The organism is Acinetobacter genomosp. 33YU, assembly GCF_001990725.1.
GTDB lineage: Bacteria > Pseudomonadota > Gammaproteobacteria > Pseudomonadales > Moraxellaceae > Acinetobacter > Acinetobacter seifertii.
On sequence record NZ_LFZQ01000001.1, the window covers coordinates 57,672 to 173,014 of the forward strand.

The 115,343-nt window shown below is 38.7% G+C and carries 105 protein-coding genes, 6 tRNA genes and 1 riboswitch (2 of these 112 cut by a window edge); of the genes, 59 read left to right on the top strand and 52 right to left on the bottom strand.

Features of this window, described 5'->3' with window-relative positions; genetic code table 11:
- A protein-coding gene (locus AC056_RS00280) for a protein adenylyltransferase SelO (protein ID WP_077162391.1) crosses the window boundary here: on the bottom strand, window positions 1–322 show its 5' end (the start). It extends 1,121 nt beyond the left edge of the window; only the first 322 of its 1,443 coding nucleotides appear in the window; the start codon lies at window positions 320–322; its stop codon lies beyond the left edge, outside the window.
- A gap of 114 nt (window positions 323–436) precedes the next feature.
- Window positions 437–1,609 (bottom strand): acyl-CoA desaturase, encoded by a 1,173-nt coding sequence (locus AC056_RS00285; protein WP_077162392.1) that lies wholly within the window; start codon window positions 1,607–1,609, stop codon window positions 437–439.
- Window positions 1,610–1,817: 208 nt separating this feature from the next.
- Here AC056_RS00285 and AC056_RS00290 point away from each other — a divergent pair, with 208 nt between their 5' ends.
- Complete coding sequence (locus tag AC056_RS00290; RefSeq protein WP_004705696.1) at window positions 1,818–2,348, top strand: META domain-containing protein; 531 nt, start codon at window positions 1,818–1,820, stop codon at window positions 2,346–2,348.
- Window positions 2,349–2,376: 28 nt separating this feature from the next.
- Here the strand turns inward: AC056_RS00290 and AC056_RS00295 are convergent, their stop codons facing one another.
- From AC056_RS00295 to AC056_RS00305, 3 genes are all read right to left on the bottom strand, one after another.
- Window positions 2,377–3,090 (bottom strand): glycerophosphodiester phosphodiesterase, encoded by a 714-nt coding sequence (locus tag AC056_RS00295; protein WP_077162394.1) that lies wholly within the window; start codon window positions 3,088–3,090, stop codon window positions 2,377–2,379.
- 73 nt (window positions 3,091–3,163) lie between these two features.
- A complete protein-coding gene (locus tag AC056_RS00300; RefSeq protein WP_077162395.1) occupies window positions 3,164–3,742 on the bottom strand; it encodes a cob(I)yrinic acid a,c-diamide adenosyltransferase in 579 nt (192 codons plus the stop codon).
- A gap of 96 nt (window positions 3,743–3,838) precedes the next feature.
- Entirely contained in the window at window positions 3,839–5,689 is a 1,851-nt protein-coding gene (locus AC056_RS00305; protein WP_077162396.1) for a TonB-dependent receptor plug domain-containing protein, read from the bottom strand.
- A gap of 23 nt (window positions 5,690–5,712) precedes the next feature.
- A riboswitch (cobalamin riboswitch) is annotated at window positions 5,713–5,920 on the bottom strand.
- A gap of 126 nt (window positions 5,921–6,046) precedes the next feature.
- On the opposite strand from AC056_RS00305, the gene AC056_RS00310 reads away from it, so the two are divergent.
- The 5 genes from AC056_RS00310 (at window position 6,047) to AC056_RS00330 (ending at window position 10,065) form a co-directional block, all read left to right on the top strand.
- Window positions 6,047–6,706, top strand: coding sequence for a phosphoribosylanthranilate isomerase (locus AC056_RS00310; RefSeq protein WP_077162397.1), 660 nt, complete (start codon window positions 6,047–6,049; stop codon window positions 6,704–6,706).
- A complete protein-coding gene (gene trpB, locus AC056_RS00315; protein ID WP_004705701.1) occupies window positions 6,690–7,919 on the top strand; it encodes a tryptophan synthase subunit beta in 1,230 nt (409 codons plus the stop codon). Before AC056_RS00310 ends, trpB begins: the two co-directional genes overlap by 17 nt.
- Window positions 7,920–7,928: 9 nt before the next feature.
- Window positions 7,929–8,438 carry a DUF1543 domain-containing protein gene (locus tag AC056_RS00320; RefSeq protein ID WP_068936753.1) on the top strand — a complete coding sequence of 170 codons (510 nt, stop codon included), beginning with the start codon at window positions 7,929–7,931 and terminating at the stop codon, window positions 8,436–8,438.
- A 152-nt stretch (window positions 8,439–8,590) separates the two neighbouring features.
- Complete coding sequence (locus AC056_RS00325; protein WP_077162398.1) at window positions 8,591–8,803, top strand: hypothetical protein; 213 nt, start codon at window positions 8,591–8,593, stop codon at window positions 8,801–8,803.
- A 266-nt stretch (window positions 8,804–9,069) separates the two neighbouring features.
- Window positions 9,070–10,065 (top strand): DUF2804 domain-containing protein, encoded by a 996-nt coding sequence (locus tag AC056_RS00330; RefSeq protein ID WP_077162399.1) that lies wholly within the window; start codon window positions 9,070–9,072, stop codon window positions 10,063–10,065.
- Between the two features lie 8 nt (window positions 10,066–10,073).
- Here AC056_RS00330 and AC056_RS00335 read toward each other — a convergent pair whose 3' ends face one another.
- Window positions 10,074–10,949: a metal-dependent hydrolase gene (locus AC056_RS00335; RefSeq protein ID WP_004705704.1), complete on the bottom strand. Its 876-nt coding sequence runs from the start codon at window positions 10,947–10,949 to the stop codon at window positions 10,074–10,076.
- Between the two features lie 120 nt (window positions 10,950–11,069).
- Between AC056_RS00335 and AC056_RS00340 the strand changes: the two genes are divergently transcribed.
- The 5 genes from AC056_RS00340 to AC056_RS00360 all read left to right on the top strand — a co-directional run bounded on the left by AC056_RS00340 (window position 11,070) and on the right by AC056_RS00360 (window position 16,392).
- On the top strand, window positions 11,070–12,116 hold the full coding sequence (locus AC056_RS00340) for an AraC family transcriptional regulator (RefSeq protein ID WP_077162400.1): 1,047 nt from the start codon (window positions 11,070–11,072) through the stop codon (window positions 12,114–12,116).
- 247 nt (window positions 12,117–12,363) lie between these two features.
- Window positions 12,364–13,167 carry a tryptophan synthase subunit alpha gene (gene trpA, locus AC056_RS00345; protein ID WP_004705707.1) on the top strand — a complete coding sequence of 268 codons (804 nt, stop codon included), beginning with the start codon at window positions 12,364–12,366 and terminating at the stop codon, window positions 13,165–13,167.
- Window positions 13,164–14,060 (top strand): acetyl-CoA carboxylase, carboxyltransferase subunit beta, encoded by an 897-nt coding sequence (accD, locus tag AC056_RS00350; RefSeq protein ID WP_004705709.1) that lies wholly within the window; start codon window positions 13,164–13,166, stop codon window positions 14,058–14,060. The genes trpA and accD overlap by 4 nt, the downstream gene beginning before the upstream one ends.
- Window positions 14,057–15,343 carry a bifunctional tetrahydrofolate synthase/dihydrofolate synthase gene (folC, locus tag AC056_RS00355; RefSeq protein ID WP_019457508.1) on the top strand — a complete coding sequence of 429 codons (1,287 nt, stop codon included), beginning with the start codon at window positions 14,057–14,059 and terminating at the stop codon, window positions 15,341–15,343. Before accD ends, folC begins: the two co-directional genes overlap by 4 nt.
- Window positions 15,334–16,392, top strand: coding sequence for an SPOR domain-containing protein (locus AC056_RS00360; RefSeq protein WP_004705711.1), 1,059 nt, complete (start codon window positions 15,334–15,336; stop codon window positions 16,390–16,392). The genes folC and AC056_RS00360 overlap by 10 nt, the downstream gene beginning before the upstream one ends.
- A gap of 28 nt (window positions 16,393–16,420) precedes the next feature.
- Here AC056_RS00360 and AC056_RS00365 read toward each other — a convergent pair whose 3' ends face one another.
- The 3 genes from AC056_RS00365 to AC056_RS00375 all read right to left on the bottom strand — a co-directional run bounded on the left by AC056_RS00365 (window position 16,421) and on the right by AC056_RS00375 (window position 18,709).
- Window positions 16,421–16,999 carry a dual specificity protein phosphatase family protein gene (locus tag AC056_RS00365; RefSeq protein WP_213033460.1) on the bottom strand — a complete coding sequence of 193 codons (579 nt, stop codon included), beginning with the start codon at window positions 16,997–16,999 and terminating at the stop codon, window positions 16,421–16,423.
- Window positions 16,996–17,808, bottom strand: a complete 813-nt coding sequence (locus AC056_RS00370; RefSeq protein WP_174739265.1) for an MBL fold metallo-hydrolase — start codon at window positions 17,806–17,808, stop codon at window positions 16,996–16,998. The genes AC056_RS00365 and AC056_RS00370 overlap by 4 nt, the downstream gene beginning before the upstream one ends.
- A 259-nt stretch (window positions 17,809–18,067) precedes the next feature.
- The gene (locus tag AC056_RS00375) at window positions 18,068–18,709 is read right to left on the bottom strand and encodes a peroxiredoxin (RefSeq protein WP_077162402.1); all 642 of its coding nucleotides are present in this window, start codon (window positions 18,707–18,709) and stop codon (window positions 18,068–18,070) included.
- Window positions 18,710–19,116: 407 nt separating this feature from the next.
- On the opposite strand from AC056_RS00375, the gene secA reads away from it, so the two are divergent.
- Complete coding sequence (secA, locus tag AC056_RS00380; RefSeq protein ID WP_068936767.1) at window positions 19,117–21,840, top strand: preprotein translocase subunit SecA; 2,724 nt, start codon at window positions 19,117–19,119, stop codon at window positions 21,838–21,840.
- A 131-nt stretch (window positions 21,841–21,971) separates the two neighbouring features.
- Window positions 21,972–22,415: a hypothetical protein gene (locus tag AC056_RS00385; RefSeq protein WP_019457514.1), complete on the top strand. Its 444-nt coding sequence runs from the start codon at window positions 21,972–21,974 to the stop codon at window positions 22,413–22,415.
- 66 nt (window positions 22,416–22,481) lie between these two features.
- Here AC056_RS00385 and AC056_RS00390 read toward each other — a convergent pair whose 3' ends face one another.
- Entirely contained in the window at window positions 22,482–23,792 is a 1,311-nt protein-coding gene (locus AC056_RS00390; protein WP_019457515.1) for an MFS transporter, read from the bottom strand.
- A 133-nt stretch (window positions 23,793–23,925) separates the two neighbouring features.
- Entirely contained in the window at window positions 23,926–24,567 is a 642-nt protein-coding gene (gene trhA / locus AC056_RS00395) for a PAQR family membrane homeostasis protein TrhA (protein WP_077162403.1), read from the bottom strand.
- Between the two features lie 127 nt (window positions 24,568–24,694).
- Here trhA and AC056_RS00400 point away from each other — a divergent pair, with 127 nt between their 5' ends.
- Window positions 24,695–25,906, top strand: a complete 1,212-nt coding sequence (locus AC056_RS00400; RefSeq protein ID WP_077162404.1) for a class I SAM-dependent methyltransferase — start codon at window positions 24,695–24,697, stop codon at window positions 25,904–25,906.
- A gap of 13 nt (window positions 25,907–25,919) precedes the next feature.
- On the top strand, window positions 25,920–26,339 hold the full coding sequence (locus AC056_RS00405) for a GNAT family N-acetyltransferase (RefSeq protein WP_004705721.1): 420 nt from the start codon (window positions 25,920–25,922) through the stop codon (window positions 26,337–26,339).
- A 29-nt stretch (window positions 26,340–26,368) separates the two neighbouring features.
- Here AC056_RS00405 and AC056_RS00410 read toward each other — a convergent pair whose 3' ends face one another.
- The 4 genes from AC056_RS00410 to AC056_RS00425 all read right to left on the bottom strand — a co-directional run bounded on the left by AC056_RS00410 (window position 26,369) and on the right by AC056_RS00425 (window position 31,023).
- The gene (locus tag AC056_RS00410) at window positions 26,369–27,229 is read right to left on the bottom strand and encodes a patatin-like phospholipase family protein (protein ID WP_068936774.1); all 861 of its coding nucleotides are present in this window, start codon (window positions 27,227–27,229) and stop codon (window positions 26,369–26,371) included.
- A gap of 15 nt (window positions 27,230–27,244) precedes the next feature.
- The gene (locus AC056_RS00415; RefSeq protein WP_019457519.1) at window positions 27,245–27,499 is read right to left on the bottom strand and encodes a hypothetical protein; all 255 of its coding nucleotides are present in this window, start codon (window positions 27,497–27,499) and stop codon (window positions 27,245–27,247) included.
- 164 nt (window positions 27,500–27,663) lie between these two features.
- Complete coding sequence (locus AC056_RS00420; RefSeq protein ID WP_077162405.1) at window positions 27,664–29,799, bottom strand: 3-hydroxyacyl-CoA dehydrogenase NAD-binding domain-containing protein; 2,136 nt, start codon at window positions 29,797–29,799, stop codon at window positions 27,664–27,666.
- An 18-nt stretch (window positions 29,800–29,817) separates the two neighbouring features.
- Window positions 29,818–31,023, bottom strand: a complete 1,206-nt coding sequence (locus AC056_RS00425) for an acetyl-CoA C-acetyltransferase (protein ID WP_077162406.1) — start codon at window positions 31,021–31,023, stop codon at window positions 29,818–29,820.
- A gap of 228 nt (window positions 31,024–31,251) precedes the next feature.
- On the opposite strand from AC056_RS00425, the gene AC056_RS00430 reads away from it, so the two are divergent.
- Window positions 31,252–32,346 (top strand): agmatine deiminase family protein, encoded by a 1,095-nt coding sequence (locus tag AC056_RS00430; RefSeq protein ID WP_077162407.1) that lies wholly within the window; start codon window positions 31,252–31,254, stop codon window positions 32,344–32,346.
- A gap of 391 nt (window positions 32,347–32,737) precedes the next feature.
- Here the strand turns inward: AC056_RS00430 and AC056_RS00435 are convergent, their stop codons facing one another.
- A complete protein-coding gene (locus tag AC056_RS00435; RefSeq protein ID WP_039253244.1) occupies window positions 32,738–33,751 on the bottom strand; it encodes an AraC family transcriptional regulator in 1,014 nt (337 codons plus the stop codon).
- 210 nt (window positions 33,752–33,961) lie between these two features.
- Between AC056_RS00435 and AC056_RS00440 the strand changes: the two genes are divergently transcribed.
- The 5 genes from AC056_RS00440 (at window position 33,962) to AC056_RS00460 (ending at window position 41,336) form a co-directional block, all read left to right on the top strand.
- On the top strand, window positions 33,962–35,080 hold the full coding sequence (locus tag AC056_RS00440) for a CaiB/BaiF CoA transferase family protein (RefSeq protein WP_077162408.1): 1,119 nt from the start codon (window positions 33,962–33,964) through the stop codon (window positions 35,078–35,080).
- 155 nt (window positions 35,081–35,235) lie between these two features.
- Window positions 35,236–36,468, top strand: coding sequence for a carbohydrate porin (locus AC056_RS00445; RefSeq protein ID WP_077162497.1), 1,233 nt, complete (start codon window positions 35,236–35,238; stop codon window positions 36,466–36,468).
- Between the two features lie 174 nt (window positions 36,469–36,642).
- Window positions 36,643–39,048 carry a glucose/quinate/shikimate family membrane-bound PQQ-dependent dehydrogenase gene (locus AC056_RS00450; protein ID WP_019457525.1) on the top strand — a complete coding sequence of 802 codons (2,406 nt, stop codon included), beginning with the start codon at window positions 36,643–36,645 and terminating at the stop codon, window positions 39,046–39,048.
- 166 nt (window positions 39,049–39,214) lie between these two features.
- Window positions 39,215–40,858, top strand: a complete 1,644-nt coding sequence (locus tag AC056_RS00455; RefSeq protein ID WP_077162409.1) for a nitrite/sulfite reductase — start codon at window positions 39,215–39,217, stop codon at window positions 40,856–40,858.
- Window positions 40,851–41,336, top strand: a complete 486-nt coding sequence (locus AC056_RS00460; protein WP_077162410.1) for a DUF934 domain-containing protein — start codon at window positions 40,851–40,853, stop codon at window positions 41,334–41,336. The genes AC056_RS00455 and AC056_RS00460 overlap by 8 nt, the downstream gene beginning before the upstream one ends.
- A gap of 52 nt (window positions 41,337–41,388) precedes the next feature.
- Here AC056_RS00460 and AC056_RS00465 read toward each other — a convergent pair whose 3' ends face one another.
- From AC056_RS00465 to AC056_RS00475, 3 genes are all read right to left on the bottom strand, one after another.
- A complete protein-coding gene (locus AC056_RS00465; RefSeq protein ID WP_077162411.1) occupies window positions 41,389–41,832 on the bottom strand; it encodes a VOC family protein in 444 nt (147 codons plus the stop codon).
- 131 nt (window positions 41,833–41,963) lie between these two features.
- Window positions 41,964–43,139: a thiolase family protein gene (locus AC056_RS00470; protein ID WP_077162412.1), complete on the bottom strand. Its 1,176-nt coding sequence runs from the start codon at window positions 43,137–43,139 to the stop codon at window positions 41,964–41,966.
- Window positions 43,140–43,247: 108 nt separating this feature from the next.
- The gene (locus tag AC056_RS00475; protein ID WP_077162413.1) at window positions 43,248–43,763 is read right to left on the bottom strand and encodes a GspH/FimT family pseudopilin; all 516 of its coding nucleotides are present in this window, start codon (window positions 43,761–43,763) and stop codon (window positions 43,248–43,250) included.
- A 379-nt stretch (window positions 43,764–44,142) separates the two neighbouring features.
- Here AC056_RS00475 and omp38 point away from each other — a divergent pair, with 379 nt between their 5' ends.
- Window positions 44,143–45,192, top strand: coding sequence for an outer membrane protein Omp38 (gene omp38, locus AC056_RS00480; protein ID WP_077162414.1), 1,050 nt, complete (start codon window positions 44,143–44,145; stop codon window positions 45,190–45,192).
- Between the two features lie 128 nt (window positions 45,193–45,320).
- Here omp38 and AC056_RS19510 read toward each other — a convergent pair whose 3' ends face one another.
- From AC056_RS19510 to AC056_RS00500, 5 genes are all read right to left on the bottom strand, one after another.
- A complete protein-coding gene (locus AC056_RS19510; RefSeq protein WP_004705737.1) occupies window positions 45,321–45,479 on the bottom strand; it encodes a hypothetical protein in 159 nt (52 codons plus the stop codon).
- A gap of 3 nt (window positions 45,480–45,482) precedes the next feature.
- Window positions 45,483–46,688 (bottom strand): RtcB family protein, encoded by a 1,206-nt coding sequence (locus AC056_RS00485; RefSeq protein WP_077162415.1) that lies wholly within the window; start codon window positions 46,686–46,688, stop codon window positions 45,483–45,485.
- A gap of 277 nt (window positions 46,689–46,965) precedes the next feature.
- Window positions 46,966–48,426, bottom strand: coding sequence for an amino acid permease (locus tag AC056_RS00490; protein WP_004705739.1), 1,461 nt, complete (start codon window positions 48,424–48,426; stop codon window positions 46,966–46,968).
- Between the two features lie 21 nt (window positions 48,427–48,447).
- On the bottom strand, window positions 48,448–49,461 hold the full coding sequence (locus tag AC056_RS00495; protein ID WP_077162416.1) for a class I SAM-dependent methyltransferase: 1,014 nt from the start codon (window positions 49,459–49,461) through the stop codon (window positions 48,448–48,450).
- A gap of 64 nt (window positions 49,462–49,525) precedes the next feature.
- Window positions 49,526–50,884 (bottom strand): uracil-xanthine permease family protein, encoded by a 1,359-nt coding sequence (locus AC056_RS00500; protein ID WP_077162417.1) that lies wholly within the window; start codon window positions 50,882–50,884, stop codon window positions 49,526–49,528.
- 178 nt (window positions 50,885–51,062) lie between these two features.
- Here AC056_RS00500 and typA point away from each other — a divergent pair, with 178 nt between their 5' ends.
- Together typA and mscL are read left to right on the top strand one after the other, a co-directional pair.
- Window positions 51,063–52,898 carry a translational GTPase TypA gene (typA, locus tag AC056_RS00505; RefSeq protein WP_004705742.1) on the top strand — a complete coding sequence of 612 codons (1,836 nt, stop codon included), beginning with the start codon at window positions 51,063–51,065 and terminating at the stop codon, window positions 52,896–52,898.
- Between the two features lie 257 nt (window positions 52,899–53,155).
- The gene (gene mscL, locus AC056_RS00510) at window positions 53,156–53,587 is read left to right on the top strand and encodes a large conductance mechanosensitive channel protein MscL (RefSeq protein WP_004705743.1); all 432 of its coding nucleotides are present in this window, start codon (window positions 53,156–53,158) and stop codon (window positions 53,585–53,587) included.
- A 51-nt stretch (window positions 53,588–53,638) separates the two neighbouring features.
- On the opposite strand, the gene AC056_RS00515 is transcribed toward mscL, so the two are convergent.
- Complete coding sequence (locus AC056_RS00515) at window positions 53,639–54,340, bottom strand: hypothetical protein (RefSeq protein WP_004705745.1); 702 nt, start codon at window positions 54,338–54,340, stop codon at window positions 53,639–53,641.
- A 227-nt stretch (window positions 54,341–54,567) separates the two neighbouring features.
- On the opposite strand from AC056_RS00515, the gene AC056_RS00520 reads away from it, so the two are divergent.
- Window positions 54,568–54,921: a gamma-glutamylcyclotransferase family protein gene (locus AC056_RS00520; RefSeq protein ID WP_077162418.1), complete on the top strand. Its 354-nt coding sequence runs from the start codon at window positions 54,568–54,570 to the stop codon at window positions 54,919–54,921.
- Between the two features lie 10 nt (window positions 54,922–54,931).
- Here AC056_RS00520 and AC056_RS00525 read toward each other — a convergent pair whose 3' ends face one another.
- Window positions 54,932–55,222 carry a peptidylprolyl isomerase gene (locus tag AC056_RS00525; RefSeq protein WP_002051379.1) on the bottom strand — a complete coding sequence of 97 codons (291 nt, stop codon included), beginning with the start codon at window positions 55,220–55,222 and terminating at the stop codon, window positions 54,932–54,934.
- A gap of 19 nt (window positions 55,223–55,241) precedes the next feature.
- Complete coding sequence (gene mutM, locus AC056_RS00530) at window positions 55,242–56,066, bottom strand: bifunctional DNA-formamidopyrimidine glycosylase/DNA-(apurinic or apyrimidinic site) lyase (protein WP_077162419.1); 825 nt, start codon at window positions 56,064–56,066, stop codon at window positions 55,242–55,244.
- Window positions 56,067–56,141: 75 nt separating this feature from the next.
- On the opposite strand from mutM, the gene AC056_RS00535 reads away from it, so the two are divergent.
- From AC056_RS00535 to AC056_RS00550, 4 genes are all read left to right on the top strand, one after another.
- Window positions 56,142–56,708, top strand: a complete 567-nt coding sequence (locus tag AC056_RS00535) for a DNA-3-methyladenine glycosylase (RefSeq protein WP_077162420.1) — start codon at window positions 56,142–56,144, stop codon at window positions 56,706–56,708.
- Window positions 56,709–56,840: 132 nt separating this feature from the next.
- Window positions 56,841–59,006 (top strand): TonB-dependent receptor family protein, encoded by a 2,166-nt coding sequence (locus AC056_RS00540; protein ID WP_139344608.1) that lies wholly within the window; start codon window positions 56,841–56,843, stop codon window positions 59,004–59,006.
- A gap of 9 nt (window positions 59,007–59,015) precedes the next feature.
- The gene (locus AC056_RS00545; RefSeq protein ID WP_077162421.1) at window positions 59,016–60,125 is read left to right on the top strand and encodes an NADH:flavin oxidoreductase/NADH oxidase; all 1,110 of its coding nucleotides are present in this window, start codon (window positions 59,016–59,018) and stop codon (window positions 60,123–60,125) included.
- Between the two features lie 62 nt (window positions 60,126–60,187).
- On the top strand, window positions 60,188–61,111 hold the full coding sequence (locus AC056_RS00550; protein ID WP_039253195.1) for an AEC family transporter: 924 nt from the start codon (window positions 60,188–60,190) through the stop codon (window positions 61,109–61,111).
- 34 nt (window positions 61,112–61,145) lie between these two features.
- Here AC056_RS00550 and AC056_RS00555 read toward each other — a convergent pair whose 3' ends face one another.
- From AC056_RS00555 to AC056_RS00565, 3 genes are all read right to left on the bottom strand, one after another.
- Window positions 61,146–61,970 carry a tetratricopeptide repeat protein gene (locus tag AC056_RS00555; protein WP_077162422.1) on the bottom strand — a complete coding sequence of 275 codons (825 nt, stop codon included), beginning with the start codon at window positions 61,968–61,970 and terminating at the stop codon, window positions 61,146–61,148.
- Window positions 61,971–62,152: 182 nt separating this feature from the next.
- Entirely contained in the window at window positions 62,153–62,863 is a 711-nt protein-coding gene (locus AC056_RS00560) for a DsbC family protein (protein ID WP_077162423.1), read from the bottom strand.
- Between the two features lie 143 nt (window positions 62,864–63,006).
- Window positions 63,007–63,729 (bottom strand): YgfZ/GcvT domain-containing protein, encoded by a 723-nt coding sequence (locus AC056_RS00565; RefSeq protein ID WP_077162424.1) that lies wholly within the window; start codon window positions 63,727–63,729, stop codon window positions 63,007–63,009.
- A gap of 214 nt (window positions 63,730–63,943) precedes the next feature.
- On the opposite strand from AC056_RS00565, the gene AC056_RS00570 reads away from it, so the two are divergent.
- The gene (locus tag AC056_RS00570; RefSeq protein WP_077162425.1) at window positions 63,944–64,396 is read left to right on the top strand and encodes an SRPBCC family protein; all 453 of its coding nucleotides are present in this window, start codon (window positions 63,944–63,946) and stop codon (window positions 64,394–64,396) included.
- Window positions 64,397–64,443: 47 nt separating this feature from the next.
- Here the strand turns inward: AC056_RS00570 and AC056_RS00575 are convergent, their stop codons facing one another.
- The 8 genes from AC056_RS00575 to rutD all read right to left on the bottom strand — a co-directional run bounded on the left by AC056_RS00575 (window position 64,444) and on the right by rutD (window position 71,418).
- Complete coding sequence (locus AC056_RS00575; protein ID WP_077162426.1) at window positions 64,444–65,316, bottom strand: NAD(P)-dependent oxidoreductase; 873 nt, start codon at window positions 65,314–65,316, stop codon at window positions 64,444–64,446.
- Between the two features lie 15 nt (window positions 65,317–65,331).
- Window positions 65,332–66,684, bottom strand: coding sequence for a pyrimidine utilization transport protein G (rutG, locus tag AC056_RS00580; protein ID WP_077162427.1), 1,353 nt, complete (start codon window positions 66,682–66,684; stop codon window positions 65,332–65,334).
- A gap of 31 nt (window positions 66,685–66,715) precedes the next feature.
- Window positions 66,716–67,306: an NADH-dependent FMN reductase RutF gene (gene rutF, locus AC056_RS00585; RefSeq protein ID WP_077162428.1), complete on the bottom strand. Its 591-nt coding sequence runs from the start codon at window positions 67,304–67,306 to the stop codon at window positions 66,716–66,718.
- 66 nt (window positions 67,307–67,372) lie between these two features.
- Window positions 67,373–67,756, bottom strand: a complete 384-nt coding sequence (gene rutC / locus AC056_RS00590) for a pyrimidine utilization protein C (RefSeq protein WP_077162429.1) — start codon at window positions 67,754–67,756, stop codon at window positions 67,373–67,375.
- 45 nt (window positions 67,757–67,801) lie between these two features.
- Window positions 67,802–68,554: a pyrimidine utilization protein B gene (rutB, locus tag AC056_RS00595; RefSeq protein ID WP_077162430.1), complete on the bottom strand. Its 753-nt coding sequence runs from the start codon at window positions 68,552–68,554 to the stop codon at window positions 67,802–67,804.
- Window positions 68,551–69,669: a pyrimidine utilization protein A gene (rutA, locus tag AC056_RS00600; RefSeq protein WP_077162431.1), complete on the bottom strand. Its 1,119-nt coding sequence runs from the start codon at window positions 69,667–69,669 to the stop codon at window positions 68,551–68,553. Before rutA ends, rutB begins: the two co-directional genes overlap by 4 nt.
- 358 nt (window positions 69,670–70,027) lie before the next feature.
- Window positions 70,028–70,615 carry a malonic semialdehyde reductase gene (locus tag AC056_RS00605; RefSeq protein ID WP_077162432.1) on the bottom strand — a complete coding sequence of 196 codons (588 nt, stop codon included), beginning with the start codon at window positions 70,613–70,615 and terminating at the stop codon, window positions 70,028–70,030.
- Window positions 70,612–71,418 carry a pyrimidine utilization protein D gene (rutD, locus tag AC056_RS00610; protein ID WP_039253219.1) on the bottom strand — a complete coding sequence of 269 codons (807 nt, stop codon included), beginning with the start codon at window positions 71,416–71,418 and terminating at the stop codon, window positions 70,612–70,614. Before rutD ends, AC056_RS00605 begins: the two co-directional genes overlap by 4 nt.
- A 173-nt stretch (window positions 71,419–71,591) precedes the next feature.
- Here rutD and AC056_RS00615 point away from each other — a divergent pair, with 173 nt between their 5' ends.
- From AC056_RS00615 to AC056_RS00625, 3 genes are all read left to right on the top strand, one after another.
- A complete protein-coding gene (locus tag AC056_RS00615) occupies window positions 71,592–71,948 on the top strand; it encodes a DUF488 domain-containing protein (RefSeq protein WP_077162433.1) in 357 nt (118 codons plus the stop codon).
- 90 nt (window positions 71,949–72,038) lie between these two features.
- Complete coding sequence (locus AC056_RS00620) at window positions 72,039–72,383, top strand: zinc ribbon domain-containing protein YjdM (protein ID WP_019457546.1); 345 nt, start codon at window positions 72,039–72,041, stop codon at window positions 72,381–72,383.
- A 210-nt stretch (window positions 72,384–72,593) separates the two neighbouring features.
- Entirely contained in the window at window positions 72,594–72,935 is a 342-nt protein-coding gene (locus AC056_RS00625; protein ID WP_039253226.1) for a YegP family protein, read from the top strand.
- A 53-nt stretch (window positions 72,936–72,988) separates the two neighbouring features.
- Here AC056_RS00625 and AC056_RS00630 read toward each other — a convergent pair whose 3' ends face one another.
- Genes AC056_RS00630 through AC056_RS00645 form a run of 4 tightly spaced genes read right to left on the bottom strand, consistent with a single transcriptional unit; the run spans window position 72,989 to window position 79,695 of the window.
- A complete protein-coding gene (locus tag AC056_RS00630; RefSeq protein WP_039253228.1) occupies window positions 72,989–74,704 on the bottom strand; it encodes a proline--tRNA ligase in 1,716 nt (571 codons plus the stop codon).
- A gap of 60 nt (window positions 74,705–74,764) precedes the next feature.
- Complete coding sequence (locus tag AC056_RS00635) at window positions 74,765–77,863, bottom strand: efflux RND transporter permease subunit (RefSeq protein WP_077162434.1); 3,099 nt, start codon at window positions 77,861–77,863, stop codon at window positions 74,765–74,767.
- A gap of 15 nt (window positions 77,864–77,878) precedes the next feature.
- On the bottom strand, window positions 77,879–78,997 hold the full coding sequence (locus AC056_RS00640) for an efflux RND transporter periplasmic adaptor subunit (RefSeq protein ID WP_077162435.1): 1,119 nt from the start codon (window positions 78,995–78,997) through the stop codon (window positions 77,879–77,881).
- A gap of 59 nt (window positions 78,998–79,056) precedes the next feature.
- Entirely contained in the window at window positions 79,057–79,695 is a 639-nt protein-coding gene (locus tag AC056_RS00645; protein ID WP_213033461.1) for a hypothetical protein, read from the bottom strand.
- A 282-nt stretch (window positions 79,696–79,977) separates the two neighbouring features.
- Between AC056_RS00645 and pilG the strand changes: the two genes are divergently transcribed.
- The 8 genes from pilG (at window position 79,978) to AC056_RS00685 (ending at window position 91,084) form a co-directional block, all read left to right on the top strand.
- Window positions 79,978–80,361, top strand: a complete 384-nt coding sequence (gene pilG, locus AC056_RS00650) for a twitching motility response regulator PilG (RefSeq protein WP_000389061.1) — start codon at window positions 79,978–79,980, stop codon at window positions 80,359–80,361.
- 23 nt (window positions 80,362–80,384) lie between these two features.
- Window positions 80,385–80,747, top strand: coding sequence for a response regulator (locus AC056_RS00655; RefSeq protein ID WP_004705774.1), 363 nt, complete (start codon window positions 80,385–80,387; stop codon window positions 80,745–80,747).
- 57 nt (window positions 80,748–80,804) lie between these two features.
- Window positions 80,805–81,341, top strand: coding sequence for a chemotaxis protein CheW (locus AC056_RS00660; RefSeq protein ID WP_004705775.1), 537 nt, complete (start codon window positions 80,805–80,807; stop codon window positions 81,339–81,341).
- A gap of 46 nt (window positions 81,342–81,387) precedes the next feature.
- On the top strand, window positions 81,388–83,469 hold the full coding sequence (locus AC056_RS00665; RefSeq protein WP_077162437.1) for a methyl-accepting chemotaxis protein: 2,082 nt from the start codon (window positions 81,388–81,390) through the stop codon (window positions 83,467–83,469).
- Between the two features lie 147 nt (window positions 83,470–83,616).
- Entirely contained in the window at window positions 83,617–88,137 is a 4,521-nt protein-coding gene (locus tag AC056_RS00670; RefSeq protein ID WP_077162438.1) for a hybrid sensor histidine kinase/response regulator, read from the top strand.
- Complete coding sequence (locus AC056_RS00675; RefSeq protein WP_004705778.1) at window positions 88,134–88,601, top strand: hypothetical protein; 468 nt, start codon at window positions 88,134–88,136, stop codon at window positions 88,599–88,601. The genes AC056_RS00670 and AC056_RS00675 overlap by 4 nt, the downstream gene beginning before the upstream one ends.
- A gap of 201 nt (window positions 88,602–88,802) precedes the next feature.
- Entirely contained in the window at window positions 88,803–90,191 is a 1,389-nt protein-coding gene (locus AC056_RS00680) for a coproporphyrinogen-III oxidase family protein (protein WP_077162439.1), read from the top strand.
- 11 nt (window positions 90,192–90,202) lie between these two features.
- Window positions 90,203–91,084 carry an alpha/beta fold hydrolase gene (locus tag AC056_RS00685; RefSeq protein WP_077162440.1) on the top strand — a complete coding sequence of 294 codons (882 nt, stop codon included), beginning with the start codon at window positions 90,203–90,205 and terminating at the stop codon, window positions 91,082–91,084.
- Window positions 91,085–91,220: 136 nt separating this feature from the next.
- Here AC056_RS00685 and dapE read toward each other — a convergent pair whose 3' ends face one another.
- The 3 genes from dapE to AC056_RS00700 all read right to left on the bottom strand — a co-directional run bounded on the left by dapE (window position 91,221) and on the right by AC056_RS00700 (window position 93,629).
- The gene (dapE, locus tag AC056_RS00690; protein WP_077162441.1) at window positions 91,221–92,354 is read right to left on the bottom strand and encodes a succinyl-diaminopimelate desuccinylase; all 1,134 of its coding nucleotides are present in this window, start codon (window positions 92,352–92,354) and stop codon (window positions 91,221–91,223) included.
- 125 nt (window positions 92,355–92,479) lie between these two features.
- A complete protein-coding gene (locus AC056_RS00695; RefSeq protein WP_002051109.1) occupies window positions 92,480–92,623 on the bottom strand; it encodes an entericidin A/B family lipoprotein in 144 nt (47 codons plus the stop codon).
- Window positions 92,624–92,735: 112 nt separating this feature from the next.
- Window positions 92,736–93,629, bottom strand: coding sequence for a DUF1853 family protein (locus tag AC056_RS00700; RefSeq protein WP_077162442.1), 894 nt, complete (start codon window positions 93,627–93,629; stop codon window positions 92,736–92,738).
- A gap of 104 nt (window positions 93,630–93,733) precedes the next feature.
- On the opposite strand from AC056_RS00700, the gene AC056_RS00705 reads away from it, so the two are divergent.
- The 8 genes from AC056_RS00705 to AC056_RS00740 all read left to right on the top strand — a co-directional run bounded on the left by AC056_RS00705 (window position 93,734) and on the right by AC056_RS00740 (window position 95,680).
- Window positions 93,734–94,102, top strand: coding sequence for a YbaN family protein (locus AC056_RS00705; RefSeq protein ID WP_039249953.1), 369 nt, complete (start codon window positions 93,734–93,736; stop codon window positions 94,100–94,102).
- Between the two features lie 212 nt (window positions 94,103–94,314).
- Window positions 94,315–94,818: a cell wall-recycling L,D-carboxypeptidase ElsL gene (gene elsL, locus AC056_RS00710; RefSeq protein ID WP_077162443.1), complete on the top strand. Its 504-nt coding sequence runs from the start codon at window positions 94,315–94,317 to the stop codon at window positions 94,816–94,818.
- A gap of 206 nt (window positions 94,819–95,024) precedes the next feature.
- Window positions 95,025–95,100 (top strand) — tRNA-Val (locus AC056_RS00715).
- 24 nt (window positions 95,101–95,124) lie between these two features.
- Window positions 95,125–95,201 (top strand) — tRNA-Asp (locus tag AC056_RS00720).
- A 47-nt stretch (window positions 95,202–95,248) separates the two neighbouring features.
- Window positions 95,249–95,325, top strand: a tRNA-Asp gene (locus tag AC056_RS00725).
- 21 nt (window positions 95,326–95,346) lie between these two features.
- Window positions 95,347–95,422: transfer RNA gene (locus tag AC056_RS00730), tRNA-Val, on the top strand.
- 41 nt (window positions 95,423–95,463) lie between these two features.
- Window positions 95,464–95,540 (top strand) — tRNA-Asp (locus tag AC056_RS00735).
- Between the two features lie 64 nt (window positions 95,541–95,604).
- A tRNA-Val gene (locus tag AC056_RS00740) sits at window positions 95,605–95,680 on the top strand.
- 200 nt (window positions 95,681–95,880) lie between these two features.
- Here the strand turns inward: AC056_RS00740 and AC056_RS00745 are convergent.
- The 4 genes from AC056_RS00745 to yccS form a co-directional block, all read right to left on the bottom strand.
- A complete protein-coding gene (locus AC056_RS00745) occupies window positions 95,881–96,666 on the bottom strand; it encodes a YdcF family protein (RefSeq protein WP_077162444.1) in 786 nt (261 codons plus the stop codon).
- Between the two features lie 126 nt (window positions 96,667–96,792).
- Window positions 96,793–99,342 (bottom strand): PepSY domain-containing protein, encoded by a 2,550-nt coding sequence (locus AC056_RS00750; RefSeq protein WP_077162445.1) that lies wholly within the window; start codon window positions 99,340–99,342, stop codon window positions 96,793–96,795.
- Window positions 99,343–99,501: 159 nt separating this feature from the next.
- Complete coding sequence (locus AC056_RS00755) at window positions 99,502–100,077, bottom strand: SdpI family protein (protein WP_077162446.1); 576 nt, start codon at window positions 100,075–100,077, stop codon at window positions 99,502–99,504.
- A 100-nt stretch (window positions 100,078–100,177) separates the two neighbouring features.
- Window positions 100,178–102,352: a YccS family putative transporter gene (gene yccS / locus AC056_RS00760; protein ID WP_077162447.1), complete on the bottom strand. Its 2,175-nt coding sequence runs from the start codon at window positions 102,350–102,352 to the stop codon at window positions 100,178–100,180.
- Between the two features lie 127 nt (window positions 102,353–102,479).
- On the opposite strand from yccS, the gene AC056_RS00765 reads away from it, so the two are divergent.
- Window positions 102,480–103,694 (top strand): multidrug effflux MFS transporter, encoded by a 1,215-nt coding sequence (locus tag AC056_RS00765; RefSeq protein WP_077162448.1) that lies wholly within the window; start codon window positions 102,480–102,482, stop codon window positions 103,692–103,694.
- A 24-nt stretch (window positions 103,695–103,718) separates the two neighbouring features.
- Here AC056_RS00765 and AC056_RS00770 read toward each other — a convergent pair whose 3' ends face one another.
- Window positions 103,719–104,423, bottom strand: a complete 705-nt coding sequence (locus AC056_RS00770; RefSeq protein WP_019457237.1) for a nitroreductase — start codon at window positions 104,421–104,423, stop codon at window positions 103,719–103,721.
- Window positions 104,424–104,932: 509 nt separating this feature from the next.
- On the opposite strand from AC056_RS00770, the gene AC056_RS00775 reads away from it, so the two are divergent.
- From AC056_RS00775 to sbmA, 6 genes are all read left to right on the top strand, one after another.
- Window positions 104,933–105,136 (top strand): hypothetical protein, encoded by a 204-nt coding sequence (locus AC056_RS00775; RefSeq protein WP_004705793.1) that lies wholly within the window; start codon window positions 104,933–104,935, stop codon window positions 105,134–105,136.
- Window positions 105,137–105,319: 183 nt separating this feature from the next.
- Window positions 105,320–105,460, top strand: a complete 141-nt coding sequence (locus AC056_RS00780; protein WP_077162500.1) for a hypothetical protein — start codon at window positions 105,320–105,322, stop codon at window positions 105,458–105,460.
- A gap of 99 nt (window positions 105,461–105,559) precedes the next feature.
- Entirely contained in the window at window positions 105,560–107,035 is a 1,476-nt protein-coding gene (locus AC056_RS00785) for an alanine/glycine:cation symporter family protein (RefSeq protein WP_004705795.1), read from the top strand.
- 166 nt (window positions 107,036–107,201) lie between these two features.
- Complete coding sequence (locus AC056_RS00790; RefSeq protein ID WP_039249965.1) at window positions 107,202–108,173, top strand: patatin-like phospholipase family protein; 972 nt, start codon at window positions 107,202–107,204, stop codon at window positions 108,171–108,173.
- Window positions 108,174–108,369: 196 nt separating this feature from the next.
- Window positions 108,370–109,605, top strand: coding sequence for a threonine ammonia-lyase (locus tag AC056_RS00795; RefSeq protein WP_019457234.1), 1,236 nt, complete (start codon window positions 108,370–108,372; stop codon window positions 109,603–109,605).
- Window positions 109,606–109,840: 235 nt separating this feature from the next.
- Complete coding sequence (sbmA, locus tag AC056_RS00800) at window positions 109,841–111,037, top strand: peptide antibiotic transporter SbmA (RefSeq protein WP_077162449.1); 1,197 nt, start codon at window positions 109,841–109,843, stop codon at window positions 111,035–111,037.
- A 42-nt stretch (window positions 111,038–111,079) separates the two neighbouring features.
- Here the strand turns inward: sbmA and AC056_RS00805 are convergent, their stop codons facing one another.
- Complete coding sequence (locus AC056_RS00805; RefSeq protein ID WP_077162450.1) at window positions 111,080–111,829, bottom strand: DUF4850 domain-containing protein; 750 nt, start codon at window positions 111,827–111,829, stop codon at window positions 111,080–111,082.
- Window positions 111,830–111,954: 125 nt separating this feature from the next.
- Between AC056_RS00805 and AC056_RS00810 the strand changes: the two genes are divergently transcribed.
- Both AC056_RS00810 and AC056_RS00815 read left to right on the top strand, forming a co-directional pair.
- Window positions 111,955–113,022, top strand: coding sequence for a DUF1176 domain-containing protein (locus AC056_RS00810; RefSeq protein ID WP_077162451.1), 1,068 nt, complete (start codon window positions 111,955–111,957; stop codon window positions 113,020–113,022).
- Between the two features lie 83 nt (window positions 113,023–113,105).
- The gene (locus AC056_RS00815; protein ID WP_139344609.1) at window positions 113,106–113,624 is read left to right on the top strand and encodes a hypothetical protein; all 519 of its coding nucleotides are present in this window, start codon (window positions 113,106–113,108) and stop codon (window positions 113,622–113,624) included.
- A 78-nt stretch (window positions 113,625–113,702) separates the two neighbouring features.
- Here the strand turns inward: AC056_RS00815 and AC056_RS00820 are convergent, their stop codons facing one another.
- Window positions 113,703–114,281, bottom strand: a complete 579-nt coding sequence (locus AC056_RS00820; RefSeq protein ID WP_213033462.1) for a DJ-1/PfpI family protein — start codon at window positions 114,279–114,281, stop codon at window positions 113,703–113,705.
- 543 nt (window positions 114,282–114,824) lie between these two features.
- Here AC056_RS00820 and AC056_RS00830 point away from each other — a divergent pair.
- Window positions 114,825–115,343: the start of a DUF2971 domain-containing protein gene (locus AC056_RS00830; protein ID WP_077162452.1), read on the top strand. The gene runs 921 nt beyond the window's last position; only the first 519 of its 1,440 coding nucleotides appear in the window; its start codon is at window positions 114,825–114,827; the stop codon falls past the right edge of the window.

Below are 115,343 nucleotides of genomic sequence, written 5' to 3' on the forward strand. Positions count from 1 at the left end.
CAGCACCCTTCAAATGTAAATCGATGGTTTGGCCATTTTTATTCAGAATTTGTCCAATGAGTAAACCACGTCCGTCGCCTAGCTGACCTGCCCATTGCCCAAATTGATGGCCTGCATAAACCATTGCTAAAGGTGGAAACTCTGAGAAAGTCCGTTGACCACTGCAAATTTCTACCCATGCCTCTTTTTCTTCATCCGTCCATTGTAGTTCTTCGGCTAAAGCTAAATTGAAGTGTCCAGCTTTCGCACCACGAAGAGGAGTGGGCTGCTGTATATGAAAAAGCTTAGGATTGAGTGATGAATAAAGCGGATTAAAGTGCATAGACTGGACTAAATATTTGAGGCGAACTTCACTATACCATAGTTAAAAACCAGCCAAAAAAATAGCGCCTGCAAAGCATGGCTTTTACAGGCGCTATTTCGAACTAGAGTCGTATTAGTCTGGTACGACGTTTGTACTCTTTTTAATGTTGCGCATTAAAGTTTCTAAACACTCACGGTGATGACTCAAACGATGTTCAAGCAATTGGAAATCAACCTTTAACTTATGATCCATTTTATGAATCTTTTCAGCCATAGCTGCTTTCTTCGCTTGTAACTCTTGTTCTTTGAGTTTCGCCCAGTCATTTAAAGTGTGGGTAAATGCTTCATATTCTTGAGCAATGCGTTGCTTCATTTGGCTCATGTCAGCATTTACATCATGGCCATAAATAGCAAGGTCTTGTTCAGCATATTTAAACTTCATTGCCAATTCTGCTTTTTTAATATTAAAGCTTGGAATACGGCGTAAGTTCTTTGCTAAACCAACTTTAGAACATGTCCAAATTAACCATTTAGTTGGGTCATATTGCCACCACTTCACACCATTACGATAATCGTATTGGAAAATATGGTGATAGTTATGATAACCCTCGCCCCATGTTGCAATCGCTAACCAGAAGTTATCGCGTGCTGAGTTTTCATCGGTATAAGGGCGTTTACCAAACATATGGCAAAGTGAGTTAATGAAGAATGTTACTTGATGGCTAATGATTAAACGCAATAAACCACCGAGAAGTACAACTCCCCATAAGTCGCCAGTTGCCCAGCCAACTAAACCTAAAATACCGACATGAACTGCTACAACCATTAGACCGTAGTATTTATGTTGGAACATCACCAGTTTGTCATTGAGCAAATCAGGTGCATTTTTAAAGTCAGGTTTAGATGGAGAATGATCGCGGATCATCCAACCCATATGGGCATACCAGAAACCACGTTCAATTGAGTATGGATCTTCATCCACATGGTCAACATGACGATGGTGAGTACGATGACCAGATGCCCAAAACAGAATACTGTTTTGTACAGCAAATGTGCCCGCAATCATTAAAAGAATTTTAAGTGGTAATGACGCTTCATAAGCACGGTGTGCCCAAAGACGGTGGTAACCAGCAGTAATCCCCATGCTACTTAAAGCTAAAAGAAAAAATAAGCTTACCCATGCGCTTACACTAAAATCATAATAATACGCATAAATCGGGATTATGATTGCAGCAAGAATTGGTAAACCAATTAAGGTAATGCTAGCGGTCCAGTTAATTGGGGCCTTGAGTGGGGCGGAAGTCATATCCGGCAGCGCTCCTAGAAACCTTGTTAAACAAGGTAAAAAGACAAAACGACATAGCAAAACCAATCATCAAGATTTATTGCTATTTTGAACATTATATTAGCATGTGCTTAGTGAGAATCACTAATATTATTGTACAGATGTACTGAAAGAACCGTAACAGAATTAAACCATGCTTGGCAACATTTCAGATAGGAGAAGTTGTGTAATGAAAATACAGCGATTGAGAAAAATGAATAGCATTGATATTGCAAAGAAATTGCCATTAAAATGTCTTTTCATCACAATCAGCCTTGTATTGGCAGCATGTCAAAGCACGCCGCAACAAAATATTCAAAAAGGCCATGTAAAGCCCACACACCATGTACAAACTCAAGTAGTCAAGAAGAAAGTGAGCCCAGAAGGTGTTCAAGACATTGACTGGCAAATTACTCAGATCAACGGGCATAAGGCAAAATTCTTTAACCAATGGCCGACTCTTTCATTGAACTCAGCAGTCAAAACTGTGTCTGGTCATACGGGATGTAACCGTATTTTTGGCCGATATACTTTTGACTTCAATCAAAAGAAACTAGATATGGAAGTTAATGCTGGTCATTCGAGTTGTGATGGCGCTTTGGCTCAAGAAGCAGAATTAGTTGATTCCTTACAACGTATTCAACGCTTCCAGTTGGTAGGTAATACCTTGTATTTACTTGATCAGAACGGACAACGCCTGATTCAGGCAGAGAAAAAATAAAAGGTGGTTAATACCACCTTTTTTCTATTTAAAGCGCTTCGAGCATTGTTGTAGGAATATCCGTAATTAAACCTTGAATATCTAAATCACGGAGCCTTTTCGCTCTTTCTACATCATTTACTGTCCATACACTAATGTTTAAACCTGCTTGATGAGATAGTTGAATCATTTCATCTGTAGCAAGTTGGTCGTGCCAACCAATATGACCGCAACCATATTGATGAGCGAGTTCAATTGCTGCGCCTCCCACTGGAATTTCAACTAACAAGCCGCGTTTAAATTGTGAGTCGATGTCACGTAAGGCAGTTAAAATTTGAAGATCGAAACTTGTGATAGTCACGACTTTTTCATAACTCTGTAACTCAGTCTCAAGCTTTTGAACTAACTTTTCTGCAAATGCCATATCTCTTACTGCTTTAACTTCAACTTCAATATGCTCGAAGTTATCAAGCAATTTTAAAACACCTGTAAGAGTTGGTGTTGGCTCTGGATTTGGCCAATTGGGCCAGTTTTGACGATGATCAAATGTTAAAGCTTGAGCTAAAGTAGATTGCTCAACAATTTGATCGACTCCAGCTGTACGTAAAAAATTATCGTCATGAATAACTATCAGCTCTTGGTCTTGAAGCTGACGAATATCAAATTCGACACCACGAATACCTAAGTTTTTTATGTGCTGAAAACCACCTAATGTATTTTCGGGAGCTTCTCGGCGTGCACCACGATGACCAATAATACGCATAATTTTCTTCTATTCAGTTATTGTTGGTTATGGTCTCTTCATAAGCAGAGACCATACTTAAATTAGTCTATTTTTAAATAATCTCATTAATATTTTTTTGCCAAAGGACTTCTTGTCCACCTTCGGCACGTTGTAAAGCACGAGATGCGACAAATAACCAGTCAGATAGACGGTTTAAAAGTTGGAGTGCCGTGGCTTGAATATTTTTATCACGAGTTTGTACCGACAGCAGAGATCGTTCTGCACGACGACAAACAGCACGTGCTTGATGAGCGTAACTGCAAGATAAAGAGCCAGATGGCAGAATAAACTCTTTCAGCATAGGCAAATCTTCATTCATACGGTCAATTTCTTTTTCCAGAAAATCAATACAAACGGGCTGAAGTAAATTGTAGTTTGGAATACAAACTTCGCCACCTAAGTCGAAAAGCCAATGTTGGATCAAGCTCAGGCTTTTGTCCCAATCAGCTTTATTAGTCACTTGGCTGGCTGTGATTTGTGCGCGTAGTACACCAATAATGGCATTGAGTTCATCGACATCACCAAGCGCCGCAATTCGTAAATCATCTTTGGCAACACGAGAGCCATCGCCTAAACCTGTTGTACCTGAGTCGCCTGTGCGTGTATAGATTTTACTTAAACGGTGTCCCATGATGGATATCCTGAACATAAAAAAGGGGATAATGTCGGTCAGAACATTACCCCGAAACTGGAGTTAAGAAAATATTTTTATAATCTAGAGTGAAAATTAATAACGGAAAGTTACGCCAACAGAAGCTTGGCGACCTGTATTAACATACCAGTCATTCGAAGGATATGTATTTAATACTTCACGATATTGAACATCACCTACGTTTTGAATATTGGTAAATAATTTTACGTTAGGAATAACATTCCAATAAGCATTTAAGTCTACTGTTGCATAGCCTGGTACTCGCATAGAGTTTGCAGAATCTGCATAAGATTTAGCTCTAGCGATTAACGAAGCACTAATTCCATACACTGCATTTTCTAGACCTGTGCTTACAGTGAGAGTCTGGCGAGGTCGATAAGCAATTTCTGTATTGTCTTTTTCATTTTCTGTTTTTACGTAAGCATATTCAGTAGATAAGAAAAGATCATCTTGATGCCACTTTATTCCAGCTTCGCCACCAGTAAAGTTCGCCTTAGCTATATTTGTATTTGTGCCTGCATTGTAGGTAATAAGATCTTTAATTTTTGTATGATAAACAGAAAAATTAGTACTCACATTAGAGGTAAGATCATAGTTCACACCCATTTCATAGGAAGTACTTTTTTCTGGCGTTAAATTTTCATTACCTCCCCATTGTGAATATAGTTCATTCAAGGTTGGAGCTCTGAAAGCACTACCGATATTTGCATATACACTAGCATTAGGTAGGAAATGATAGCGGATAGCACCTTGTCCAACAGTATGAGTACCAAAGCGCTGGTTGTCTTCTAAACGAACCCCAACTTGCGTGTCAAAAAGATCATTTTTGAGTTGATGCTGTAAATAGTACCCCGTGCTATTCACACTTTTATCTGAGTTAAGAATGGTATTACTTTTATAATTTGCATCGTTATATGTTGCACCAACTAAAATATTCTGGTGTGGAGTAAATTTCCATTTCAGGTTTAGATCGCTTTCATTGTTTTCAGTATTGTAATATGAGTCGTAAGCGGGAACATTTTGTTTATCCTGAACATTTGCATAGTGTGCATTGATGATGAGATCAGGCAAAATATTATAAGCAACTTTTGTGTTGATAACTCGATTTTCGAATAGACGCTGTGCTGTGTTGGTTATGTAATCATTACTGAAAATATTAGTGCCTTTATTTTCACTAATTGAAGCAGAGGCATCTATTAAGTTTTCTTGAAAGAAGCCTACTTTAGCGTGATAACCTTTTTGATCATATCCAGCCTTTTCATTTTCTGGTTGGCTTTCAAAAATACGAGTTCCATCACTTTCTAAGCGCTGTCCGCCTAGTTGCGCATAGAAACCTTGATCACTTACAAGATTGGCATTAACAATAGTCTTATAGGTATTATTTTCACCATAAATACCCGTTAGCTCAGCGCCTGTTTTCTCAGGTTTTTTAGAAATTAATTGAACTACACCGCCAATAGCATCGCTTCCATATTGAACTGATGCTGGACCTTTTAATATTTCAATTTGTTGAACATCTGTTGTATCTAAAAATGCAGGATATAGTGGACCAAGTTCATTTTGACTATTTAAACGAGCGCCATCTTTAAGAACCAATGTATGAACTGATTTAGTACCACGAAGAGAAATTTCAGAAATCTGACCTAGACCACCGCTTTGTTTTACATAGATGGATGGGTCTCGTTGAATAATATCTGAAACGTTTAATAATGGATTCTGCTCAATGGTTTTTTCATCAATCACTGAAATACGCGCCGGAACTTCACTCGCTTTTTCAGCACTTTTAGATGCCGTCACTACAATTGGATCGAGCTGAGTTGTGGTAGTTGTATCTTCAGCAAAAATAACAGGTGAACACCCCATCGCAATAGCGATAGCCCCCACCAGACGGGTAGGTTGAAAAGACTTAGACATAACATGCTCCATACATTCACCCCACGTGAATGATCGGGTAGATAGATGAAACAAGCAGGTCTCCGGACTTCAGCGCCATAAATCATTTATGGACATATTCACCTTCCCACATCACTGCAGTGGTGTAAGTCGATCTCGACTTAAAAAATATGCTTTACATTGTTACCGTTGCGGGGGCAGTGCCGGACTTTCACCAGCTTCCCTAAAGCATCAATTGCTTACACTTGCTTCCATTTGAACGCAGTATAAAGTGCCGAATTACTTCCGACAATGTCATTTAGCCCAATTCCCAGAGAACTTTTACGCAAGGGACAAAAATTGCATTACAATGGCGTTTATTTTAAAAAATGGTTGTAGTTTAGGCAGATCATGAGCCAATCAAACCAAAAACGTACACGAGCAAAAATCTGTGGAATTACTCGTAAGCAAGATGTTCAAGCAGTAGTCACAGCTGGAGCAGATGCGATAGGTTTTGTTTTTTTCCCACCAAGTCCAAGAAATGTAACAGTTGAACAAGCACAAGAATTAGCAAAACACGTTCCGCCTTATGTACAAATGGTGGGTTTGTTTGTAAATGCGAGTGCTACTGAAATTCAGGATGTACTTGATTGTGTTCCCCTAGATGTATTACAACTACATGGCGATGAAACTCCAGAACAATGTCAGGAAATAGCTCGTCATTGTAAGCGTCGCTGGTATAAAGCGATTCAGGTCAAACCTGATCTGGATGTAGTTGCTGAAATTCAAAAATATCAGGCAGCTGGTGCCAGTGCTGTATTGCTCGATGCGTGGCATCCTGATCTTAAAGGGGGCACAGGACATCAGTTTGACTGGTCTAAATTCCCGAAACTTGATATTCCATTAATTTTGGCAGGTGGTTTAACCCCTGACAATCTCATTGACGCTATTCATACTACCGGTGCTTTTGCAGTAGATGTGAGCGGAGGCGTAGAGTCCGCAAAAGGTATAAAAGACCAACAACTCATTGAACGATTTATGCAAGGAGTCCAACGTGGATCAGCAAAATAATGTGATTGACTATACCCAATTCCCAGATGCAAATGGGCATTTCGGTATCCATGGCGGACGTTTTGTGTCAGAAACACTTATGGCGGCATTAGAAGATTTAGAAAATCTCTATTCCCGCATGAAAAATGATGAACAGTTTCTGGCAGAATTCGACCGTGACCTCGCCTACTATGTAGGTCGTCCTAGTCCACTTTATTATGCTGAGCGATGGTCAAAAGAGTTAGGTGGTGCGCAAATTTATCTTAAACGTGAAGATCTGAACCATACAGGCTCACATAAGGTAAATAACACGATTGGTCAGGCATTATTGGCAAAGCTTTCTGGCAAAAAACGTATTATTGCCGAAACTGGTGCGGGCCAACATGGTGTAGCAACAGCAACAATTGCAGCACGTTTAGGTCTTGAATGTGTTGTGTATATGGGTGCTGAAGATGTTAAACGTCAAGCAATGAACGTTTATCGTATGCGTTTGTTGGGTGCTACAGTTGTTCCTGTACAAAGCGGCTCTAAAACATTAAAAGATGCCATGAACGAAGCAATGCGTGACTGGGTAACCAATGTTGATAGTACTTACTATGTGATTGGTACAGTTGCTGGACCACATCCATATCCTCAATTGGTTCGTGACTTCCAATCTATTATTGGCCGTGAAGCACGTAAACAGATCCTGGAGCAAGCCGGTCGCTTACCAGATGCTTTAGTTGCATGTGTGGGTGGCGGTTCAAATGCAATGGGCTTGTTCTATCCATTCTTAAATGATGCCAACGTGAAAATGTATGGCGTTGAAGCTGCTGGTTTTGGTATTGAAACTGGAAAACACTCTGCACCATTAAATGCAGGGCATGTTGGTGTGTTGCATGGTAACCGTACTTACCTCATGAGTGATGCACAAGGCCAAATTATCGAGACACATAGTATCTCGGCAGGTTTGGACTATCCGGGTGTTGGTCCTGAACATAGCTTCTTGAAAGATATGAAGCGCGTAGAATACGTGCCAATTAACGATACAGAAGCTCTTCAAGGTTTCCGTGACTTAACCAAGATTGAAGGGATTATTCCTGCGCTTGAAAGCTCACATGCAATGGCGTATGTCTCTAAGCTTGCACCAACCATGTCTAAAGATCAGATTATTATTGCCACTGTTTCAGGCCGTGGTGATAAAGATTTAATGACAGTTGCACGCATTGATGGCGTAGAAATGGTTGAGATGTAAGAGGAAAAAATGCCAAGCTTGTTTATGGTGATGTTAGGTGGCCGTCATGCACGTGCCAATACAGAAGTCCATGATGTTGTGATGGCTGTAGGGGATACTTTGGAAGAAATTTACCCTCAACTTAAACAGGCTTGGTTTGGTGAGGCTCAAGGGTTACATATCGATGCTTGGGCCAAGCTCTCTGGTGTTAACTCTCAAGGGCAGAACTATCAAATCCAGTTTTCTGATGCAGCGCCGTCAGCTTCAGATCTAAAGTTGTATTTGATTAATCTGGGTGGCTATACACCTAATGCTTTTGGTGAGTTACATAGTTATCATTTGGTAGTTGCACCTAATGCGGTAAGTGCAAAACAATTAGGTAAACAGTTTATTGATCAAGAGTGGTATAAGCCACATACCGACCGTGTAGTGGATATTGATGATTGCATTCCGATTGACCATATTGCAGGTCGTTATATCCAACTAGTACAAGGTGAGTTCAATCCAACGCGTTGGGAAAATACTTATTTACTTCTCTAAGTGTTCTTAAAAAAGGCTTAAAGGCAAAAATAAAATATAAAAAATTGCCGATCTCATGTATAGCTCTCTCAAATCGCAACTTTTTTCTAGCACTATTTACAATTCATCTGCTTAGACTAGAAGCTCAACATAAGCTCTTTGGAGTAATCAAAATGGGTCTTCTAGATGAAGTAGGTAAAATTGCTGGTGCAATTATCGCAGAACAAGGCGTCGATAAATTAGATCCAGATGCAGGTTTTCTAGAAAAAGCAGCAGGTGCCTTTGCTGGCTATGAAGCAGCAAAAATCGCTGAGAAAAAATTGGAAAATCAGGACGGTAACGAGCAAGAGTCAGAACCAGAACAAGCAAATGATGATGATGCTTAACTTTTAGAAATTGAATTGCACTTAAATCATGAGTTGAATTTGATTTTGTTGATGGATTGGGTCATAGCTACTGCAATAGACCCTCAAAGAGTTTAAGTTATCGTATATCGATTTAAGTGAATAATAGAAAAAGAGCATATCAATATGCTCTTTTTTTTTGGCTCAACAAAGGTCATTTGAAGATCAAAACAGATGAGTAGCCAACTGGTCAGTGATCAGTCTATTATTAGTCAATAGATGAGCAGGAAATCAACGGATAATAAATAATGGATTTAATTCAAGAAAATGGACAGCCTCGTTATGGGCGTTTTGAATCTGTACCGTCGACTATTCATGTACAACGTTATATTTATAAAACACCTTATGGTAAAGCCTTAAAGGGCTGGCGGAAGCAATTAAAGTATAAAAAATTTAAATTCTGCGGCATTCAGCATAAGCACTACAGTATTGGTTTAGCAATTGCAGATATTGGTTGGGTTGGACATGGGTTTTTCTATATCTATGATCATGAAACAAAGCAAGTCATTGAGTGGAATGCGATTCAGCCCTTAGGTCATAAAACTCATCTTGATGAACAGCCGTTATTTAATCAAAGCTATTTTTCTAAATCGCCTTATCAGATCGATATTCAGCATGCCAATGGTGTGCGATACATTCGGGTGACTAAATATGGTGAAATTTGTTTGAGTGCCCGTATTTTTTGTGCGGGGACAGATATCTTAAGTTTGTGTACCCCAACAGGTATTAATGGTTGGACGTATACCCAAAAGCAGACCACTTTGGCTGTTGAAGGTATGTTCATTAATAAACAGAATCAACTTATACAATTTGATGAAAAGACATTTGCATCCTTAGATGATACCTGTGGTTTTTTACGTCCTGAAACAGCGTGGTTTTGGCTTTCATGTAATTTTTGGGATGAGCAGGGGCGACGTATTGGGTTGAATTTGGCTTCTGGGGTTAATGAAAGTTTTGGTAATGAAAACTGTTTATGGATGAATGGCGTTTTATTTCCACTTACAGATGTTTTATTTGAAAAAATAAATGATGAGACATGGAAAATTAGCTCTTTAGATCAAAAGCTTAATCTGCACGTCCATATTGGTTGGTGTCGATACGAAAACATTAATCTAAGGATGATTGGAAGTCAGTTCAATCAGTGGCAAGCTAAAATTAGCGGCAGTATTGAACATGAGGCAATTGATACAATCACTTGCAATGAGCAATACGGACTATTAGAACAACATTATGCAAAATGGTAACAAGCAGGTTATAAACCTGCTTGCCAAAATGCTTCACCCGCTGCGATTGGGTCATTTGTTTTTTCTAAAGTTTCAATCCAAACAGGATATTGACGAATAACTGGATGTTGGCTTGGATGAAAATCTTTTTTAAACCAGTCCAGATATTGTTTTTTCATGGCGGTTAATGTGCCATTTTTTCCAAAGAACCAAGGTAAACCTTTGAGTGTCATCGATAACCTTTCTTTAGGGCTAAAGCCATCACATTTCAACATAATGTTGGTTCTATAGAGTGTAAAACCAAACATGAGTACAGTCGTCAGAACCAATACAAAACGACGAGTCGACTCTGGAACTTCGCCCACCTGTCTCATAACATCAAATGCCACATCGCGATGTTCCATTTCTTCAATGGCATGCCATGCAAATAATGCACGAACATAAGGATGTGCATTTTCTAAAGTTTTTTTATTGCTATAAAAAGTTTCCGCCATTAATGCTGTTAAATGTTCAGCTGCTGCTGTCATGGCAATATTGTATTGTGGTGAACGTTGGGTAAGCTCAAAACGGAAAATTCTTTTAAGTGTGCTTGTGAACTCATCTACAGGCATACCTTGCTCTTTCATGAGTTGATTCATTTTGTCATGGGCAATACCATGTTGAGCTTCTTGTTTAATAAAATCTGCCACTCGCTTTTGTAGTTCTGGGTCATCAATTTTGTCACGGAACATTCGTACACATTCTATGAAGTAACGCTCTCCGTCTGGAAAGGTTAAGCTGAGTGCATCAAACATACGAGTCAAAAAGGGATCGTTATTAAACCAAAAACGTGGTGCTTCATTTAAATGAAAATCTAGATCTTTGCGAACCACTGGCTCGACCTGATAAGAAACATGTGCGTTCATCTTTGTATTTCTCGCAACTAAGCTTTTCCTTAGTATGTCGTGAATGGTCGGCTTTGTTTTGACAGTTATCGCCAATTTTTATACAGTTTGCGACAAGATGGCAGTAAAAAAGGAAACGCCATGCAAGAATTTACGATCTCTAATGGATACTTTTATCTTTGGAATACGTATTTAAAAGAAAAGGGAGTCGCTTGGCAGACACTTAATTTAAATGACACTCAAGCTCGCCAAGTTCAAAATATTTTGTCTGCATCTATCGATGCTCAATCTTCTTTGCATCTTTTCATTGAGCTTTTAGAACTGACTGAATCTCGATTACAAGTCACTAATTTGGCTTTAGAAATGGCAGCCTGTATTACACCTGCCAACTTTGGGGTGCTGGGTTACATGGCATCTAGAAGTGATACTTTGGGTCAAGTGGTTCAGTATATTGCTAAGTTTCACCGCTTAGTCATAGATGGCGAGCAAGTTGTACCTATACAAATTGAGCAAGATGCTTCCAAAATTCGATTGTATTGGCCTTTGGTTGATGCCAGTAATATTGTACTTAGTGAGTTAACTTTAGCAGCAATGGTACAGCTCGCTAAAGAGATTGCTCCCTTACATGATTTTCTTTTACAGCATATTGAGTTTGTACATCGACCTCGAGGTGCGCTCGTTCATTATCAACGGTTCTTTCAGTGTAAATTGTCATTTGACCGACCTTACTATGCATTAACTTTTGCAAGTGAAAGTTTAAATGTTCGTCCCCAGCATGCAGACCCAACTTTAGTACAGCTTTTAGTAAAACAAGCCGAAGAAGCTTTGGTTCAAAGAAAAGTACATACTGATTTAGTTCAGCAAATACATTGGATCGTACAAGAATATTTCAAGCATAAACAGCAAGCACCCAAAATAGAAGATATTGCCATCGAGCTCAATGTTTCAGTGAGGAGCTTGCAACGCCAACTACAGGCATTAAACACTTCATTTAAATTAATTTTAGATGCTGAGCGTATGAAGCGCTGCGAGATATTGTTAAGTCAAAATGAAAGTCTTACTGCAATTGCTGACCAGTTGGGTTATTCCGATCAGTCTGCACTTGCAAGGGCACATAAAAACTTAACAGGACAAACGTTACTCACTCGTAAAAAGCAATTGCAACTCGCCCATAAAAATACAGAGTAATAGAGTTTTTGGTGCTTTTTTGCTCAAATTGCAAATAAATAATGACTCAAAAATAGGAAGCTTTGATCATTGAGAAAAGTTTCAAAATATTGATAAATGTACGCCATGGGTTGTATGAATCATACAATCGAATATCGCCATAACGTTAGACCTGTTCAATGAGCAAAAAATAGCGTTAAAATGCGATGTTCTTGTATTTCTACAAACAACTCCTCAATTTTAAATAATTCAAGGAAAGCACAACCCTATGTCACGTCTTGCCACCCGTTTTGAAAAGTTGCAGTCCCAACAGCGTAAAGCACTTGTATCTTACGTCATGGCGGGTGATCCACAGCCACAAGTAACGGTACCGTTACTTCATAAAATGGTTGAGGCAGGAGTAGACGTCATTGAGCTTGGTTTACCATTTTCAGATCCAATGGCTGATGGGCCAGTAATTGCGCTTGCGGCTGAACGTGCACTTGCAGCAGGGACTAATACCTTAGATGCATTGAACATGGTAAAAGAGTTTCGTGAACAGGATCAGGAAACACCTGTAGTTTTAATGGGTTATCTCAATCCTGTTGAAGTAATTGGTTATGAAAAATTTGTTTCTTATGCGAAACAATGTGGTGTAGATGGCTTATTACTTGTGGACTTACCACCAGAAGAGTCAAAAGAATTTGGTGCAATCTTAAAACAGCATGATATGGACCAAATTTTCTTACTTGCACCAACTTCAACTGATCAACGTATTCAACACGTAGCGAATCAGGCAAGTGGGTTTATCTACTATGTTTCACTTAAAGGTGTTACTGGTGCAGCGACATTAGATACTTCTGAAGCTGCTGCACGTATTGAGAAAATCAAGAGTATGACTAACGTTCCAGTTGGCGTTGGTTTTGGTATTAGTGATGCTGCTTCCGCGAAAGCGATGGGTAGTGCTGCAGATGCCGTGATTGTAGGTAGTGCTTTCGTTAAATCTTTTGCAACGTTGACAGCTGAAGAAGCTGTTGAACAGACGGTGAATAAAGTCAAGGAGCTTCGAGCAGCGCTCGATGAGTTAGTATGAATCAAGAAGTGAAATCAGGGAAAGTTCTTAGCCCTTCGACACCATGGACACAACGACCAGTTCCAGGTATTGAAGTTGCAGATGAGCAACAGACTCTCAAAGCAACATTTACTGAGCCGACTATTGAGTGCCCTGAATGTCATGCTTTAGTGACACGTACAGCTATATCTTTTAACGCGTATGTATGTCCACAGTGTGACGAACACTTAAAAATGAAAGCTCGCGATCGCTTAAACTGGTTCTTCGACAATGTTGTGACTGAATTAGGTCAAGAGTTTAGTGCGAAAGATCCATTAAAGTTTGTTGATAGCAAACCGTATCCAGAACGTATGCGTGAAGCGCAAACTAAAACTGGTGAAACGGAAGCTTTAATTGCCATGCAAGGTAACTTAAATGGCGTAGACATGATTGCATGTGCTTTTGAGTTCGACTTTATGGGTGGCTCAATGGGTACTGTAGTAGGTGACCGTTTCGTTCAGGCGGCTGAGCTTGCAATTGAAAAACGCCAACCATTAATCTGCTTTGCAGCTTCTGGTGGTGCGCGTATGCAAGAAGGTATGTTGTCGCTTATGCAAATGGCGCGTACTTCTGCTGCGATTCAAAAATTAAAAGATGCTGGTTTACCTTATATCGTGGTGTTAACACATCCAGTTTATGGTGGTGTAACAGCTTCTTTAGCAATGTTGGGTGACATCCATATTGCAGAACCTAAAGCAATGATTGGCTTTGCTGGTAAACGTGTAATTGAGCAAACTGTACGTGAAACATTGGAAGAACCATTCCAACGTGCTGAATATTTGCTTGATCATGGTGTAATCGATCAGATTGTTCATCGTCATGCTTTACGTGATACTGTATCTCGACTTGTATCGAAATTGATGAACTTACCTTGAAACAACAAGCTCCACTTTCAACAGACTCTTTAGATACATGGCTCAATTATTGGAGCCATGTTCACGTTACAGGGATCGATCTTGGTCTGGAACGTGTTATTCCGGTAGCAGAAAAATTAGGAGTGACTAAACCCACTGCTAAAGTTTTTACTGTTGCTGGAACGAACGGGAAAGGTTCAACTACAACAACACTTGCATCTATATTAAAAGCGCAAGGTTACAAAGTTGGGTTGTATCAATCACCGCATATCTATCGTTTTAACGAACGAGTCAAGTTAGGTGGAGTCGAGGTTGATGATCAAAGCCTGATTGATGCTTTTGTGCAAGTTGATCAGGCTCGTCGTGATTGCGATTTAAGCTTATCTTTTTTTGAAGCAACCACTTTGGCTGCTTTTGTCATTTTTAAGCAACAACAATGCGATGTATGGGTGCTTGAAGTCGGTTTAGGCGGGCGTCTTGATGTCGTCAACGTCATTGATCCTAATATTGCTGTAATCACCAATATCGGTCTTGATCATACTGACTGGTTAGGCGATACCATTGAGAAAATTGCTTTTGAAAAAGCAGGTATTATTCGCCCTGACATTCCAGTGATTTTTGCAGGTGAACAATCTTTACCTCAAGCTATTCAAGATAAAGCCAATACTTCACAAGCGAAACTATACGCGATCAATAGAGATTATTTTTATAAACTCGCAAATGATGGAAAACACTGGTATTTTGCAAGTGAAGGAACTACTTTAAAATTACCACTAGGGTCGCTTGCAATTGAAAATATTGCAGGGGCAGTTGCTGCTGTATTAAATAGCGGACTTGAAATCTCGCAACGCGCGCTAGAGCAGGGTATTGAAAATGCACGCTTAGCAGGCCGTTTTGAAGTGCGCCAAGTTAATGGAAAAACCATAATTTTTGATGCCGGACATAATCCACATGGTGTTGAATTTTTGTTAAAGCAATTGCGAAATTTCTTAGAATACAATAAACAGTACACAGAAGTTGTCGCAGTATTTTCAATGCTGGCAGATAAAGATATAAAATCAGTAGTGGATTTATTGAAACCTACTGTTTTACATTGGAAAATTGCTGAGTTGAATGTGCCGCGTGCTGCACCGATTCAGCAGTTGAATGACGCCCTACAAGGCCAGACAATACAACAATTTGGCAATATCAAAGAGGCTTTTAAATCAGCGCTTGAGCAAACAAATAACAATCAGCTGATTTTAGCCTGTGGTTCGTTTCATACTTTAGAAGCGATTTGGGAGTATTTGGAAGAATGTCAATGAATAACAAACAACGCTGGATGGGTGGCGTTGTTTTATTAGGTGGTGGTGTTTTATTGGCAGCATTACTTCTAAAAGGAAATGAAGAAATAAAACATGTGGGCGCTGAACCACAGACCTCAACATCACCGAAATTACACGCTAAATCAAAGCCATCAGCACAAGAAGGGCAGATGGTACAGCTACAACCGCTTGCAGTGGATGTAGAAACAGAAAAACGTCTTCTTGAAGAACAACGCCGTTCTCGTGAAAAAGCGGTTGCTGAGCAAGAGGCTCGTGCTGCCGAATTTTTGGCAATGCAACAACAGGCAGAAGCAGATGCAGCCCGTAAAGCTGCTGCCGAATATGCTGCAATTAATGCTCGCCGAGCTGCTGCTCAAGAAAGCTCAGATAACATTCCTCCTGAAGTTGCAGGTTCGGATGGAAAGACAAAAGGACAGCAAACTGATACAAAAAAGTCAGTAGATACAGCTAAAGCAGAAGCCGATAAAAAAGCTGCTGAAGCAAAGAAACAAGCGGAAGTCGATAAAAAAGCCGCTGAGGCAAAACGTCAGGCTGAAGTTGATAAAAAAGCAGCAGAAGCCAAGAAGCAAGCAGAAGCTGATAAGAAAGCTGCTGAAGCTAAACACAAAGCTGAAGCCGAGAAAAAAGCGGCAGAAGCTAAACATCAAGCCGAGGCAGACAAAAAAGCTGAAGCTAAGAAGCATGCTGAAGCAGAAAAGAAAACAGCAGAAGCTAAGCACAAAGCTGACGCTGAGAAAAAAGCTGAAGCAGAGAAAGCGCGTGAGCTGCTTGAAAATGGCGATAAAAAGTGGATGGTACAAGTTGCATTGGCTGCCAATCAGGCAAATGCAGATGCTGTTGTCTCTAAACTACGTGCTAAAGGTTATAAGGTTACGACAAGTCCGACCAGTAAAGGTATCCGTATTATGGTTGGACCTGCGAAAGACCGTGATACAGCAGATGCAGCTCGTAAGAAAATTACCTCTGACTCCAGTTTAAACATGAAGTCAGCTTGGGTCATTGATTGGGTGCCCTTAGATCAGCGCTAATCTGATCTAAGGTTGATTCAAGATCTAATTAAGATGGATTCGACAATTGTTGTTGAATCCATTTTACATTTTCAGGGGTAAATAAACGGTCAATATTTTTCCAAATAATATGATAACCATATCCGCCTTGCTTCATTTCTTTAACTGCATCATCAATTGCCCAATGTTCAAAAATAATTCGATACATCGCTACGCTAGCGCCAGTACGGTCTGAACCGTGGTAGCAGTGTAATAAAACACGTTGATTATTTTGTTTAGCAATTTTAATTTGCTGCATGACTTCTAACAGATCTTGTCTGTTAATTGCCCATGTATCGATAGGAATGTGAACAAGATTAAAATTTTCATTTTTAAATACTAATTCATCTGAGTCTTTAGCTCTTAAATTAATAATAGTTCCAATTTGATGGTGCTTTAACTCGGGAATCATTGCTGCATTTGGTTGTTCGCTACGAAAAACATCATTACTCACTTGATAGAAATTATGTGTTTGAGAAACTAAAGTTCCCCAATCTTTGGGTCTATGCTCATGTGCAATGCTTTCATGTTGCATACATCCCTGCAGGTTTAGACACAGAACAAGGGAGATGAGGGAGATTTTTTTCATGTTTGATACCGTCGAAGCTCATGAGGATCATGGGCACAAATAATTTCAATCGTTGGCTCATGTTGAGCCAAATGCTGTAATTTTTTAAGGTTAATAAGACGCTTTTCATTATCTTCTGCAAACGTTTTTTCCAGAAGGGTTAGCGATCTTAATTTATTTTCAGGATTTAACTCTAGATGTGAGTAGTAAGCATCTCCGCAGAACAACAGCCACTGATTTTGTTGTTTGATGGCAATACCACAATGTCCAGCGGAATGGCCTAATAATGGCACCATTAAAATTTCATCTTGGAATAACGGAAAACCTTTTACTTTTTCAAGATTAAACCATTTTTCACCTTGCTGATATTCAACGAAATTCCAGTATCGATGCTGATTATATTGATTGGTTCTATAGCGAAGTTTACCTTTAAAATTAGGTAATTGTGCAGCATTATATTCAGTGGCTAAGACATGAACTGTGGCATGAGGAAAGTCAGAAATGCCACCTGCATGGTCAAAGTCGAGGTGAGTCACAAAGATGTGCTGTACATCTTTAGGATGAAAACCTAGTTTTTGTATTTGCTGGATTGCACTGAATTCAAGATTCGTCTCAATTTTCCCCAAACGTTTAACTAACGAGCCAAGGCGTTGTTGCATGTGTAAATAGTCTTGCAGACCAAATCCTGTATCAATGAGTACAAGCCCGCGGTCCGTCTCTATTAAAAGGCAATGGCACACCACTTCAGCTTTCCAGCCTTTCTGCCCAAATAAAGGTGCGCAGACAGGACACATACTGCCGCATTTTAAATGATGAATTTTATGGATCATGATTATTGTTTTTTGAACAAACTCCTTGGAAGTTATAACTGATCTCGACACTAAAAACCATGTGTATTCAATAATGAAAAAAAGCCATCGGGTGAGATGGCTTGGAGATGGAAACATTTGGCTCTATGTTTGGGCTAGTTTTCTTTATGCTTTTTTTATTATTGGTTAAGCGGTTCGCTTGTCTTGAAAATAAGCATTTCAGATGCTTGCCTACGCACTACGTTTGTCTTGCGCTTTGATTAAAGCCTTTTTAAAGGCTTTAATCTTGCTCAGGCTGTGGTGTGAGGCGCAAATAAGGTTTTACTGCGGTATAGCCTTTAGGGAAGCGCTGTTTAATTTCTTCTTCATCTTTTAAAGAAGGAACAATCACAACATCCTCACCTTGTTTCCAGTTCGCAGGCGTAGCCACTTTATGCTTATCTGTTAATTGTAATGAATCCACAACACGTAAGACTTCATTGAAGTTACGACCAGTTGAAGCAGGGTAGGTAATAATTAAACGAACTTTCTTGTTTGGATCAATAATGACTAAAGAACGAACTGTAAGTGTTTCACTCGCATTTGGATGAATGAAATCGTAAAGTTCAGACACTTTACGGTCTTTGTCAGCAATAATTGGAAAATTAACCGTAGTATTTTGAGTTTCGTTAATGTCGTTAATCCAGCCTTTATGCGATTCAACATCATCTACAGATAGGGCAATCGCTTTAACATTACGTTTTTCAAATTCGTCTTTTAATTTTGCTGTATAACCTAACTCTGTTGTACATACAGGCGTATAGTCAGCGGGATGTGAAAATAAAATGCCCCAACTATCGCCTAAAAAATCATAAAAATGAATTGTGCCTTCGCTTGATTCTTGTTGAAAATCAGGGGCAGTGTCTCCTAATCGTAATGTCATGATCTTTCCTCAGTTGCTTAAAATTTGTTATGTGCTGACATGAATATGACGCAATTTATTTATTATTAAAATTATTGTTTTTTTATTTTATTATGAATTTTTTATATAAGTGTAAATATATATGACTAAAACTCACTAATTTAAGAACTGAATCAATGTAACTTTAAGATAAATTTGCTAAATTAGATTTCTCGGAAGTTGTGTTCAATAGATGAGCGTTAATATTGAGTTTTTAGGTGCCGGACATATTCAGCGGCCTTAGAGAAAGGTTGAAACCGTTTGTCTAACTATCAGATTTTTTTTATGGGTTTTGTGCAAAACCCTTGTACTTCAAATTTCTGGCACCATAATAAACGACTGAGAAAAAATTTATTCATTTGACCAAGCAAGATTTAGAGAGTTTATCCATGTTGGCAAGTCTGATCGGAGGTATCTTCGGTACAAAAAATGAGCGTGAACTCAAACGCATGCGCAAAATTGTTGAGCAAATCAATGCGCTCGAGCCGACGATATCAGCTTTAAGCGATGCAGACTTATCTGCAAAAACTCCAGAATTCAAACAACGTTATAACAATGGCGAAAGTTTAGATAAGTTACTTCCTGAAGCGTTTGCAGTTTGTCGTGAGGCAGCAAAACGTGTAATGGGCATGCGTCACTATGATGTGCAATTGATTGGTGGTATTACTCTACACGAAGGCAAAATTGCCGAAATGCGTACCGGTGAAGGTAAAACCCTTATGGGTACTTTAGCGTGTTATTTAAACGCATTAAGTGGTCAAGGCGTTCATGTGATTACTGTGAACGATTACTTGGCACAACGTGATGCTGAGTTAAACCGTCCATTATTTGAATTTCTAGGTTTAAGCATTGGTACAATTTATTCAATGCAAGAACCGTCAGAAAAAGCAGCGGCTTACCTTGCTGACATTACCTATGGTACCAACAACGAATTTGGTTTTGACTACTTACGTGACAACATGGTGTTTTCTTTAGCAGAAAAGAAACAACGTGGTTTGCACTATGCCATTATCGATGAAGTTGACTCAATCTTGATTGATGAGGCGCGTACCCCATTAATTATTTCTGGTCAAAGTGAAGACTCTTCACACCTCTATACTGCAATCAATACGATTCCACCAAAATTACACCCGCAAAAAGAAGAAAAAGTTGCCGATGGTGGACATTTCTGGATTGATGAAAAGCAGCGTTCAGTTGAAATGACTGAAATCGGTTATGAAACTGTAGAACAAGAACTCATTCAAATGGGCTTGTTGGCTGAAGGCGAAAGCTTATATTCAGCAACAAACTTAAACCTTGTTCACCATGTATCTGCTGCTATTCGTGCGCACTTCTTATTCCAACGTGATGTTCACTATATTATTCATGATGGTGAAGTGATCATTGTTGATGAGCACACTGGTCGTACAATGCCGGGTCGTCGTTGGTCAGAAGGTTTGCACCAAGCAGTTGAAGCAAAAGAAGGCTTGGAAATTCAGCCTGAAAACCAAACTTTAGCAACAACTACATTCCAGAACTATTTCCGTCTTTATAAAAAGCTTTCAGGTATGACAGGTACTGCTGATACTGAAGCTGCGGAAATGAAAGAGATTTACGGTCTTGATGTTGTCATTATTCCGACTCACCGACCAATGATTCGTAACGACCAAAACGATTTAATCTACTTAAACCGTAATGGTAAATATAATGCGATTATTCAAGAAATTATGAATATTCGCGAACAAGGTGTTGCACCGATTCTAATTGGTACAGCAACCATTGAAGCTAGTGAAATTCTATCTTCTAAGTTGATGCAAGCTGGTATTCACCACGAAGTGTTGAACGCTAAACAGCACGAGCGTGAAGCAGACATTATTGCTCAGGCGGGTAGCCCGAATGCAGTAACAATTGCAACCAACATGGCTGGTCGTGGTACAGATATTATCTTAGGTGGTAACTGGAAGGCGAAACTTGCCAAGCTTGAAAACCCGACAGCAGAAGATGAAGCCCATCTGAAAGCACAATGGGAACAAGACCACGAAGATGTATTGCAAGCAGGTGGTTTGCATATTATTGGTTCTGAGCGCCATGAATCACGCCGTATTGATAACCAGTTACGTGGTCGTGCGGGTCGTCAAGGTGACCCTGGTGTTTCTCGCTTCTATTTATCTCTTGAAGATGACCTCATGCGTATTTTCGCAGGTGACCGTGTTGTTGCCATGATGCGTGCAATGGGCTTACAGGAAAATGAAGCGATTGAACACAAAATGGTAAGCCGTTCTATCGAAAATGCACAACGTAAAGTTGAAGCACGTAACTTCGATATTCGTAAGAACCTATTAAAATACGATGACGTGAATAATGAACAACGTAAGATCATTTATTCACAACGTGATGAAGTGTTAGCGGAAAACACTTTACAAGAATACGTTGAAGAAATGCATCATGAAGTCATGCAAGCCATGATTGCTAACTTTATTCCACCAGAGTCCATTCACGACCAATGGGATGTGGAAGGCTTGGAAAATGCTTTACGTATTGATTTAGGTATTGAGTTACCAGTTCAGGAGTGGTTAGAGCAAGATCGTCGTCTTGATGAAGAAGGTCTAGTTGAACGTATTAGCGATGAAGTGCTTACACGTTATCGTCAACGTCGTGCACAAATGGGTGATGAGTCGGCAGCAATGCTTGAACGTCATTTCGTACTAAATTCTCTTGATCGTCATTGGAAAGACCATTTGGCTGCAATGGATTATTTGCGCCAAGGTATCCACTTACGTGGCTACGCGCAAAAGAACCCAGAGCAGGAATACAAAAAAGAAGCATTTAACTTGTTTGTAAACATGTTGGGCGTCATTAAAACTGATGTTGTGACTGATTTGTCTCGTGTACATATCCCAACACCAGAAGAACTTGCAGAAATGGAAGCTCAACAACAACAGCAAGCAGAAGCAATGAAGCTTTCTTTTGAGCATGATGATGTTGATGGCTTAACTGGTGAAGTGACTGCTTCTCAGGAAACACTCAATGAGTCGGTTGATAACCAACAAATGTTCCCTGTTCCTGAAAGTCGCAATGCACCGTGTCCATGTGGTTCTGGTTTAAAATATAAGCAGTGTCACGGCAAAATTTAATTTGCTGGATAAAAAAAAGCAGAACAATTGTTCTGCTTTTTTTTGGTTTGTAGTAAGCCTGTGAATAATGTTTGCAGTTTTAAGCATTAAATGCTATTTACTTCTCATCCAGAGTGTATGTTGGAAAGACAATGAAAAAAGTATTACAACCCTTATTTTTAGCTGTTCTTGCTGTGCCAAGTTTTGTTTTCGCAGCAGAAACAACTTCAGCCCCTCAAACAACAACGGTTGCTAAAGTTCGTGCAGCAACTGGTCCAACTTCGGCTCAGGCTGTAGTGAAGCAAGAAAACACGACGGTAATTAGCCCTCGTACAGGTATTCGTTATACATTGGGTAATACAGGTAATCGCCCAATCATTTTACAAACTGCTGCGATTGCTCCAGCAAACTCTGCAAACATTAATCGTATTGTTGCAACTAACCCAGCGTTGTCTGCGAAAAGCCAAGAAAAAGCAAAAATTGCTTTAATTGGTGAAGCCGCAGTTGCGGGTGCAGCAGCTGTAGCAGCAAATAATGTAACTGCTCCAGCGGCGACAAATGGTGTTGCGCCAGCGAACCCTGCATCAATGAATTAATTTTCATATATAAAAAAGCCGGTCAATTTTGAACCGGCTTTTTTATATTAGGGTGTTTGAAAATATTTAAATCTGATTATTTACATCGTCATTTTTTGTTTCACGTATTAATAAAAACGCGACCAACGATAAAAGTGATGCTGCTGTCAGATAATAACCTACAGCATATAAACCGTAAGTTTCAGCAAGTTTTGTGGCAATCAGTGGAGCAAACGATGCGCCAAAAATACCAGCTAAGTTAAAGGTTAATGCTGAACCTGTATAACGAACTGAAATTGGGAAAATCTCAGAAAGAACCGTACCAATTGGGCCATAGGTTAAACCCATAATTGATAGGCCAGTACATAAGAAAAGAAAAACGATAAGAGTATTTCCAGACTCTAGCATGCTAGAGAAGAATAATCCGAAGATCGCAGCAGCAATACATACGCCAACTGAAGTGGCTTTACGTCCAAATTTTTCTGCAAAAATAGCAGATAAAGGAATGAATGCTGCAAAACAAAGTGTCGCAAAAAGTTGAAGTTCTAAAAACTCACCACGTGCATAACCCAGTTTCGTCGTTCCCCAGTTAAGCGCGAACACTGTAGTGAGATAAAACACAACGAATGTACAGATCGCTGCAATCGTGCCGAGAATAAGCTTACCCGTATGTTTGGTAACGACTTCTTTAAATGGAATATTAACTTCTTTTTGTTTATCTAAAACTTTCTGGAAAGCTGGAGTTTCATGGAGTTTTAAACGGATATATAAACCAACAATGACCAAAATTGCACTCGCAATAAATGGAATACGCCAGCCCCATTGCATGAATGCCTGTTCAGGAATAGCCGCACTTAAAAGTAAGAATGATCCAGTTGCTAAAATAAAACCAATAGGGGCGCCAAGCTGTGGGAACATGCCATACCATGCACGCTTACCTTCTGGTGCATTTTCAGTTGCAAGTAGTACAGCACCACTCCATTCACCCCCTAGACCTAAGCCTTGTCCTAGACGGCAAGCCGCTAGTAGTAAGGGAGCCACAATCCCGATTTGTGCATAAGTTGGAAGTAGGCCAATACATACCGTTGATATACCCATGGTCAGCAAAGCTGCCACTAGTGTTGCTTTACGGCCAATACGATCCCCTAAGTGGCCAAATAAGGCTGCACCGATAGGACGAGCAATAAAGGCGATCGCAAAGGTTGCCAGAGACTGTAAGACTGCGGCACTGCCACTGCTAGCAGGGAAAAACAGGTGTGGAAAGATAATCACGGCAGCAGTTGCATAGATATAAAAGTCGAAGAACTCAATGGTTGTACCGACTAAGCTTGCAAATAAAACTCGTGCTTTTGAATTAGTGGCTACTACAGGAGCAGCAGTCGCAGAGGTTGACTCCATATAAGTCCTTATATCAATTAAAATTTATTTTTAGTTTGCTATCCTTTTTTAAAAGATAATTTTCTTAAAGAATAGCGTGAAAGAACATCATCCATGACTCTTTCAGGATCACTGAATATGAGTGAAAAATGGACTAAATAACGTACCAATAGATTGCAAGAAAGTGTGCTCCTGCACCTAAAAGCACAAAAATATGCCAGATTGCATGGGTATATCTTACCTTTTTTAATGCGTAAAACAATGCTCCAACAGTGTAAGCTAAGCCCCCAGTAATTAAGAACATCAAAGCATCTTTACTTAAATAAGTACGCATATCATCCATTACAAAAACTGCAAGCCATCCCATTAGAACATAAGCAAGTAATGAGATTTTCTGAAAACGGTGAATGAAAACTAACTTGAAAAGTGTACCAATTGCAGCAATGGCCCAAAGTGCAATAAGCAATATATGGGCTTTGGGTGTAGGTATCGCAATACTTAAAAACGGGGTATATGTTCCTGCAATTAAGTAATAAATAGCAGTGTGATCGAGTTTTTTATACCAGTAACGTAAGTTTTGGGTTTGCGCAAAGTGATAAAGAGTTGAACTGGTAAAAACGAGAATTAGGCTAAAAGCGTATACCCACAAACCTACCCACTGAGCAGTTGGAAGATAAGATCCTTTTATAATTAAAAGGATAGCGGCAACCACGGCCATAATAACGCCAGCACCATGGCTATAGGCATTAAAAAGTTCTTCTTTGGGGTCGTAAGTTTCTAACACCGATTTACTCATAAGTTTATTTTTTTGATTAAAAATACAAATGTATAGAAATACAAAACAGTCGTAAAGTTATTTTATTTTTAATCCTATACCCTTTAAACTTTCAGTTTATATGAGTCACCATTCTTTAGGTATATCTGTGTCGGTTTTCTCCTTTGAGCAAGAACAGCAATTCTTTCATGAAATCAAACAAATGCTTGATGAGCAGAGTTTTGAGCGTTTGATTTTGAGTCAATATAAAGGAGAGTTGGCACAACTAGAAAAAATCACTTTCCGCATTGTAGAGTTAAATGGGCAAAAACAACTTTCGGCTTTATATCACCACACTACTCAAGATGTGACCAAAAACTATACCTTTGAAGAGGGTTTAGAACAGATCGCAACGTTGATTGTGCAATGTAAACAAGCAAATTTATTTTCAACTCTGCAAGAAATTCAGCTTAAAAAAAATAAGAAAAAAGCCATGCTTAATATTGGTAAAAAACAAAGTACGAATATGTCTCCAACTGTACAAGCGCATGATCGTGAGAAACAGCGTTATGTACAGCAGAGTAGTGCATTTCTAAAAGAGCTTGGTATTACCGATGAAAAAGCTCAAATCATTCCAAGTATGGCTCGAAAATGGAAGCAGATTAATAAATTTATCGAAATTTTTGCGAGCGCGTATGAACAAATTGATGCAGAGCAAAAAGAATTACGCATCGTCGATTTTGGTTCAGGGAAAGGTTATTTAACTTTTGCTTTGTATGATTATTTACAGGAACAACAAAAGATTCCTTTAATTACGGGTGTAGAGCTGCGCCGTAACTTGGTGGAGTTCTGCCAGAATGTGGCAGACAAAGTGCATTTTAATCATTTGGACTTTTTTGAAGGTGATGTACGTAGTTATCAGCCAGAAAAGCTAGACGTTATGATTGCTTTGCATGCGTGTGATATCGCGACTGATTTTGCCATTCATACCGGAATTCGTTTGAACGCTTCAATGATTATGTGCGCACCGTGCTGTCACAAAGAGTTGCGTCCACAACTGCATAGTCCTGAAGTTCTACAACCGATGCTACAGTTTGGTATTCATGCTGGGCAACAAGCTGAGATGTTGACCGATACATTACGTGCGTTACTTTTAAAAGCGTATGGTTATGAAACTAAAGTTTTTGAGTTTGTATCGCTTGAGCATACCAGCAAAAACAAAATGATTTTGGCAACAAAACGCAAGAATGTTTCACAACCTGATGCAAAGATTATGGCTCAAATCCAAGCATTAAAAGAAATGTACGGGATTAAAAAACAGACCTTAGAATTGTTGTTACAAGATCAGTTGCCAATCGAAAATATTGGCTGCAAATGCTAAGAAGGCGAGTAGGATGTATGAAGTTATAGCGGGTGGTTGGGAACAGCTTGAGAAAGATGCGAAATACATCCGTGAGCAAGTCTTTATTCAAGAGCAAGGCATTGCATCCGAAGATGAATGGGATGATTTTGATGCCACTGCTGTGCACTTTATGGTGTATGACAAAGAGCAGCCTATTGCTACAGCACGTTTGTTACCGCAGCATAGTGTAGGACGTGTTGCTGTTTTAATACCTTATCGAAAGCAGGGTATAGGTAAAATTTTAATGCAGCATATTATTGACTATGCGCGTAACCAGAAACTGCCTTATTTAAAGCTTTCCGCGCAAACTTATGTGACAGCTTTTTATGAGGCTCTAGGTTTTAACGTGCAGGGTGAAGTTTACCAAGATTGTGGTATTCCACATATCAATATGATTTTAGCGTTAAGTTGAGATTCCTTTGTAGAAATCTCAACTTTGAATTACTTCATCGCATTCCAGTTTTCGATGGCTTGTAAGCCAGTCTCTAAACCAACTTCGTAACTATAACGAAGCTTTTTCGGATTTGTGGTTAAACGTCCAGCCATATTTTTAAGTGGCGGTGGGCAAACTTCTAAAATTTGCTGGTCTGGATTATTGCCACGAACAAAATCTACCGAAGCGTTATAACGGGCACAACGGTTTCGTAAACTGCTTGCAAAACCATAGTAATGTTTAAACGCATATTTTGCGAGGAATTGATCCCCTCGGCTACTGCCCTTAAAGTAATTTTTAGGACGAGTGCGTAAAACTAACAGCTTTTTAACGCCACTTTGCTGTGCTGTCCAGCGAACGGGTAAGGCATCTGCAACGCCGCCATCAAAGTATGGTTCACCCATAATATCGACGGGATGGCGCGTTAAAACCGGAATTGAGCTAGAAGCACGCAGTGCATTTAACAGATTATCTTTACCAGCACGAAGATACTCAGCATGACCAGTTTTGGCATGCGTCAACACCATATAAAAATCTGGATTTTTGGCAAAAAGGCTCTGTTGATCAAGAGGATGTTCTTTTTCACCAATTTCCCACATCCATTTTAAATCGAGTAAATCGCCACCTTTAAAGAAGCGCTTATAATCGATAAATTCAGGACGGAGGGAATGATCAATATAAAATGTTAAAGTTCGGCCTTGTTGACCTGCTAAGTAATTAGCCACATTGGTCGAACCGGAAGATACACCAACATATAAGTCAAAAGGATTGAACTGTTGTTGTAGAAAAGCATCAAGTACACCACTGGTAAAGGCACCACGCATGCCTCCACCTTCTACAACTAGTGCATTGCGGGAAAAATCTGTCATTTGAAAAATATCTGATTACTGATGTGAATGCTGATGTTCTTGCATGTCCATTCCAGGCATGTTGTCATGCTGACTTTGTTGATCTGTCGATTTTTCAGCTTTTTGTTGCATTTCGTGCTGTTGAGCTTTGCGCTGAGCACCTGGCATATAGTCAGGTTCATTACTCATTGCTAAATAGAAAAAGCCAAGGAAAATCGCACTTAAAACACCAACGATCAGAACAAATTTCCAGCCTAAAACTGCTGATTCGGAAGAATTTTTATCGGACATAAGGATTTCTCGAATGTGCTGTAGAAGCACAAAAATGAAGTCTATTTATAGCATATTTAGGCTGTAGGCAGAAATCTTAAAGAACATAAAGAAAAACCCATATAAATAAAATATATTTATATGGGTAAGGTTTATGCAGTTTTTAAATATTTAATAGATTTAAATTATTGAATATTTTGTTTCTGCTCAGCTTTGGTTTTTAGTAATGCTGGTGGTGTGAATCTCTCACCATATTTGGTAGCTAACTCTTCGGCGCGTTTTTCTGCTTTCTCAATACCATATTGATTGAGGAATTGAATCGCTCCACCAGTCCAAGGGGCATAACCAATTCCAAAAATAGAACCGACATTGGCATCAATAACCGATTCCAACACACCTTCTTCGTAACAACGTAAGGTATCTAAGGCTTGTACAAACAAAATGCGATCTATCATATCCTGCTCAGAAATATCATGATCTTTCTGCCAGCGGTTTAAGCCTTCCCATAGGTGTTTTTTACCATTTTCAGGATAGTCATAGAAACCTGCGCCAGCAGCTTTACCTTTACGGTTTAATTCATGAATCATGGTATGAATCACTTCATCTACTGGTGTTTTCGGTAGCTCTTTGCCTTCGGCTTGTAAAGCTTTACGTGCTTCGCTAGCAACATGCTCGGTTAAAGTTAAAGACACTTCATCTTGAATCGCAAGTGGTCCCACAGGCATGCCTGCTTTCAGTGCTGCCATTTCAATACGTGCTGGGTGGACACCTTCGGCAAGCAAGCGCATACCTTCTTGAATAAAAGTACCAAATACACGACTGGTAAAGAAGCCACGGCTGTCATTGACAACAATTGGTGTTTTTCCAATTTGCTGTACGAAATCGTAGGCTTTCACAAGTGTCTCTGCGGAGGTATTTTTACCTTTGATAATTTCAACCAACTGCATTTTGTCGACAGGGCTAAAGAAATGTAGACCGATAAAAGCTTTATCATCTTTACTTGCTTGCGCTAAGCCTGTGATTGGCAGGGTCGATGTATTTGATGCCATTACGCCGTTAGGTACTAAATATTGTTCGGCTTCTTGAGTGACTTTGGCTTTGAGTTCTTGATTTTCAAATACCGCTTCAATAATTAAGTCACAGCCTTGAAGGTCTTGAGCTGACGCTGTAGCCGTAATGAGCGATAAAACCTGATCACGTTTCTCTGCGGTCATACGGCCTTGTGAAACACGTTTATCTAAGAGTTTTTGTGAGTAAGCTTTGCCTTTCTCAGCATTTTCAAAAGATACATCTTTAAGTACAACTGGAATGCCTTTAATGGCTGTTGAATAGGCAATGCCCGCACCCATCATGCCTGCACCTAACACACCCACTTTAGTGGCTTGCCATTTTGCAACGTCGGCAGGGCGGCTCGCACCAGACTTAATTGCATTTAAACCATGCCAGAAAGTGCCGATCATATTTTTAGAAATTTGACCTGTTGTAAGCTGAGTAAAGTAGCGAGACTCAATGCGCAGTGCAGTGTCTACATCGACTTGAGCGCCTTCAACTGCAGCTGCCATAATTGCTTCAGGGGCAGGGTAACAGCCTTTGGTTTTGTCTTTTAACATGGCTGGTGCAATCGCGAGGACTTGTGCAACTGCCGGAGTTTTTGGGTCACCACCCGGAATTTTATAACCCTTCACGTCAAAAGGCTGTTGAGATTTCGGATTTGCCTTTATCCAAGCAATTGCTTTATCTAAAAGCTCTTGTTCATTTTCAGCAGTATCATGAATTAAACCTAAAGATTTGGCTTTATCGACACCGAACTGTTTGCCTTCCATTAAAAATGGAAATGCATTTTGAAGCCCAAGCAGACGTACCATACGCACAATACCGCCGCCGCCCGGTAATAAACCTAAAGTAACTTCTGGTAGGCCAAATTTGCTTTTCGAGTCATTGATTGCAATACGGTGATGGCAACTTAATGCAATTTCCCATCCACCGCCCAGTGCTGTGCCATTTAATGCTGCAACAACTGGAATACCAAGCGTTTCTATTGTACGTAAATGACCTTTTAGCTTTTCAACCATATTGAAAAAGTCAGTTGCATGCTCAGGTTGAACTTGAATTAGCTCATCTAAATCACCGCCTGCAAAGAACGTTTTCTTAGCCGAACGGAAAATAACGCCTGAAAGTTCTGTTTCTGTTTTAAGTTTCTGAGTGACCTCATCAAGTGAGTCACGAAACTCAGCATTCATGGTGTTCGCAGATTGACCAGTTGAATCAAGTGTCAAGATGACAATATTGTCGGCATTTTGTTCGTATTGAATTGCACTCATTTTTTATATCCCTAATTTTTATACGCGTTCAATAATGGTGGCAATACCCATACCACCGCCAACACAGAGCGTCGCTAGACCACGCTTTTTATCTTGTCGTTCAAGCTCATCAAGTAGTGTGCCCAAAATCATGGCACCTGTTGCTCCTAGCGGATGGCCTAAAGCAATCGCACCACCATTTACGTTTACTTTTTCAGCAGGGACGTTGAGTTCACTAATAAAACGCATAACGACTGCTGCGAATGCTTCGTTGACTTCAAATAGGTCAATATCATCAATCGTAAGGCCTGCTTTTTCCAAGGCTTTACGTGCAGCAGGCGCAGGACCAATTAGCATGATGGTTGGGTCAGTACCGACTAATGCAGTCGCCAAAACTTTAGCGCGTGGTTTTAAATTTTGTTCTTTTACTGCTTTTTCTGAAGCTAATAAAACGACAGCTGCTCCATCGACAATACCTGATGAGTTACCTGCGTGATGAACATGATTGATTTTTTGTGCTTCTGGATATTTTTGTAAAGCGACTGCATCAAAGCCCATTTGCCCCATCATTTCAAAACTTGGGTTGAGCTTTGCAAGACCTTCTAGTGTGGTATGGCCTTTAATAAATTCATCTTTTTCTAAAATCACCACACCTGAATGATCTTTGACTGGCACAACTGATTGGTCAAAATAACCATTTGCTTGAGCTGCCGCTGCTTTTTGTTGTGACTTCACTGCAAAGTTATCGACATCTTCACGGTTATAGCCATCTAAGGTTGCAATCAGGTCGGCCCCGATACCTTGTGGAACAAATGATGACTTAATGTTTGTTTCTGGGTCTAAAGCCCACGGCCCGCCGTCAGAACCCATTGGAATACGTGACATTGATTCAACGCCACCAGCAACGACCAAATCTTCCCAACCAGAGCGGACTTTCATGGCTGCCATGTTGACTGCTTCTAAACCTGATGCACAAAAGCGGTTAATTTGTACACCAGCAACATCATCATTCCAGCCTGCAGCAATTGCTGCGGTTTTGGCAATGTCCCCACCTTGATCTCCAATTGGCGTTACGCAGCCCAGAACAATGTCGTCCACTTTAGATGTATCAAGCTGATGGCGTTGCTGCAATTCGTTTAATAGGGTGGTGAGTAATGTGATTGGTTTTACTTCGTAAAGAGAGCCGTCTTTTTTTCCTTTTCCGCGTGGTGTGCGAATGGCATCAATAATATAAGCCTCGCTCATAACAGTTCCTTTTTTATTGCTTAAAATTTATTTGTGTTTTGAGTGTACTGGTTTTAAGAGCGAGTGCAATGACGATAAGCGCACCAGTCAGGTGATGATTTTTGCCAATTTGATGAGAGATAAGTAATCCAGCCAATTGTTAAATTTGGTGTTCTTTTACATGTTTGGAAATATCTTCGATTAGACTAGCCTTTGGAAATTATTAGTATAAGTGATGGGCCAAAGCACATGATAAAAACAAAGCGTCACTATGCTGTCATGGCATTGATATTGTCACTTTGGGGATGTGATTCATCTGGAAAAAATCTTGAAAATAATAAAGTAAGTGAGGATAAAAAAATGGGCCAAACTTATTCAAATCAAGTTACTGACGAGAGAATGTTATTGGTATTGTCTGCACCATCTGTGCATGATGCTTATTACAAATCAGCGTTTCAACAGATTGTGGATTTCCAGATTGCTTATGCAAAATCAATTTTAGGCAATGACAACGTAGTCATTTTGGTGGATGAAGACACGAAGCCTTATTTCACCGGTAAAGTTCCTGAAGATATTTTATTGGTGGATGATATTCGCGATATTTGGATGCGGGACTTCAGCACGGTTAATCCTGAGCAGCCTGTGCAATTTACTTATACTTGGGCATCAATGACTCAGAAGCAAAGTAAAGACGTGCAAAAAAGTTTTAATCAATTTGCTGATCGTTATCAAATTCAAAGAGCCAAAACTGATTTGATGATTGATGGGGGAAATCTTGTAGATGACTATGCAGGTCGTGTAATTACGACAACACGTTTTATGCAAGATAATGAGCTTAGCTACAATGAGGCCAAACAAGAGTTAAAAGCAACATTGGGTGCAACAGAGGTTGCGATTCTCGAACCAGATGAAGAAGTACTGGCACATTCAGATGGCATGGTCAGTTGGGTGGATAAAAATACATTGCTTGTGAATGACTACTCAAAAAACCCATCATTTAGGTCAATAATAATGAAGGAATTAAAAACTTCTTTTCCAACTGCAAAAATTGTGGAAGTTCCTGTTGAGTATAAAACCAATCCTAAAGGTCAATGGGAAGGTTTTGAATCAGCTTGTGGCGTAAATTTGAATGCGACGGTCACACATAATAATATTTATGTGCCCACATTTAATATGCCGCATGACGAGAAAGCATTAACGATCATCAAGCAAAATACCAGTAAGAAAGTCATTTCTGTGAATGCGGAAAATGTTTGTCCAATGGGCGGCAGCGTGCGTTGTCTCACTTGGCAAGTGGCAGGAGATAATGCTGTAAAACTTATTCAAGCTGCTAGACATAAATAATTTGATTTAAAACTGGTATCAATTTATTCATAAGCTGATACCAGTTCTTTAAACTCGCATGCTTTTTTCATTGTGCTAATAACAAATGAAGTTTATTTATATTGTTTGTATGAGAGGTTCGGATAAATCTACACCTTGGCCAACACTTGACTTAAAAACAATAATTACAATATATCGGACTTGATAATTTAATTTGGCTAGATGATTAGCAACCATTTTTCCATGGCGTCATACAAGTGAACATAAATCAAATTTTGAGATTGTCGACGAGCAAAATCAGCTTTTTTATAATCATTGTTAGTCAAGTAAATGGTATATGTACGTTTGACTACTTATCTATTTGAAAAGCAGTATTCAACTGCAAAAAGTTGAATACTGCTTTTAGAAATTATTAATTGTGATAACCGTGTAGCTGACGATATAAACCAGGCGTTACACCAGTCCATTTTTTAAATGCACGATGGAAGGTACTGGTTTCACTAAAGCCAACCTGTTGAGCAACATCTTCAAGTGTTAATTCAGGGTTGAGCAACAAGTGAATAGCAGCATCTCGACGTAAAGCGTCTTTTACGCCTTGGTAGCTTTTACCTTCAGCAGCCAAGCGGCGGCGTAAGGTTTGCGGAGATAAATACAGCATTGATGCAACGTCATTAAGCGTTGGCATTTCTTCACCAATTTGGCTCTTAAGTACGTCACGAATACGAGAAGTCAATGAGTTGGTGTTTTTGAATTTTACTAAAAGCTGAGCAGGGGCTGCTTTTAGGAACTCTTCTAGCGTTTTTTCATCTTGGCGGATTGGTAAATCAAGATAATCAGCTGCAAAAGTTATTTCGGTGCGAGGTGCATCAAACTGCATGACTGGCGCAAAGAATAACGCGTCATATTCATCTGCATGTGCAGGACGCGGATAGCTAAAATGAACACGTTCTAACGGTAAACGACGTTCAATCAGCCACGATGCTAAACCATGCCAAATCATGAGCATACTTTCAGTAATGAAATGATCTGGATCTAATGTTTTTGGAATGAGAGGTACTAAACGCGCTTCGTGTTTGTCACGCTCTAGTGTTACCGACCATTCATCACCAAATAACTTGTAAAATTGAGATGAAAGTTCGAGAGCTTGTCCCAAAGTTTTTGCATGAATAATCAACTGACACATAATGGCAAAAGTGCCCAAACGACGTGGTTGTACATCAAAACCGACGTGTTCGTCTTGGGTGACCATCCATAGCATTTTTATAAAACGGGTATATTGTTCTGGTGAGATTCGAGCTTTAGGTTGACGTAATAGTTCCGCTTCGATACCCACATGTGAAAGTAACGTCTCGACATCCATGCCAAGGCGTTTTACGCCTGTCAAAGCCGCATTCACGAAGTGGATGCTAATCGTATCGCGACTCATATTGAATCCTTCAGTCTCTTTGATGTTCACTTTAAATTGACCTAAATGACCGTCTAAAAAAATAAATTGGCGATTTACAACAGTGTAAAAGCACTTTTTACATGTTAAATTGCCGAAATGATCAAGGTAAATGGCTGAACATGACATTGTTTTAGAATATTTGCTTAACTAATATAAAAGAAAATTCGAATAATAGTGGTTAAAAATACGATGACGACAGCATTAAACGGACTTAAAGTTCTCGATTTCTCGACGCTCTTACCTGGACCTTTTGCCACAATGTACTTAGCCGATATGGGCGCAGAAGTTATCCATATCGAATCTCCATCACGTCCAGATCTCATCCGGATTATGCCGCCCTATGCCAATGGACAGGCGACTGCACATAGTTATCTAAATCGAAATAAACAGTCGATTGTTCTAGATTTAAAAGATGCTGCCAGTATTGATCTGATAAAAGCCAAGATTTCCGAGTTTGATATTGTCATAGAACAGTTTCGGCCAGATGTTATGCGCCGTTTAGGGCTAGACTATGCAACACTTGCAGAAATTAACCCGCGTTTAATTTATTGCTCAATCACAGGTTATGGACAAACTGGAAACTATAAAGATCGAGCTGGACACGACATTAATTACTTAGCTTTAGCGGGTATTGCAGGTTATAGCGGTCGACAAGATAGCGGCCCGCCACCGCTTGGCATTCAGGTTGCTGATATTGCAGGCGGATCATTACATGCAGTTATTGCTATTTTGGCTGCGGTTGTCGAACGCAGTCGTAGTGGTATGGGACAATATATTGATATTTCCATGACCGATTGTGTGGCGAGTCTAAATAGCATGGCAGCATCAGCCGCACTTGCAGGTCAAGTTGAGCAGGCGCCAGAGCAGGGCATGCTCAACGGTGGCATTTTCTATGACTATTATATGACTCAAGATGGTCGTTATCTTTCTATTGGTAGTCTTGAGCCACAATTTATGGCTGGGTTGTCTGCTGCATTAGATTTACCTGTGCTGTTGCAAAAAGGCGCTTCATTAGATGTCCAAGATCGACAAGAAGTGAAGCAAGCTATTCAAGAAAAAATTAAAGCCAAAACGTTCAAAGAATGGCATGAAATTTTTGCAAATTTGGATGTTTGTGTAGAGCCAGTATTGAGTTTGAGTGAGGCTTTAAACTCGCCATTAGCACAACAACGTGGATGGATTGTGGATGTTCCTTTGCAAAATAATACGACAGATACAGAACCACAGATCGCATGCCCAATAAAGTTTTCACGTTCACAAATGCGATATTCCTTTGTAGGTCAAAAGCTTGGTGAGGGACAGTGGTAATGTCTTAGGGTTATTTCTTATACAGTGTGTATTAAGATTATTATCTGATTAATCAATTGATTAACATTTTGAATAATTTCTTTACATAAAATTAGCGTAACCTTTATAAACAAAGACATAAAAGGTACGTAAACATGAAAACGCATAAATCTTTGATGGTTTCCTGTTTATCCGTTTTATCAATTACTCTTTTTGTTCAGCATGCACAAGCTGCTGCTGCATTTGACCCAAATGGTTCTTGGATGTTGGGTGATTGGAACGGGCAACGCACAGCGTTACAAGCACAAGGTTATGATTTTTCTTTTGGATATACCGGTGAATATGCCGGTATTTTAGATTCAAAGAATACTTCTTCACATGGCAGTGCTTATACAGGGCAACTCGCTTTAGGTTCGCATTTGGACCTGAGTAAAATTTTAGGGTGGCAAGATACAGAAGCTCAAATCACGTTAACTTATCGTGATGGGCAATCGCTTTCTGAACATTCTCCTGCTTTAGCTGGACACATTAGTTCTGCACAAGAAGTGTGGGGGCGTGAGCAAACTTGGCGTTTAACTGATTTATGGATTAAGAAAAAATTCCTTGATCAAAAGTTAGATGTGAAAGTTGGTCGTTTTGGTGAAGGCGAAGACTTTAATAGTTTTGACTGTGACTTCCAGAACTTGGCACTTTGTGGTTCACAAGTGGGTAACTGGGTTGGCGACCAATGGTATAACTGGCCAGTGAGCCAATGGGCAATGCGTGTTAAATATAACGTGCAACCTGATCTATATACGCAAGTCGGTGTATATGAATATAACCCAGAGAACTTGGAACGAGGCAAAGGCTTTAACCTGAGCACAGACGGATCTCACGGTGCAATTATTCCAGCAGAGGTCGTTTGGTCACCTAAATTAGGTGTGCAAAGCATGCCTGGTGAATACCGTTTAGGTTATTACTACAGCACTGCTGATGCAGAGGAAATTGCCAATCCAACCAAAACATCGCATAAACAAGGTGTTTGGGTAACTGCAAAACAAAAACTATTCCAACCAGCTGACCAAACTGATCGTGGTTTAACAGGTTTTGTGAATCTGACTTTCCATGACTCAGATACCAATAAAGTCGATAACATGCAAAATGTAGGCTTGGTCTACAAAGGTTTGCTCAATCAACGTCCTCAAGATGAATTAGCACTTGGTGTTGCTCGTATTCATATCAATGATGACTGGAGCGATATTCAAGCCAAAGAATATGACACTGAATACAATACCGAGCTTTATTACGGTATTCATGCCACTAATTGGCTAACTATTCGTCCAAATGTGCAATATGTTCGTCATGTTGGTGCATTAAAAAATGGTGATAACACTTGGGTAGGCGGTATTAAATTCTCAACCGTATTCTAAGTAACTATTCCGAAAAACGGATTGTCGATGGCTAAATCATTAATTGAAGTATCCAGACCTTCCGTTTTTTTCTTCGTGCCTGAATTTTGTTTTAGATGTATTGATGATGTCATTTCTCTCTAAGATTTTTGACACATCTTTCCGATAAAAATGATGATTAATAAGAGGTGGTTTATGAATCAACCTTCTTCAAGATCAGGTTTAACGACTTTTACCGTAATTATTATTGGGTTATTGGCGTTATTCCTGCTAATTGGAGGTATTTGGCTCGCTACACTAGGCGGTTCAATTTACTACATTGTAGCTGGAGTCTTACTTCTCATTGTTACATGGCAACTCTACAAGCGTGCGTCAACAGCTTTGTGGGTTTATGCCGCATTAATGCTAGGTACCATTATCTGGAGTGTCTGGGAAGTTGGAACAGACTTTTGGGCGCTTGCACCACGTTTAGATATTTTAGGTATTCTTGGTTTATGGTTATTGGTTCCGGCTGTGACTCGTGGAATCAACAACCTTGGATCAAGTAAAGTTGCCTTATCTTCAACTTTAGCGATTGCAATCGTATTGATGGTTTATTCTATCTTTAACGATCCGCAAGAAATTAATGGTGAGATTAAAACACCACAACCAGAAACTGCTCAAGCCGTTCCAGGTGTAGCAGAGAGTGATTGGCCAGCTTATGGTCGTACTCAAGCAGGTGAACGTTATTCTCCACTTAAACAGATTAATGACCAAAACGTCAAAGATTTGAAAGTGGCTTGGACACTACGTACTGGTGATTTCAAGACAGATAATGATTCGGGTGAAACAACCAATCAGGTTACGCCAATTAAAATTGGCAATAACATGTTTATCTGTACAGCTCATCAACAGTTAATTGCGATTGATCCAGCGACTGGTAAAGAAAAATGGCGTTTTGATCCGAAGCTTAAAACGGATAAATCGTTCCAGCATTTAACTTGCCGTGGTGTAATGTACTACGATGCAAACAACACAACTGAGTTTGCGACAAGCTTGCAAACCAAGAAGTCGACTTCAACTCAATGTCCTCGTAAAGTCTTTGTTCCAGTCAATGATGGACGTTTAGTTGCTGTAAATGCTGATACTGGTAAAGCATGTACTGACTTTGGTCAAAATGGTGAAGTGAACTTACAAGAGTTTATGCCATATGCTTATCCCGGTGGTTATAACCCAACATCTCCGGGTGTTGTGACAGGTTCAACTGTCGTAATTGCGGGTTCTGTAACAGATAACTACTCAAATAAAGAGCCATCAGGTGTTATTCGTGGTTATGACGTAAATACTGGTAAGCTTCTTTGGGTATTTGACACTGGTGCAGCAGATCCAAATGCTATGCCTGGACAAGGTACAACATTTGTTCATAACTCTCCAAATGCTTGGGCACCTTTAGCATACGATGCCAAACTTGATATCGTTTATGTTCCAACAGGCGTAGGTACTCCAGATATCTGGGGTGGTGACCGTACTGAGTTGAAAGAACGTTATGCGAACTCAATGTTAGCGATTAATGCTTCAACTGGTAAATTGATATGGAACTTCCAGACCACTCATCATGACTTGTGGGATATGGACGTGCCATCTCAGCCATCTTTGGCAGATATTAAAGACAAAGCAGGTAAAACTGTTCCAGCAATCTATGTATTGACTAAAACAGGTAATGCTTTTGTTCTTGATCGTCGTAATGGTCAGCCGATTGTTCCTGTAACTGAAAAACCAGTTCCACAAACAGTTAAGCGCGGTCCACAAACCAAAGGCGAGCACTATTCAAAAACTCAGCCATTCTCTGACTTGAACTTGGCGCCACAAGATAAATTGACTGATAAAGATATGTGGGGTGCCACAATGCTTGATCAGCTCATGTGTCGTGTATCTTTCAAACGTCTAAATTACGATGGTATTTATACACCACCATCAGAAAACGGTACTTTAGTTTTCCCTGGTAACCTAGGCGTGTTTGAATGGGGCGGTATGTCAGTTAACCCTGATCGTCAGGTTGCTGTAATGAACCCGATTGGTCTGCCATTCGTAAGCCGTTTAATTCCTGAAGATCCAAACCGTGCACAAACTGCAAAAGGTGCAGGAACTGAGCAGGGTATTCAGCCAATGTATGGCGTACCTTATGGTGTCGAAATCAGCGCATTCTTATCTCCACTTGGTTTACCTTGTAAACAACCAGCTTGGGGTTATGTAGCTGGTGTAGACTTGAAAACGCATCAGGTTGTATGGAAAAAACGTATTGGTACTATCCGTGATAGCTTGCCAAAACTATTCCAATTACCAGCTGTGAAAATTGGTGTTCCTGGTTTAGGTGGTTCAATTTCTACCGCAGGTAATGTCATGTTTGTTGGTGCAACTCAAGATAACTACATCCGTGCCTTTAACGTTACGAATGGTAAGAAACTTTGGGAAGCGCGTTTACCAGCAGGTGGACAAGCAACACCAATGACTTACGAAATTAATGGTAAGCAATATGTTGTGATCATGGCCGGTGGTCATGGTTCATTTGGTACAAAAATGGGCGACTATTTAGTAGCTTATGCATTGCCAGATAACAAATAAACCTTTGCTATAAAAAAAGCCCAGATTGATCTGGGCTTTTTTTATATTGATTTATATTAAAGCTTATCAATAAAACCGTTATTAAATATGCAAAAAAAGCATTTTATTGATGAATAAAAGCTCGCTATGCTATCCGCCTTAATAATGAATCTACTAGCCATACGCCATGTATTTATATACCGATTTCGACCAGCAGCTGGTTAATGAACGAGTTGCTCAGTTCCGTGATCAGACTGAACGCTATTTAGCTGGCAAACTTTCTGAAGATGAATATCGTCCATTACGTTTGCAAAATGGTTTATATGTGCAACGTTATGCGCCTATGCTGCGTATTGCTGTGCCGTATGGCTTAATGAATTCTAAACAATTACGAAAAGTTGCTGAAGTTTCAACTGCTTATGACCGTGGCTATGCGCATGTATCTACGCGTCAAAACATTCAATTAAACTGGCCTGCACTTGAAGACGTGCCAGATATTTTAGCTGAACTTGCAACTGTACAAATGCATGCCATTCAAACGAGTGGTAACTGTATTCGTAACACAACAACTGACCAATATGCTGGTGTGGTTGCTGGTGAAATTGCAGACCCACGTCCAACATGTGAATTGATTCGTCAGTGGAGTACATTCCACCCTGAATTTGCATTCTTGCCACGTAAGTTCAAAATCGCAGTTTCTGCACTTGAAGAAAAAGATCGTGCAGCAACGGCATTCCACGATATTGGTGTTTACATCGTGCGTAATGAAGCGGGTGAAATTGGCTATAAAATTATGGCTGGTGGTGGTTTAGGCCGTACTCCAATCATTGGTAGCGTTATTCGCGAGTTTTTACCACGTGAAGATTTAATTGCTTACTTAGAAGCAGTTCTACGTGTTTATAACTTGCATGGCCGTCGTGATAATAAATATAAAGCACGTATTAAAATTCTAGTTAAGGCATTAACGCCTGAAGTATTTGCTCAGAAAGTTGAAGCTGAATTTGAACATACACGTGAAGCATTGAAAATTCAGCCAGAAATTTTGAAAAAACTGGATGAAGAATTTACCCCGTTTGATTATCAAGATTTAGCAGATGAAGACTTTACCGCTTTATTTGCAGAGCATCCAAAATTCAAGCAATGGTTCAATATCAACACGCATGCACATAAAGTGAAAGGCTATCGTATTGTTACGATTTCTCTAAAACGTGCAGGTATCGCACCGGGCGATATGACCACCGAAGAAATGAACTTTATTGCAGATCTTGCTGATAAATATACTTTCGGTGAACTTCGCACGACTCACGAACAAAATATTGCTTTGGCAGACGTACCTCAAAAAGACTTGTTTGATTTATGGCAAGCACTTGAACAACAAAATATGGCACGCGCACATATTGGTTTCATTACCGATATCATTAGTTGCCCAGGCGGTGATTTCTGTTCACTAGCAAATGCGAAATCAATTCCAATTGCTGAAGCGATTACACGTCGTTTTGATGACTTAGATAAAGTTTATGATCTTGGTCATTTAGATCTAAATATTTCTGGTTGTATGAATGCTTGTGGTCATCACCACGTAGGTAACATCGGTATTTTAGGTGTAGATAAGAAAGGCGCTGAATTCTACCAAATTACATTAGGTGGTAATTCTGACCATGATGCATCAATCGGTGACATCTTAGGGCCATCATTTGCAGCAGATGCTGTGCCAGATGTTATTGAAGAAGTATTAAATACTTATCTTGATTTGCGTACAGAAGGTGAGCGTTTTGTTGACACATATCGCCGTGTAGGAATTCAACCATTTAAGGAGCGTGCATATGCTTAATACAGCTCTACCAGTGCTTTATAAAGACGGCACGATTGCAGATAATACTTATCAAATCATTGCTGAAGATGGTGTGATTCCTCAAGGTGACGTTGTCGTAACAACGGCTCAACTTGACCAATTAGTCAACATTCAAGGCAAAAAAGCTTTGTATGTGACGGTAAATGATTCGCCTGAAAATCATACTTTCCCATTAAATGAACTAGATGCAATTTTCATTGAGTTTGCGGGTTTTGGTGATGGCCGAGGTTACTCATTTGCAGCATTGTTACGTCGCCAAGGTTTCCAAGGTGAGTTACGTGCAACAGGTGATGTATTTAAGGATGTTTTAAACTACTTAAAGCGTTCTGGTTTTGATAGCTTTGTTGTAAAAGAAGGCAAAGACGTACAAGAAGCTGCGGCAGGTTTGCAAGATTTTACCAATCCGTATCAAGCCTCAACTGCTGTGCCAAAAGCGAGCTACCAAACGGGTGCTTAAGATATGCTGACATAAAAAATCCCGCAATTTGCGGGATTTTTTATATTTAAAATTATGTATCAAGTTGGCAATTAACCATCCACTTTATGCCGAACTGATCAGTAAAAGCACCATACAATGCTCCCCAAAAAGTCTTTTCTAGAGGCATTTCAATTTGGCCATTTACAGATAGGGCATCAAAAAGTTGTTTAGCTTTTTCTTGCTCGTCCTTTTCAAGATTAATTGCGATGTAGTGATTATTACCTTGGGTAAAAACACTGTTAGGCGCACAGAATTGATCATTTGTATCTGATGCCATAAGTACAGTGTATTCATTGATAGGTAGAGAAACGTGAAGAACCAGATTTTTGTTCGCTTCTGATAAGGTCACACCTTCGGGAGCGGGCATATCACCATAGCGACTCAGCATGGCAAACTCTCCACCAAAGACTGATTTATAAAAGTTAAACGCTTGTTCCGCCTGACCCTGAAAGTTGAGATAGTGATTGAGTTGCATTGTTATTGTCCATTGTTGTTTTCGTTTAAAAGAATAAGTTAAAACTTAAAAGTGATTTTGTGGGTCATTTTTTGTAGTTTTTTCATAAAAAAAATCCCACTGAAGTGGGATCTTAAAATAATGAATTTAGATTAAATGAGTTCAATCGCAACGGCTGTTGCTTCGCCACCACCAATACAGAGTGCTGCAATACCTTTTTTACCGCCAGTACGTTTAAGTGCATGAATCAGGGTAAGAATAATACGTGAACCTGTTGAGCCTACTGGGTGACCTAGTGCACAAGCACCGCCATTGATATTCACTTTCTCTGCATCAAGTTTGAAATCATCAATTGGACACATTGTAACCATAGCAAAGGCTTCATTAATTTCCCAAAGATCGACATCTTGGGCATTCCATCCTGCTTTTTTTAGAACTTTTTCAATGGCACCAACAGGAGCAATTGTAAATTCTGAAGGATGCTGAGAGTTTGAAGCTGTTGCAATAATTTTTGCCAGTGGTTGTAAACCACGTTGAGTAGCAACCTCACTTGAAGTTAATACTAACGCAGATGCACCATCCGAAATAGAGCTTGCGTTTGCTGCGGTAATTGTACCGTCTTTTGCAAAAGCTGGTTTAAGCGAAGGAATTTTGTCGATCTTTGCATTTAAAGGTTGTTCATCTTGATCAACAACGACATCACCTTTACGGCTAGGTACGGTAACAGGAACGATTTCATCTTTGAAATAGCCTTCGGTAATTGCAGTTTGAGCACGTTTTAATGAGCGAATTGCAAAGTCATCCATTTGCTCACGTGTATAGCCACGAGTATTTGCCATATCTTGAGCAAAAGAACCCATTAAACGACCTGTTTCAGCATCTTCAAGTCCATCAAAGAACATATGGTCTTTAATTTCGCCATGACCCATACGGTAGCCAGCTCGTGCTTTAGGTAGAACATAAGGGGCATTTGTCATCGACTCCATACCACCTGCAACCACAATTTCAGCACTGCCTGCTTTGATCATATCGGCTGCTTGCATTACGGCTTTCATACCTGAACCACAAAGTTTATTAATCGTCACTGCACCTGTAGAGTCTGGTAAACCAGCTTTACGCATCGCTTGACGAGCAGGGCCTTGTTTTAAACCAGCAGGAAGAACACATCCCATAATGACTTCTTCAACATCAGTAGGCTGCAAACCTGCTCGTGCGATTGCTTCTTTAATTGTTACTGCACCTAGTTCGGGAGCAGTTAGACCAGACAGTGATCCTTGAAAACCACCCATAGCAGTACGAGCACCATTAACAATTACGATGTCAGTCATTGTTGTAATCTCCGATTGTTCTTTATCTCAAATTAAGAAAACATTAAAACTTAAGCAGTATATTGCAAAATGGGGATAGTATTGGGTTCTGCATTAGACTGTAGAGTTCTAACAATTTTGAGATTCTTCTAAGCGGATGTGCCCCATTTTGCTGAGAATTAATTTAAAATTTTTAAGCTGATCATAAGAACAATAAATAAAACTACCATTAGACTCGATTGGAAGTCCGGAATTGCCCTGAAAAACAATACTATTTTGTTTTTTTCCAAAACGTTGTAATTTCATAGAGCCATAATGATGATTAAGATCTATGGAAGTTAATAACTCTTCATTTAAGTCATGTTGTAGATTACGATTATTGTCTACAAAGCTAATGAGTTGACTATTCCAGTTCGTATTACAAATGAATTGATCGGAACTGGGACACAGAACAATGTTTGTATGCCTAACAATCGCGTCATATTTGGCTTTTTGTATATGAATTGTGAGTACACGCGGAGTATTTTTTAATTCTGCAGTTGCCATAAATTGATGGTATAAAGGAATGGCTATAACTGACATAATTACAATAATTACGAGGGTTATAGAGAGTTCAACTATAGTAAAACCGGGAGATTTAAACATTAAAAAACCTTAATATATGTATAAATAGAGCAATTTTATGTTTTCTGACAATGATTTATATTATTTTTTATAATAAGGAAACACAAAATTAAATAAGGGTTATCAGTTGGCTAGAATACTGGTAAAATCACCGCAAGCGAAACAAAGAAGTTATTCATTTTTGCTAGTTGAGTAAAAAATTACCGAATTACAACGGAAATTGTAAGTAATTTTGTCAATAATTTACTTGATTAAAATTATCAAGCACTTGGAAAGTTTATCAAGTGTTTGTATGATTCAAATGTGAATAGCTTAAAAATAATACTGGGGTAAAAATATCTCAGGGGCCAATAAATTTAGGCTGAGCTTGAACAACAATTGTTATCTCTGGAGGATATCCATGAAATTGAGTCGTATTGCACTTGCTACTATGCTTGTTGCTGCTCCATTAGCTGCTGCTAATGCTGGCGTAACAGTTACTCCATTATTGCTTGGTTACACTTTCCAAGACAGCCAACACAATAACGGTGGTGACAAAGGTAGTTTAACTAACGGACCTGAGTTACAAGACGATTTATTCGTTGGTGCAGCTTTAGGTGTTGAGTTAACACCATGGTTAGGTTTTGAAGCTGAATATAACCAAGTTAAAGGTGATGTAAACGGTATTGCGGGTGCTCCAAATGCTGAATACAAACAAAAACAAATCAATGGTAACTTCTATGTTACTTCTGATTTGATTACTAAAAACTATGACAGCAAATTCAAGCCATACGTATTGTTAGGTGCTGGTCACTACAAATACGATATTCCTGATCTTGGTTACCACACTAGCGAAGAAGGTACTTTAGGTAATGCTGGTATCGGTGCGTTCTATCGCATCAACGATGCTTTATCTCTTCGTACAGAAGCTCGTGGTACTTATAACTTTGACGAACAATTCTGGAACTATACAGCTCTTGCTGGTTTAAACGTAGTTCTTGGTGGTCACTTGAAGCCTGCTGCTCCAGTAGTAGAAGTTGCTCCAGTTGAACCAACTCCAGTTGCTCCACAACCACAAGAGTTAACTGAAGACCTTAACATGGAACTTCGTGTGTTCTTTGATACTAACAAGTCAAACATCAAAGACCAATACAAGCCAGAAATCGCTAAAGTTGCTGAGAAGTTAACTGAATACCCTAACGCTACTGCACGTATCGAAGGTCACACAGATAACACTGGTCCACGTAAGTTGAACGAACGTTTATCTTTAGCTCGTGCTAACTCTGTTAAATCAGCTCTTGTAAACGAATACAATGTTGACGCTTCTCGTTTGTCTACTCAAGGTTTCGCTTGGGATCAACCGATTGCTGACAACAAAACTAAAGAAGGTCGTGCTATGAACCGTCGTGTATTCGCGACAATCACTGGTAGCCGTACTGTAGTAGTTCAACCTGGTCAACAAGCTCAATAATTTGAGTTTCTGAACAGTAAAAAAGCGACTCTAACGAGTCGCTTTTTTTATTGCGATTTTTCAAATATTTTTTCATTTCTATATCTCCTCAATAATATCTATTCAGTTAATTGTTTATAGATAAGTTTTTACCAAACACCTTTTTTTAATTGCTGTTTAGTATCTTGTCTATCTCGACGATGCTGTGCACGAGGTTTTTCTGTCTCATGCATACCACCTTTTTGAAGTAAAGGGGACAGAGCTACGTGGTTACGGACCTTAATTTTTGGCATTTCTTTAATTTTCATGTTTTAACCTTTAATACATAAAACTTGTTTAAGTGTATGGACCACTTCAATAAGATCTGATTGGTTCGCCATGACTTCATCAATATCCTTGTAAGCACTTGGGATCTCATCGACAACGCCACTATCTTTACGGCACTCAATACCTTTGGTTTGCTCAATTAAGTCTTGTTGATTAAAAAGAATTTTTGCCTTGCTACGGCTCATTTTACGCCCAGCGCCGTGAGAACATGAACAAAAAGACTCAGGATTAGCTTTTCCTCTAACAATATAAGAGCGTGCTCCCATAGAGCCAGGAATAATTCCTAACTCATCTAAACCTGCTCTAATCGCCCCTTTCCTGGTAACTAAAAGATTTTCACCAAAATGGGTTTCTCGACTTACATAATTATGATGACAATTAATTGCTTCTTTTGTCATTTGAAACGAGGGTAGAATAGGTCGGATTGCTTCTAAGACTAATCGCATCATTTCTTTACGATTTTCAAAAGCATATTCTTGGGCCCACTCCACAGCTTCTACATAATCATTAAAACTGTTTGAACCTTCAGCAAAATAACTTAAGTCTTTATCAGGTACATGCCCAAAGCGATGTTGTGCTTCTTTCTTGGCAAGTTCAATAAAATAAGTACCAATGACGTTACCCAAACCTCGACTACCTGAATGTAGCATTACCCATACATCTTGATTTTCATCAATACATAACTCTATAAAGTGATTGCCACCTCCTAATGTGCCTAATTGTTTTTGCCAAGTCGCATCGAACTGCCGAAGCATTCGAATTAAACCAGAATGTTTTTTTACAATCGGTTGTAACCGCTTTTCGAGTGGAATAATACTCGATGCTTTAGCTTTGACCTGCTTATGTAAAGCAAATCCAACTGGTACTTTACGTTCAATTGCATCACGTAAACGACTCAAGTTATCAGGAAGTTGTGAAGCCTTTAGACTTAAACGAATTGCATTCATTCCACAGCCAATGTCTACACCGACTGCAGCTGGAATAATGGCATGTTTAGTCGGAATAACACTTCCTACAGTCGCACCTTTTCCTACGTGAACATCTGGCATAACAGCAATATGTGAATATATAAATTGCAGTTGTGCCATTTTCTTCAATTGTTCAATACTTTCACTGTCTATATCTTGAGTGAAAATTTTAACGGGGACACCGTAAAGTGCCTCTTCGTTTAATATTTTTTGTATGCCCATAATTTTTCTCTTATTTTTCTGTCCGAATAGGCATAAAAAAACCTAGCGAATGCTAGGTCTTAAATTCGAGCATTCGGACAAGTGAATTAAATTTGTACACTTGTCCGTGAGCTGACATCGTGCCAAATCGTTACTGTTTTTTACCTTGTAGTGTTGGCATGATGTCCTCCTTTTTTAAAAAGTGCCGTTGAAAATCTGAACGGCATTTTACCTGTTTTTAACTAAAGATCAAGCTTTGGATCTTCAGCTTACTTTAATTAACGACTTAAACTTACTGTTAATCTTGCTCTGGTTTTACATTCATTTTGTCGTAACTAATTAATTTAGTTTTATATTTCCATTTATATCCGAGCCAAATTACTAAGAATAAAGGCAAACTAATATAAGTAGAAAGTAAGCCGATCCAATCAATTTTTCCACCCAAAATAGCTTGATAATTTTGGCCTAAGATAATGATTGAACACAGAATGAATGCGAACCAAGGTGCAAATGGGAAAAACTTGGCACGATATGCTAAATCTTCAAGTTTATACCCTTGAGCGATATAACCTTTACGGAAGCGATAATGTGAAATTGCAATACCTAACCAGACAATAAAACCACACATCCCTGACATGTTGAGTAGCCAGTTAAAGACTTGTTTTTCACCAATAAATGTCGTTAAGAAACAGAATGCAGCAATAAATGTCGTTGCATATAGCGCATTCATTGGAACACCACGATTATCGAGTTTTGCAAACCATTTTGGTGCACGGCCTTGTTGAGCCATGTCAAATAACATACGGGTAGAAGAATACATGCCCGAGTTACCTGCCGACAAAATAGCAGTCAAAATAACCGCGTTCATTAAGCTCGCAGCGAAAGCAAAGCCTACCTTTTCATAAAGCAAGGTAAAAGGAGAAAGGGCAACATTTTCTGTTGTTGCAGCTTGTAATAAATTTGGATCATCATAGGCGATAAGTGTGCCGATAATGAAAATACACAAGATATAGAATAATAAAATTCGCCAGAAAATCTGTTTAATTGCAAGTGGAATAGTTTTCTTTGGATCTTTCGATTCACCCGCAGCAACACCCACCATTTCGGTTCCCTGAAATGAGAATCCTGCAATCATGGCGACCCCAATCATAGCTTGTAAACCACCCACAAAAGGCGCATCTTTGTAGGTCCAGTTGCCAAAAGTCGCTACTCCCGGTGTCAACATCAGCTTAATTATCATGGCGATACCGATAATAATAAAGGCAATAATTGCAATAACTTTAACCATTGAGAACCAGAATTCGCTTTCACCGAAACCTTTTACACTCATTGCGTTAATCATGAAAATGATAACGAGGAAAAGGGCACTCCAGTAAAATCCGGGAATATCTGGAAACCAGAATTTCATAATAAACTGTACAGCAACAAGTTCAAATGCAACCGTAATTGCCCAGTTGTACCAATAATTCCAGCCTAGAGCGAAACCAAAGCCATCTTCAACATAGCGACTGCCATAGGTAAAAAATGCACCAGATGTTGGGGTATGAGTCGCAAGCTCACCTAAACTGGTCATTAAGAAGTAAATCATAATACCAATAAGAGAGTAAGCGAGTAGAGCCCCACCAGGGCCTGCGTTTGCAATGGTTGATCCAGAAGCAAGGAAGAGACCTGTACCAATGGAACCACCAATGGCGATCATATTCAGATGACGAGCTCCAAGCTTTCGCTGGAGTTTTTCAGGAGCATGTGTTTCGCTCATGGAGATTCCTTACATAGTTTGTTATGCACAGGCATATAACACCTTAAAGCCTTGAAGATCAGTTTTAATCTCACACTGACCAAAGTGCTTCTCAATTAAGATCGGATAGTTTAAAAAACGGTTTGCTACAATCCATAGCTCACCCGATGCCTTTAAATGTTTTTTAGCGTTCTGGCAGAGTCCTTCACTTGCATCATAGTTGGTATGAATACCTTGATGAAAGGGAGGATTACTGACAATGGCATCAAGTTCTGTTGGGGCGTCTGCAATTCCTATAACAGGTTGCAATCTCAACTGGTCTGAACCTATTCCATTTCGACTAAAAGTCATTTCCGTTGACCGTAAAGCGAAAGCATCAATATCTAAGGCATGAATAATATTACTTGAATTTATTTTTGCCAAATAACAACTGATAATTCCTGCACCACACCCGAAGTCGGCAATTCTACCTGATTTCACGTCATTAAGATAAGGGAGTAAAACAGCAGTTCCCACATCTAGATGATTTTGACTGAAAACCCCCGGTAGAGCACAAATGGTAAGTTCATGTCCATTTGCTTGAACAGTATAGGTTTTTAACCAGCTTTCAAGAGGTTTGAGCTTTTCAGTTTTCTCAATTTTTAAATGCCATAACTGACAATGTCGAGCGCTATCAAGTTTAAGAATTTTGCCAAAACTTTGTAGTTGTTTAGCAGCTCTTTCAACACCACCTTTTTTTTCACCTACTAAAAAAACTGATTGGTCAGTTTTTAGATGGCTCATCACCACATGCAATATATAGTTTAAAAGCTCTTTTGATTTTGGAACAAAAATTATAGCCTGATCAAATTCTTGTGATGGAAACTCAACCGAGAAATGTGCTGTTGTGCCTGCATTAACAAAGCCTTGATAATCCGCATAATTCCATGTCCAGATTGATGCATCAACCTCAGTAGGTAATTGACTTACCAAAGCGTCATTGGGTGCATTAATCAACAAGAGTCTACCTTTTAAATAGTCTTGTTGTCTTAATACCACTTCACTTCTAGGATCCATGTACATCTCTCATGAAGAAGAATGCCCAGTGGAAACTGGGCAGTAATCAAAAAATAAAAATGGGTTATTTGTGTGTTTCAGGAAGTACAACATTTAAAATTAATGCCGCAATACCGCCTGTTGCTACGCCAGAACTAAAAATATTTTTAAATAATTCTGGTAAGTGTTCCAAAATTTGAGGAACTTGAGCAACCCCTAAACCTAGTGCAAGTGAAATCGCGATAATTAAAAGGGCACGACGGTCTAAGTGAATAGATGAAAGAATGTTAATGCCTGAGGCAGCAACCGCACCAAACATCACCATAACTGCTCCGCCTAATACTGCTTGTGGTACAGCTTGTATTACACCCGCTACAGCAGGGAATAGACCTAATATAATGAGTAAAGCAGCAATCCAGATCCCCACGTAACGACTCGCCACACCAGTGAGTTGAATTACGCCATTATTTTGAGCAAAAACAGAACTAGGGAAAGTGTTAAATAATCCTGCAAGTAAAGAGTTTGCACCATTCACTAACACACCACCTTTGATGCGTTGCATCCACTGTGGGCCATCTACAGGTTGGTTTGAAAGTTTACTTGTTGCTGTGACATCACCAATTGCTTCTAATGAAGTCACCAGATAAATGAATGCCATTGGAATAAATAAGCCCCATGAGAAGCTTAAGCCAAAGTGCATAGGTGTCGGAATTTGAATAACAGGAGCGTCTTTTAGACCAGAAAAATCTAGGTACCCCATGAAACCAGCAAGAATGTAGCCAATAACCAAAGCAATCAAAATAGCCGAGCTTTTAATCCATACTACGCGTATGCGATTTAAAACAATAATAATAGCTAGAACTGTACAAGACATTATAAGGTTATCAGAACTTGCAAAAGTATGATCTTGCATAGCTTGGTAACCACCACCCATACTAATGAGGCCTTCTTTAATAAGTGTTAAGCCAATCAGCAGTACAACAATACCTGTCACAAGCGGAGTAATAAGTCTTTTTACCCATGGCAGAATTTGTGACACACCCATTTCAATAAATGAACCGGCAATCACCACACCAAAAATAGCAGCCATAACCTGATTTACTGGTGTACCTGCGGCAACCATTGCACTCCCAATACCAATAATTGGACCAATAAAGTTAAAACTAGTACCTTGAACAATCAGTAGACCTGCACCGAAAGGACCAACTTTTTTGCATTGTAAGAAAGTTGCAATTCCTGAAATGACCAAAGACATGGATAAAATCATGTTGGTTTCGGTACGTGAAACACCCAAAGCTAAACAAATAAGAAGCCCAGGTGTAATAATTGGGACAATAATTGCAAGCAAATGTTGAAAAGCAGCTAGAAAAGCCACGAAGGGTTTTGGTCGATCATCTAATCCATAAACAAGGTCAAGATGGTCTGATGATGGTTGATTGGACATGGGAGTAAATACGCCACAATTTCGCAAATTGGCGCTATTCTAATCGAGATACCTATCTTTACAAAACGAAATACAGGCTATTGGGAAATTTTTTTGTCAATGTCAATAAACTGTCACTACTCAAGAGTAGTGTTTTTCTGTATAATTTGCCCTCAAATTTCAGGCGTTTCTAATTTTCATGTCAGATATCAAAAATCTCCGTAATATCGCAATTATTGCGCACGTCGACCACGGGAAAACCACACTTGTCGATAAACTACTTCAGCAATCAGGTGCTCTCGGTGACCGAGCAGGCGAGATTGAGCGTGTCATGGACTCGAATGCGCTTGAAAGTGAACGTGGTATTACCATCCTAGCGAAAAACACTTCTATTACTTGGTTGGATAAGCGTACTGATACAACTTACCGTATCAACATCGTGGACACCCCGGGACACGCCGACTTCGGTGGTGAAGTAGAACGTGTTATGTCGATGGTTGACTGCGTATTACTTCTTGTTGACTCTCAAGAAGGCCCAATGCCACAAACTCGTTTTGTAACGCAAAAAGCCTTTGCTCGTGGTTTGAAGCCAATCGTTATTATCAACAAAGTTGATAAACCAAGTGCACGTCCAGATTGGGTAATCGATCAAGTATTTGATTTGTTTGATAACCTAGGTGCAACTGATGAGCAATTAGATTTCCCAATCGTTTATGCATCAGGTTTACGTGGTGTAGCGGGTCCAGCTCCTGAAGAACTTGCAGAAGACATGACTCCGTTGTTCGAAACGATTGTAGACATCGTTGAGCCACCAGCAGTTGACGTTGATGGTCCATTCCAAATGCAGATTTCATCACTTGACTATAACAGCTTCGTAGGCGTTATCGGTGTTGGTCGTATTCAACGTGGTTCAGTAAAATTAAACACTCCTGTTACTGTAATTGACAAAGATGGCAATACACGTAACGGTCGTATTTTAAAAATCATGGGTTACCACGGTTTAGAGCGTATTGATGTAGATTCAGCATCTGCTGGTGACATCGTATGTATTACTGGTATTGATGCACTTAACATTTCTGACACGATCTGTGATCCGAAAAATGTTGAAGCATTACCAGCTTTATCTGTAGATGAACCTACAGTATCTATGACTTTCCAAGTAAACAACTCTCCGTTTGCTGGTAAAGAAGGTAAATTCGTAACTTCACGTAATATCCGTGAACGTCTTGATCGCGAATTAATTCATAACGTAGCTTTACGTGTTGAAGACACTGACAGTCCAGACCGTTTCAAAGTATCTGGCCGTGGTGAACTTCACCTTTCAGTTTTAATTGAAAACATGCGTCGTGAAGGTTTTGAAATGGGCGTATCACGTCCACAAGTAATCATCAAAGAAATTGATGGTGAAAGACAAGAACCTTACGAAAACGTAACGTTTGACGTTGAAGAACAGCATCAAGGTGCTGTAATGGAACAAATGGGTCACCGTAAAGGCGAAATGACTAATATGGAAGTTGACGGTAAAGGCCGTATCCGTATTGAAGCGACTGTGCCTTCACGTGGTCTAATCGGTTTCCGTTCTGAATTCTTGACCATGACTTCTGGTACAGGGATCATGACTTCAAGCTTCTCGCATTATGGTCCTGTTAAACAAGGTACTGTTGCGAAGCGTCAAAACGGTGTGTTGATTTCTATGGTTCAAGGTACTTGCTTGGGCTATGCATTGTTCAGCTTACAAGACCGTGGTCGTTTATTTGCTAAGCCACAGTTAGAAGTTTACGAAGGTATGATCGTGGGTATTAACTCTCGTTCAGACGATATGGTTGTAAACCCAACTAAAGCGAAACAATTAACTAACGTTCGTGCATCTGGTACAGATGATGCTTTAACTTTAGTACCTGCAATTGAATATACGCTTGAACAAGCGCTTGAATTCATTGAAGATGACGAGTTAGTAGAAGTAACACCTAAATCAATCCGTATCCGTAAACGTTACTTGACTGAAAACGAACGTAAACGTAACCGTGATAAATAATTTTTCTTAATTGAAAAAGAAAAAACCGCTAAATTAATTTAGCGGTTTTTTTAATTGTTATATTTGAAATTAAATTAACCTTAAATTCATATTTTTCTTATAAACGAATATGTTGTTAAAGTGTGAGATAGTTTTCTTTTTTTTGATAAAAATATTAAATTATCAATATCATGGCGAGTACTATCTAATTCGATAAGATGCCAATGAAAAAGAAAAATATGACGTGTTTCGACCCCCCGACATCTGGAGATGTTTAGATGAGTATTATTCAAGAATTTAAAGAATTTGCCATTAAAGGCAATATGATGGATTTAGCCATTGGTGTGATTATTGGTGGTGCTTTTGGCAAAATCGTGGACTCTTTGGTGAAAGATATTATCATGCCAATTATCAGTGTAATTACTGGCGGTGGCGTTGATTTTACACAAAAATTCATTGTGTTGGGTGCAAACCCTAACAATTTACAGTCTTTGGATGCCTTACAAAAGGCAGGTGTCAATGTATTAACTTATGGTAACTTCCTGACCATTTTAATTAACTTCCTTATTTTAGCTTGGGTTGTATTCTTAATGGTGAAATTATTAAACAGACTTCGCCGTGATAAGAATGAGCCAGAAGCTCCAGCTGCAACGCCTGAAGACGTGCAATTATTGCGCGAAATTCGTGATGAGTTGAAAAAGAAAGCTTAAGCAGATTTCAAATAAAAAACGGTACCTAGCGTACCGTTTTTTATAGTTATTTTATCGAACTTCTCCAATTAAGAATCTTTCAGTAATTTCATAGCAATTAGAAATAATATCTTGAGTAGTTTGATTATCTGTACAATTCTGTAAGTAATATTCAATTAGTATAGAATTAGAAGGCTCATCGTTATGATATTTAGAAACATTTATGCCAAGTTTTGAAAAATCTTTTTGAGCCTGAAACTCTAAAATCCTGTGTACTCGATCAGACTGTTGTTCAGTTACTGTAGGGATATAAATTTTAAGGGTTTTATCATTTTGTTTAATAATTAAATTTTCTTTAATTTCTTTAATATTGTTAAAGAGAGTAAAATTTTTGTTAAATAAATCTTCGACATAATAGTCAAAATCAATGAAATCTAATAAATAAAAATATTGATCGTATTGGTAACTATTACCTTGGAAGTAAGTATTAAAATTATAACTACCTTCAAACTCTCCAGTCCCTTCCTCTTGTACAATAAAACTGTATTCAGGATATTTCTGGCTAAAATTAAGCATATCTTTTTCAAGGCTATACCATTTTACTTCATTTTCAGAGTTACCATCTAAATTAAAGGCATATTCAGCTTCATGATGTGAATTTGATTGTGCATCATCATATAACGCTTGAATGATCTTACGTGTTTCATCACGATTAGCTGGGCGTTTTTCTTCATGCACCCAAACTCGTAAAGATACATATGTGTACATCCCCATTTAAAATTCCTTAGATAAGTAAAATATTTATTAAAGTTAAAAATAAATTCATTAAACTAAAACTACTTATAATTCATTTTATTAGCTTGTAAAATACAATTTATTTTATGCTTAAAGAATACCAAAATGAGAGTATTCTTAATAGTCTTTTTGCATTTAAGTTATCTTAGAAGACTAATTTTTAAAGGATATTAATATTAAACTTATATTAGTAAAGGTAAGTTATTATGAATCAGCTATTTGTATATGGCACTTTATGTCCGAATCAAGTTAATGCTCATATTTTAGAACAAATCGATGGTCACTGGATAAAAGCCAGTGTAAGAGGCGTGATTCATATTTTAGATTGGGGTCCAGACAAGGGTTTAAAAGCACTTGAGTTAGATTCGCAAGCCGATTGGATAGATGGTTATGTGTTTAGCACAGAAAAACTTGCTGAAAACTGGCAGATGCTGGATGATTTTGAAGGTTTTCAATACCAGCGTGTCATCGCAGATGTAAAACTAGAGTCGGGTGAATATATTAAAGCCTGGACATATCAAATGAATGCACAGGCTCAATCTAATGAAAACCATAATTAAATTAATGGAATCAGCGTAAGCTGCCCATTCGGAATTTAACTTCTAAAAGATGATAGCCAAACTGGCTTTTAATAGGACCTTGCAACACGCGTTCAGCAGCTGTAAAGACAACTTTGTCGATAACAGGTACTAATTGACCTTTTTTAACTTCGCCAAGTTCACCGCCACGTTTAGCTGAATTGCAGGTGGAATATTGCTTGGCAAGTTTGGCAAAGTCTGCACCACTTTGTAGTTTCTTTTTTAGCTGTTCAGCTAAGTCTTTATCTTTGACTAAAATATGTCGGACAATTGCTGTTTGCATGTTGTCTTCCTCCAAAAAATTAAGGCTTTCTCAGCTTTTTAAGTGGTTGGCACTGTGGGCAAAATACACTGGCACGCTGACCGAGTTTTAAGTTTTCTAATGTGGTTTCACAGTTAACACACATTTCTCCAGCACGACCATAAGCCAGAAGTGTTTGCTGGAAATAACCATTTTCACCCATGGCATTACTGTAATCACGTAAAGTCGAGCCACCTAAATCAATTGCCGATTTCAAAATTCGTTTAATCTCGACAACCAGTTTCTCAATCTGCTGCATAGTCAAATCGCCAGCAGGCTGAGCTGGGTGAATGCCTACATTAAATAAGCTTTCAGTTGCATAGATATTGCCTACACCAACCACTACATGATTATCCATGAGTGCAATTTTTGTGCCGACAGATTTATTCTTGAGCTTAGAAGCTAAATATTCTGCATGAAAGTCAGTACTTAAAGGCTCTGGCCCCAAAGTATCTATGAGTTTGCCTTGAGTTTCCGAATTAAGCCAAAGGATGCAACCGAAACGGCGTGGGTCATGGTAACGTAACTGCTGATCTTCAAATTGAATAATCAGGTGGTCATGTTTTCTTAGTTCATCATTTGGTTCGGTGAGACGAAAACTTCCTGACATGCCTAAATGCCAGAGCATTTGATTTTGTTCAAACTCTGCCAGAATATATTTTGAACGTCGATTTAACCCAATGAGACGTTGCCCAACGAGTTTTTGAATGTCGTCTGGTATAGGCCAGCGTAAGCTTGGATTACGTACTTCAACACTTAGAACTTTTTGATTCAATAAGGGAAATAAACTGGTTTTGGTGGTTTCGACTTCGGGTAACTCAGGCATGCCAACTCGCAGAATTAACAGATATACTGGATTAATCAAGTATAACGTGTGGTATGTAATATTTCAGAGAATACTATGTCAGATATTTTACCATTAAGCTGGTTTCAACGAGAAACTTCAGAAGTGGCTTATGATTTGATCGGCTGCGTATTGTGTAAGCGGCAGCCTGATGGTCAAGTTATCCGTTGCACAATTAGTGAAACAGAAGCTTATTTGGGCGTTCGAGATAAAGCTTGCCATAGTTACAATGATAAACGCACAGCTCGAACTGAGGTAATGTATAGCCATGGTGGTACGATTTACGTCTACCTAATTTATGGCATGTATGAAATGCTTAATATTATTACTCAAACAGAAGGTGTGCCTGAGGGAGTAATGATTCGGTCTGTATTTTTAAGTAATGCTTCAACCAAAAAAGAATATAAGCTTTTAGCTGGGCCGGGCAAACTGACACGTTATTTGGGTATTGACCGTAGTTTAAAAGGCCAGACTCTAGGTGAAGAATCTGGACTATGGATTGAAGCAGCTACTACACAACCAGAGGTTGTTTTAACGCCACGTATTGGAATTGACTATGCTGAAGAAGCAAAAGACTGGCCTGAACGATATTGCTGGAAAGATCATCCTTCGTTAAGTCGATAATCCAAATTTAGAAATTAATTTTTAAATAATGAAATAGTGTTCTAAATTTACAACTATGTGGATTGAATTCAATATCCAGACAAAGCACTGCTTTTTGTTATCATAACTACAATATAAATAAAGGAAATAAGCATGTCCTTATTACGCTTAGACCGACTTCATTACTGTATTTTGATGAGTATGGGCTGTATTTCTAGTCCAATTGTATGGGCAGAAGACCTAAATTCAGACGTTGCCAAATTGCCTACTTTACATGTGGAAGCAACGCGTACCGATACCACTTACTTACAAACACCTGCTTCAGTTTTTCGAATAGATGCACCTCAAGCTGATAGTTCTTCACAAGTGAATTTGACTGAAGTTGTGAAAGGTATACCGAGCTTACAGATTCGTAATCGTGAAAATTATGCGCAAGATTTACAGCTATCTATGCGTGGTTTTGGTGCACGTTCTACTTTTGGTGTCCGTGGTATTCGTCTATATGTGGATGGTATTCCCGCAACAATGCCAGATGGACAGGGTCAAACGTCTAATATCGATTTAAGTAGTCTCGATCATGTTGAAGTTCTAACCGGACCTTTTTCTTCACTATATGGAAACTCATCGGGTGGGACAATTTTAACTTCTACTAAAGAAGGGCAAGGGAAAGACTCAATCGAGCTGAGCTATTCGGGAGGCAGCCACAATAAAAGCCGAGCAGGGTTAGTACTACAAGGTGGGGCAAAGGGTGCGAATGAACCAAGCTATATTATTAGTTCATCGTACTTCGATACGGATGGTTACCGAGATCATAGCGGTGCAGATAAAATCTTAAATAACGCCAAGCTCAGTTGGAACCTTGATGATGGTAGCAAAATCAACTGGGTGACTAACTATGTCAAAATCAATGCAGATGATCCGCAAGGTTTAACACATGACCAGTGGAATGCGAACCCAAAGCAACAAGTGCCTTTTTTAAAGCAATTTAATGTCCGTAAAGACATTGAGCAAACCCAAACAGGGGTGACATGGTCTAAGCCAATTAATGATAAAAATGAACTCTATGCCATGGCATATTTGGGTAATCGTCAAGTTACTCAATATCAATCCATTCCAAAAGGCGACGTAACATTAAAGGATGGTAAGCCTATTTATACAGGCCAAGCAAATCCTAATCATGCGGGTGGTGTGATTGATTTTGATCGTAATTATTATGGTGCTGATTTCCGTTGGACGGGTAAAGAGTTACTTCCAAATACTACTGTAAGTGTTGGTGTTGCACTCGATGCGATGGATGAAGACCGTAAAGGTTATGAAAATTTTAACTTAGTAAATGGTCAGCCTTCTTACGGTGTTAAAGGTAAATTACGTCGTGATGAAGACAATACTTTGTGGAATATCGACCCATATTTACAAGCTTCATGGCAGTTCTTACCTACATGGCGTTTAGACACGGGCGTACGCTATAGCAATGTCCATTACAAATCTAAAGATAACTATTTAAGTAATGGCGACGATAGTGGGAAGACCGATTACGATAAAGTTTTACCTTCTGCCGCTTTAAGCTGGCAAATTTTACCTGAACTCATGGCTTATATGAGTTATGCCAAAGGATTTGAAACACCGACCTTTACTGAAATGGCTTATCAAACTGATACGTCAAAGTCAGGTTTTAATTTTGATTTAAAACCATCGACCAGTGATACCTATGAAGCTGGTTTAAAATCACAAAACCAATTAGGTGATTTTACTTTGGCAGTTTTTCAAACTAAAACCAAAAATGACATTGTTTCAGCAGGAAGCTCAAACGGACGTTCTACCTTCCGTAACGCAGATAAAACTTTACGTGAAGGGGTAGAGTTTGCGTGGAACAAAAAGTTGTGGCGAGATTTAACAGCGACTGCAAGCTATGCCTATTTAGATGCAACTTTTGATGCTGATATTCCAGCTTTAGGAAATATTGCTCAAATTCCATCAGGAAATGCGATTCCAGGTATTGCTAAAAACCAAGCTTATGCCTCTTTGGCATGGCAGCCATCGCACGGTTTATATGGTGGTGTAGAAGTACAGTATATGGACAAAGTATACGTGAATGATACCAACAGTGACGCAGCACCGAGCTACAGTGTAACTTCAGCAAATATTGGTTATGCATGGGATTTAGGCGATTGGAAAGTCAAAAGCTTTGCTCGTGTAGATAACCTATTTGATAAAAACTATGCGGGTTCAGTGATTGTAAATGATGGTAATGATCGTTACTTTGAGCCTGCGGATGGGCGTAACTGGAGTGCAGGTTTACGTGTAATTAAACAATTCTAGGAATTTAAAATGGCAAAATTATTTGAAACGGTTAATTTTGATTCGCTACAACTGGTCAATAGAATTGTAATTGCCCCAATGTGTCAGTATTCGGCAACAGATGATGGTGAAATTACCTATTGGCATGAGCAGCAATGGGCAAATTACGCATTGTCAGGAGCTGGGCTATGTATTGTGGAAGCTACGGCTGTACAAGCGGAAGGTCGAATTAGTTACGCAGATCTTGGACTTTGGAATGACCAACAAGGTGACCAGATCAAAACTTTATTGGGGAAAGTTAAAACACTTTCTCCTATGCCATTTGGAATTCAGTTAGCGCATGCTGGACGTAAAGCATCGACTGAAAAGCCTTGGTTGGGTAAAGGCCAAATTGCAAAAAATCAGCCACATGGCTGGCAAACGGTTGCCCCAAGTACAAGTACCTTTTCAGTTCACGATGCTGCGCCACATGCATTAACAATCGATGAAATTAAACAAGTTCAACAAGACTTTGCTGCTGCTGCAAAACGTGCAGTAGAAGCTGGCTTTGAGCTAATCGAAGTACATGCAGCACATGGTTACTTATTGCATCAATTTTTATCGCCAATAGCGAATCAACGCACAGATGAATATGGTGGTTCTTTAGAAAACCGTATGCGTATGGCGCTTGAAGTACTTCAGGCAATTAAACTCGCGGTGCCTGAAGGCTATCCAGTAGGAGTACGTCTATCTGCAACGGACTGGATGGATGGCAATGAACAATGGGATATTGAATCTACAGTTGGGTTATCAAAAGCTTTAGAGCAACTGGGAGCCGCTTATATTCATGTGTCTAGCGGTGGTTTACATGAACATCAAAATATTACCATTGGAGCGGGCTACCAAGTTCCGTTTGCCGAACAGGTTAAGAAGCATGTGTCTATTCCTGTGATTGCAGTAGGACTGATTACCGAGCCAGAACATGCTGAACAAATTTTAGAAACTCAGCAAGCTGATGCAATTGGCCTTGCTCGTGCTATGTTATATGACCCGCGTTGGCCGTGGCATGCAGCAGCTACATTGGGAGCAAAAGTTAAAATTGCACCTCAGTATTTGCGTTGTCAACCACATGGATTAAAACAGCTTTTTGATTCTTTTTAGTTGATCAGCGGGCAAATTAAGATTTGCCCGTTTTTATTTTCAGATGAGTGAGGGAGCATTCTGTGGTTTTTCAGGTAATTTTACCAATTTTGATTTTATTGTTGATGGGGTACTGCAGTGTCCTCATTAAATTGGTAACACCTGAGCAGATTAGGGCCCTGAGCGCATTTGTTATTAAAATTGCTCTTCCTGCATTTTTAATTCAGTCTTTAGCCAATAAAAACTTACAAGAGATTTGGCACCCAGCTTATTTTATTGCTTATGGTGGCGGCTCTTTAATCTTGTTTTTTCTTGCTTTTATTATTTATCGAAAGCTTTTTAAAAATAGCCTAACCCATAGTGCAGTCATATCGATGGGTGCTTCCATGTCAAATACAGGATTTATGGGTACCGCTATTTTGACCATGCTCATGGGTAGTCATGCTGCAATCTATATATCTTTAACTTTAATTATTGAAAATTTATTAATCGTCGCTTTAATGCTCATTTTGGCTGAAGCGGGATTACATCAACAGCAACAGCTTTTTCCTTTGCTGAAAAAGACATTTATTAATTTACTTAAAAACCCTGTAATTATTGCAATTTTGGTTGGCATGAGCTGTATTTTACTCGGCATTCATCTGCCTTCAAAACTTGGGCAAGCTTTAGAACTGTTAGGAAAGACAGCCTCACCTTTAGCATTATTTGCTATTGGCGGCAGTTTGGTTGGTATAGGAATTACCGCCGTGAATTTACAAAGTATATTGTTAGCTGGGTTTAATGTCATTCTTATGCCAGCTGTGATTTTTGGATTGTTTCTTTTATTGCCAAATGTAAGCCGTGAAATGCTTTATGCAGGAACATTAATTGCAGCGCTGCCGATGCCAATTGCTTTTGGTATTTTTGGACAAGCATACGGTTTAAATGAAAAGGCGTTAACACCTTTATTGATAAGTACCATTATTGGTTTTATTGGAGTAAGTGGGCTTATCGCTTTGTGGTGGTAAAACAAAAGCCCCATACGGGGCTATTGTTTCTTTACTATTTTTTTGGTGCTGGCTGTGCGGGAGCATTTGCAGCCTGTTTACTTTTTTCTGCAATAATCTTATCAACCGAAGCTAAAGATTCTCTAGCGTTAGGAACATTTTGATTGGCAAGTTCAGTAAAGATCTTTTTGGCCTCAGGTAAATTTTGTGGAATGATATTGCCATTCGCCATCATGGTCGCTAAAGCCATAGATGCTGGCGCATAACCTTTTTGGGCGATTGCTTGTAATGCTTCAATGCCTTGGCGTTTCATTAACGGATTTTTATTTTCGACACCTTGGCTAATATCATAAAGTGCTTTCACCTGAGTAGCTGGATAGTTACCTTTTCTGATTAAAGGCGCTAACTTTTGAAGGGCAATTTGATGAGACTGTGGCTTTTTCTGAGCAAATAAAATGGTCGCAATTTTTACCGTTGCATCATCAGAACCTTGAGCTGATGCTTTCTGTACATATTGGCTAAATTTATTACTATCTTTTGCAACGCCTAACTCACCAGTTTCATAAATTTGCGCAAGTCTATAACTGGCCTGAGCATAACCTTTGTTTGAGGCATCTTCATAATATTTCAGAGCTTTAGCATTATCTTTGGCGGTACCTTGGCCCATTTGCGTCATATAGCCTAAGTTATAGATCGCTTGAGCATTTCCTGTCTGTGCAAGACGCTGGACTTCTTGAAAGGCAGCAGGATAATTTTTTGCTGCATACAGTTGTTCTGCCTGTTTAAAGACATCATTTTTTGCCACAGATGCTGTATTGTCTGCCGCAAAGATGGACGAACTTGAAATGGCGATTAGGCTGGCGATGAGTAATTTTTTCATTTCTTTTTAACCTTTTACTTCGTAGCTACATCATTCCGTCGATGTATTGAATCAACTTAACTTCTCATCATAAATAGTGATGCATGAAAGTAAACAGCCGATTTGTATATAAAACGATGTACATAAAGCAAACTGTGGAGAAAAATGATATGCCACTCTAGCTAAGAGAGTGGCATATAGACTTATTTAGCTGACTTAAGTAATGCTTCAATTTGTTTTGCATCACTTGGTACACCTGAGATTCTTTGTCCATCTTGCAAGAACAGGGTTGGTGTTCCATCGATATTTAATTTTTGGCCTAAAGCGATATTCTTTTGAATTGGGCTTGAGCAACTTTTGCTATTCGTCGGCAATTTGCGATTAAGCATATAGCTGGTCCAAGCTTCAGACGGATTCTTTGAACACCAGATTTGATTTGCAACTTTTTCAGCATTTGGGTGCAAGCTGGTCAGCGGATATAAGAATACATATACCGTTACGTTATCCACCCCAACCATGTTTTGTTCTAAACGCTGACAGTAAGGGCAATCTGGGTCACTGAAAATATAAAGAGTACGCTCACCTTTACCTTTTACATATTTTATCGCCTGATTTAGGGGGAGGCTTTTGACATCAATTTTACCCAATTCGGCAATTCGTTCTTCTGTCATATTTTTTTGTTGTTTGATATCAACTAAATTGCCTACAAAAAAGTATTTAGCATCTTGATTGGTATAAACAATACGACCGCTTGTATACACTTCATAAATACCTTGCACAGGTGATTGATAAACACCTTTTACAGGTAAGTCTGGATAATTTGTCTTCAGATTTTGTTCAAGTGTTTTCACATCAGCATGAGCAGAACCGAAAAAAGCCAAACTCAACATGAGTGTAGCAAGTTTAGTTTTCATATTTTTTCTCTTAGATTTCAACCTAGATTATGATGGCATAGAAAAATTAAAAAATTGATGCCCTAATTAAATGAATTTATTAGAATTTTGTATCTATAAAAAAGCCCATAGAGTCTCCACGGGCTTTTATTTACTAAATATAATTACTGTGGTCTAGCCACATCACCACTTAATGCTTCTGGCAAATCGAGGACTTGAAGACCGAGTTCAGCTAGAGCGGCTGGTTTTGCAACAACCAACGCAATATATCCGTCAGTGGTTTGAGTACTATTTACTACTTCAATATCGTTATTTAATTGAGTAGCTGGAGCAGGTACTTCACCTGTACCTTGAACTAGATGCAACCAGTGTTTTGGTTTTGCTTTAAACCAAAGGCGCGCCACAATTTCTTGACCTAAGTAACAGCCTTTATCGTAATTTACGCCTTCACGTTGATGTAAACGTAATTCTTGTGGTTGGAACTCATGTTCGGTCGCTTGAGCAATCCATGCTTGCCCCGTCATGATGGCTTGTTTTTGCCATTCGGAAACATCAGTTTCTGCAGAGCTGAACTCAGTGTGTCCATTTACAACTTTTGGAAACACTACGCCTTGTTCACTTAAAGTCATTTTTGAAAATGCGCCATATTTTTTAATATGCTTAGCGAACTCTTCAGCTTGATCTTGAGTAACAACAATCTCAAAACTTTCAGCGTTCAGCTTTTTCAGCCACAGGCCAAAGTGAATACGGCCTTTAAGATCACAAATGGCTGTATAGCGTGTTTCATTTTCAGCTAAACGCTCAGTATCGACAGTCACTTGACCTTGTAAAAACTTCTGTGCATCTACACCGTTTAATGCATAAGAGGAGAAAGCGAGCAGACTCATGATTAATCTCAAATTCAATATGTTTCATTATGATTGCTGACTATTTTGCTCCATTTTTACTAAAAAATCAGCCTTAGTTTTCGTAATTTAGTTTTGTTTAAAATAAGCTAATTAGGTTGAAAAAACACCAAAAATATACGTTAAAACACTTTCTAAAGTTTAAGCTAGTAAACATTATTTCTATAACTTAAATGGAATTAAAAATAAGGAGAAGATCATGGCAACAGGTACAGTAAAATTACATCGCGTATTTAAAGCACCTACTGAACGTGTTTATCGTGCATTTCTAGACCCAGATGCTTTAGTTAAGTGGATGGCTCCTCACGGCTTTACTGCGAAAGTTCATAGTTTTGATTCAAATGTAGGTGGCTCATACAAAATGAGTTTTACTAACTTTTCGACAGGATCAACACATTCATTTGGCGGAACTTATGTTGAGCTCATTCCAAATGAATTAATTCGTTATAACGATCAATTCGATGATGCAAAATTACCTGGTACGATGCAGGTGACTATTACATTAAAGACTGTACTGGTCGGCACGGAGGTGCATATTACTCAAGAAGGAATACCCGAAGTTATTCCTGTAGAGGCATGCTATTTAGGATGGCAAGAGTCTTTGTCGTTATTGGCACTTTTGGTGGAAGCTGCGATTCCAGATCAGTAAAAGAATTTTATTTTTCTAAAAAAAAGAGTAGGTCGTAAGACTTACTCTTAACATAGCTCTAATTGGTTTTGTTGTTCCAATAATTTAACTATGGCTGAAAAATCGACTTGTTGTGCATCAGGTCTGGAAACCTGATTAAACTGTTGTTGAATTAGACTAAAAGCTGGAAGTTCTAAATTATTTTGAGTAACTAAATTTAGTGCTATCCCAATATCTTTTTGTAATAAATCTAAAGCAAAAGTTTTTTCAAATTTACGGCTTAAAACACGTTGCATCATAATATGCTCTGAAACATTGCTTTTGCCACTAGAGTGGTTAATGCAGTTCATTGCGGAATGTAAATTTACGCCTTGAGATTTAAGAATGCTCAAACCCTCTGCTAGCGCCCAAAGATGTGTTGCCATTAGTGTGTTATTGATAGCTTTTACTGCAAAAGCAGCACCGCTTTCGCCGACATATTCAACTAAATTAGCAAATGCTTGAATGATTGGTTTTGCTCTTTTAAAAGCAGACTCGTTACCTCCGACCATTACCGTGAGAGTTCCTCGTTCAGCCCCAATCGTTTGTCCTGAAACTGGTGCATCTAAATAATCAACTCCACTTAATTTGAGCTGTTGACTGAGTTTTCTTGCAGTCTCTGGCACACCGCTAGTGCAGTCTACCCAAATACAGCCTTGTTTTAGTTGAGAATCCGCAATTAAATTTTCTACATCTTGGCTAGTCGGTAGGCATGAAAAGATAATATCTGCTTGCAGAGCTTGTGTCAGGTCTACAGCCTGCGTACCAAAGGTTTGTTCATGTTGCTTTGCTTTGGCAAAAGTACGATTCCAAACATAGACTTGGCTACATACTTGGGTTAAATGGGAAGCCATGTGCCATCCCATTGCACCTAAACCGATAAATGAAGCACTTTGAATCAAGGAGTTTCTCCAAAATTAAAGGTGTGGGACAGAATTAAGCGGTTCTACTGATTTTTCAATAGATTGACTTTCGGATTTTTCCGTTCTGTTGAGTAATAGGTTAAGCACAATTGCTGCAAGTGTCGCAGTTCCAATACCCCCTAAGTCAAATGGCCCAATATGTAGACTTAAATTACCAGCACCCATAATCAAGCTGACTGCTGCAATGATTAAAGTACTATTTTTAGTGAAATCAACTTTGTTATCGATCCAAATTTTTGCTCCAGCTACAGTAATTAAACCAAAGACAACAATGGATGCACCGCCTAATAGAGCAACAGGAATGGTGCTAATGATTGCTCCAAATTTGGGAGATAGACCGAGTAGAATTGCAAATACTCCCGCAACCACAAAAATAGTCGTTGAATAGACTTTAGTTACAGCCATCACACCAATATTTTCGGCATAAGTCGTCATACCTGTACCACCAACAGAAGCTGATAAACTTGTACAAATACCATCTGAAAAAAAAGCACGACCCATATATGGCGATAAATTACGTTCTGTCATGGCAGAAACAGCTTTGAAATGTCCTAAGTTTTCAGCGACTAAAATAAGCGCAACAGGTGCAATCAATAAAATAGCTTTGGCATTAAAAACAGGTGAGTGAAAAGTGGGTAGGCCAAACCATGCAGCTTGACTGATCGCATTAAAATCGATGGGTTTGCCTAACCCTAAGATATTGGTGAGTAGAAAATAAATAAAATAAGCACTGATGAGCCCGATGAGTAATAGAAGGCGGCGAATCATACCTCTTGTAAAAACAGCAACGGCACTAATGCATAAAATGGTAATGACTGCCATCCACGTGTCAAAGCTATTTGTCGAAACGCTTTTAATTGTTACAGGTGCAAGGTTTAAACCAATAATCATCACAATTGCACCAGTGACCACGGGTGGCATGAGTTTTTCAATCCATGCAGTTCCAGTTTTCATCACAATTAAACCGATGCATGCATAAATCAAACCGCAAATGATTGTACCGCCCAGCGCCACAGCTAAATTTGGATTTGCTCCAACCCCTGCATAGCCTGTAGCGGCTGCGACTGCGCCAATAAAGGCGAAGCTTGATCCGAGATAGCTAGGCATACGCCCACCTGTCATTAAAAAGAACAAGATGGTGCCAATACCAGTAATAAAAATGGTGAGGTTCGGATCAAAGCCCATGAGTAACGGGGCTAAAACAGTTGCTCCGAACATCGCAAAAGCATGTTGTAACCCCAAAACAATACTTTTACCAGGAGGAAGATATTCATCAATTTGTACGGGAGTTTCTAAATTACCTGTGTGCGGCTTAAATTTAGGAAACCAAGATTCTTTTGTTCGCATAACAGATCCTCTTTTTCATTTTTTATCTGCATTAGCATGCTGTTTGTAATTCGCAATAATTGCGGTTGAAGTACATAAGTGCATTAAGTCCACTTTGGTGTTTCATTGCTTTGACCGAACAAAACAAGACATCATGACTACCGATACTCATGCTTTGTACAATTTCACAATCAAATGATACCAAGGCCTCATTCAAAATCGGAGAACCAGTGAGTAGCTTGCTCCATTCCCCATGAGCAAAGCGTTCTGGCATTGGTGTTTTTCCACCGAAAATTGTAGATAGCGTACTTTGATGGGCAGCTAAAGTATTGACACAAAGTACCTCATTTTGTTTAAAAGTATTAAAAACGGATGCTGAGCGGTTGAGACAAACCAATAGTGTCGGCGGTGTATCTGTTACGCTACATACAGCGGAGGCTGTAAAGCCAGCCTTTCCCGCAGGCCCATCTGTCGTGATGACATTCACTGCTGCTCCAAGATTTGCCATGCCTTGTCTAAAAGTATGCTGATCTACTTCTAAGTGTGTTGAGCATGTTTGAGCCTGCTGAATCGTAGATGGAGTTAAAACCTGTTTCTCTTCTGTTTTTTGCATGATTGCTCTCCAACCCCAATTCATGATCATTACAATGAATCGAGGCTAAAACATCACATTAGTGATGATGCTGAAGGTTTTTATCAGTGACATCGCTTATCCCACATGGGCAATCGATGCAATCTCAATTAAAGCATCGGGTTTCACCAAGCCGCACTGGATACAAAAGCGAGCAGGTTTGTCACTCGGAAAGTATTCGGCATATACCTTATTCACTGCGGTATAGTCCGCCCAATCTTTAATGAAAATGGAATTGAACGTTACGTCATCCATGGTGCCACCCGCAGTTTCAATCACTTTTTTGATCGTTTCTAAAATATGGCGAGTTTGTCCTGCAGCATCACCAATACAGACCACATTATTATTTTCATCAAAAGCTAATGTGCCTGAGACATACACAATATTGTCTGCTTTGGTTGCAGGAACATAGGGTGCAAGTGGTGCCGATGTTCCTTTAGGGATAACAACTTGTTTAGACATAAGATGCTCCAAATCAAAAATTTTAGATAAAATTAAATGTATGAATTAGGCAGATTGCTGTAGTAATGCTGAGGCCGAACCAAAGGTTTCAATAAAGTTATTGGTGTCAGATACCCAGCCAAAAAAAGTTTTAATGTTATATAGCGCTGCGTCGTGAGCCTCTTGAGGTCCGGCTTGATAGCAAGCATCTTTAAGTGCAACGCCGAAATATTCCAAAAAGAAACCATCACGCAAGGTCGACTCGACACAGACATTGGTGGCAATACCTACAAAGACCAAATTACGAATGCCACGAGCACGTAAAATGCTGTCGAGCGCGGTGTTAAAGAAACCGCTATAACGTGGCTTTTCAATAATGATGTCTTGTGGAAGTGGTTGTAACTCATCAATTAAAGCAAAGTCCCAACCACCTTTAGATAAAAGTTGGCCTTGTAACTCGGGGCGTTTACGCATGGTTTTTAAAGCATTGGATTTATGAAAATTTGGTGAACCTAAACCACCGGCTTCGACGTAGTTTTTATCCCAACCATTTTGGAAATAGATGACCTGAATCCCTGCACTATGTGCAGCATCGATCGCCTTTTTAATATTTTCGACTACAGGCTTAGTCTTTGAAACATCAAAACCTGCTAAATCTAAATACCCACCTAAAGAGGTGTAGGCATTTTGCATATCAATGACAACAAGTGCAGTTTGTTCTGCTGCTAGTTGAATATGTTCAGGTTCTGCTTTTAATACTTTGCCTGTACCGATCTGTGACGTGAATTCTGCACACACAATATTAGACATTTCATTCATGCGCTTTTCTCCAAAACAGTTGGTTCGGCTTGCTCTGCCAGTTCGGTAACGACACTTTCACGACATTTCATGAGCGGTTGAATGCGTTGACCAAAATCTTCTACACCTTGTACAAAGTCATCAAAGGTCAACAAAATTCCTTCTGTACCTTCAATCTCGGCAATCTCATCAAGCATTTTTGCGACATTTTTAAAAGAGCCAACAATGGTGCCCATATTGATATTGACTGGAGAAACACTAGAGGCCATGTGACGAATATTGGTGTCAGTGCCAGACACTTTATCTTTTGCACCTTGGTCTTGTAGCCAACGAATAGCTTCCATGTCCGCACCATCGTTATAGTGTTGCCATTTCTGCATTGCAGCAGCATCTGTTTCGGCTGCAATTACCATAAACAACACATAGGTCTGTACATTGCGTCCAGTTTTGTCAGTTTGAGCTTTTAAACGATCATTAATTTCGGCATAGGCTGTCGGTGTGTTTAAACCTTTTCCAAAAACAAAGTTGTAATCGGCATATTTTGCGGAAAAAGCTAAACCAGCATCAGACTGTCCTGCACAGATAATTTTCATATCAGCTTGAGGCTGTGGTTTGACCTGACAATCATTCATCTGGAAAAACTCGCCTTTTAGGTCTGACTTCCCGGTTGCCCAAAGTTCACGTAAAACTTCGACATATTCAGATAAGTAGTCATAGCGTTTAGCAAAATATTCATCGCCGGGCCACATACCCATTTGGGAATATTCAGGCATTTGCCATCCAGTCACGACGTTTAGTCCAAAGCGACCGTTGGAAATCGAGTCTATGGTCGATGCCATACGTGCCACAATTGCAGGAGGCATGACTAGTGTTGCTGCAGTTGCATAAATTTGAATTTTACTGGTGACAGCAGCGAGACCTGCCATGAGGGTAAATGTTTCAAGGTTATAGTCCCAAAACTCAGTTTTTCCGCCAAAGCCACGCAATTTAATCATGGAAAGGGCAAAGTCAAAACCGTAGTATTCAGCACGTTGTACAATTTGTTTGTTTAACTCAAAGGTAGGTTTATATTGCGGCGCATTTTCTGAAAGCAGCCAGCCATTATTTCCAATTGGACAAAAAACGCCGATCTTCATCTTGATTCCCCATCGTGAGTTTAGCAAGTCGAACTGAAAGTTATAAAAGATATAATTTTCAGTATTTGTTTGTATTTTTAATAATGCATAGTGCGTGCCAACTTTAATATTTAAATACTTATCAATGTCTTGAATTTATTATTTGGTATAATTTTTATCAAATGGTAAAAAATAATGCGGTTATGCACCAAGCAGGAACTAACTTGCTTCATTGTGCATCATTTGATCAATTTTGCTTTTGGAGTGCGTATTACATTCATTGTTCTGAGACAGTAGAACAAAAAAGGCGACATTGAAGTCGCCGTGTAGAACTAAGATATTTCTCTTTTGAGATTAAAGAGAGTGGTATGGACTTTAATCATTCCACCCGACAAGCCTCTTCAAAATTTAAGCGAGGAAGGCGGGTATAAACTTTTTCAGGGTCGCCATAGCCGATATTAATGATGAGATTAATATGATGATTTGTCCCTGCAAAAAATAGCTCATCAACCAGTTTCGCGTCAAAACCAGACATTGGACCTGTATCTAGACCTAAACTACGGCATGCCATAATTAAATATGCAGCTTGCAATGAACTATTACGAAAGGCAGTTTCATGTGCTACGGCTTCACTTGATGTAAACCATGATTTTGCATCGGCATAAGGAAATAGTTCTGGCAGTTTGTCATAAAATCTTGCATCGGTTGCAACCAAAACAGTGACAGGAGCTGTCATCGTCTTTTCTACATTGCCAGACAACAATGCTGGCTTGAGTTTTTGTTTAGCTTCAGGTGTTGTTAAAAATACAAAACGAGCTGGGCTACAGTTGGCAGAAGTCGGTGCCATTTTGACCAGATCATAAATTTGTTGAATTTGCTCAGGGGGGACGGCTTTATCTAACCATGTGCTGTGGGTTCTAGCTTCTAAAAAAAGTTGATCTAAAATATTTAATGTTTTTGCATTCATGATAAAGCCTTAATACTGTAGAAAAATTGGATGAAAGTTTGATTTAGTGGTTGAGACTCGGTCACTGTGGAAGCATGGGCACCAGAGGGTAAAATGCAAAGTTGACCATGACCGAGTTTGGTAAAAAGATCTTGTGATTTATGTACCGGAACTAAAAAATCATCTTGATTGGCGACGATATGAATTGCTGTGTCTTGTAGTGCCTGTACGTGCTCTGTCTGTAATTGAAAATGCATTAATGCTTTGAGTCGGGCAAAGACATTTGTCTTAGGTGGAAAACTTTGGAGTTGAATATCTTCAGTACTTTTAATATGGCTATGATTCTGAGAAATCCAGGCTGGAGGATACAAAAATAATGCCTGTGCACGCACATAGGCTTCAGTACCTGCTGACGCCAATAATGCGATACGGGCATCAAAACATTTTTGTGTATGCGCATCTAGTTTGTCCCATGCATTAATCAGTGTCAGGCTGAGCATGGTAATTGAGCTAGATTTCAGTTGCTTTGCAAGTTCCATTCCGATGATGCCACCCAAAGCATGCCCGATCATATGGAACTCATAAATTTGAAGATGTTCTAATAAGTGTAGTAATTGATTTGCCATGTCACACATATGGTAGTGTGCCGGTAATAAAGCACTGTCTTGGTGACAGCCTTCTTGGTCATAAGTCACGACGTTGAAATGAGCACTCAATGATTCAAGCTGTGGGCTCCAAAAACTAGCATGACCACCTAACCCTGATGACAAAATCAAATAAGGGGCGTCTTCCTGAGAGGAACATGGATAAATATAATATTTCATTTTTTACCATTTGATAAAATAATGAAAAGTTCAAAAGCAATTTATATGCCTGAATTAATAAGAAATGGCAAATTGAGATAATATTTTGTGCAAAAGATTTAGATTGTAGAAGCAAGCAAATCAATCTAATGGTTAAACCAATAATGTCTAGATTAAGCAGAGTAGAGGTAGAAATGGATATCCAAATTAAAAGAATTTATGAAAATGCTGACCCTAGTGATGGGAAACGAATATTAGTTGATCGGCTATGGAGCCGCGGAATAAGTAAAGAAAATGCCCATTTAGATTTGTGGTTAAAAGAAGTGGCGCCTTCAACTGAATTGCGCAAGTGGTTCCATGCGGCAACGCCAGATCATTGGGAAGAATTTAAGCGACGTTATTTAAAAGAGCTAGAAACCAACTCCGCAGTCGAAGAGCTACAGCACATTGCAGTAAAACATACAGTTACGCTTTTATATTCAGCAAAAGATGTGGAGCATAATCATGCGATTATTTTGAAAGAATATTTATTAAGTAAAAACTCAAAATGAATGTATAAATTTTTTTTTGGTAAAAGTCTTTTATTTGAAACTTTAAAAAATGAGTCATATCTCGCATAATATACTTTTTGAGATTTTTTTATGTCTTTGCCAAATTGCCCAAAATGCCAATCAGAATATACTTATCAAGACGGCGACTTATTAATTTGCCCTGAATGCTCACATGAGTGGAAGGAAGGGGAAGCTTCAATTGCTGATGAACAAGAAGTGATTAAAGATGCAAATGGTAATGTCTTGGCAGATGGCGATAGTGTCACTGTGATTAAAGATTTAAAAATTAAAGGTTCATCTTCGGTTGTAAAAGTAGGAACAAAAGTAAAAACAATTCGTTTAGTTCCAGATGCAAGTGATGGCCATAATATTGATTGCAAAATTGATGGTATTGGTCAGATGAAATTAAAATCTGAATTTGTAAAAAAAGCTTAATTTGTTAATTTTAATTACATCTTGGTAGAGGTACTCATGTAGCCTTTACCTTTTTAACTTTCAACATCCTTATAATTTTATTACGATAATGTATAAAAAGTAGTCTATCCAAAGTTACACACCTCATTTATATTGTCATCAATAACAAATAACTTTCGTCCAGAATAATAACGAAAGTCATACCCACATCAACAAAAAAACGAGGTTCATATGGCAGGATGGTACGAGATTTCACAAGCGAGTGATGGACAATATCGCTTTGTACTCAAGGCTGGTAATGGCGAAATTATTTTAAATAGTGAGCTATATAAAGCGAAAGCATCGGCAGTCAATGGTATTGAGTCAGTTCAAAAAAATAGTGGTGACGATGGGCGATACGATCGTTTAACTGCAAAAAATGGAAAACCTTACTTCAATTTAAAAGCAGCCAATCATCAAATTATTGGTACGAGTCAGTTCTACGCGAGCGAAGCATCACGCGACAAAGGGATTGAATCGGTTAAAACCAATGGATCTTCGACAACCATTAAAGATTTAACGGTTCAGGCATAAAATTAAATGTAAAAAAGCAGCTTCTAAAAGCTGCTTTTTTATTTATGTATTTATTAACGAGCTAATTTAGCTGCAAGTTCTTCTTTAGTTAAATTGCTCGCTTCAGCATCGCGGCGACCTTTATATTCAAAAGTACCAGCATCAAGACCTTTCTCACCAATCACAATACGGTGTGGAATACCCATTAACTCAAGGTCAGAGAATTTAACGCCCGGACGTTCGTTACGGTCATCAAGTAATACGTCAAAACCTTGAGCTTGAAGTTCTGCATAAAGTGCTTCAGCTGCTTCAAGAGTACGAGGTGATTTGTGTGCATTCATTGGAACAATTGCGATTTCAAAAGGAGCAATCGCTTGTGGCCAAATAATACCTTTGTCATCGTAGTTTTGTTCAATTGCAGCTGCAACTACACGTGTTACACCAATACCGTAACAGCCCATTGTTACTGTAAATGGCTTACCATCTTCACCTAAAACTTTACAACCTAAAGCTTCAGAGTACTTAGTACCAAGCTGGAAAATATGACCTACTTCAATACCGCGTTTAATTTGGATCGTGCCTTTACCATCTGGAGATGGGTCGCCTTCAACCACATTACGTAAATCAAAGACTTCAGTGATTTGCGCATCACGTTCCCAGTTTACGCCTACAGCGTGTTTATCAGCTTCATTTGCACCAGCAACGAAATCAGAAAGAACTGATGCAGCGCGATCAACAATAACAGTTAAGCCTTTTTCAACTAAACCTTGTGGACCTGTAAAGCCAGCCGTTAAACCAAATGCTTGAAGTTGCTCTTCAGTTGCAAATGTAAGAGGAGCGGCAACTAAAGGATGTTTCTCAGCTTTAATTTCATTCAGTTCGTGATCGCCACGTAAGAATAGGGCAACTACAGGAACATTGCCTTTTTCATCAGCAATACCTTGAACCAATAATGCTTTTACTGATTGTTTCGGATCAGCATTTAAGAACTGGCAAACATCATCAATTGTTTTTTGGTTTGGTGTTTCAACCAATTTAAATTCTTGTGTAGGTGCTGCACGCTCACCCACTAAAACTGCCTCAGCCATTTCAACGTTTGCTGCATAATCAGATTCAGTTGAAAATGCGATGTCATCTTCGCCACTTGAAGCCAATACATGGAATTCATGTGAAGCTGAACCACCAATCGAGCCTGTGTCAGCTTGAACTGGGCGGAAGTCTAAACCTAAGCGAGTAAAGATACGGCTATAAGTGTCGTACATCACGTCATAAGTTTCTTGTAATGATTCTTGAGTTGCATGGAAAGAATAAGCATCTTTCATAATGAACTCGCGTGAACGCATTACACCAAAACGTGGACGAATTTCATCACGGAATTTGGTTTGAATTTGATAGAAATTTACAGGAAGTTGTTTATAACTTTTTAGCTCGTTACGTGCTAAATCGGTAATTACTTCTTCATGTGTAGGACCAAGCACAAACGGGTTGTCGTGACGATCTTTGAAGCGTAATAATTCAGGGCCGTATTGTTCATAACGACCTGATTCTTCCCACAAGCTTGCGGGTTGGGTCACGGGCATGAACACTTCCATAGCACCTGAACGATTCATTTCTTCACGAACAATCGCATCAACTTTTTTAAGCACACGTGTTCCCATCGGCAGCCATGTATATAAACCTGATGCCAATTTACGAATCATCCCCGCACGTAACATGAGCTGATGTGAAATCACTTCAGCATCGTTTGGGGTTTCTCTCAACGTTGCAAATAAAAAGCGGCTTGCGCGCATGGAAAAAGTCCTAAAAAAGTTAAGCGTTATAAAAACGCAGATTATACGATAGTCGCTGCATTATGACATGAATCGTCGAGTTTGACGCAGCAGAAAGTTTTTCAAGTCATCCAGATAAGTGAAAATGACGGGTACAACTACTAGTGTCAACAGGGTAGAGGTGATTACACCACCAATAACAGCATGAGCCATTGGTGCACTTTGCTCTCCACCTTCACCCAAGCCTAGAGCTAATGGAACCATACCCATGACCATCGCACTTGTGGTCATTAAGATTGGGCGTAAACGGGTTTTACCCGCTTGTAAAATAGCATCATAACGACTTTCCCCATGTTCCATGGACTTTTTAATAAAGTCGATAAGTAAAATCGCGTTTTTTGTTACCAGCCCCATAAGCATAATGATGCCAATAATCGAAAATAGATTTAGGGTACTTCTAAACAAGAAGAGGGCAAGAAATACCCCAATCAATGACAGCGGCAAAGATGCCATAATCGCAGCTGGGTGAATAAAACTATTAAACTGAGAACCCAAAACAATATAAATAAATACAATGGAAAGCGTAATAGCAGTTAATGCATAACCTGCAGACTCGGCCATGTCGGCATTAGCCCCTTGGGTATTGAAGGTATAACCAGCAGGCAACTTAAATGCTTTCTGCATTTTATCAATATCTTTCCCGATATCTCCACTTGGGCGTCCAGATGTATTAGCTTGAATGAGTACTTCACGTTCAAGATCGCGTCGATTAATTTGTGACGCGCCGAGTTTTTCCTCAGTTGTTGCTACCGCACTCAATGGAACTAATATTGGTTGTCCATTTGCACCAGTTTTGTTTGAGTTGAGATATAGATTTTGAACGTCCTGAGGAAGCATGCGTTTGTCTTCATTTAACCGAATATTAACGTCATAGGTTTCGCCGTCACGATCTTCCCACGTTGTGACATTATCGCCTGCAATTAATGGACGGATTGCATTGGCAACTTGGGAAACAGACAAGCCTAAGTCACTTGCCAGTACACGATTAATATGAACACCTAAAGTTGGTTTTGGCTCTTTTAAAGAGCTTTCTAAATCGACTACACCTTTAATTTTGCCCATTTCAGTCATAAACCGATTTGAAATTTTTTGCAGCTCATTTAGGTCAGTTCCCTTAATGGAAATCATGATAGGTTTTTGACCACCAGAAACTGAATCTTGAGCAGCAGCAACGGAAGTAACATGAATGCCCGCTACGGTTTGCAAACGATCACGGAACTCATTGTTGAGCGTTGCTAAGTCTGAACTACGTTCTTGTTTTGGTTTTAAAGTCACTCCTAAACCCGCATGGTTTTTCCCAGAGTTTATTGTGCTATTTACAACCCCGTAGGTAGAAACAACATCAGGGAATTGCCTAATAATTTGATCGACTTGATGTAGTTTGGCTTGGGTATATTCCAAAGAAGCATCGACGGGCGTCTCGAACTGAATACGAATTTCGCCTTTATCTGGGACTGGTACAAATTCGGTTCCAATAAGCTTTGATAAACCTAAGGCAGCGAATAGTGAAGCAATCGCAATAATGACTGTAATAAAACGAAAGTGCAGAGCAAGCTTCAACAACTTTTCATAAATATGGGTAAGGCCATCTAATAATTTAGAAATACGATTAAAGAAACGTTGTAGTCGACTTTCTTTTTTCTTTGCCGGATCTTTCCAATGTGCTGAAAGCATCGGGTCGAGTGTAAAACTGATAAACATGGAAATAAGAACAGCTGTACTTACAGTTACTCCAAACTGGTAGAAGAAACGCCCAATTAACCCACCCATAAAAGCAACAGGTAAAAATACTGCCACAATGGTAAGTGTGGTTGCGAGTACGGCTAAACCAATTTCTTTGGTGCCATCTAAAGCCGCAGTGACATGATCTTTGCCAAGCTCTGTATGTCTAACTATGTTTTCTCGAACGACAATTGCGTCATCAATTAACAGACCAATACTCAGTGACAGGGCTAACAGCGTCATCATGTTAATACTAAACCCAAAAGCCCAAATGAAGGTTAATGTTCCAAGCAGGGTAATCGGTAAAGTTAAACCTGTAATGACGGTAGAACGGAAAGAACCTAAAAAGAGTAAAACAATTAAAACTGCTAAGCCTGCCCCTTCAAGAATGGTACGAACAACGTCTTTAATTGAAGCACGAATACCTTTAGAGCTGTCTGCCACGACTTTATAATTTAAACCTGCAGGCATTTGAGCTTTTAGCTTCTCTAACGTTTGGTAAGTTTTATCGACGACTTGAATTACATTGGCATCTGAACTTTTTAAAATATCGATAGAGACAGCCGTTCTTCCATTATAAAAAGCACTAGATTGCAGTTCGGCTTGAGTATCTTCAACAGTTGCTACTTGTTTTAAAAAAATAGGGGAACCATTTTTATTGGCAATAACCAAATCACCAAAACCAAAAGGATGAATAACTTTTGATTGAATCTGTACCACGAGTTCAGAATTCTTTTGCTGTAAAGTTCCCGCAGGGACTTCTATATTTTCATTTTTTAGCGTGTTAATAACCTGATCAATGCCAATACCGTAGCTTTGCAATTGTTCAGGATGGATTTTTATACGAATTTGACGTTTAGCATCACCAAGTAGATTGACATTACCTACACCAGAAACAGTTTTAAGCTGAGGCACAATTTTTTTATCTACATATGAACTTAATTGAGCCAAGCTCATCGTATTCGACTCAAACACCACCGACATAATTGGGCTAGATGAAGGATCGTAGCGTTGCACAATCGGCGTATCAATCTCATCACGAAATTGAGCGATAACAGGAGCAATTTTGTCGCGCACATCTTGTGCTGCAATTGCAGAAGAGGTATCAAGATTAAACTCGGCAATCACCATCGAAGACCCTTCACTTGAACGTGAAGTAATTTGTTTAATGCCTGAAATCGTGTTGATTTGGTCTTCGAGTTTTTTGGTAATATCTGACTCAACCGCTTCAGGTGAGGCACCAGCATATTGCGTGGTAACGACTACGAATGGGAAATCTACATTAGGAAACTCTTCAACCGTCATGCGTTTCCAAGAGGCTAACCCGAGTACCATTAAGCACAGCATCATCATAATGGTAAAAACGGGGTACTTCACACTGATTCGGGTAAACCACATAAGCTATTTGCTACCTTATTTATTTTTTTCGGCCGTAAGCGTTACTTTTTTATTGATATCAGAATCTTCAAACTGGATACGACTTATCTGATCTGTACTTTGTAAACCTTGTACCAAAGCAATATTTTCATTGTAACGTTGCTCAATTACCCGAATCTTGACCTTTTGAATAGTCTGACTGCGTATTACCCATACGAAAGGTTCTTGTTGCAGGTTTTGAATACTATCTAAAGGAATGGTTTGTCCTTGATTGCGATCATTTTGCAAAATAATGCCATTAATAAATGCGCCGATACTGAGTGAATCAATTGTTTCTTTAGGGCTCGCAAAGAATTCAATTTGTCGACTATCTTGGTCTGCTACAGGTGAGACCCGAGTCAGTATTGCGTGTAATTGTTTTGAATTACCCTGAATCTGATATTGAATAGAGCTACCCACTTTTAGTGCAGATTGTTGCTCAATAGGCAACTTTGCTTGTATTTCTAATTCATCAGGATTAACGATTTCAAATAGTGTTTGCCCAACCGATACAGTTTGTCCCGGTTCAACTTGTCGTTTAGTAATTACACCTGAAATAGGACTCGTAATAATGCCATCTCGGTTAGCTTTTTTAGCAATATCAACATTCGCTTGCTGGGCTCTAACACTTTCAAGTTGACCCTTATAATCTACTTGACTCTGTTCAAACTCTACACGGGCAATAAAGCCTTGATTGAGTAATCTTTGTTTTCGATTCATCAAATTACGTGAAAGCTCTGCTTGTGCCTGAGCAGAAGCAAGATTAGCTTCTGCTTGAGCTAAACGCGCAGCATTATCTTGATTATTTAATCTGACTAATACTTGGCCTTTTTGTACTTTTTGACCTACATTTGCATTAACGGATGTTGCTGTCGCACTGACTTGAGCTTGAATAGAACTTTGTTGTACTGCACGAATAGTTCCTGTAAAAGACGTCTGAGTAGCTACAGAGCCTTCTTTTACAGTAATTAAATCTTGAGGAATAAGTTCAATTTTTTTAGGTTCAGATGCTGTTGTTTTTGGTGCTTCTTGCTGATGACATGCAGCTAAAATCAAACTCAGGCTAATTAAGCTTAATTTAAAAAAAGTAGAAGGGGTAAGATGCGTTGTGCGCATACAGCATCATCCTGTAGTTCAAATTTTATTTTGCCCCTATTCTTGATAAAGCTGTGCGCTTATTCAAGCTTTTTTAAACGTTCGATAATATTTTCATACTCATTGTTGGTGTGATTATAATTTTTTGAAAGTAATTCAAGTGTTTGTTTAACCTTGAGAATATTGGTTAGATTGTTTTCAATCAATGCTTTAAGCCTCTCAGGAACTTTTTCACCTTTACGAAAATATTCCATTTCCTGACGTTTAAATAAAATTTTATCTTGTTGCAAGTGGTTGAGTTGTTCTTGCTGATAATTCATTTGTTTTTTAATTGCTAATAGAGCTTGGTCCCTTTTAATCACAGCAGTTTTACTATTGCTATATGCCTTTTTTAATTTGTTATCTTCTTCTCTGTATCGGGCTGATAATGCGCGTTGTGACGATTGATTTAAATCGATCTCTGAATTATAGGGGTGATTTCTTTTTATCACCTGCATATTTTGGTCGAGTGCTTCATAACCATGACGGATATGTGCAGGCGTTACGGATGTACTGATATTGGCAATCCCATGTTGGTCATAATAGCGATACCAAACAGCTTTAGGGGCATCATTTGCGGCAAACGTTGGGGAAGATAAAAACAGTGCTCCACAAGAAGCAATGCCTATAAATACAGACAAGCAGTTCCTATAAAAGGCGTATTTCACCCGCTTATTCATAAAATTCCCCAAAAAAGAAAGCTAAGCCACTTATTTTTAAATAGTTAATCTTAAATATATTAGTTATTATTTAACTGAATAAAAATATTAATATTATAAAAAAAATGATAATTTTTTCGAAAGTGTGATGAGGTTAAAAGTTATTGTTTATAAATGAGAAAGTAGACAAAAACCTTTCATTGAAAATAGAAGTATAGATATGTTAAAAATGCGTATAAATCTGTAAAAACAAATTTAAGTTAAATTGCATTTATATTTTATGTTATGGGGATGGAAGATTAAATGGAAGATGCGTTCCAAAATCTGAAAGTAATGGTTATTGATGACTCAAAAACTATTCGCCGTACAGCAGAAACATTATTGCAACGAGAAGGTTGTGAAGTGATTACTGCTGTCGATGGATTTGAAGCTTTATCTAAAATTGCTGAAGCGAATCCAGATATCGTTTTTGTAGATATCATGATGCCTCGTTTAGACGGTTATCAAACTTGTGCTCTGATTAAGAACTCTCAAAATTATCAGAACATTCCCGTTATCATGCTCTCAAGTAAAGATGGTCTATTTGATCAGGCAAAAGGGCGTGTGGTAGGTTCAGATGAATACTTGACGAAACCATTTAGCAAAGATGAATTGCTAAATGCGATTCGTAATCATGTAAGTTCATAATTAAGTAATTTAAGGGCAAAGAAATGGCACGTATTCTTATTGTTGATGACTCACCAACAGAAACTTATCGTTTTAGAGAGATCTTGACCAAGCATGGTTATGATGTACTTGAAGCATCTAATGGTGCGGATGGTGTAACTTTGGCAAAAGCAGAACAGCCTGATTTAGTATTAATGGATGTTGTAATGCCTGGTGTAAATGGTTTTCAAGCAACACGTCAGATTACTCGTGATGAAGACACTAAGCATATTCCGGTGGTTATTGTGAGTACTAAAGATCAGGCAACTGACCGAGTATGGGGCAAACGTCAAGGCGCGCTTGATTACTTAATTAAGCCGATTGAAGAAAAGCAATTGATTGATGTAATTAAACAATTTCTAAATTAACTCATCCATCCATAAAAACATAAACGGCGGGTCTAAGCCCGTCTTATAGGATCGAGTATGGCCGCGAACGGATTTATCGAGTTACTTCGTTTATCTAAACGAGGTAATAAGAATTACGCTTCAGTCCAAAATGAAGCAGAGCGATGGTCAGGAATTGCTTTTGAAATGAGAGGGCAATACTTCGTCGCACCACTTGGGGAAGTGTCAGAAGTTATCTATCCACCAAAATATACACCTGTTCCAAATACCCAAAGTTGGGTAAAAGGATTGGCAAACATTCGGGGAAGGTTACTTTCGGTTTCAGACTTGGCACATTTTATTTCAGGGCAACGAAGTGCATTTTCGGCTGCCCAAAAAGTGTTATGTATTAGCCATCAAGATCAGTATGTGGGGCTGGTTGTTGATCAGGTTTTGGGGATCCAACACTTTAATAAAAAAAGCTTTTTTTCTCAAAGTTTAAACTTGGAGGAAAATTTAAAAGAATATTGTCAGGGGTATTTTCACCAGCATAATCAGCACTGGCACGTCTTTTTATTTAGTCGACTATTGCAAAACCCACATTACATGAATGCATCGACAAAATTTATAAACTAATTTTTATGCTGTTAATAAACAGTATATTTTTCTGGGGAGAAGCTGTATGGGCTTTAAACTTAAAAAGAAAAGTGGCAATCGTAGTGTAAACGAAAAATCGAATGTCAACTTTGTTGCGAAAATCCAGTCACAAATTGAGCAATATGCCAGTTTATTTGGGGAAAGTAAAAAGTCCAAGCCTATCCTTTATGTAGCATCTGTATGTTTAGTAGTAGCTTCAACTTCGCTTGCTTATTTATTCTATAATGTACCTCGCCATAACGAATTAACACGTAGTATGGGTGAGCTGCGCTTATTATCACAAACCATTTCTAGACAGGCTACGGAAGCAACAGCTTCTGGATCACCTGAAGCGATGAAAGAGTTGGTTGCATCGCGTCAACTTTTTGCCAAAAATATAAAAAATGTCGAAGACATTTATGGTACATCTTCAAAAGAATACAAAAAAGTAGCTGGCTTGTGGAAATCTTTGGCTTATGACATTGATTTGATCTCGTCACAACAGGACGTAATTAACCAGTTATATAATATGAATATCTCGATTAGTGACTCTATTCCTGAGATTCAAGCTGAATATAACTTGATGGTTGATAAGATGGTTCGTGAAAAAGTATCAAGTAATCAGGTCGTGGTTGCTAAAAACCAGGTATTTATTGCGGAACGTATTCTACGATCTATTAACTCCGTTTTCGTTGGTACAGAGAACTCTGAGAACTCAGCGCATGACTTTAGTGTCGATATCGAGACTTTTGGTGTGTATTTAGATGCGCAGCTAAACGGAAATGCTGAATTAGGCGTAGCTAAAGTTGATTCTCCTGAAGTGCGTGAATCTTTGGAAGGCATTAAAACTGAGTACGATAAAGTTTTAAAATCTGCCGCGACATCAGTTCTTAAACATACCAACCAGATCGTAAACGTACGTCAATCATCTAGTGAGATCTTCTCTCAATCTGATGCAATGTTAAACGCATTAGGTGATCTTTCAGATCAAACACAATACGGTTGGCAGGCTTTTGCATTAGTTGCATTGCTTACATTATCGCTTCTTGGCTTAATTGGTTCTGTCTTAAAACTTTTATCACTTCGTAGTAAAGCAGATAAGCAGCGTGTAGCGACATTACAAGAAGAATATGATCGTAACCAGAATGCGATTTTACGTTTACTCGATGAAATTGCCGATCTTGCAGATGGTGACTTGCGTTCATATGCAACGGTATCTGAAGACTTTACTGGTGCGATTGCCGACTCGATTAACTTTGCGATTGACCAATTACGTGACCTCGTATCTCGAATTCACGAAACTTCTCAAGAAGTTGCTCGTTATACACAAGATACTCAGAGCATTACTAACCAGTTAGCAGAAGCATCTGAGCACCAAGCACAAGAAATTGCGGGTGCATCAACTGCAATGAACGAAATGGCATTGTCTATTGACCAAGTATCTGCCAACGCTTCTGAATCTGCCAATGTAGCACAACGTTCGGTATCTATTGCATCTAATGGTGCACAAGTCGTAAACCGTTCTATTGAGGGTATGGATACCATTCGTGAACAGATTCAGGAAACTTCAAAACGTATTAAACGTTTGGGTGAGTCTTCACAAGAAATTGGTAACATCGTATCGCTTATTAACGATATTGCAGACCAAACAAACATTCTTGCATTAAATGCAGCAATTCAAGCATCTATGGCCGGTGAAGCAGGTCGTGGTTTCGCCGTGGTTGCCGATGAAGTCCAACGTCTTGCAGAACGTTCTGCTTCAGCAACTAAACAGATTGAAACGCTTGTTAAAACGATTCAAACGGATACCAACGAAGCCGTAATCTCGATGGAACAAACGACAACTGAGGTTGTACGTGGTGCTAACTTGGCGAAAGATGCGGGTATTGCACTTGATGAAATTCAAAAAGTATCGGGTGACTTGGCAAACTTAATTGCGAGCATTTCTGATGCAGCAAAACTTCAGTCAGCATCTGCGAGTCATATTGCTGCAACCATGACAGTCGTACAAGAAATTACTTCACAAACAACAACAGCAACCTTCGATACTGCTCGTTCTGTATCTGAATTGGCGAACATGTCGGAGTCATTACGTGAGTCAGTAACGGACTTTAAATTACCTGACTAAATTGGGGGATGAGAATAGCTATTCTTATAATAGCTATTCTTTTAAAAGTATGAGCAGCGCCAGACAAATATTGGGGAAATAGCTATTTTTCTGGTGTTGACTCTGTAGTTTTCCCCACACAGGGGGTAAGCAAAAGAAGCCTTTGCTATGAAAGAAATATTAAAAACTTTAACTGAAGCAATGACGCTACCTGAAGATAGCTATTCTGAACAAGATGCTGAGTTTCTTGAGATTTTTGTCGAAGAAATTGATGAAATTTTTGTTGATTTGCAGCCATTGTTGAATGAATGGATGCAGTCTGCAAATACTGCTACGCTCACTGAAATTCGCCGCCATTTTCATACCTTAAAAGGTTCGGGGAGAATGATTGGTGCTAAATCTTCAGCTGAGCTTGCTTGGACAGTTGAAGATACGCTCAATCGAGTAATCAATCAAAGCCTTAAGCTGACTCCAGCTATTCAGGGCTATGTTCAGTTAGTGTTTAAGTTCTATTTCCTTAAATTAGTAGATAATTTTAAGCAAAAACGAGCACATGCAGTAGATTTTAGACCGCTTATTTTATTAGGCCAACAACTACAACAACAGCAAAGTTTAGAACCTGCTTTAGAAGAGCTTTTACAACTTTCAAATACGCTTACTGCCGAAACAATAACTGGGCTTGAGCTAGACTATATTGAGCAAGATTTATTGGCTGAGCCAATTGTTGAAGATGTACATACTGAAATTGAAATAAATCTAAATGAAACTTTAGCCTTGTTTATGGAAGAGGCGGAAGAGCATTTATCGACAATTAATCAGTTCTTAAATCAAGAACTACATCAGTATGATAGCTACAATGCTTTAATACGTGCTCTACACACTTTGCGTGGCAGTTCTGCAATGGCGCAGGTCGAAACAATTTTTGAATCCAGTACTAAAGTTGAGCACTTATTTAAAATCTTATTGCAAGAGGAGCTTTCTTCTAATTCAGATGAGATTTTATTATTACAAGAATATCGTGAGTTTATTGGCGAGAGCTTAGAACTGCTATCTAGCAATAGTTCAAGTGAACAGCTTGAAGCGAGATTGGCGCAGTTTAATCAATCATGGGATGCTTACGTGGAGCAACATGGTGATCGAACTGATCCATTAATGCCTTCACATGGTTTGGTGTCGCAATTATTGCTGCTAGATGTTTCTGAGTTACTAGATGCAGAATTAGATTTTGAGAAAGGAATTCGTAACGAGTTTCCTGGTTATCTTGAACGTCTAAGTGAACAGGCTGATCTGTTGCTACAGCATACTCACTCTCAAGCAATGCTTGGTTTGCATGAATATACGAGCCAATTGAAAGATAGCTATAATGTATTGCTTGATAAACCTGTCTTGTTGCAATCAGACTATATTTTTGAAATTTATCAGAAAGCGCATCAACAACTTATTCAATTGTTCGATGCTTTAGCTGCTGGTCAGCGAGTCGGTATTGTTAAGCAACATCAAAGTATTCTAGAAGAATTAAAACTTTATACGTTACATACGCCGAGTATTCAAAATGATTTACCTCAGCAGAATTTTACTTTTGATGAGCCACTATTCAATACCCAACTAGAACCGGAAGTTATTACGGTAGAGAATTTATCAGATTCCGCCGACTGGACCGTATTAAGCCAGAGTGTACAGCAAGATCGTCAGTATATTTCATCTGCACAGGTAAATCGAAACTTTGATCCTGACCTTTTGGACATTTTTCTCGAAGAAGCTGATGAGCTACTTGAGGGGATTGATACTGATCTCAATATATGGGTAGGTGAGCAAGAAAACTTTGCAGCTTTGAACAACTTAATGCGTTATTTGCATACCTTGAAAGGGGGAGCAAATATGGTTCAGGCGACTTATATCGGTTCGATTACCCATGAATTAGAAAGCATATATGAGCGTTTAATTCAAAAGCAGTTAATTGCAACTTCACCTCTAATTGATTTTATTCGTTTGATTCAAGATGACTTGGCCGATCGTCTACAAATCATGCGTGAAAAACAGCTAGATTATGCGGCTCCTTACACCATTAATGCGTTAAAACAAGCGGGTAAAAACTCTAACTTCCAACCTGTGCCTGAGGTTGAAGTATTTGATACTGAAAGTGAGATATTCTCTGAACAAGAGGTGGTGTCTCAAGTATTAATAAATGAGGTACCAGCGGAAACAGAAGTTGTTGTTGACGAATTAGAAGCTCATCACGATCAAGTATTTGATACCGTTGTTACTGAATTGGCTACGCCAATTGAACTAATAACATCAGTTGAATCTTTGCAACAGAATGAAGCTGTAGTTGACGAAGAAGATATTACCGTTGTTGTTGAGCAGACATTCCTCGAAGAAGCTGCTGAATTGTTAGAAATGGCTGATGTGCTATTGAAACAATGGTTTGATCAGCGTACGAACCGTAGTATCTTGCTTCAGTTACAAAGAGCCGTGCACAGTTTGAAGGGGGGTGCACGCATGGTCGGTTTAGAGGCCGTGTATGCAATTGCTTATCAACTGGAAAATACTTTTGAACAGTTTGCACTGCATCACTTCAACTCGAATATTTATGACCATCTGCTCGAAAGTGCAATTGCATGGCTAAAAGATGCAATTTTCAAGCACAACTATCAGCACTTCGATGGACTACAACAAAGTTTAGAAAATATTCAATTCTTTGAAACGAATATCCAAATTCCAGCGAAGTTAACGAAAGCTGATTTGTTTAGCTCAGAACCTGTGATGACCTTTATACAAGGTGATGGTACCGAACCACCACCAATGATGGGAGTATGGGAGCAGACAGAACGTCTGGATCAAAATAATGAAATGATCCGAGTTTCAGCAGACTTAATCGAGAAGATGATTGATTTATCTGGTGAAAATTCGATTAACCGTTCGCGAATTGAAATGGATCTAAGTCAGTTTGGTCATACATTGGTTGAAATGGAATTGGCTATTCAACGACTTGCCGATCAGTTACGTCGAATGGAAGGCGAATTAGAAACACAAATTATTGCCAAACATGGTATTGAGCATTCTCGTTATACCGACTTTGACCCTTTAGAGATGGACCAATATTCGTCTTTAAATCAGTTATCGAAATCTCTTGCTGAATCTGCATCGGACTTAGTCGACTTTAAAAATACGTTGTCTCACAAGATCAGAGATACAGAAAGTCTGCTTTTACAACAATCACGAATTCAAGCAGAAATTCAAGAAGGTTTGATGCGAACACGATTAGTTCCATTTTCACGGTTACTACCACGGTTACAGCGAATTGTTCGTCAGACCTCTACTGCATTGAACAGACCTGCTGAGCTTTTTGTAAATAATACTGAAGGTGAACTAGATCGTAATATTTTAGAACGCTTGGTAACACCGCTTGAGCATATGCTCAGAAACGCAATTGACCATGGCTTAGAAGACAGAACACAACGTCAACAAGCTAATAAACCTGAAGCTGGACGTATTGAACTCAATATTCAACGTCAAGGTACAGATGTGGTTGTTGTCTTTAGCGATGATGGACAAGGTATTGATGTAGAAAAAGTACGTCAGAAAGCACTGCTTGCGGGTCTGATCAAACCGGAACAGCACTTGGAACACCAAGATATTTTACAACTGATTTTCCATCCGGGTTTAAGTACCGCAGATCAGATTACTCAAATCTCTGGGCGTGGTGTTGGACTCGATGTTGTACAAAGCGATATTAAGGCTCTAGGTGGACATGTTAGCGTAGACTCTGTTTATGGTAAGGGAACAACATTTACTATTCGTGTACCAACTACAGTAGCTGTAAGTGATGCCTTAATGGTGAAAGTGGCAGATCAGCAATTTGCGATTCCACTTGCTCAAATCGACCGAATTGTTCGAGTTTCACCAGCTTCTTTAGAACAGTATTTTGAAAGTCCTAAAGAGCTATTCGAGTATGAAAATAAACGTTATCCATTACGTTATCTTTCAGAATTTGTAGGTAATCAACCAATACCACGTCTAAATGGCGTGATGTATTCATTACCTGTCTTAATGATTAAAGCAAACAATGGTCAAACAGTGGCTTTACTTGTTGACCAGTTAATTGGTTCTCGAGCACAAATTGTAGTGAAACCAATTGGACAACAGTTCGCTAGCATTGGGGCAATTGCAGGTGCGACTATTTTAGGTGATGGACAAGTTTGCTTAATTTTAGATGGACAAAATATTGCGCGACAAATTCAGTCTACTCCGCGTCATAAACAGCTTGGTGAAGCAGTATATAGACAACGTGAATCTGACGAGCGCCGTCTCGTTATGATTGTCGATGACTCGGTAACTGTACGTAAGGTAACGTCTCGATTACTTGAACGCCAAGGCTACGATGTTGTTACGGCTAAAGATGGTGTGGATGCCATAGAGCAGCTAGAAAATATTAAGCCAGATCTAATGCTACTTGATATTGAAATGCCGCGTATGGATGGTTTCGAAGTACTGAATCTTGTACGACATCATGATATGCATCAATACATGCCAATTATTATGATTACGTCCCGAACAGGTGAAAAACATCGAGAACGAGCATTCTCATTAGGCGTAAGTCAATATATGGGTAAACCTTTCCAAGAGGAAGAATTACTAGAGAATATCGATGCTTTACTTGTAGCGTTTGAAAGTGAGGTCAAATCATGAAAGGTAGTGTAAATACATCTCTGATTGGTAATATGGACCAGCAAGAGCTACAGCATCTTATTACGGTTTCAACTGGTTTTATTGATGCCTATATCATTGAATGTAATGATCAGGTACCTATGCTGTTGCCACAAAATATTGTCTTATCGGCCATGGACGTAAGAAATGGCGTAAAACATATTGAGTGGCATGATGTAAAGCTACCTATCTACTCAGTTCATAACACAACCGATCAATATGCCGTAGCCTTGGTAATTGAAGGGGAAGATATCAGCCAACGGTTTGCATTAATGTGCAAAACTATGCCGCTTTCTGTTCGTTTACGTATTTCTGAAATTGTCGATGAAATAGATGAACACCAAGAAGCTGAACAGCATCCAACAGTATTTAAATATGTACGAATGCAAGATCGACGCTACCATATACCGAACCTAGAATATATTGAAAAAACTTTAGGTTTATAAAGTAAAAAGGAACTCAAATGAGTTCCTTTTTTTATGATGACTCAGTTAGCTTGTAAGTTCATAAAATATAGCTAAAGATTTTAAGCTTTAACTAACTTTGCAAATAAGTGATGAATGTAAAAAATAAGCTAAATCAATTGCATGAAATACTATATTTAAATACAATATATTTTTTAATATAAAATGATAAATATATTGACTATGGATATTGCTGCAATTAAAAACTTCATACAAAAAAATAAAGTACGACATCTATCAAATAAGGTTCTACATACTCATCCTTCACCTAAAATGTGGAAAACAGATTTAAATGAAGAAGAAAATAATCACTTACTACTGCATACAGATGCTCAATATAAGTCCATAAACTTATACTTAGGTATTCCATATTGTATTCCTACTGATCCTCCCCATTGTGGATTTTGTCTTTTCCCTACACAAGATTATAAAGGTAAGAGGGAGATGGACTATTATCTGAATTTTTTAAGTAAGGAAGCGCATTTATATAAAGAGTTTTATCAGGGAGCTAAGCTTGAAAGTTTATATGTAGGAGGAGGTACACCTAATTTGCTTCAACCTAATGATTATATGAAGCTGACTAAAGTTGTATCTTCTCTTTTTCCAGATGTTGGAATAACTAAACCTATAGAAATGACATTAGAAGGTATTCCTCAACTTTTCAATGAAGATAAAATAAGAGCAATTAAGGATGCTGGTTTTAATCGTGTCAGTATGGGAGTGCAACAGGTTAATGATGAACTAATTGCTACAAGTGGCAGAAAACAAACAAGAAAACAGGTTTTTGATGCAATTGAGCTATTTCATAAATACTCTTTATCTTGTAACGTCGATTTGATCTATGGTTGGCCAAATCAAACAGTTGAGGCAATGCTAGGAGACTTGGAAAGTATTGTTCAATCAGGAATAAAACATATTACTCATTATGAGCTTAATATCGCTGGCCGTTCTGACTTTTCGACAAAACAAAAGCAAAATACGCCATCTATTGAGAAGAAAATTGAAATGTATAACATTGCAAAACAATTTTTAATTAGCAGAGGCTATAAACAAAAGACGGTATATGATTGGGAAAAAGAAGATAATAATCAATTAATTTCAGAGAAATATTTATATGAAGATAACCTTAGAGACTGCTTGGATACCAATGGGCAAAGTAAAATGACCACAATGAGTGGGATAGGTTATGCAGCCGTTAATATGAGATTGCAACCAAACTCATCAAGCATTAAATCTGTCTCAGCAATGAACCATCGAAATCTAACCGAATACTATAATGCAATATCTTTGAATAAACTTCCTGTTGAACGCATGTTTATTCATGATACTGAAGACGTAAAGTTAATTTGGATATTTCAAGCATTGCAAGAAATGAAAATTAGCACTAAAAAGTACGAGAAAATTTTTAACAGTGATATTAAACTTGATTATAAGCTTATTTGGGATGCATTAGTTGAAGAAGGCTGGGTAGAGTGCGGTGATGAATATATTAAACTGATTAATGAGGGAGAGTTTTATACTCCGCTTATTCAGTCATTATTAAGTCAACCGAGAATAAAATCATTGCAATAGTAGAAAAATAAATGTCAATTCATAAAGAGCTGCATATTTTAAAAACGGATGATGATTGTGAATTTGCCTTATGGGAAATTTATAAAAAAGATAATCCTATGTTGAAGAAGCAAGCCATTTTTTTATCTCATGGGGCATTTTCAGATAAAACTGTTTGTATGGGTATTGCAGATTATTTGGCAAGAGAAGGCTATATCTGCTTTATTTTAGAATGGCGGGGGCATGGTACTAGTCCCAAAACAGATCTTCCCTTCAATTTTGAAACCGTTGCATTATATGAATACAAGGCAGCATTTCACTATATTCATGATCATTTTAATATAACTTCTTTACACTGCGTAACGCATAGTGGTGGAGGTTTATGCTTAACAATGTTCTTGATTAACTATCCAGAATATTTGAAAAATATTAAAAGTATTACTTTGGTTGCTTGCCAAGCATTTGGCGCTATAAATAACTCATTTGATTTTATTAGATTGTTTTCTGCAAAACTAGTAACTAAAGGTCTAGGTCAGATTCCTGCTAATAAATTTAAGCTAGGTCGTTTAAATGAAACCTATTATACGATGCGGCCTTGGTTTAATTGGAATTTAAAGCAAAATTTTATTAGTGAATTTAAAAATATTGATTATAAAGAATTTATGAGTTCTATTAGAGTTCCAATATACTCTATCTCTGGGAGTGGTGATAAATTTATTGCCCCTGTTAAAGGTTGTTATAAATATTTAAAAGCCTTTGAAAATGAAAACAATGTATTCTGTGAGTTTGGCTATGCTAATAATAACTTGGAAAATTATTCTCATAGTCGAATTGTACTGAGTCAAAATGCGGCTAAAGAGGTTTGGCCAACTATATTGCAGTGGATAGATAAGCATTCAAAAGAAGTTCTATAACAATTCTAAAATTATCTCTCTGATTTAACAAATGAAAATCTTATTTCATGTTCTTAAAAGCAGAATAATGAAAACTGAAAATAATAAAAAGCACTCTAATATAGGTGCTTTTTATATAGATCACTTTTTTAATATTTTAAGCTAATAAATTTTCTAAAATTTGCTCATAAATATCTGTTAAAGGATCAAGATCGTGTACATCTACATGTTCATTAATTTGATGAATAGTAGCGTTAAGAACACCCAGCTCTAAAACTTGTGCGCCTGTTGGAGCAATGAAACGCCCGTCAGATGTACCACCACTAGTAGATAGCTCAGTCTCAGTACCAGTTACATTTAAAATAGCAGTTTGAGCAGCGTTAACTAATTCACCTACTGGAGTTAAAAATGGCAGGCCAGATAAATTCCAGTCAATCTCATATTGCAAACCATGCTTATCTAAAATTTCATGCACACGTTGCTTAAGCTGTTCAGCTGTAACTTCTGTTGAGTAACGGAAGTTGAAAGTCACTTCTAAAGTACCCGGAATAACGTTAGTTGCACCAGTGCCTGAGTGAATATTTGAAATTTGGAATGAAGTTGCAGGAAAGTATTCATTTCCATTGTCCCAAACAGTTTGGCATAACTCTGCTAAGGGCGCTGAAGCTTCATGAATTGGGTTACGCGCTAGGTGAGGATACGCCACATGACCTTGTTTACCATGAACGTGCAATACGCCATTTAAAGAACCTCGGCGGCCGTTCTTAACAATGTCACCTAATTTACTTGTGCTTGATGGTTCACCAACCAAGCACCAAGTAATTTTTTCATTACGCTCTTCAAGTGTTTCAATAACTTTAACTGTACCGTTAACAGCAGGGCCTTCTTCATCTGAAGTAATTAAAAAAGCAATTGAACCTTTATGGTCTGGATGCTTTGCTACAAAACGCTCAGATGCAACCACCATTGCAGCCAAGGCAGTTTTCATATCAGCTGAACCACGGCCATATAATTTGCCATCACGAATTTCTGGTGCAAATGGGTCTGAATTCCATGCTTCTAAACGACCTGTTGGAACAACATCGGTATGTCCAGCAAAACAAAATACAGGGCCTTCAGTTCCACGACGAGCCCATAAATTATCAACATCCCCAAAACGCATTGGTTCAATATGAAAGCCGGCTTTCGCTAGGCGATCAGCCATAATGGTTTGGCAAGTATGGTCAATAGGAGTAACAGAAGGCTGTTGTAAAAGTTCTAAGCTAAGCGAGAGAGTGTCTGAGTGGTTCATACCGGAAATTGCATGCTGAGTAGGGGAAATATAGTCCGATATAATAGGCGAATCTCTAAAGGTTGGGTATTTAAAAATAAAAAAACCTTATCGAAGCGATAAGGTTTTCCGAAGCTGTGCATAACTTACATTTTATTCTCAGTTTTTTGTGCGGTATTACTTACAGCATCACCAGCTTTAGAGACATCTTTACCAAAACCCTTGAACGTATTACAGCCAGTTAATACAAATGCAATCATTACAGACGCGACTAAAACTTTTTTCATCATTTTCTCCGTTTAAATTTAATAATGAAGTAAATTTAGATTAAAAAACAAACGTAAAAAGAAACATGACTATTTAATAGTAAAAACGTTATAAATTGTTTCTAGAAGTCTATACCTACTTGTAAAGTGGCATTTTTTCGTTGCCAACATGGCCTAGGCTTAATAGTGAAGGATGTCTGAACATATAAAACTGGGTGTCTTCGTTATTTTTGCAATATAAGCCATCAGTCCACCAATAAGCCGTATTTGAGCTTACCTGTTTATTAGGGCAAAGCCATTCATGTCTTTCTAGACGATAAAATTTAGAGTCAGGAATATTTGTGCCCCAATATCCGAGACGACGGTTTGAATTGATCCAGTCCGGAATAGGTTGCTCTTGAGCCAAATTGAGTGGTAGATAAAGCTGACCTTTAAGAACAGCAAAACGTTGTTGAATTTTAAAATCTAAAGCTTCTGAAAATTGAAATTGCTTATCAGTGAAGTGATAAAGCTTTGTACTCAAAGTATCTTCTCTATTTAGGCCAATCCATTGTTCCAAATTTAATTGTCCTTCGCCCAAATAATATTTTAGAGCAACTTCCCAATGCTCAATTTGTTGAGTTTCTTTATTTAAAACCAAAAAATCGAGTTCACCTAACGTCTTAGCCCCTTCAATTTTTTGAATACTATGGCCTAATAATTGATAGGAATGATATTGGTCTTCCTGTAACCAAAACCAAAGTAAGTTCTCAAAACGTAAACCTAAACGCGTGCTTTTAAGGCGAGACATAAACAGGAGTAAAGGTTCAGGAGACTCATCTAGTTGTTGCAAACGTGGTAGATAGTTTTGAAAATGCTGTCTCCAAGTCAGATCAGAATGAAGTTGAAAGCTATGCTGAATAGCGAGACTTTGAGGAAGATGGCAAAGTAAATTAGGGCTAGCAATGGTAAATGCTAATTGTCTTACCATTGGGTGATTAAACTGTAACCATGGTTCAAAATAGGATGTTTTAACTGAGGCAATATTCATACGTTTAGTACTCGAAATAATTCATCCCAATTTCATGGTTGATCAACAAAACAATACCAGAAAAACACTTTATACTACGATCAACAATAGCTTAAGGTTTATATATGCGAACATTGTTTTGGCGAACTCTGGTCGTGATTTTTATCACGCTTGGTATTATTGGAGCAATTTTACCGGGCATGCCGACAACAGTGTTTCTTATTCTGGCTGCTTGGGCTGCCTCAAAAGGTTGGCCTCAGATGGATGCATGGTTGTTAAATCACCCGAAATATGGGCCAACTCTACGTGACTGGCGAGCAAATGGCACAGTACCACGTAAAGCGAAATGGATTGCCAGTATTATGATGACCTTAAGCGGTATTTTAATGCTGTTTACCACTGCGCCATTTTGGGTGAAAGTTTTCACTGATACTACCATGCTCGTTGTTGCAATTTGGTTATGGCTACGCCCTGAGCCAAAATTAAAAGATTGATAATCTTTTAATTTTGGCGCAAGACAAGCAGTGAAACTGCGCGTAGATAAAAGAAGATTGATAATCTTTTATTTTTGGCGCAAGACAAGAAGTGAAGCTGCGCGTGGATAAAAGAAGGTTGATAATCTTTTAATCATGACACCCGACAAATTTCCCATTTCATTTTATTAAAGCTCAAAATAGAGTTGAGTTCACATAAGAGAAGAAATTCCATGTCCCAATTTAAACTTGAAGATGCAGATATTCTTATCGATTTAGCAAACCAAACTTTAAACCTTCCTAAGCATAATAAGTTTTATGTAGTTTCTACAGGTAAGAATGGAATAGGGGAACAAGAAAATACTGGGAAAACTCCACGTGGATGGCATCGGGTTGCCAAAAAATTTGGTATGCAAGCGCCTAAGAATGCAGTTTTTATTGCACGTAACCAAACAGGTGAAGTTTATAGCAGTGAACTTGCCGCACAATTCCCAGAGCGAGATTGGATACTGTCACGTATTCTTTGGTTAGATGGTTTAGAAGAAGGCTTTAATAAAGGGGAAGGCCACGACACCATGCAACGTTATATTTATATTCATGGGACACCGGATAAAGAACCGATGGGTATTCCAATGTCACATGGATGTATTCGAATGCGTAACGAAGAAATCATTGAATTGTTTGATTTAGTCCCTGAAGACGCTCTTGTTTATCTGTCTGAACAATCTTTAACCTAAATTATGATTTTAAATATTCCTGTTTTATTCCTCGAATGATCAAAATATTAAAATAAGTGCTTAAATAAAATACAAAAAATTGTTTTTTACTTAATAATGACTTATTTTTAATCATTCATTCGCATTTTTTTGAAAAGTTGTCGAAAAGCGTTTGACACCTGTTAAAGATTCTCTATAATGCACCTCACAAACGATGAAGACGTTAAGGGCGCTTAGCTCAGTTGGTAGAGCGTCTGCCTTACAAGCAGAATGTCGGCGGTTCGATCCCGTCAGCGCCCACCAAGCCTTTACGTTAAGCTCTCAAGTGCAGCGGTAGTTCAGTTGGTTAGAATACCGGCCTGTCACGCCGGGGGTCGCGGGTTCGAGCCCCGTCCGCTGCGCCACTTAAGACTTAACATCGTTTACCCCACAATTGCGATATTGTGAAAGTGCAGCGGTAGTTCAGTTGGTTAGAATACCGGCCTGTCACGCCGGGGGTCGCGGGTTCGAGCCCCGTCCGCTGCGCCACTTTTATAAAACGCTTTTGCAGGGCGCTTAGCTCAGTTGGTAGAGCGTCTGCCTTACAAGCAGAATGTCGGCGGTTCGATCCCGTCAGCGCCCACCATAATTTGTGACCATACTTTATTTATTTAAAGTATTGCAAGTGCAGCGGTAGTTCAGTTGGTTAGAATACCGGCCTGTCACGCCGGGGGTCGCGGGTTCGAGCCCCGTCCGCTGCGCCATTCTCTTGATTCCCTGATCTAGAGGATGTAATATAAAAAGGCTACTTAGTTGTCTTTTTAATCAGGGCGCTTAGCTCAGTTGGTAGAGCGTCTGCCTTACAAGCAGAATGTCGGCGGTTCGATCCCGTCAGCGCCCACCATATTTTTTTAAAGTTAAAAAATATATACACTAATTTATTTAGTGTTTTTTTGTTTTTATTATTCTAGTTTTTATTTTCCTACTTTATTTTTAGTCAAATTTCTCCTTTCTAAACTCTGAATTTAACCATTAAATCAAAATAGTATCTTTAATTTGTTTAAAGCTGCTATATCTTAAAGAACTAGCAGCTTTTTTTCATTATTAATATTCGTTTAGAATCCAACCACTCGCATACGCAAAGTATTCACGTAGCCAAGCATTATAGCGAGTGACCAAAGGAGTTTCGGCAGCAACTGTATAAACATGGGTGTAGCCTTGTTTCTTTGCAATAGCTGCAGCTCGTGGGGTGTGGAAGTCACTTGTAACAATGGCAATTGGTTGATCAATACTAATATGAGCTTGCTCAAGTAGTGGTTTACTGTTTCTAAGGTTAAGCTCAGTACTTGTACTTTTGTCTTCAAGAATCATTCGTTCTTTTGCTATATGAAAACGTTGTTCCAAGTAGCGAGACATGACTAATGCTTCGGTTTCTTTTTCTGAAAAATCTAAACCACCTGTTAAAACAACTTTTGCTTGAGGTTGTGAAAGGGCGACAGGGGCTGCTGTATCGAGGCGTTTTGCAAGTATGGCAGAAGGCTGTCCATTTTCGACACCACTTCCTAAAACAATAATTGCTTTCACCGCTGGAATGTTTTGGCCTGTATCTTTATTGTTTTTAATAAAATTAAAGAAATAGCCTAAGCCAATGAGCCAGATCCAGAAGCATAACCACCCAAAACGCCAAACTGAATGCAGGCGATAGTGGTAAAAGAAAAAACGTTCCAGATGATAATAAAATAATGCATAGAGGCAAAAAAATGCCCCTAAGACTAAAGGCACAATGGTGCCTACATGAATTTTATTCAGAAAAGCTAGAAATAAGCCGTCTAAAAATAAAATCGAACCAATGATGGCTAAGAAAATTCGAATCCACTTACTGACTTGCATTGTGTTTAAAGCTGCAATTTAAATTGCAGACAGTGTATGCAAAATCATTCTGAATTCAATGCTGATTGCAATAAAAAGCCGAGTAAAGCATTTTAGCTATTACTCGGCTTTATTATTTATTAATATTTAATAAACATCGCGGCGATAACGACCTTGTTGTCTTAGCTCATCGACTTGTTCTTCACCCAAAATATCAATGAGTGCTTGATCGACTCCGCTAGCCATTCCTTCAATACTTCCACAAACATAAAGAACTGCGCCGCGTTCAATCCAGTTGGCCAATTCTTCTGCATTTTGTCGAATGATATGTTGAACATAAACACGTTGCTCTTGATCACGTGAGAATGCCAAATCAAGTCGTTTTAACATTCCCATTGTTTGCCAAGCTTCAATGGTTGATGCATAGAAGAAATCATGAGCACGTTGGCGTTCACCGAAAATTAGCCAGTTTTCAGTATAGTTATGACGAGTTCGAGTATGAAGCAAACTCATTAAACCTGCGATTCCTGTTCCATTACCCATACAAATAATTGGACGATTATCATCAATTAAATGGAAAGATTCATTGGTACGAATACGCAGTGCAATACTCTGATTAATTTCTGTGTGTCGAGTTAGCCAGCCAGATCCTAAGCCTAAATCGCCAGATTCATCGGACTGCTGGCGAACAACTAAACGAAGGATTTGTTGAGAAGGAATGCTCGCAATCGAGTACTCTCGAGTTGGTAGATTAGGGAGCTGTTCTAATAAATGCTCCAGATTAGCAAATGGTTCAATTTCGCCGGTTAAATCTTTATTCCAAAGTGCTTTCTCAATAGAGATTTGTAGTGAGTCTACAAGTGCATTTTTAAGTATATGATGCTCCTGTAAGAATGCATTAATACGTTCAGGACTATTTCCCGGTTGTATTTCAGCAATATCTCCTGCTTGCCATACAGCTTCATGTTTGGCAGTCAGCTCAATATTATAAGCAGGTTGACCTAGACTATTAGGGTTGAGCAAGTCACGGTGTTGTAATGTCCAACTATCAAATACTTTTTCAAGATTAACAGCATGCAAATCCAGTTTAGTTGCTTTTGCAAGAGCCTGATTCCAGTTTTGAATATGTGTAGGATTTGCATTATCTACTTCGATCGTCTCAAAATAGGCTTTTGCTCCATTATTTTTAAGCCATATAGCTACTGTGTGACCAAAACTACAATAAGTGTTGGGGTATTCTTTCGAGCCTAAAGCTAAAACGGCATAGTTAAGATGTTGAAGTTCTAATTTCGTTTTTAATAGCTTTTTAGCAAAACTAGAAGCTAAGTCCGGTGCCTCTCCAGTACCATAAGTACTAATCACAAAAAGAATCTGTTCATACTGTTGTAAATCAGCTTCAGTTAACTCTTGTATAGATTTAACCTGAACAGGTTGATGTGCTTCTTGTAAGCTAGTTGCGGTACTCCACGCGAGTTGTTCTGCCACACCAGTTTGGCTAGCATAAGTAATTAACCAAGGTTTAGCATTTTGGTCGATGTAGTGGCCAGCTAAAGATTGGCGAGCTGCTTGGGTTAGTTTTTTCTGTTTACGGCGTTTTAGATAAAGCATCCATCCAGTAATAAAGAACAAAGGCATTGCTAAAGATGCAAGCATTGCTACAAATTGATAAACTGGTCCAAAGAAGCTGCCACGATGTACAGGTAACATGCTGCTCATGATTTTTTGATTAAGCTTTTTATCTTCATAAAGCTCCATCTTTTCAATATTGGCAGTTTTATAGTTATAGACAGCTTGGTTGCGTGCACGCTCGTGTTGTGGTGTTGCATCTACAAAACTCAATTCAACTTTTCCATCGTCTTTTTTCGGTAGGTTCAGTGTTAGAGTTGAATAGTCGCGTCCGATTTTATTATTAAAGCCGCTCCAGGTCTGGTTGAGGGCAGTAATCAGTTGAGCGTTATCTAATTTAGCTTCAGTAGAGGATTTGTCTTTATTACGTCCAGCTCCACCATGTCCTTGCATTTTGGGTTGTTCTACACCTAATACTTTGAACATACCGCTACGCCACCAGTCATATGACCAATATAAACCTGTACAAGCAAAAAGAAGATAAAAAACAATTACCCATGTGCCTACAACAGCATGTAAATCCCAAATAAAATTTCGACCTTTAAGTTTGGGTTTAACAGCAAGCCATTGACGTGCAGAGTGTTTTTTGGGCCAACGTAAATATAATCCACTCAAGACAAAATAAATGAGCATGAGGGCACAAGCACCAGTAATTTGCTTACCGAATTCTCCAGCAGTTAAGTTACGGTGAATTTGTTGTATCAATAAAAGTAACTCACGACCTTTAACATCAGGCAGTATTTGTGCTGTGTAAGGGTTGACCATCATATTGTAGCCACGACGTTCGCCTTCTTTTTCAATGTTTACAACAGATGAGGCGGTAGGGTCTTTGGCTATGGTAATGCTATTAATTTTAATTTCAGGCTGGGTGGTTGTGAAATGTTGATAAAGCTGAGCAGGGGTAAGCTTGGCGGAGCTTTCTGCTTGAACTACATAACTATCTGTATTTACCCATTTTAAAATTTGTTGGTCATAAGAAAAGATCGCGCCTGTAACTCCCATAATTGATAAGATGAGGCCAGCACTAATACCCAGAAACCAATGAATTTGAAATAAAAACTTTTTAAACATGGTCGAAAAATGTAAACATGATGGAGATCTTGTAACCAATTATAGCCGAAGATTGAGTAGATAATATGGATTTTCTAGATAATATTAATTTTCATTATCATTTATTTTTCGAATAATAAAAAAGCCTCCGAGGTAGGAGGCTTTTTTATTGAGAAGAAATTAGAGAGTTTTTGGCTCACCTACAGTTTCTTTCAAATGCTTACGAATTGTATTAAAAGAAAAGTTTTTAGTATCCATACGTTTAGGCAAGATATACGCACCTTGCTGTTCTTGGCCCTTAGGATCTTTTACTTTAAAGTTAACTAAAATAAAGTCAGGGGTGTTGTACCATTCATATATGTTTTTCCATCCAATGGTTCCAACGCCTTCTTGTAATCCCATTTGCTGGCGCATTACGATACCGTGAGGTTGTACACCTAAGCGAATGCCTTTAATTTCCTGTACAGGAAATTCATTCATCTTACGCTTAACGTACCATTCCAAACCATATGTGCGGCCAAGGTAATAAAGCACTACACCAACAATGGCAACCCAGCAAATCACTGTAGAGTAGTTCTTAATAAAAATAAGACCTAAAATCGCAAGGGCTAAAATTACGCCCATAATTGCCCAGATTTTTGTGCTGATTTTATTGGTGCTGCGCCAGATAAGAAGCTGTGCATTACGTTGTTCAGCTTCTGTTACCTCGTAAGGAACTGGCTGAAGCGTATAAGCATATAAAGTTTTCGCGGTCATAGTGCAAATAACAAATTGTAAACTGCTTTAAGTTTAGCATTAATTGGCATAAGTCAGGAAAGGATATTATGCCAATTTCATACTAAATTCCGAGTCAATTTTATAATGAAGCAAGTTCGCTGGCATCATTATCTTGATCATGACTTAGTCGTTGTTTCAACATACTAAATCGGTTTAAAACACTGAGCATCAGTGATAACTGCTGTAAAATAATGAGTGACTTTTGGTCTTCCTCATCATTTTGGCTTAAACGTTGACGTATTGTTTTAAGCATATTCTGCGCTGTCAAATCAGGCATTTCGTCTCTTAATAACGCCCCTTGTATATCGTCTAACGCTTGATCTAGAACTTTAAGAACTGCTTGATCTTGAATCTTTTCCCGATGTGCTCCAAGTGCTGCGATATAACTTAAAAATGTATGATTAAGACATAGAAATTCAAATATATCTGACTTACGGGTAGGGTCAAAATCTGGCTCAGTGGCTAAAGTTGAAATTAGTGAAGCGACCTCAGCGTCGGTGTTATGAGCGGCACGGCGAACAATACGATAATTGAGTGCATGGTTATGTCCCTCATGGTATTGCTTTACTACTTCCGCTAAATAATTACATTGTGCTTGTAAGGAACGTCGAATGCTGCGGGGTAGGCGACGGAATTTCCAGTCAGGCCAAATGAAGGTGACACCGAACCACGCTAAAGCACATCCAATTAAGGTATCTACAAATCTAGGAATAGCCGCAGCGACTGCTGAGCCATCTAAGTTAAAGTTAATTAATGCCAAAATTGTGATAAAAGCGGTTGCTTGGGCATATTGCTTACTGCGTAACTCGAAAAATAGTACGCCGCTTAAGACCAGCATAACTAATTGTCCTTCGACAGAAGGTACAAGGAATACCACGCTAAGGCCGACAATAATTCCGACTAATGTTCCAACTATACGTAAACGTAAGCGGCGCTTGGTCGCGTTAAAGTTAGGTTGGCTAACAAATAACGCAGTCAACATAATCCAGTAACCATATTCGATTCGAGTGGTTTGTATAAATACGTATCCAATGAAAAGAACAATCGATACTCGAATGGCATGACGAAACAGCACAGATTCAGGTGTTAGATTTTGTTTGATTCGAACAACAATATCATTCCAACCCTTTAAATCATCATCTTTGAGTTGGTTTTCAGCCTGTTTCACTTTGTCAGACTGAATGTGCTGTTCTGTTTCTAAGTTCAGTAATTGTGAGTCAATCGACTTTAAATTTCGGTATAAGGCAAAAAGTGCGTTGACCCAGAGTAAGTCATATTGTTGATCATTTCTTAGTTTTACTAAAGATAAGCGTAAGTTCTCAAAACTCTGCTTAAAGCGTTTGTTATGAATATATGGTTTACGTTGTAAAATACATTCATTTAATTCTTGGCAAGCTTTACCCTGAATTGCCAAAATGCGCTGAAATCTAAATAAAATATCACTGTGCTCAAAAATCTTTGCTAACTTTTGATAGTCGATATGGGCAGAGTCCGCTCGTTCATGAATGTCTTGTGCGACAAAGTAATAATGTAGGCTACGACGAGTATCTTTTTGTCCACGGTCACCCTTTAAACGAGTTAAAAGGGCAGTTTTGAGATCATTAAAAATTGTTATCAATTTGCCATTTTCTAATGAAAGATCAATCATGCTCTGCTGATAACTCGCAGGAGTCATATCAACATCAAACAAATTAGACTTGGCAAATAGAAAATCACCTAGTGAGCCATAAGAGGCTGCCAGTTTGTCTTGAAGCTGTCGCACTGGAAACAATAAAAAGCTAATTGTTGCAATAAGACCGTACCAAGCTGCACCTACGACCAAAAGCGCTGGCTGTATATACCACTGGTCAAATAAATGGACTCCTAGCATGGTATAAACCGAAACAACCAGACATCCATAAGAAATTGTTGCGTAGCGACGACCTAATGAGCCAAGTAAAATCCAGCCAATACAAGAGGCAATCAGTCCTAATGCAAAAAGCATTGGATAAGGGAAAAGTAATTGTACGGAAGCTGCGGTAATGAAGAAACCAATATAGGTATAAATCAAATTCATGATACGCACTGAAAAGCGATCATCAATATCGCTTAAACCAGCTGCGACCACACCTAATGTGAGAGGAATAGTTGCTAGTTGATGGCCTAGAAAATAAGGCACGAACGCAGTTCCTGAAAAGGCAATCAGCATTCGCACGTTATACATAAATGATGTGTTATAAGTCGCTCTTTTTAGGCGTTTAAACCAAGATTTCAAATGAAGTCCTTGCTGATCAACCTGAGTGATAAAGGATTTGTGTATTTCTACATCAATGTTGCACAAATCATACGATAGACAGTGTAAGCTTGTCTGTATGCAAATGAGTGAAAAATGAAATATCGCTATGTCTGAACAAACAGCCCAGCGTCAATATTCTATTGGCTGGATTATGTTGCTCGCGTTACTCACGGCTTTAGGGCCTTTATCTATTGATATGTACTTACCTGCGTTGCCTCAAATGGCTCACGACTTTGGGGTAAGTACGCAAATGGTGGCAAATACACTACCAGCTTATTTTTTTGGTCTAGCCATTGGACAGCTGGTGTATGGTCCATTAAGCGACCGTATTGGAAGAAAGAAGCCGCTTTATTTTGGTCTCGCACTTTATGCTGTTGCAAGTTTATTGTGCGTGCTTGCTAAAAATGAATGGGGTCTGATTGCAGCGCGTATTTTACAAGCTTTAGGTGGTTGTGTTGGTGTGGTCATGGCTCGCGCCGCTATACGTGATAGATTGGATGTTCAAGGCTCGGCTCAAGCTTTTTCTAGCATGATGATCGTGATGGGTTTAGCACCTATTTTGGCACCTATGATTGGAGCTTGGATTTTAATCTGGTTTCCGTGGCAAGCGATTTTCATTACGCTTTCAATTGTGGGCGCGATATGTTGGCTATGTGTACATTTCTTTTTCAAAGAAACTTTGGCAATTGATAAAAGACTTAAACTATCTTTATATCAAGTGGCTACCTTATATGGTGCTATTTTCAAAGATGTGAGTTTCCGTTTACCTATGTTCGCAGGATGCTTAACAGGTGCAGCGTTATTCTGTTATATCAGTTCTGCTCCAGCTGTTTTTATGGACCAATATGGCCTAAATCAGCAAGAGTTTGCTTATGTATTTGGTCTCAATGCTTTTGGCATTATGCTGATGTCATCGTTAAACAAGCATTTAACAACACGTGTTGAAATTACCAAGCGTTTAAAAGCAGGTTCAATGGTACAAGTGACAGGTGCAAGCATTGTATTAATTGCTGGTTTAATCCCTATGGCACCTTTATGGCTTGTAATGTTAGGATTATTTTTAGCGATTTCAGGAATTGGATTAACAGGTCCAAATGCTATGGCACTTGCAATGTCTAAGCAAGGTGCTCGTGCTGGAACAGCAAGTGCAATTATGGGCAGTATGCAATTTGCTTGTGGATTATTAGGTGGCTTGCTTCTTAACTTTCTTGTTTGGTCTGCATCACTCAATATGGGGATAATGATGGTGCTATTTACTTTAAGTGGCTTCATTGTTGTTTTAAAAGCGACGCAGCAGGCAAAAAGCAAACCTCTCTCATAATTTAAGAGAGGTTTAGATAAACTTTTAATCTAGAAAGACTGCAAAATTCTCTACAGGTTCTCTAGGAGTAATAAAGGTATTTACAATATGTGCGGGATCTGCATGACCTAATGCAATCGCACATACTAGATCTTCATCGTCTGCGGCCCCTAAAATATCTAAAACTATCGGGTGGAAATGGTTCCAAGCTGCCTGTGGACATGTATCTAAACCGCGGGCCTTAGCAGCTACCATGACATTCTGGATCATCATTGCGATATCCATTTTTGAACCAATTCCCATTGCTTTATTGACTGTAAAGAAAAGTCCGACTGGTGCATCAAACAGTTTGAAATTACGTAACTGTTGAGCAGCCATTTTTTCTCTTTCGCCCTTTTTAATGTCCAATAGACCGTAGAGTCCCCAACCATTTTCACGGCGACGGTCAATAAAAGGTGAAACCCATTTTTCAGGGTAATAGGCAAAAGTTTCTTTATATTGTTCTGCAAGTTCAGGATTTTTGGAAATCTCAATCTGTGCTGCACAGACACGCTCTACCATTTCATCACGTTTTTGTCCCGTCACAACATACACTTTCCACGGTTGAGTATTCGTTCCGGAAGGAGCGCGACTTGCGACTGTTAAAATATCTTTAATGATTTGCTGTGGTACTGGAGTGTCTAAAAAGGCACGTACAGAATGTCGAGAGGTGATAGCCTCGTCAACAAGATGGACTTGTTCCAAACTCATGATTACTCCTGATCTTATTCTCTAAAATCCAATACGTTTTGATGCTTCATTTCACATCTTGAAGTTGCTGTATTTATAAGCAAAAAATATTAGAAAAGAGGTATCCTTACATGTATGATGATGCGATTCGTTTAGACATAATGGCTGATTAATTATAATTCGAATATGCCACTTTTGACTTAAATGCACAAAATAGTGCGAGTTTGTCGATTATAAAAAAACAAAGATTAAGCTTGGGTGAGCGAAAAATATTCAATTAGAAAAAAGGTAGAATATGTTTAAAAACAGTACAAAACGGATGACTTTATATAAAAAATAACCAATTTTCATATAAAGTTTTAATGAAAAACATACACAAAAGTTTAAATTTCTGCATAATACCGACTTTTTTACGCAGGTATGATTTCTCCATACTCACGTTAGGAAAAGTAGTGGCTGCATAATAAATACTTTTACAAAAAGATTTTTATGCAGAAGTGGAGAAATACACGAGGTATAAGGAGCTTTACATGAGTTTACCGCTCATCAACAAGCAGTTCATGAAACAAGGATTGGCGATTACCATTGCGACCATGAAAATGAACTTAACTCACGCAACGACTAGGCTAAAAAAAATACAACAGCTTGGTACGCATCTCAACGCACGCTTCTTGAGTAGCAAGGATCGGGGCGCAGATAGTCGCGTTATAGCGCTGGCTTGTTACAGTCTTTGAAATTTATATGCAGTTTAGACATTCGCTCAAAAGTATATGTAAATATGCTTATGGCTTAAATCCAGATTTTTTATAACTCGATTAATTGATGTGAATCATTAAGCGAGCTGATTTAGCGGTGGTCATTTGTTAGTTTCCAAGTTTGTAGCCGAGTCGATGCATGCTGTTCATCCCAATGGGACTATGTTCAGTAATGCGATGAATTCATTTTATTTGAAGAGTGCTTTCTCTCATGCAACCTTCAAAGGCTTAGTGCTGGGCATCATGTTGCTTAAACTTGTGACGATAATTGCTATTCAATTGACATTAAAAGTTTTTTCTTAAATGTACTGAAAAAGTCCCAATTTTGAGGGGCTTTTTTGTTTATTGCAGTATTTTGGCTTGTGCTAATAGCGCATTAGCAAGAACGTAAGCGGACCGAGTATGAATGAACAACTCAATGCGACATTGATGTCGTGGGTAAAATTTTTTAATGACCCTTTATGGGATTTCCTAGTTATTTTCTTGCTGGCTGTCGGTATTTTTTATACGGTCTTAACTGGAGCAGTGCAAATTCGCATGTTCTTGCAAAGTATTCGTGTTATGAAAAGCAGTCGTACTGAAGGCGAAGACGAGCATGGTCTTACACCTTTTCAGGCATTTGTAACAGGTCTTGCGAGCCGTGTTGGGGTAGGTAACATTGCTGGTGTAGCAATCGCGATCGCAATTGGTGGTCCTGGTGCAGTGTTCTGGATGTGGGTAACAGCTGTTCTTGGTATGAGCTCGGCTTTTATTGAGTCTACACTTGCTCAGTTATTTAAAGTTCGAGATAGCAAGAGCAAACAGTTCCGTGGTGGACCGGCTTACTATATTACTCAAGGTTTACGTAGTAAAACCTTCGGTGTAGTTTTCGCACTGGCATTAATCTTTACTTACGGATTCGTATTTAACTCAGTTCAAATCAATGCAATTGCTAATGCATCTTCACATGCATGGGGTTGGGACAAGGCCAATCTTATTGCTCATTTAGGTGGTGTTGATTTAGAAATCTCTTGGGTTGGTATTGCGCTTGTCGTTATGGTTGCATTGGCAATTTTTGGTGGTATCAAACGTATCGCTAAATTTGCAGAAATGTTCGTACCTTTAAAAGCAGGTCTTTACCTATCTGTTGCGTTATATATTGCATTAAGCAACTATGCAATTTTGCCTGATATTTTAAAGCTGATTGTGACTGAGGCTTTCCATTTTAAGTCTGCAGCAGGTGGTTTCTTTGGTGCTGCCGTATCAATGGCAATGATGCAAGGTATTAAGCGTGGTTTGTTCTCAAACGAAGCGGGTATGGGTTCTGCACCAAATGCTGCTGCTGCGTCTGATGTAAAACATCCTGTAAACCAAGGTTTGGTACAAATGCTTGGTGTATTCGTAGATACTTTCATTGTATGTACAAGTACTGCAATTATCATTTTGGTTTCTGGTGTTTACCATGATGCGGGCTTCGTTGGTGTTGAATTAACTCAACGTGCTTTAGAAACTCAAGTTGGGCATTGGGGATCGGACTTCCTTGCTGTTCTATTATTCTTGTTCTGTTATTCAGCTGTACTAGGTAACTATGCCTACGCTGAAGGTAATGTGCAGTTTATTAATAACAATCCGAAAGTTATGTTCATCTTCCGTATTTTTGTATTGGTAATGGTGTATTTCGGTGCAATTGGTAGTGTTCCACTCGTTTGGTCAATGGCTGACTTGTTTATGGGTATCATGGCGACGATTAACTTAATCGCAATTTTACTATTAACACCAGTGGCACGTACTTTGTTGAAAGACTATCGTGAGCAATTAAAACAAGGTATTAAAGAACCAGAGTTTAAAATTAATAAATATCCAGAGCTGAAGAAAAAAGTCGATTCAGATATTTGGTAATTTTCAAAAAAGCCTCTTAGAAATAAGGGGCTTTTTTTATACACCATAAAAACACTTGAGTATAAATTTTAAACATGACAAATTAAATAAATTCAATACAGCTTTTCACAGAACGAGCAACTAAACTTGCAGTTCAAAATTTAACGTCATAGTGCAAAGATGGGTCATGAAACAGCTTAAATTGTGGATTATCGGACTTTCTATGGTGTTGGCTGGCTGCCAGACCACCTCACACTTATCTGCCTTAAAACCACAAACGGCAGAGGCATACTCTCGTTTTGTTGACCAGCCCTTTGCAAAAATTAAGAAACAGCAGAAAAAGCCAGTTGTCGCGCTAGTGTTAGGTAGTGGTGGTGCACGTGGATATGCGCACATTGGCGTGATTGAAGTTTTAGAGCAGCATGGTATTCGTCCTGATTTTATTGTTGGAACCAGTGCAGGCAGTATTGTTGGGGCAATTTATGCGAGTGGAAAAACACCTGATGAACTGCGTGATACTGCATTGAAAATGAAAGCAGGCGACGTGCGTGACATTAGTATCGGTTTAAAAGGTTTTTTTGACGGTAAAAAAGTTGAAGACTACGTAAATCAACAAGTAAATAACTTACCACTCGAAAAAATGAAAATACCAATGTACGTGGTTGCAACAGAGCTTAAGCATGGTACTAAAACCGTATTTAATTACGGTAATACTGGTCAAGCTGTAAGAGCCTCTGCATCCATTCCAAGTATGTTTATACCGACTAAAATTGGTAAATCTGAATATGTAGATGGTGGTTTAGTCAGTCCGGTACCTGTTGAAGTTGCCCGTGATTTAGGTGCTGATGTTATTATTGCTGTCGATATTTTGGCCCAACCGATTTATACGGAAACTTCGAATGTATGGGGGCTCTTCAACCAGAATATTAATATTATGCAAGGGCGTTTAGCTGCTGAAGAACTTCAATATGCAGATGTCGTGATTCAACCAGATTTAAGAGAAAAAGCACATATTTTTGATGTGAAAGGCCGTGAAGCTACCATGAAAGCAGGTATAGATGCGGCAAATGCAAAACTGTCTGATATTCAGTTTGCAATTGATGAAAAAATAGCTGAACAGAATCTTTCCACTGACGGTTTAAGTGCCCAGTCCAAATAAATTAAAAGCAAGTATATGAAAATTAAATAAAAGCCCTGTTCGGGCTTTTTTGTTGAAAAATAAAAGATTTGTATGTGCTGATAAAAATTTTTGTATAGTGGAGCTATGCTGAAAACTCCTCATGACAGATGTGAGAAATTCATGCTATTTTTCAAAAAAATAATTGATTTGTAACATATTGAGGCCGACTAATTAGATGATTCAGCAACAGGTAAAACAAGAGTTTCCAACATTAGAAGATATACATGCCGCTGCAGAGCGTTTAGATGGTTTAGTGGTTAAAACACCATTTGTTTTTTCAGAAACCATTTCTAAAACCCTAGGGGCAGAAATGTGGCTGAAATTTGAAAATCTACAATTTACGGCTTCTTTTAAAGAAAGAGGCGCATTGAATAAACTCTTGAGTTTATCCGAACAAGAAAAGCAACATGGTGTAATCGCTGCTTCAGCAGGTAATCATGCACAAGGAGTTGCTTATCATGCTCAGCGTACAGGCGTAACAGCCACTATTGTCATGCCTAAATCGACGCCTAATGTGAAGGTACAACGAGTACGTGAATACGGCGCACGCGTTATTTTGCATGGTCAAGATTTTTCTGAAGCTGCTGCTGAAATGCACCGTGTTGCACAAGAAGAATCTTTAACGATTATCCACCCATTTGATGATGCAGAAATTATTGCAGGTCAGGGAACCATTGCGCTCGAAATGCTTGCAGCTGTTCCTGAATTAGACATTTTAGTTGTGCCAATTGGTGGTGGTGGTCTCATTTCTGGTATTGCGATTGCAGCAAAATCGATAAACCCTAAAATTAAGGTCATCGGAGTTCAGTCGGTGGTTTACCCAAGCATGGCGAAATTGCTTTGTAACTATCAAATTGCAGTTTCCTTAGGTTCAACCGTAGCTGAGGGTATTGCGGTTAAAACTCCGGGTGAGCTTACGACCCAAGTCGCTAAAGAATACGTTGATGACATTGTTGTTGTCACTGAAGACATGATTGAAGAAGCAATTGCGCTGTTACTTAACATTGAGAAAACAGTATGTGAAGGAGCAGGGGCGACAGGTATCGCTGCAATTATGTCTCGACCAGATCTATTTTTAGGTCATAAAGTCGGGGTTGTTTTATCTGGAGGCAATATTGATACACGAGTGATGGTTTCCGTATTACAGCGTCACTTGACGCGTACGGGGCGTATGGTTCGTATTCGTGTCGAATTACCAGATAATCCGGGTGCTTTAGCGCGTTTAACAGCAATTATTGCTGAGCAAGGCGGTAACATTTATGAACTGCGCCATGAACGCTTTGCTGCAACAAGTCGTGCCAAAGAAAGTGCGGTTAGTGTTGATGTTGAGTTAAAAAGTGCTCCAGATCTGGAACCTTTAATTCAGGCTATGCAGCTCGAAGGCTATATTGTTCGTAAAGAAGAGATTTAAACACAGATATCGCTATCATATAAAAGCTGTATATGGCTCTTAAGGGAGTCATATACGAAGCAATTTAAATGGATTAAATTGCAAAAAGGATGAATTTACAAAAAAACGATCAAATCCTTCAATGAAATGGGAAAAACTGACAATTCTCTAAACTTTGCCCTTCACAATTTTAAGGTTTAGGTTTTAGTATTCTCTTCATTGCAAATTTGAAGAAATATAGGGATAACAACACTCAATGTTCAAATCATTTTTTCCGTCACCACGATATTTCTTTATATCGGCGGTTATTTGGATCGCACTAAATATGGTGCTCTGGTACACAGGTGGAAACACATGGGGAACTTTTATCGGCTTTGCTCAAGACTATCATCAAGCTCAATTACCTGTTGGTGTTAGCCGTTTTTGGTCTCCAACTTTCTTATGGTTTTATGTCTGGTTTTTAGTCTCCACAGCATTGTTTGCTGGTTTTTGGAAAATTATTTCCAATAATCCTTGGCAAAGATGGTCCATTTGGGGTTCTGCTTTTATTCTATTTAACATCTGGTTTGGTGTTCAGGTCAGTGTTGCCATTAATGCATGGTATGTACCGTTTTGGGACTTAATTCAGAAAATGCTTTCTGATGGAGGTGGAGATCTCTCTGCACTATACAGTGAAACTCTAGTTTTTCTTTATATTGCAATGGTCGCTGTAACCTTAGCTGTTATTAATGCATTTTTTACAAGTCACTATGTATTTCGTTGGCGTACGGCAATGAATGAGTACTACACGGAACATTGGGAAAAGCTTCGCCATATTGAAGGTGCTTCGCAGCGTGTACAAGAAGATACGATGCGTTTCGCGACTATTATGGAGGACCTAGGTGTTGAACTGGTAAAAGCTGCGATGATTTTAATCGCATTTTTACCTATTTTATTTCAGCTCTCTAAACACGTTCCTGTTTTACCAATTGTTGGTGAACTAGAACATTCTCTAGTATGGGCTGCAATTGTATGGGCTGCTTTTGGTACCATTTTATTAATGGTGGTTGGTATTAAATTACCTGGTCTACAATTTAACAATCAAAAAGTAGAAGCAGCTTATCGTAAAGAATTGGTTTATGGTGAAGATCATATCGACCGTGCAAAACCAGCTACTTTAAAAGAGCTTTTCAGTCGAGTCCGTACAAACTATTTCCGTCTCTATTTTCATTATGCTTACTTTAACTTGGTAGCAACTTGGTATAAGCAATTAGACATTTTATATAGTCTAGTGGTCTTATTCCCTGCAATTGCGAGCGGGAAGATGACGTTAGGCTTAATTAACCAAATTGGTGGTGTATTTGATAAGGTTCGTGAATCATTCCAATATTTAATTAGTTCATGGAAAACCATTATTGAGTTACTTTCGATTTACAAGCGTTTAAAAGCTTTTGAATCGATATTGCATAAATAAATAAAAACCCGCGAAAGCGGGTTTTTTTATAGGTACAAATATTTAATGAGTTGCATTATAAAAATTAAGAATAGGACCAACTAATGATTGCTGAGATTTATCTAAGGTGACTTGAATCTCTTTGTAGTTGAACGTGTCCTCATCATCATATTTGGCAATACCATGCGTTTTATTGTTCACTTGTGGAATTTGATAACTAAAAAAAGCCACTTTTTTAGAGGGATGAACGATGGTAATGAGTTTTTTTGGGTCTTTGAATCCGCCAAAATCATCTTCAACACTTTCTTTTAGCAGTTGAGGAAAATAAAGCGTTGCATTTGGTAATCCACACCCAACGCAAAAAGAAGAGTCATAAAGCTCTATCGCTTGTTTTTGATCTGGACTCATTGCTAAAGCAAAACCAGTTCCATTCGCACCTGCATTTGCTTGTACATCTTGCCAGTTACGTGGAACAAGCACTAATCCTGTTTCAGGTAATGCAAGAAGCTTGAGTTGTTTTGCATGTTGAGCATCGAGTTTAAAATTAAAATGGCAGCTTTTAGGCGTACAGGTTTTAAAACTTTTAAGTAAACCATCTTCTATAGGGTTTTGTGCCGTTACTCCATAAAAAGGGACTGTAACGCCGTTTAAAAAATTTGCTTCTCCAAGCTTATAGAACTGATTATCTGCTTTGCGTGTTGCAGCAGAGCTATAAAACTTTGGAAAATGAGGAGTAAAGCTTTTTACTTCTGCATAAGCAGTTGAAGTGAGACTTACCAATACTGTGCATAATAAAAAATTTAATTTTTTCATTTTTAGAAAGTAATCAATTTAAAATCTTATATAAATCTAACATATTCTTTTAAACTATAAGGTAATTCAAAATTGAATACTGTTTTTAACTTCATAATAAAAACAGACTTATAGAGATATGGAAAATGAAAAATATACTTTCAATTTGCTGCCTAGCGGCAATAAGTTCTTATAGTTTTGCTCAAGACATTAAAGGCATTTCATTTTCTCATCAAGAGTGGGAAATCTATTGTAGTAATACCGGTACTTGTAAGGCTGCTGGCTATCAAAATGAAGACAATGGTGATAATCCAGCTTCAATTTTAATAACGCGTAAAGCAGGGCCAAAACAACCTGTGCAAGTTGAGTTTGCTTTGTCTGACTATGAACAAAGCATGCCTGCAAATCAGCTTAAAAATATCCATTTTTATATCAATGGCAAAGACTTAGGGCTTGTGACTGTAGATGGTACTGAGCTGCCAATTATGGGTAAATTAACTAGTTCACAAGCCAATGCTGTACTGCAGCAGTCTAAACAGAAAACTGAAATTGTATTTAAAAATGCGCAACATGAATGGAAAATTTCTGATGCTGGTATGACTGCTGTGTTATTAAAAATGGATGATTTTCAGAAGCGTATTGGGACCGTTGGTGCTTTAGTCAAAAAGGGCAGTGCCAATGAAAATCAAGTGCTGATGCCTGAACCAAAACTAGTTGTAAAACGTATTAAAACGGCAACTAAACCTTACTTAACTTTACAGCCAAAAAATAAACAGTACCAAACAATATACCGTAGCCTGATGGCAGCTAAACCGAATCCGAAAGAAGACGGCTTTTGTGAAGGCGTTTATGGTGGTAATAGTGATGGAGCTGAACCACAAGAAATTGACCTATATAAATTAACCAATCAAAAAGTTCTGGCGACTACATTGTGTTGGAGAGGGGCTTATAACGAAGGGTATGGAGCTTGGGTACTCGATGAGTCTTTAAATGGTAAGGCAACGTTTGTGACCGAGTCCGCTTCAGATTTCGATAGCGGTATGATCAGCAGTTCTCAAAAGGGACGAGGCATAGGAGACTGCTGGGCAAGTGAAGAATGGGTGTGGGATGGCAAGAGCTTTGTGCATACTAAGGATATATGGACAGGAATGTGTAAAGGCTTGGCAGCAGGTGGGGTGTGGGAGCTTGATCGAATAGAGTCTGTGGTGAAATAACTACTTTGCGGTTACAGAGTCATAACAGGTAACTTTGGTGACTCTGTGATAAAAAGAACAGATTGTTTATTGGAGCTAGACCTATGTCACGTCATTTTTACGCTATTGCTCGCCATAAGTTTTCACATCTGAGTCGTTCAATATATGTGGCGGCGGCTGTACTAGGCACAACACAAATTGCAATGGCGGGTCCAACGGTCGATCAGCTCAGTGATTGTCTTGTTAAAGCGACAACAGCTTCAGATAAAACTACAGTGCTTCAGTGGACATTTACGGCTTTAGCAGCTCATCCCGATTTAAAAGCATTTAGTAATGTAACACCTGAGCAAAAAGATCAGTTAGACCAAAAACTGGCTCAAGTTTTACAGCGTGTGATTGTAGAGCAATGTTCTACTCAAACTAAAGCTGTGATTAAGGCAGAAGGTGTTAAGGCAGTTGGAGAAGCTTTCCAACAGTTAGGTCAGAGTGCTGGTGAAGATATTGTTAAAGACCCAGCCGTTAAACAACAGTTGCAGGGCACATTACGCTATATCGACCTAAACAAATTGGTGACAACGTTTTTAACACCAGAAATTTGGAATAAATTAGGGATTACAAGATAAAAATCTAGTTTTCTATTTTAGTTATAAAGCCTGCTATCTAAGAGCAGGCTTTATTGTATTTGGGATAAAGAGATCTCTTTAGATCGTAATTGTAGCCCCTAAAACTTTCACAAATTGAGCTAACCAAGCTGGATGTGCAGGCCAAGCTGGGGCAGTCACCAAATGTCCATCTGTAACTGCTTCAGTCACAGCAATATCTGCATATTGACCACCTGCGAGTTTTACTTCGACAGCACATGCTGGATAAGCAGAACAGAGGCGGCCTTTTAAAATGTCAGCCGCTGCGAGTAACTGAGCGCCATGGCATACGGCTGCAATTGGTTTTTTCACTCGATCGAACTCACGTACAATTTCGACAACGCGATCATTCATGCGTAAATACTCTGGCGCACGGCCACCCGGAATAACTAGACCTACATAGTCTTCGGTATTAATGGCATCAAAATCATAGTTAATCGCGAAGTTATGACCACGTTTTTCGCTATAAGTTTGCTCGTCTTCAAAATCATGAATCGCAGTCGCAATATGATCGCCGTTCTTTTTATTCGGGCAAACAGCATGCACGGTATAACCTAAACCTGTTAAGAACTGAAATGGAATCATAGTTTCATAGTCTTCAGCATAGTCACCGACTAACATTAAAATCTTTTTAGACATGATTTATCCCTCTTTTTAAAATATAAGTGATTTCGATTTTTAATTTAAATTAGCATAATGAAAGTATGATTTTTAGCAAAAAGTGCATTCTTTAGTCGAAGGATGTTTCATAAGTGATGTAAAAAAGCCTCGATAAATCGAGGCTTTTTTATTGAGTTAGCTAAAGAAATCAACCAATCAATTTTGAATAAAGTTAAGGGATTAAAGCGGTTGGAAAGGCTTTTCAACAGCTAAGTAAACGTGTTGGTGAGATATTGTTAAAGACCCATCAGTTAAACAGCAGTTGCAGGGCACATTGCGCTATATCGACCTAAACAAATTGGTGACGATGTTTTTAACACCAGAGTCTTAGAATAAGTTAGGAATAGTGAGGTGGTTTTATCTCTCTAGCCCTTTCCTAAAGGAGAGGTGGATTACTAACTACAAAATCTCCTTCTGAAAAAGAAATTAAGAAGAATTATTATATGTTGTACATCAAAAAACGCTTGTAAAAATTATGTGTTTTTAGTATTAAATGTTTGAAAAAAGGTTTTGGCTGAATTTATGGAACAGGATTTTAGAGAGAATTTAAGAAGATTACTTTCTGCATATGTTTTAAGTATAAAAGGTAATAAAGACTTTAATTTAGATGAGGTAGAGAAAAGTTACAAAATCACGTCTGATTTTATAATAAATCAAGTTGAAATTAAGAAAGATGATCAAAAAGGTAAAGATGAAAAAAATTTTTTCTTAGAATATCACAAATATTTATATGTGATTTGTAAGGAGGCTGCTAATCCTTTTTTGAATCAAAACTTTATACAATCTCAATTTAAGTCAAATATATTTAAAAATTTATTACAATTATGGACTTATAAAAATGAATTGTTTAAAGAAAAGGCTTTTGCTAAAAAATATAAGGATATAATTGAAAATGTATTTATAGCAGATTTTATGGGTTTGCAGTATTTTTTTGATTATAAAGTTAAAAAGCATAATTATAAAAAAACTGAAACATTGTTCTTGTTAGGTACAGCAAGGCTTTTGGTTATTATTGTGTTGAAAAGTTTAAATGTTAGATTT

Bases quoted from the DNA above. Each gene is read 5' to 3' on its own strand.
- AC056_RS00745 (WP_077162444.1), bottom strand. From the start codon at position 96,666: ATGCAAGTCAGTAAGTGGATTCGAATTTTCTTAGCCATCATTGGTTCG.
- AC056_RS00445 (WP_077162497.1), top strand. From the start codon at position 35,236: ATGGTTTCCTGTTTATCCGTTTTATCAATTACTCTTTTTGTTCAGCAT.
- AC056_RS00430 (WP_077162407.1), top strand. From the start codon at position 31,252: ATGATAAAAACAAAGCGTCACTATGCTGTCATGGCATTGATATTGTCA.
- AC056_RS00515 (WP_004705745.1), bottom strand. From the start codon at position 54,340: ATGGGGATGTACACATATGTATCTTTACGAGTTTGGGTGCATGAAGAA.
- AC056_RS00415 (WP_019457519.1), bottom strand. From the start codon at position 27,499: ATGTCCGATAAAAATTCTTCCGAATCAGCAGTTTTAGGCTGGAAATTT.
- AC056_RS00545 (WP_077162421.1), top strand. From the start codon at position 59,016: ATGGCAAAATTATTTGAAACGGTTAATTTTGATTCGCTACAACTGGTC.
- AC056_RS00695 (WP_002051109.1), bottom strand. From the start codon at position 92,623: ATGATGAAAAAAGTTTTAGTCGCGTCTGTAATGATTGCATTTGTATTA.
- AC056_RS00305 (WP_077162396.1), bottom strand. From the start codon at position 5,689: ATGGAGCATGTTATGTCTAAGTCTTTTCAACCTACCCGTCTGGTGGGG.
- secA (WP_068936767.1), top strand. From the start codon at position 19,117: ATGTTGGCAAGTCTGATCGGAGGTATCTTCGGTACAAAAAATGAGCGT.
- AC056_RS00560 (WP_077162423.1), bottom strand. From the start codon at position 62,863: ATGAAAACTAAACTTGCTACACTCATGTTGAGTTTGGCTTTTTTCGGT.
- AC056_RS00470 (WP_077162412.1), bottom strand. From the start codon at position 43,139: ATGACTGACATCGTAATTGTTAATGGTGCTCGTACTGCTATGGGTGGT.
- AC056_RS00330 (WP_077162399.1), top strand. From the start codon at position 9,070: ATGGATTTAATTCAAGAAAATGGACAGCCTCGTTATGGGCGTTTTGAA.
- accD (WP_004705709.1), top strand. From the start codon at position 13,164: ATGAATCAAGAAGTGAAATCAGGGAAAGTTCTTAGCCCTTCGACACCA.
- AC056_RS00705 (WP_039249953.1), top strand. From the start codon at position 93,734: ATGCGAACATTGTTTTGGCGAACTCTGGTCGTGATTTTTATCACGCTT.
- typA (WP_004705742.1), top strand. From the start codon at position 51,063: ATGTCAGATATCAAAAATCTCCGTAATATCGCAATTATTGCGCACGTC.
- AC056_RS00370 (WP_174739265.1), bottom strand. From the start codon at position 17,808: ATGATCCATAAAATTCATCATTTAAAATGCGGCAGTATGTGTCCTGTC.
- AC056_RS00785 (WP_004705795.1), top strand. From the start codon at position 105,560: ATGAATGAACAACTCAATGCGACATTGATGTCGTGGGTAAAATTTTTT.
- elsL (WP_077162443.1), top strand. From the start codon at position 94,315: ATGTCCCAATTTAAACTTGAAGATGCAGATATTCTTATCGATTTAGCA.
- AC056_RS00790 (WP_039249965.1), top strand. From the start codon at position 107,202: ATGAAACAGCTTAAATTGTGGATTATCGGACTTTCTATGGTGTTGGCT.
- AC056_RS00645 (WP_213033461.1), bottom strand. From the start codon at position 79,695: ATGAATAAGCGGGTGAAATACGCCTTTTATAGGAACTGCTTGTCTGTA.
- AC056_RS00795 (WP_019457234.1), top strand. From the start codon at position 108,370: ATGATTCAGCAACAGGTAAAACAAGAGTTTCCAACATTAGAAGATATA.
- AC056_RS00420 (WP_077162405.1), bottom strand. From the start codon at position 29,799: ATGAGTGCAATTCAATACGAACAAAATGCCGACAATATTGTCATCTTG.
- AC056_RS00290 (WP_004705696.1), top strand. From the start codon at position 1,818: ATGAAAATACAGCGATTGAGAAAAATGAATAGCATTGATATTGCAAAG.
- AC056_RS00490 (WP_004705739.1), bottom strand. From the start codon at position 48,426: ATGAGCGAAACACATGCTCCTGAAAAACTCCAGCGAAAGCTTGGAGCT.
- AC056_RS00635 (WP_077162434.1), bottom strand. From the start codon at position 77,863: ATGTGGTTTACCCGAATCAGTGTGAAGTACCCCGTTTTTACCATTATG.
- mscL (WP_004705743.1), top strand. From the start codon at position 53,156: ATGAGTATTATTCAAGAATTTAAAGAATTTGCCATTAAAGGCAATATG.
- AC056_RS00675 (WP_004705778.1), top strand. From the start codon at position 88,134: ATGAAAGGTAGTGTAAATACATCTCTGATTGGTAATATGGACCAGCAA.
- AC056_RS00640 (WP_077162435.1), bottom strand. From the start codon at position 78,997: ATGCGCACAACGCATCTTACCCCTTCTACTTTTTTTAAATTAAGCTTA.
- AC056_RS00820 (WP_213033462.1), bottom strand. From the start codon at position 114,281: ATGTCTAAAAAGATTTTAATGTTAGTCGGTGACTATGCTGAAGACTAT.
- AC056_RS00535 (WP_077162420.1), top strand. From the start codon at position 56,142: ATGTCAGATATTTTACCATTAAGCTGGTTTCAACGAGAAACTTCAGAA.
- AC056_RS00300 (WP_077162395.1), bottom strand. From the start codon at position 3,742: ATGGGACACCGTTTAAGTAAAATCTATACACGCACAGGCGACTCAGGT.
- AC056_RS00810 (WP_077162451.1), top strand. From the start codon at position 111,955: ATGAAAAATATACTTTCAATTTGCTGCCTAGCGGCAATAAGTTCTTAT.
- rutD (WP_039253219.1), bottom strand. From the start codon at position 71,418: ATGAAATATTATATTTATCCATGTTCCTCTCAGGAAGACGCCCCTTAT.
- rutC (WP_077162429.1), bottom strand. From the start codon at position 67,756: ATGTCTAAACAAGTTGTTATCCCTAAAGGAACATCGGCACCACTTGCA.
- AC056_RS00365 (WP_213033460.1), bottom strand. From the start codon at position 16,999: ATGAAAAAAATCTCCCTCATCTCCCTTGTTCTGTGTCTAAACCTGCAG.
- AC056_RS00525 (WP_002051379.1), bottom strand. From the start codon at position 55,222: ATGCAAACAGCAATTGTCCGACATATTTTAGTCAAAGATAAAGACTTA.
- AC056_RS00780 (WP_077162500.1), top strand. From the start codon at position 105,320: ATGTTCAGTAATGCGATGAATTCATTTTATTTGAAGAGTGCTTTCTCT.
- trhA (WP_077162403.1), bottom strand. From the start codon at position 24,567: ATGAGTAAATCGGTGTTAGAAACTTACGACCCCAAAGAAGAACTTTTT.
- AC056_RS00615 (WP_077162433.1), top strand. From the start codon at position 71,592: ATGGATATCCAAATTAAAAGAATTTATGAAAATGCTGACCCTAGTGAT.
- AC056_RS00405 (WP_004705721.1), top strand. From the start codon at position 25,920: ATGTATGAAGTTATAGCGGGTGGTTGGGAACAGCTTGAGAAAGATGCG.
- mutM (WP_077162419.1), bottom strand. From the start codon at position 56,066: ATGCCTGAGTTACCCGAAGTCGAAACCACCAAAACCAGTTTATTTCCC.
- AC056_RS00815 (WP_139344609.1), top strand. From the start codon at position 113,106: ATGTCACGTCATTTTTACGCTATTGCTCGCCATAAGTTTTCACATCTG.
- rutF (WP_077162428.1), bottom strand. From the start codon at position 67,306: ATGATCATGAATTGGGGTTGGAGAGCAATCATGCAAAAAACAGAAGAG.
- AC056_RS00425 (WP_077162406.1), bottom strand. From the start codon at position 31,023: ATGAGCGAGGCTTATATTATTGATGCCATTCGCACACCACGCGGAAAA.
- AC056_RS00770 (WP_019457237.1), bottom strand. From the start codon at position 104,423: ATGAGTTTGGAACAAGTCCATCTTGTTGACGAGGCTATCACCTCTCGA.
- AC056_RS00805 (WP_077162450.1), bottom strand. From the start codon at position 111,829: ATGAAAAAATTAAATTTTTTATTATGCACAGTATTGGTAAGTCTCACT.
- AC056_RS00410 (WP_068936774.1), bottom strand. From the start codon at position 27,229: ATGACAGATTTTTCCCGCAATGCACTAGTTGTAGAAGGTGGAGGCATG.
- dapE (WP_077162441.1), bottom strand. From the start codon at position 92,354: ATGAACCACTCAGACACTCTCTCGCTTAGCTTAGAACTTTTACAACAG.
- AC056_RS00685 (WP_077162440.1), top strand. From the start codon at position 90,203: ATGTCAATTCATAAAGAGCTGCATATTTTAAAAACGGATGATGATTGT.
- AC056_RS00630 (WP_039253228.1), bottom strand. From the start codon at position 74,704: ATGCGCGCAAGCCGCTTTTTATTTGCAACGTTGAGAGAAACCCCAAAC.
- rutG (WP_077162427.1), bottom strand. From the start codon at position 66,684: ATGCGAACAAAAGAATCTTGGTTTCCTAAATTTAAGCCGCACACAGGT.
- AC056_RS00665 (WP_077162437.1), top strand. From the start codon at position 81,388: ATGGGCTTTAAACTTAAAAAGAAAAGTGGCAATCGTAGTGTAAACGAA.
- AC056_RS00285 (WP_077162392.1), bottom strand. From the start codon at position 1,609: ATGACTTCCGCCCCACTCAAGGCCCCAATTAACTGGACCGCTAGCATT.
- AC056_RS00620 (WP_019457546.1), top strand. From the start codon at position 72,039: ATGTCTTTGCCAAATTGCCCAAAATGCCAATCAGAATATACTTATCAA.
- trpA (WP_004705707.1), top strand. From the start codon at position 12,364: ATGTCACGTCTTGCCACCCGTTTTGAAAAGTTGCAGTCCCAACAGCGT.
- AC056_RS00775 (WP_004705793.1), top strand. From the start codon at position 104,933: ATGAGTTTACCGCTCATCAACAAGCAGTTCATGAAACAAGGATTGGCG.
- AC056_RS00755 (WP_077162446.1), bottom strand. From the start codon at position 100,077: ATGACCGCGAAAACTTTATATGCTTATACGCTTCAGCCAGTTCCTTAC.
- AC056_RS00360 (WP_004705711.1), top strand. From the start codon at position 15,334: ATGTCAATGAATAACAAACAACGCTGGATGGGTGGCGTTGTTTTATTA.
- AC056_RS00455 (WP_077162409.1), top strand. From the start codon at position 39,215: ATGTATTTATATACCGATTTCGACCAGCAGCTGGTTAATGAACGAGTT.
- AC056_RS00625 (WP_039253226.1), top strand. From the start codon at position 72,594: ATGGCAGGATGGTACGAGATTTCACAAGCGAGTGATGGACAATATCGC.
- AC056_RS00475 (WP_077162413.1), bottom strand. From the start codon at position 43,763: ATGTTTAAATCTCCCGGTTTTACTATAGTTGAACTCTCTATAACCCTC.
- AC056_RS00340 (WP_077162400.1), top strand. From the start codon at position 11,070: ATGCAAGAATTTACGATCTCTAATGGATACTTTTATCTTTGGAATACG.
- AC056_RS00295 (WP_077162394.1), bottom strand. From the start codon at position 3,090: ATGCGTATTATTGGTCATCGTGGTGCACGCCGAGAAGCTCCCGAAAAT.
- AC056_RS19510 (WP_004705737.1), bottom strand. From the start codon at position 45,479: ATGAAAATTAAAGAAATGCCAAAAATTAAGGTCCGTAACCACGTAGCT.
- AC056_RS00555 (WP_077162422.1), bottom strand. From the start codon at position 61,970: ATGAAAAAATTACTCATCGCCAGCCTAATCGCCATTTCAAGTTCGTCC.
- AC056_RS00320 (WP_068936753.1), top strand. From the start codon at position 7,929: ATGCCAAGCTTGTTTATGGTGATGTTAGGTGGCCGTCATGCACGTGCC.
- AC056_RS00485 (WP_077162415.1), bottom strand. From the start codon at position 46,688: ATGGGCATACAAAAAATATTAAACGAAGAGGCACTTTACGGTGTCCCC.
- AC056_RS00520 (WP_077162418.1), top strand. From the start codon at position 54,568: ATGAATCAGCTATTTGTATATGGCACTTTATGTCCGAATCAAGTTAAT.
- omp38 (WP_077162414.1), top strand. From the start codon at position 44,143: ATGAAATTGAGTCGTATTGCACTTGCTACTATGCTTGTTGCTGCTCCA.
- AC056_RS00605 (WP_077162432.1), bottom strand. From the start codon at position 70,615: ATGAATGCAAAAACATTAAATATTTTAGATCAACTTTTTTTAGAAGCT.
- rutB (WP_077162430.1), bottom strand. From the start codon at position 68,554: ATGAATGAAATGTCTAATATTGTGTGTGCAGAATTCACGTCACAGATC.
- AC056_RS00375 (WP_077162402.1), bottom strand. From the start codon at position 18,709: ATGACATTACGATTAGGAGACACTGCCCCTGATTTTCAACAAGAATCA.
- AC056_RS00540 (WP_139344608.1), top strand. From the start codon at position 56,841: ATGTCCTTATTACGCTTAGACCGACTTCATTACTGTATTTTGATGAGT.
- AC056_RS00765 (WP_077162448.1), top strand. From the start codon at position 102,480: ATGTCTGAACAAACAGCCCAGCGTCAATATTCTATTGGCTGGATTATG.
- rutA (WP_077162431.1), bottom strand. From the start codon at position 69,669: ATGAAGATCGGCGTTTTTTGTCCAATTGGAAATAATGGCTGGCTGCTT.
- AC056_RS00310 (WP_077162397.1), top strand. From the start codon at position 6,047: ATGAGCCAATCAAACCAAAAACGTACACGAGCAAAAATCTGTGGAATT.
- AC056_RS00450 (WP_019457525.1), top strand. From the start codon at position 36,643: ATGAATCAACCTTCTTCAAGATCAGGTTTAACGACTTTTACCGTAATT.
- AC056_RS00460 (WP_077162410.1), top strand. From the start codon at position 40,851: ATGCTTAATACAGCTCTACCAGTGCTTTATAAAGACGGCACGATTGCA.
- AC056_RS00440 (WP_077162408.1), top strand. From the start codon at position 33,962: ATGACGACAGCATTAAACGGACTTAAAGTTCTCGATTTCTCGACGCTC.
- AC056_RS00700 (WP_077162442.1), bottom strand. From the start codon at position 93,629: ATGAATATTGCCTCAGTTAAAACATCCTATTTTGAACCATGGTTACAG.
- sbmA (WP_077162449.1), top strand. From the start codon at position 109,841: ATGTTCAAATCATTTTTTCCGTCACCACGATATTTCTTTATATCGGCG.
- AC056_RS00335 (WP_004705704.1), bottom strand. From the start codon at position 10,949: ATGAACGCACATGTTTCTTATCAGGTCGAGCCAGTGGTTCGCAAAGAT.
- AC056_RS00390 (WP_019457515.1), bottom strand. From the start codon at position 23,792: ATGGAGTCAACCTCTGCGACTGCTGCTCCTGTAGTAGCCACTAATTCA.
- AC056_RS00680 (WP_077162439.1), top strand. From the start codon at position 88,803: ATGGATATTGCTGCAATTAAAAACTTCATACAAAAAAATAAAGTACGA.
- AC056_RS00325 (WP_077162398.1), top strand. From the start codon at position 8,591: ATGGGTCTTCTAGATGAAGTAGGTAAAATTGCTGGTGCAATTATCGCA.
- AC056_RS00500 (WP_077162417.1), bottom strand. From the start codon at position 50,884: ATGTCCAATCAACCATCATCAGACCATCTTGACCTTGTTTATGGATTA.
- AC056_RS00655 (WP_004705774.1), top strand. From the start codon at position 80,385: ATGGCACGTATTCTTATTGTTGATGACTCACCAACAGAAACTTATCGT.
- AC056_RS00670 (WP_077162438.1), top strand. From the start codon at position 83,617: ATGAAAGAAATATTAAAAACTTTAACTGAAGCAATGACGCTACCTGAA.
- AC056_RS00495 (WP_077162416.1), bottom strand. From the start codon at position 49,461: ATGGATCCTAGAAGTGAAGTGGTATTAAGACAACAAGACTATTTAAAA.
- AC056_RS00465 (WP_077162411.1), bottom strand. From the start codon at position 41,832: ATGCAACTCAATCACTATCTCAACTTTCAGGGTCAGGCGGAACAAGCG.
- AC056_RS00385 (WP_019457514.1), top strand. From the start codon at position 21,972: ATGAAAAAAGTATTACAACCCTTATTTTTAGCTGTTCTTGCTGTGCCA.
- AC056_RS00750 (WP_077162445.1), bottom strand. From the start codon at position 99,342: ATGTTTAAAAAGTTTTTATTTCAAATTCATTGGTTTCTGGGTATTAGT.
- AC056_RS00660 (WP_004705775.1), top strand. From the start codon at position 80,805: ATGGCCGCGAACGGATTTATCGAGTTACTTCGTTTATCTAAACGAGGT.
- AC056_RS00565 (WP_077162424.1), bottom strand. From the start codon at position 63,729: ATGAGTCTGCTCGCTTTCTCCTCTTATGCATTAAACGGTGTAGATGCA.
- AC056_RS00435 (WP_039253244.1), bottom strand. From the start codon at position 33,751: ATGAGTCGCGATACGATTAGCATCCACTTCGTGAATGCGGCTTTGACA.
- pilG (WP_000389061.1), top strand. From the start codon at position 79,978: ATGGAAGATGCGTTCCAAAATCTGAAAGTAATGGTTATTGATGACTCA.